This is a genomic window from Flavobacterium tibetense (assembly GCF_003293845.1).
In the GTDB taxonomy this organism is placed as follows: Bacteria; Bacteroidota; Bacteroidia; order Flavobacteriales; family Flavobacteriaceae; genus Flavobacterium; species Flavobacterium tibetense.
Map to the genome: position 1 here is coordinate 1 of NZ_QLST01000012.1, position 87,234 is coordinate 87,234.

82 protein-coding genes, 4 tRNA genes, 1 other RNA gene, 2 pseudogenes and 1 riboswitch are annotated in these 87,234 nt (G+C 32.0%); of the genes and pseudogenes, 42 read left to right on the top strand and 47 right to left on the bottom strand.

Features of this window, described 5'->3' with window-relative positions; genetic code table 11:
• Positions 1 to 162: 162 nt before the first annotated feature.
• From hisF to hisG, 7 genes are all read right to left on the bottom strand, one after another.
• Entirely contained in the window at positions 163 to 918 is a 756-nt protein-coding gene (hisF, locus tag DPN68_RS09885) for an imidazole glycerol phosphate synthase subunit HisF (protein ID WP_113989496.1), read from the bottom strand.
• 118 nt (positions 919 to 1,036) lie between these two features.
• On the bottom strand, positions 1,037 to 1,801 hold the full coding sequence (gene hisA / locus DPN68_RS09890) for a 1-(5-phosphoribosyl)-5-[(5-phosphoribosylamino)methylideneamino]imidazole-4-carboxamide isomerase (protein WP_113989497.1): 765 nt from the start codon (positions 1,799 to 1,801) through the stop codon (positions 1,037 to 1,039).
• A 25-nt stretch (positions 1,802 to 1,826) separates the two neighbouring features.
• On the bottom strand, positions 1,827 to 2,408 hold the full coding sequence (hisH, locus tag DPN68_RS09895; RefSeq protein ID WP_113989498.1) for an imidazole glycerol phosphate synthase subunit HisH: 582 nt from the start codon (positions 2,406 to 2,408) through the stop codon (positions 1,827 to 1,829).
• 85 nt (positions 2,409 to 2,493) lie between these two features.
• Positions 2,494 to 3,633 carry a bifunctional histidinol-phosphatase/imidazoleglycerol-phosphate dehydratase HisB gene (gene hisB / locus DPN68_RS09900; RefSeq protein ID WP_113989499.1) on the bottom strand — a complete coding sequence of 380 codons (1,140 nt, stop codon included), beginning with the start codon at positions 3,631 to 3,633 and terminating at the stop codon, positions 2,494 to 2,496.
• On the bottom strand, positions 3,605 to 4,675 hold the full coding sequence (gene hisC / locus DPN68_RS09905; RefSeq protein ID WP_113989500.1) for a histidinol-phosphate transaminase: 1,071 nt from the start codon (positions 4,673 to 4,675) through the stop codon (positions 3,605 to 3,607). Before hisC ends, hisB begins: the two co-directional genes overlap by 29 nt.
• Positions 4,672 to 5,946 (bottom strand): histidinol dehydrogenase, encoded by a 1,275-nt coding sequence (hisD, locus tag DPN68_RS09910; RefSeq protein WP_113989501.1) that lies wholly within the window; start codon positions 5,944 to 5,946, stop codon positions 4,672 to 4,674. The genes hisC and hisD overlap by 4 nt, the downstream gene beginning before the upstream one ends.
• A gap of 40 nt (positions 5,947 to 5,986) precedes the next feature.
• On the bottom strand, positions 5,987 to 6,844 hold the full coding sequence (hisG, locus tag DPN68_RS09915) for an ATP phosphoribosyltransferase (RefSeq protein ID WP_113989502.1): 858 nt from the start codon (positions 6,842 to 6,844) through the stop codon (positions 5,987 to 5,989).
• A 380-nt stretch (positions 6,845 to 7,224) separates the two neighbouring features.
• Here hisG and DPN68_RS09920 point away from each other — a divergent pair, with 380 nt between their 5' ends.
• Positions 7,225 to 7,950 carry a YoaK family protein gene (locus DPN68_RS09920; RefSeq protein ID WP_113989503.1) on the top strand — a complete coding sequence of 242 codons (726 nt, stop codon included), beginning with the start codon at positions 7,225 to 7,227 and terminating at the stop codon, positions 7,948 to 7,950.
• Between the two features lie 5 nt (positions 7,951 to 7,955).
• Here DPN68_RS09920 and DPN68_RS09925 read toward each other — a convergent pair whose 3' ends face one another.
• From DPN68_RS09925 to DPN68_RS09975, 11 genes are all read right to left on the bottom strand, one after another.
• Positions 7,956 to 9,983: a hypothetical protein gene (locus DPN68_RS09925; RefSeq protein WP_113989504.1), complete on the bottom strand. Its 2,028-nt coding sequence runs from the start codon at positions 9,981 to 9,983 to the stop codon at positions 7,956 to 7,958.
• An 81-nt stretch (positions 9,984 to 10,064) separates the two neighbouring features.
• A complete protein-coding gene (fabG, locus tag DPN68_RS09930; RefSeq protein WP_113989505.1) occupies positions 10,065 to 10,811 on the bottom strand; it encodes a 3-oxoacyl-[acyl-carrier-protein] reductase in 747 nt (248 codons plus the stop codon).
• Positions 10,812 to 10,919: 108 nt separating this feature from the next.
• Complete coding sequence (gene sucD, locus DPN68_RS09935) at positions 10,920 to 11,792, bottom strand: succinate--CoA ligase subunit alpha (RefSeq protein ID WP_113989506.1); 873 nt, start codon at positions 11,790 to 11,792, stop codon at positions 10,920 to 10,922.
• Between the two features lie 87 nt (positions 11,793 to 11,879).
• Positions 11,880 to 12,242 carry a hypothetical protein gene (locus tag DPN68_RS09940; protein WP_113989507.1) on the bottom strand — a complete coding sequence of 121 codons (363 nt, stop codon included), beginning with the start codon at positions 12,240 to 12,242 and terminating at the stop codon, positions 11,880 to 11,882.
• Between the two features lies 1 nt (position 12,243).
• The gene (locus DPN68_RS09945; RefSeq protein WP_113989508.1) at positions 12,244 to 13,173 is read right to left on the bottom strand and encodes a UDP-3-O-(3-hydroxymyristoyl)glucosamine N-acyltransferase; all 930 of its coding nucleotides are present in this window, start codon (positions 13,171 to 13,173) and stop codon (positions 12,244 to 12,246) included.
• Positions 13,174 to 13,239: 66 nt separating this feature from the next.
• Positions 13,240 to 13,800: an elongation factor P gene (gene efp / locus DPN68_RS09950; protein WP_113989509.1), complete on the bottom strand. Its 561-nt coding sequence runs from the start codon at positions 13,798 to 13,800 to the stop codon at positions 13,240 to 13,242.
• Between the two features lie 28 nt (positions 13,801 to 13,828).
• On the bottom strand, positions 13,829 to 14,614 hold the full coding sequence (gene lpxA / locus DPN68_RS09955; RefSeq protein ID WP_113989510.1) for an acyl-ACP--UDP-N-acetylglucosamine O-acyltransferase: 786 nt from the start codon (positions 14,612 to 14,614) through the stop codon (positions 13,829 to 13,831).
• Positions 14,615 to 14,692: 78 nt separating this feature from the next.
• Positions 14,693 to 16,081, bottom strand: a complete 1,389-nt coding sequence (locus DPN68_RS09960) for a bifunctional UDP-3-O-[3-hydroxymyristoyl] N-acetylglucosamine deacetylase/3-hydroxyacyl-ACP dehydratase (protein ID WP_113989511.1) — start codon at positions 16,079 to 16,081, stop codon at positions 14,693 to 14,695.
• Between the two features lie 10 nt (positions 16,082 to 16,091).
• Positions 16,092 to 17,120 carry a UDP-3-O-(3-hydroxymyristoyl)glucosamine N-acyltransferase gene (lpxD, locus tag DPN68_RS09965; RefSeq protein ID WP_113989512.1) on the bottom strand — a complete coding sequence of 343 codons (1,029 nt, stop codon included), beginning with the start codon at positions 17,118 to 17,120 and terminating at the stop codon, positions 16,092 to 16,094.
• A gap of 77 nt (positions 17,121 to 17,197) precedes the next feature.
• Positions 17,198 to 18,433, bottom strand: coding sequence for an HD domain-containing protein (locus DPN68_RS09970; RefSeq protein WP_113989513.1), 1,236 nt, complete (start codon positions 18,431 to 18,433; stop codon positions 17,198 to 17,200).
• 45 nt (positions 18,434 to 18,478) lie between these two features.
• Positions 18,479 to 18,991 carry a hypothetical protein gene (locus tag DPN68_RS09975; RefSeq protein ID WP_113989514.1) on the bottom strand — a complete coding sequence of 171 codons (513 nt, stop codon included), beginning with the start codon at positions 18,989 to 18,991 and terminating at the stop codon, positions 18,479 to 18,481.
• A gap of 99 nt (positions 18,992 to 19,090) precedes the next feature.
• On the opposite strand from DPN68_RS09975, the gene porX reads away from it, so the two are divergent.
• The 6 genes from porX (at position 19,091) to DPN68_RS10005 (ending at position 23,822) form a co-directional block, all read left to right on the top strand.
• Positions 19,091 to 20,644: a T9SS response regulator signal transducer PorX gene (gene porX, locus DPN68_RS09980; protein WP_113989515.1), complete on the top strand. Its 1,554-nt coding sequence runs from the start codon at positions 19,091 to 19,093 to the stop codon at positions 20,642 to 20,644.
• Positions 20,645 to 20,667: 23 nt separating this feature from the next.
• Entirely contained in the window at positions 20,668 to 21,081 is a 414-nt protein-coding gene (gene tsaE / locus DPN68_RS09985) for a tRNA (adenosine(37)-N6)-threonylcarbamoyltransferase complex ATPase subunit type 1 TsaE (RefSeq protein ID WP_113989516.1), read from the top strand.
• Positions 21,082 to 21,194: 113 nt separating this feature from the next.
• On the top strand, positions 21,195 to 22,385 hold the full coding sequence (locus DPN68_RS09990; protein WP_113989517.1) for an alanine dehydrogenase: 1,191 nt from the start codon (positions 21,195 to 21,197) through the stop codon (positions 22,383 to 22,385).
• Positions 22,386 to 22,446: 61 nt separating this feature from the next.
• On the top strand, positions 22,447 to 22,833 hold the full coding sequence (locus DPN68_RS09995; RefSeq protein ID WP_113989518.1) for a DUF4258 domain-containing protein: 387 nt from the start codon (positions 22,447 to 22,449) through the stop codon (positions 22,831 to 22,833).
• 82 nt (positions 22,834 to 22,915) lie between these two features.
• Positions 22,916 to 22,993: transfer RNA gene (locus tag DPN68_RS10000), tRNA-Val, on the top strand.
• 58 nt (positions 22,994 to 23,051) lie between these two features.
• Positions 23,052 to 23,822, top strand: a complete 771-nt coding sequence (locus tag DPN68_RS10005; RefSeq protein ID WP_113989519.1) for an alpha/beta fold hydrolase — start codon at positions 23,052 to 23,054, stop codon at positions 23,820 to 23,822.
• Between the two features lie 8 nt (positions 23,823 to 23,830).
• On the opposite strand, the gene DPN68_RS10010 is transcribed toward DPN68_RS10005, so the two are convergent.
• From DPN68_RS10010 to DPN68_RS10045, 8 genes are all read right to left on the bottom strand, one after another.
• The gene (locus DPN68_RS10010; protein WP_113989520.1) at positions 23,831 to 24,172 is read right to left on the bottom strand and encodes a hypothetical protein; all 342 of its coding nucleotides are present in this window, start codon (positions 24,170 to 24,172) and stop codon (positions 23,831 to 23,833) included.
• Between the two features lie 31 nt (positions 24,173 to 24,203).
• Positions 24,204 to 25,358 (bottom strand): toxin-antitoxin system YwqK family antitoxin, encoded by a 1,155-nt coding sequence (locus DPN68_RS10015; RefSeq protein WP_113989521.1) that lies wholly within the window; start codon positions 25,356 to 25,358, stop codon positions 24,204 to 24,206.
• Positions 25,359 to 25,373: 15 nt separating this feature from the next.
• The gene (locus DPN68_RS10020) at positions 25,374 to 25,772 is read right to left on the bottom strand and encodes a methylglyoxal synthase (protein ID WP_113989522.1); all 399 of its coding nucleotides are present in this window, start codon (positions 25,770 to 25,772) and stop codon (positions 25,374 to 25,376) included.
• On the bottom strand, positions 25,762 to 26,613 hold the full coding sequence (locus DPN68_RS10025; protein ID WP_113989523.1) for an N-acetylglucosamine kinase: 852 nt from the start codon (positions 26,611 to 26,613) through the stop codon (positions 25,762 to 25,764). The genes DPN68_RS10020 and DPN68_RS10025 overlap by 11 nt, the downstream gene beginning before the upstream one ends.
• 68 nt (positions 26,614 to 26,681) lie before the next feature.
• Entirely contained in the window at positions 26,682 to 27,686 is a 1,005-nt protein-coding gene (gap, locus tag DPN68_RS10030) for a type I glyceraldehyde-3-phosphate dehydrogenase (protein ID WP_113989524.1), read from the bottom strand.
• A gap of 22 nt (positions 27,687 to 27,708) precedes the next feature.
• Positions 27,709 to 28,692, bottom strand: coding sequence for a 6-phosphofructokinase (pfkA, locus tag DPN68_RS10035; RefSeq protein WP_113989525.1), 984 nt, complete (start codon positions 28,690 to 28,692; stop codon positions 27,709 to 27,711).
• A 221-nt stretch (positions 28,693 to 28,913) separates the two neighbouring features.
• Positions 28,914 to 29,537, bottom strand: a complete 624-nt coding sequence (locus DPN68_RS10040) for a hypothetical protein (protein WP_133256592.1) — start codon at positions 29,535 to 29,537, stop codon at positions 28,914 to 28,916.
• A 36-nt stretch (positions 29,538 to 29,573) separates the two neighbouring features.
• The gene (locus tag DPN68_RS10045; RefSeq protein ID WP_113989527.1) at positions 29,574 to 34,004 is read right to left on the bottom strand and encodes a translocation/assembly module TamB domain-containing protein; all 4,431 of its coding nucleotides are present in this window, start codon (positions 34,002 to 34,004) and stop codon (positions 29,574 to 29,576) included.
• A 176-nt stretch (positions 34,005 to 34,180) separates the two neighbouring features.
• On the opposite strand from DPN68_RS10045, the gene tsaD reads away from it, so the two are divergent.
• The 7 genes from tsaD to DPN68_RS10080 all read left to right on the top strand — a co-directional run bounded on the left by tsaD (position 34,181) and on the right by DPN68_RS10080 (position 39,702).
• On the top strand, positions 34,181 to 35,203 hold the full coding sequence (tsaD, locus tag DPN68_RS10050) for a tRNA (adenosine(37)-N6)-threonylcarbamoyltransferase complex transferase subunit TsaD (RefSeq protein WP_113989528.1): 1,023 nt from the start codon (positions 34,181 to 34,183) through the stop codon (positions 35,201 to 35,203).
• Positions 35,204 to 35,265: 62 nt separating this feature from the next.
• Positions 35,266 to 35,976, top strand: coding sequence for a 16S rRNA (uracil(1498)-N(3))-methyltransferase (locus DPN68_RS10055; RefSeq protein WP_113989529.1), 711 nt, complete (start codon positions 35,266 to 35,268; stop codon positions 35,974 to 35,976).
• 15 nt (positions 35,977 to 35,991) lie between these two features.
• Positions 35,992 to 36,207 carry a hypothetical protein gene (locus DPN68_RS10060; RefSeq protein ID WP_113989530.1) on the top strand — a complete coding sequence of 72 codons (216 nt, stop codon included), beginning with the start codon at positions 35,992 to 35,994 and terminating at the stop codon, positions 36,205 to 36,207.
• Positions 36,200 to 36,841, top strand: coding sequence for a DUF4159 domain-containing protein (locus DPN68_RS10065; protein WP_113989531.1), 642 nt, complete (start codon positions 36,200 to 36,202; stop codon positions 36,839 to 36,841). Before DPN68_RS10060 ends, DPN68_RS10065 begins: the two co-directional genes overlap by 8 nt.
• Before the next feature lie 27 nt (positions 36,842 to 36,868).
• A complete protein-coding gene (locus DPN68_RS10070; RefSeq protein ID WP_113989532.1) occupies positions 36,869 to 37,957 on the top strand; it encodes an AI-2E family transporter in 1,089 nt (362 codons plus the stop codon).
• Between the two features lies 1 nt (position 37,958).
• Positions 37,959 to 39,149 carry a THUMP-like domain-containing protein gene (locus DPN68_RS10075; RefSeq protein WP_113989533.1) on the top strand — a complete coding sequence of 397 codons (1,191 nt, stop codon included), beginning with the start codon at positions 37,959 to 37,961 and terminating at the stop codon, positions 39,147 to 39,149.
• On the top strand, positions 39,142 to 39,702 hold the full coding sequence (locus tag DPN68_RS10080) for a hypothetical protein (protein WP_113989534.1): 561 nt from the start codon (positions 39,142 to 39,144) through the stop codon (positions 39,700 to 39,702). Before DPN68_RS10075 ends, DPN68_RS10080 begins: the two co-directional genes overlap by 8 nt.
• Before the next feature lie 50 nt (positions 39,703 to 39,752).
• Here the strand turns inward: DPN68_RS10080 and DPN68_RS10085 are convergent.
• The 3 genes from DPN68_RS10085 to DPN68_RS10095 form a co-directional block, all read right to left on the bottom strand.
• Positions 39,753 to 39,826 (bottom strand) — tRNA-Arg (locus DPN68_RS10085).
• A 14-nt stretch (positions 39,827 to 39,840) separates the two neighbouring features.
• A tRNA-Pro gene (locus DPN68_RS10090) sits at positions 39,841 to 39,915 on the bottom strand.
• Between the two features lie 82 nt (positions 39,916 to 39,997).
• Positions 39,998 to 40,081: transfer RNA gene (locus DPN68_RS10095), tRNA-Ser, on the bottom strand.
• Positions 40,082 to 40,346: 265 nt separating this feature from the next.
• On the opposite strand from DPN68_RS10095, the gene DPN68_RS10100 reads away from it, so the two are divergent.
• Entirely contained in the window at positions 40,347 to 41,525 is a 1,179-nt protein-coding gene (locus tag DPN68_RS10100) for an acetyl-CoA C-acyltransferase (RefSeq protein WP_113989535.1), read from the top strand.
• Positions 41,526 to 41,592: 67 nt separating this feature from the next.
• A complete protein-coding gene (locus DPN68_RS10105; protein ID WP_113989536.1) occupies positions 41,593 to 42,354 on the top strand; it encodes a C40 family peptidase in 762 nt (253 codons plus the stop codon).
• A 30-nt stretch (positions 42,355 to 42,384) separates the two neighbouring features.
• Here the strand turns inward: DPN68_RS10105 and DPN68_RS10110 are convergent, their stop codons facing one another.
• Together DPN68_RS10110 and gyrA are read right to left on the bottom strand one after the other, a co-directional pair.
• Positions 42,385 to 43,488, bottom strand: coding sequence for a tetratricopeptide repeat protein (locus DPN68_RS10110; RefSeq protein WP_133256593.1), 1,104 nt, complete (start codon positions 43,486 to 43,488; stop codon positions 42,385 to 42,387).
• A gap of 56 nt (positions 43,489 to 43,544) precedes the next feature.
• Complete coding sequence (gene gyrA, locus DPN68_RS10115) at positions 43,545 to 46,097, bottom strand: DNA gyrase subunit A (protein WP_113989538.1); 2,553 nt, start codon at positions 46,095 to 46,097, stop codon at positions 43,545 to 43,547.
• A gap of 257 nt (positions 46,098 to 46,354) precedes the next feature.
• On the opposite strand from gyrA, the gene DPN68_RS10120 reads away from it, so the two are divergent.
• The 5 genes from DPN68_RS10120 to DPN68_RS10140 all read left to right on the top strand — a co-directional run bounded on the left by DPN68_RS10120 (position 46,355) and on the right by DPN68_RS10140 (position 53,692).
• Complete coding sequence (locus DPN68_RS10120; protein ID WP_113989539.1) at positions 46,355 to 48,901, top strand: ATP-dependent Clp protease ATP-binding subunit; 2,547 nt, start codon at positions 46,355 to 46,357, stop codon at positions 48,899 to 48,901.
• A 65-nt stretch (positions 48,902 to 48,966) separates the two neighbouring features.
• Positions 48,967 to 50,334, top strand: coding sequence for a 30S ribosomal protein S6--L-glutamate ligase (rimK, locus tag DPN68_RS10125; protein ID WP_113989540.1), 1,368 nt, complete (start codon positions 48,967 to 48,969; stop codon positions 50,332 to 50,334).
• Between the two features lie 85 nt (positions 50,335 to 50,419).
• A complete protein-coding gene (locus tag DPN68_RS10130; protein WP_113989541.1) occupies positions 50,420 to 53,149 on the top strand; it encodes a DEAD/DEAH box helicase family protein in 2,730 nt (909 codons plus the stop codon).
• 4 nt (positions 53,150 to 53,153) lie between these two features.
• Entirely contained in the window at positions 53,154 to 53,333 is a 180-nt protein-coding gene (locus DPN68_RS10135; RefSeq protein WP_113989542.1) for a GldL-related protein, read from the top strand.
• A complete protein-coding gene (locus tag DPN68_RS10140) occupies positions 53,330 to 53,692 on the top strand; it encodes a DUF1304 domain-containing protein (protein ID WP_113989543.1) in 363 nt (120 codons plus the stop codon). Before DPN68_RS10135 ends, DPN68_RS10140 begins: the two co-directional genes overlap by 4 nt.
• 88 nt (positions 53,693 to 53,780) lie before the next feature.
• Here the strand turns inward: DPN68_RS10140 and DPN68_RS10145 are convergent, their stop codons facing one another.
• A complete protein-coding gene (locus DPN68_RS10145) occupies positions 53,781 to 54,242 on the bottom strand; it encodes a hypothetical protein (RefSeq protein ID WP_113989544.1) in 462 nt (153 codons plus the stop codon).
• 33 nt (positions 54,243 to 54,275) lie between these two features.
• A complete protein-coding gene (hutH, locus tag DPN68_RS10150; protein ID WP_113989545.1) occupies positions 54,276 to 55,778 on the bottom strand; it encodes a histidine ammonia-lyase in 1,503 nt (500 codons plus the stop codon).
• A 164-nt stretch (positions 55,779 to 55,942) separates the two neighbouring features.
• On the opposite strand from hutH, the gene gcvT reads away from it, so the two are divergent.
• The 6 genes from gcvT to DPN68_RS10180 all read left to right on the top strand — a co-directional run bounded on the left by gcvT (position 55,943) and on the right by DPN68_RS10180 (position 61,656).
• A complete protein-coding gene (gcvT, locus tag DPN68_RS10155; protein ID WP_113989546.1) occupies positions 55,943 to 57,025 on the top strand; it encodes a glycine cleavage system aminomethyltransferase GcvT in 1,083 nt (360 codons plus the stop codon).
• 293 nt (positions 57,026 to 57,318) lie between these two features.
• Positions 57,319 to 58,038, top strand: coding sequence for a YebC/PmpR family DNA-binding transcriptional regulator (locus DPN68_RS10160; protein ID WP_113989547.1), 720 nt, complete (start codon positions 57,319 to 57,321; stop codon positions 58,036 to 58,038).
• 182 nt (positions 58,039 to 58,220) lie between these two features.
• Positions 58,221 to 59,018 carry a tetratricopeptide repeat protein gene (locus tag DPN68_RS10165; RefSeq protein ID WP_113989548.1) on the top strand — a complete coding sequence of 266 codons (798 nt, stop codon included), beginning with the start codon at positions 58,221 to 58,223 and terminating at the stop codon, positions 59,016 to 59,018.
• A gap of 113 nt (positions 59,019 to 59,131) precedes the next feature.
• Positions 59,132 to 59,752, top strand: a complete 621-nt coding sequence (locus tag DPN68_RS10170; protein ID WP_133256594.1) for a hypothetical protein — start codon at positions 59,132 to 59,134, stop codon at positions 59,750 to 59,752.
• Positions 59,753 to 59,937: 185 nt separating this feature from the next.
• Entirely contained in the window at positions 59,938 to 60,315 is a 378-nt protein-coding gene (locus DPN68_RS10175) for a 2-dehydro-3-deoxyphosphooctonate aldolase (RefSeq protein ID WP_113989576.1), read from the top strand.
• A gap of 219 nt (positions 60,316 to 60,534) precedes the next feature.
• On the top strand, positions 60,535 to 61,656 hold the full coding sequence (locus DPN68_RS10180) for an AI-2E family transporter (protein ID WP_113989550.1): 1,122 nt from the start codon (positions 60,535 to 60,537) through the stop codon (positions 61,654 to 61,656).
• A gap of 31 nt (positions 61,657 to 61,687) precedes the next feature.
• Here the strand turns inward: DPN68_RS10180 and DPN68_RS10185 are convergent, their stop codons facing one another.
• Positions 61,688 to 62,176, bottom strand: coding sequence for a PAS domain-containing protein (locus tag DPN68_RS10185; RefSeq protein WP_113989551.1), 489 nt, complete (start codon positions 62,174 to 62,176; stop codon positions 61,688 to 61,690).
• An 86-nt stretch (positions 62,177 to 62,262) separates the two neighbouring features.
• Positions 62,263 to 62,388, bottom strand: a riboswitch (cobalamin riboswitch).
• 108 nt (positions 62,389 to 62,496) lie between these two features.
• Between DPN68_RS10185 and DPN68_RS13315 the strand changes: the two are divergent.
• Together DPN68_RS13315 and DPN68_RS10195 are read left to right on the top strand one after the other, a co-directional pair.
• A pseudogene (locus DPN68_RS13315) lies at positions 62,497 to 62,738 on the top strand (DUF6364 family protein).
• Positions 62,739 to 62,912: 174 nt separating this feature from the next.
• Complete coding sequence (locus DPN68_RS10195) at positions 62,913 to 63,503, top strand: hypothetical protein (protein WP_113989552.1); 591 nt, start codon at positions 62,913 to 62,915, stop codon at positions 63,501 to 63,503.
• A 109-nt stretch (positions 63,504 to 63,612) separates the two neighbouring features.
• Here the strand turns inward: DPN68_RS10195 and DPN68_RS10200 are convergent, their stop codons facing one another.
• The gene (locus DPN68_RS10200) at positions 63,613 to 64,779 is read right to left on the bottom strand and encodes a proline dehydrogenase family protein (protein ID WP_113989553.1); all 1,167 of its coding nucleotides are present in this window, start codon (positions 64,777 to 64,779) and stop codon (positions 63,613 to 63,615) included.
• Positions 64,780 to 64,873: 94 nt separating this feature from the next.
• Between DPN68_RS10200 and aroB the strand changes: the two genes are divergently transcribed.
• The 4 genes and pseudogenes from aroB to DPN68_RS10220 form a co-directional block, all read left to right on the top strand.
• Complete coding sequence (aroB, locus tag DPN68_RS10205) at positions 64,874 to 65,941, top strand: 3-dehydroquinate synthase (protein WP_113989554.1); 1,068 nt, start codon at positions 64,874 to 64,876, stop codon at positions 65,939 to 65,941.
• A gap of 293 nt (positions 65,942 to 66,234) precedes the next feature.
• A complete protein-coding gene (locus DPN68_RS10210; protein ID WP_113989555.1) occupies positions 66,235 to 67,644 on the top strand; it encodes an arginine decarboxylase in 1,410 nt (469 codons plus the stop codon).
• 11 nt (positions 67,645 to 67,655) lie between these two features.
• On the top strand, positions 67,656 to 68,630 hold the full coding sequence (locus DPN68_RS10215; RefSeq protein WP_113989556.1) for a deoxyhypusine synthase family protein: 975 nt from the start codon (positions 67,656 to 67,658) through the stop codon (positions 68,628 to 68,630).
• A gap of 87 nt (positions 68,631 to 68,717) precedes the next feature.
• Positions 68,718 to 69,014 (top strand): annotated as a pseudogene (locus DPN68_RS10220) (DNA primase); the annotation flags it as partial.
• A gap of 87 nt (positions 69,015 to 69,101) precedes the next feature.
• Here DPN68_RS10220 and DPN68_RS10225 read toward each other — a convergent pair.
• Positions 69,102 to 69,581, bottom strand: a complete 480-nt coding sequence (locus DPN68_RS10225; protein WP_113989558.1) for an Lrp/AsnC family transcriptional regulator — start codon at positions 69,579 to 69,581, stop codon at positions 69,102 to 69,104.
• A 41-nt stretch (positions 69,582 to 69,622) separates the two neighbouring features.
• On the bottom strand, positions 69,623 to 70,825 hold the full coding sequence (locus tag DPN68_RS10230; protein ID WP_162298411.1) for a M14 family metallopeptidase: 1,203 nt from the start codon (positions 70,823 to 70,825) through the stop codon (positions 69,623 to 69,625).
• 248 nt (positions 70,826 to 71,073) lie between these two features.
• Here DPN68_RS10230 and DPN68_RS10235 point away from each other — a divergent pair, with 248 nt between their 5' ends.
• A complete protein-coding gene (locus DPN68_RS10235; protein WP_113989559.1) occupies positions 71,074 to 71,532 on the top strand; it encodes a helix-turn-helix domain-containing protein in 459 nt (152 codons plus the stop codon).
• A 290-nt stretch (positions 71,533 to 71,822) separates the two neighbouring features.
• On the opposite strand, the gene DPN68_RS10240 is transcribed toward DPN68_RS10235, so the two are convergent.
• The gene (locus tag DPN68_RS10240; RefSeq protein WP_113989560.1) at positions 71,823 to 72,377 is read right to left on the bottom strand and encodes a 1-acyl-sn-glycerol-3-phosphate acyltransferase; all 555 of its coding nucleotides are present in this window, start codon (positions 72,375 to 72,377) and stop codon (positions 71,823 to 71,825) included.
• 57 nt (positions 72,378 to 72,434) lie between these two features.
• Between DPN68_RS10240 and DPN68_RS10245 the strand changes: the two genes are divergently transcribed.
• Positions 72,435 to 73,097 carry a spermidine synthase gene (locus DPN68_RS10245; RefSeq protein WP_113989561.1) on the top strand — a complete coding sequence of 221 codons (663 nt, stop codon included), beginning with the start codon at positions 72,435 to 72,437 and terminating at the stop codon, positions 73,095 to 73,097.
• Here the strand turns inward: DPN68_RS10245 and DPN68_RS10250 are convergent, their stop codons facing one another.
• Genes DPN68_RS10250 through DPN68_RS10270 form a run of 5 tightly spaced genes read right to left on the bottom strand, consistent with a single transcriptional unit; the run spans position 73,098 to position 76,628 of the window.
• On the bottom strand, positions 73,098 to 73,541 hold the full coding sequence (locus DPN68_RS10250) for a hypothetical protein (RefSeq protein WP_113989562.1): 444 nt from the start codon (positions 73,539 to 73,541) through the stop codon (positions 73,098 to 73,100).
• Positions 73,541 to 74,266 (bottom strand): 3-deoxy-manno-octulosonate cytidylyltransferase, encoded by a 726-nt coding sequence (gene kdsB, locus DPN68_RS10255; protein WP_113989563.1) that lies wholly within the window; start codon positions 74,264 to 74,266, stop codon positions 73,541 to 73,543. Before kdsB ends, DPN68_RS10250 begins: the two co-directional genes overlap by 1 nt.
• 44 nt (positions 74,267 to 74,310) lie before the next feature.
• Positions 74,311 to 74,682: a hypothetical protein gene (locus DPN68_RS10260; RefSeq protein WP_113989564.1), complete on the bottom strand. Its 372-nt coding sequence runs from the start codon at positions 74,680 to 74,682 to the stop codon at positions 74,311 to 74,313.
• Positions 74,666 to 75,163, bottom strand: coding sequence for a hypothetical protein (locus tag DPN68_RS10265; protein ID WP_113989565.1), 498 nt, complete (start codon positions 75,161 to 75,163; stop codon positions 74,666 to 74,668). The genes DPN68_RS10260 and DPN68_RS10265 overlap by 17 nt, the downstream gene beginning before the upstream one ends.
• 37 nt (positions 75,164 to 75,200) lie before the next feature.
• Positions 75,201 to 76,628: an ATP-dependent DNA helicase gene (locus DPN68_RS10270; protein ID WP_113989566.1), complete on the bottom strand. Its 1,428-nt coding sequence runs from the start codon at positions 76,626 to 76,628 to the stop codon at positions 75,201 to 75,203.
• A gap of 119 nt (positions 76,629 to 76,747) precedes the next feature.
• On the opposite strand from DPN68_RS10270, the gene DPN68_RS10275 reads away from it, so the two are divergent.
• From DPN68_RS10275 to rsmD, 3 genes are read left to right on the top strand one after another with little or no spacing between them, the layout of a single operon-like run.
• On the top strand, positions 76,748 to 77,509 hold the full coding sequence (locus DPN68_RS10275) for a hypothetical protein (protein ID WP_113989567.1): 762 nt from the start codon (positions 76,748 to 76,750) through the stop codon (positions 77,507 to 77,509).
• Positions 77,493 to 78,305, top strand: coding sequence for a DUF3822 family protein (locus DPN68_RS10280; RefSeq protein WP_113989568.1), 813 nt, complete (start codon positions 77,493 to 77,495; stop codon positions 78,303 to 78,305). The genes DPN68_RS10275 and DPN68_RS10280 overlap by 17 nt, the downstream gene beginning before the upstream one ends.
• Positions 78,302 to 78,886: a 16S rRNA (guanine(966)-N(2))-methyltransferase RsmD gene (gene rsmD / locus DPN68_RS10285; RefSeq protein ID WP_113989569.1), complete on the top strand. Its 585-nt coding sequence runs from the start codon at positions 78,302 to 78,304 to the stop codon at positions 78,884 to 78,886. Before DPN68_RS10280 ends, rsmD begins: the two co-directional genes overlap by 4 nt.
• 6 nt (positions 78,887 to 78,892) lie before the next feature.
• Here rsmD and rnpB read toward each other — a convergent pair.
• Positions 78,893 to 79,222, bottom strand: an RNA gene (gene rnpB / locus DPN68_RS10290) — RNase P RNA component class A.
• Positions 79,223 to 79,346: 124 nt separating this feature from the next.
• Between rnpB and DPN68_RS10295 the strand changes: the two genes are divergently transcribed.
• The 3 genes from DPN68_RS10295 to DPN68_RS10305 all read left to right on the top strand — a co-directional run bounded on the left by DPN68_RS10295 (position 79,347) and on the right by DPN68_RS10305 (position 81,523).
• Complete coding sequence (locus DPN68_RS10295; RefSeq protein WP_113989570.1) at positions 79,347 to 79,643, top strand: hypothetical protein; 297 nt, start codon at positions 79,347 to 79,349, stop codon at positions 79,641 to 79,643.
• Between the two features lie 102 nt (positions 79,644 to 79,745).
• Entirely contained in the window at positions 79,746 to 80,831 is a 1,086-nt protein-coding gene (gene dnaX / locus DPN68_RS10300) for a DNA polymerase III subunit gamma/tau (RefSeq protein ID WP_113989571.1), read from the top strand.
• A 281-nt stretch (positions 80,832 to 81,112) separates the two neighbouring features.
• The gene (locus DPN68_RS10305) at positions 81,113 to 81,523 is read left to right on the top strand and encodes a DNA polymerase III subunit gamma/tau (RefSeq protein ID WP_239987081.1); all 411 of its coding nucleotides are present in this window, start codon (positions 81,113 to 81,115) and stop codon (positions 81,521 to 81,523) included.
• Here the strand turns inward: DPN68_RS10305 and DPN68_RS10310 are convergent, their stop codons facing one another.
• The 3 genes from DPN68_RS10310 to DPN68_RS10320 are packed head-to-tail and all read right to left on the bottom strand — an operon-like array spanning position 81,524 to position 85,005.
• On the bottom strand, positions 81,524 to 82,414 hold the full coding sequence (locus DPN68_RS10310) for a Ppx/GppA phosphatase family protein (protein WP_113989573.1): 891 nt from the start codon (positions 82,412 to 82,414) through the stop codon (positions 81,524 to 81,526).
• Positions 82,415 to 82,442: 28 nt separating this feature from the next.
• Complete coding sequence (gene ppk1, locus DPN68_RS10315; protein ID WP_113989574.1) at positions 82,443 to 84,521, bottom strand: polyphosphate kinase 1; 2,079 nt, start codon at positions 84,519 to 84,521, stop codon at positions 82,443 to 82,445.
• A complete protein-coding gene (locus tag DPN68_RS10320) occupies positions 84,505 to 85,005 on the bottom strand; it encodes a SixA phosphatase family protein (protein WP_113989578.1) in 501 nt (166 codons plus the stop codon). The genes ppk1 and DPN68_RS10320 overlap by 17 nt, the downstream gene beginning before the upstream one ends.
• A gap of 800 nt (positions 85,006 to 85,805) precedes the next feature.
• Between DPN68_RS10320 and DPN68_RS10325 the strand changes: the two genes are divergently transcribed.
• Positions 85,806 to 87,029: a PKD domain-containing protein gene (locus tag DPN68_RS10325; protein WP_449404202.1), complete on the top strand. Its 1,224-nt coding sequence runs from the start codon at positions 85,806 to 85,808 to the stop codon at positions 87,027 to 87,029.
• Positions 87,030 to 87,234 lie beyond the last annotated feature (205 nt).

Below are 87,234 nucleotides of genomic sequence, written 5' to 3' on the forward strand. Positions count from 1 at the left end.
ATGTTTCTATGTGGTTTGATTTTTTTTACCACATAGAAACAAAGGTTTCAACTATATAGCTTTTAGTTGTTGCACTTTTCAGAGGTTTCATAGCTATGTCTAAATATAATGCTATAATTTACTCTTAAAATAATTTCTATGTTTCTATGTGGTTTAATCTTATTATAATCTAACTGCAATATTTTGCTTCTTTAAAAACTGTTTCAATGCTGGAATTTCGATTTCTTGATAGTGAAAAACACTGGCGGCTAAAGCGGCATCAGCTTTTCCATTGACAAAGGTTTCTGCGAAATGTTCCATAGTTCCCGCACCACCAGAAGCGATGATGGGAATATTTACGATTTCGGATAACTTGGCTAAAGCTTCATTAGCAAAACCGTTTTTGGTTCCGTCATTATTCATCGAAGTAAATAAGATTTCCCCAGCACCACGTTGCTCGACTTCTTTTGCCCAATCGAATAAATTCAATTCTGTTGGAACTTTTCCACCAACTAAATGTACTATCCAATCGCCATTAATTTGTTTGGCATCAATAGCCACAACTACGCATTGACTTCCATATTTTGCTGCAATTTCATTAATCAAATCGGGATTTTTAACGGCTGAGGAATTGATTGAAATCTTATCCGCACCATTACGAAGTAAAATATCAACATCTGCAACAGACGAAATGCCACCACCAACGGTAAACGGAATATTAATCGAAGCTGCCACTTTTCGAACCAAGTCAATTAATGTTGCACGACGCTCTTCTGTAGCGGAAATATCTAGAAAAACGAGTTCGTCAGCGCCAGTTTCGGCGTATTTCTTTGCTAATTCTACTGGATCTCCAGCATCTTTTAAATCCACAAAGTTGACACCTTTAACGGTTCGTCCGTTTTTGATGTCTAAGCAGGGAATGATTCTTTTTGTTAACATATGTTTTTTGTTACACAGAGTTTACTACGTCAGTTCGCTATCGCTCGGGTCACGAAGTTTTCACAGAGTTACACAGCGACTTTTGCGAATCTTTGTGTTTACTTTGTGTGACTTTGCGCTATAATTTTATTATATAATTTTCTAATTGTTTTAAACTGATTCTGCCTTCGTAAATGGCTTTCCCGATGATGGTGCCTTCGCAACCTAATTCGGCTAATTTGGGTAATTCATCGAAAGTGGAAATGCCGCCTGAGGCGATTAGTTTTAATCTCGCTTCTCGACTTCGCTCGAAATGACATGCTTGGTTTGACAAATCGGAATCTAAAATTCTTTGGTACAATTCAAAACTTGGACCTTCCAGCATGCCGTCTTTGGAAATATCGGTGCAAATCACGTATTGAATGCCTTCTTGTTGGTAGCCTTGAATAAACGGTATGACCTCTTCTTTTGATTCTTCTAACCAACCCGAAATCGCTATTTTTTCATTCATGGCATCGGCTCCTAAAATGATTTTATCAGCTCCGTATTGTTGTATCCAAGATTTGAAAACATCGGGTTGTTTTATGGCGATACTTCCTCCTGTGATTTGATTCGCCCCACTTTCAAAAGCAACTTTTAAATCAGCATCGGATTTTAAACCACCACCAAAATCGATTTTTAAACTCGTTTTAGAAGCGATTTGTTCCAAAACTTTATAGTTCACAATTCGGCTTGATTTGGCTCCATCTAAATCTACCAAATGCAAATACTCAATTCCGTGTGCTTCAAACGATTTGGCTACTTCCAATGGATTTTCGTTATATATTTTCTTGGTATCGTAATCGCCTTTGGAAAGTCGGACGCATTTTCCTTCGATGATGTCTATTGCTGGGATTATTCTCATTTTTTTTGGGGTTTTAGGTAATAGGTTATAGGTTAAGAAAGTTTTTCAAAATTTGTTCTCCAAACAATCCACTTTTTTCTGGATGAAATTGCACTCCGAAGAAATTATCGCGTTGTAATGCTGTGCTATATTCTTGTTCGTAACTGGTTGTAGCAATCGTATTTTCCGATAAAGGCGCATAATAACTGTGAACCAAATACATGAATTCGTTTTCTTTAATTTCTTTAAATAATGGCGATTTCAGATTGTAAATTGTATTCCAACCCATTTGTGGGACTTTTACTTCGTTTGAAAATTTTACGACATTCACATCAAAAATTCCTAATCCATTGGTATCACCTTCTTCAGAATGTTTACACATCAATTGCATGCCCAAACAAATTCCCAAAACCGGTTGTTTTAACGTTGGAATCAACACATCTAAACCACTATCCACCAACATTTTCATGGCACTACTCGCCTCGCCTACGCCAGGAAAAATGATTTTATCAGCTGATTTTATAGTGTTCCAATCATTCGTAACAATTCCTTCAAAACCAAGTCGTTCCAAAGCAAAAATAACACTTTGAACATTTCCGGCACCGTAATCTATAATAGCTATTTTCATATTTTTATAGTCGCAGTATTCAGTCGCAGTCGCAGTTCAAATGGAGTTATTTCTGCCAACTGAGACTGTGACTGATTACTTTTTTTTATAACATTCCTTTGGTTGATGGTAAAATCATTTTTTCTGTATCTCTTTTCACAGCCACTTTTATGGCTTTTGCGAAAGCTTTGAAAATCGCTTCAATCTTGTGGTGTTCGTTCGTGCCTTCTGCTTTGATGTTTAGATTGGCTTTAGCTCCATCTGTAAAGGATTTGAAGAAGTGAAAAAACATTTCCGTTGGCATTTGACCAATCATTTCACGTTTAAATTCTGCTTCCCAAACGAGCCAATTTCTTCCTCCAAAATCAATGGCTACTTGAGCTAAACAATCGTCCATTGGTAAACAAAATCCGTAACGTTCGATGCCTAATTTATTACCTAAAGCTTTTGCAAAAACTTCTCCTAAAGCAATCGCAGTGTCTTCAATTGTGTGGTGTTCGTCTACTTCTAAATCGCCTTTGACTTGGATGTCTAAATCCATTTGACCGTGACGTGCAATTTGGTCTAACATGTGATCAAAAAAGGAAATTCCGGTATTGATGTTACTTTTTCCTGTTCCGTCTAAATTTAATTTGATGTTGATGTCGGTTTCATTCGTTTTTCTGGAAATTGAAGCCGTTCTTTCGTTCAATTTTAAAAACTCATAAATCCTTTGCCAATCATTGGTTTGTAAAGCGATTACATTTTGTAATTCTTCCAATGATGATGCGATTTCATTTCCACCCAAATTTTCTTCGTTTATGATGAAAATCGCTTTTGAACCTAGATTTTTTGCCAATTCTACATCGGTAATTCTATCGCCAATTACATAAGAATTTTCCAAATCGTATTCCGGATTGTTCAAATACTTGGCTAACATTCCAGTTCTAGGCTTTCTTGTTGGTGCATTGTCTTCTGGAAAACTGCTGTCTATAAAAATTTCATCAAATGTTATTCCTTCATTTTCAAATGATTTCAGGATGAAATTTTGGGTTGGCCAAAACGTTTCTTCTGGAAAACTTTTGGTTCCTAAGCCATCTTGATTGGTTACCATTGCCAATTCGAAGTCCAATTCTTTAGCAATTTTACTCAAGAATTGAAATACTTTTGGATAGAATTCCAATTTGGTCAAGCAATCCAATTGGTAATTTTCTGGTTCTACAACCAAAGTTCCGTCTCTATCTATAAATAGTACTTTTTTCGGCATTGTTGAAGGTTTTTAATAATTCAATAATTTGTTCGGTTTCTTCTTTACTTCCAACGCTAATTCGGAGGCAATTTTCGCAAAGCGGTTGGTTACTTCTATTACGCACTACTATTCCATTTTCTAAAAATTGTTGGTACCTGAAATTGGCATCATCTACTTTTATCAAAATAAAATTAGCTACTGATGGAAACACTTTTTCAACAAAACTGCATCTTGCAAGTACGGTTTCCAAACGTTTTCTTTCTGTAATTATTTTTTTTACTTGCGCTGGCATCGTGCTTTGGTTCAACTTCTTAATAGCCGTTTCTTGCGATAAACCATTAACATTATATGGTGGTTTTATTTTGTTTAAAACCAAAATAATTTCTCTGGAAGCATACAAAATTCCGATACGTAATCCAGCCATTGCATAGGCTTTTGATAAAGTTTGTGTAATGATTAAATTTGGGAAATCTTTTAAAACACTCAACCAACTTTCTTCTTCAGTAAAATCAATATACGCTTCGTCTAAAACTACCAAGCCTTTGAATTGATTGAGAATTTTTATAACAGATGAATCCGAGAAAGAATTTCCTGTTGGGTTATTGGGCGAACACAAAAAGATGATTTTGGTATTGGCATCCACTGCATTTAAAATCGCATCAACATTAGGTTGAAATTCTTCATTTAGCAACACTTCTCTATTCTGAATAGCATTGATATTAGCTAAAACGCCATACATTCCGTAAGTTGGTGGTAAAGTGATGATGTTATCTCTATTAGGTTCGCAAAACGCTCTAAAAATTAGGTCTAAAACTTCATCGCTACCATTTCCTAATAAAATAGCGTCTTTTGAAACATTATTTTTATCGCCAATGATGGCTTTTAATTCTCTCTGTTGTGGATCTGGATAACGATTTATGCCGTTAGTAAACGGATTTTCATTGGCATCCAAATAAATCATAGGTTTTGTAAATTGTTCAAACTCATCACGTGCTGAGGAATACGGACTCATTTTTTTTACGTTCTCTCTGATTAATGATTGAATATTCATAACTTTTATTTTAGTCTTAATGAAACTGCATTTTTGTGTGCTTGTAACCCTTCGGCTTCTGCCATAATTTCAATAGCTTTTCCAATGTTTTGAATTCCAATGTTTGATATTTTTTGGAAGGTCATTGCTTTCAAGAAACTATCTAAATTAACTCCACTATAACTTTTGGAATAACCGTTTGTTGGTAGCGTATGATTGGTTCCTGAAGCATAATCGCCAGCGCTTTCTGGTGTGAAATTTCCAATGAAAATCGAACCAGCGTTTTGAATGCCATCTACGAAATAATCTTCGTTTTTGGAACAAACAATAAAATGTTCTGGACCATATTCATTTATTAACGATAAAGCGGTCTTTTCGGTTTCCACATAAATCAATTTGGAATTATTGATGGCAACTTGCGCTATTTCTTGTCTTGGTAAAACTTCTAATTGTTTGTATACTTCTTCTTCCACATCATTCAAGATGTTTTTATTGGTAGTAACCAAAATCACTTGGCTGTCTTTTCCGTGTTCGGCTTGACTTAATAAATCGGAAGCTACGAAGCTTGGAATAGCCGTTTCATCGGCGTAAACTAATAATTCACTTGGCCCCGCTGGCATATCTATAGCGACTCCGTTTTGGGATGCAAATTGTTTGGCAATCGTTACAAATTGATTTCCAGGTCCGAAGATTTTATATACTTGCGGAATAGTTTCAGTTCCAAAAGTCATTCCTGCAATGGCTTGAATGCCACCCACTTTATAAATTTTGGTAACACCACATAAATCAGCGGCATAGAGAATTGCGGCATTTATTTTACCATTTTTATCAGGTGGCGAACACAAGATAATTTCTTGACAACCTGCAATTTTTGCTGGAACAGCCAACATTAAAACTGTTGAAAATAACGGAGCTGTTCCACCTGGAATGTACAAACCCACTTTTTGAATTGGTCTTTTTTCTTGCCAACACGTAACTCCTATAGTAGTTTCTACTACAATTTTATCCGTTTTTTGAGCTGCGTGAAATTGTTCGATATTTGATTTTGCTAATTGGATGGCTTCTTTTAATTCGGCAGCAACTTCCTTTTTAGCCGATTCAATCTCTTCTGTAGTGACTTGAATATTGTCCAATGTTACGCCATCAAAGAAAGAGGAATACTTGGCAATGGCTTGATCGCCTTTGTTTTGAACTTCTTTGAAAATCTGCTTTACCGTTTCTTCGATATCGTTGAACGTTTGCGTTGGTCTTTTGCAAATTTCTGACCAAGTTTCGGATTTTGGATTGTATATTTTTTTCATATGTCTAACTTCTAATGTCTATTTTCTATTTTCTAACTTCTTACAGCACCATTTTCTCAATTGGGCATACCAAAATCCCTTTGGCTCCGGCTTCTTTTAGTTGGTCTATGACTTCCCAAAATTTATCTTCATCAATTACGGAATGCACACTACTCCAACCTTCTTCAGCTAACGGCATAACGGTTGGACTTTTTAAAACAGGTAGAATTTTACTGATTTCTGCAATTTTATCATTCGGAACATTCATTAAAATGTATTTTGATTTTCTCGAACGTAAAACCGATTGAATTCGGAATTGTAATTTGGATACTAACTTTCTTGCTTCTTCAGAAATTTGCGGGGAAACAGCTAAAACCGCTTCACTTTTTAAGATGACTTCTACTTCCTTTAATCCGTTTTTGAATAACGTACTTCCGCTGGAAACAATATCTACGATAGCATCTGAGAGTCCGATGTTTGGAGCAATTTCAACCGAACCTGAAATTTGGTGAATATCCACCGTAATTCCTTTGGTAGTAAAGTAATCCACTACTGTTTTTGGGTACGAAGTAGCCACTCGCAATCCGTTTAAATCTTGGATGGAATTGTAGTTGAAATTTTTTGGAACAGCAACAGAAACTTTACATTTTGAGAATCCTAATTTTTCAGCAATTTCGATGTTTTCCCCTTTTTCTACCAATAAATTATCACCTACAATGGCAATATCTACAACGCCATCAATCAGATATTGAGGAATATCGGAATTACGCAAATAGTAAACTTCTAAAGGGAAATTGGACGCATTTACTTTTAATTGGTCGTTTCCGTTGTAGATGGAAATTCCGCAATCTCTCAGTAATTGGATACTTTCGTCGTGTAAACGACCAGATTTTTGAATAGCAATTTTTAAAGTGTTCATTTTTTTAATTTTATATTTTAAAAAAAGTACACCAAGGGATTGAAGAAAATGTGCTTAACATAAAAAAACCCGCTTGATGTACTCAAACGGGTTACTGATTATATGGATTAATTACATAGCATCACTACTTCGCTTGAGCGGAGGTATGATGATGATGATGTAATTGATTTAAAAACATAATTTGTGTTATTATTTAACATGGCAAATATAACAACTAATTTTTCGAATAAACAAAATGTTTTAAAAATTTATATTTTGTTTAATTGAATATGATGAATTTTACTTAAAAGTTATAAAATTGATAAACAAAATCTTTTTATTCTTGCTAATGTAAAATTATTTCTTGCAATAATTTTTACCTTTGGTAATAAATTCAAAAAATGTTTCGTCACCAAGGAAATTCGAGAACTTTAAAACACAACATACGATTAGCCACTTTATTGTCGTTTGTCTCTGGTATTGTGAATGTTTGCGGATTATTTGCTTTTGGTGTTTTAACTACCAATGTTACTGGACATTTCGCTTTTTTTTCTGAAGAATTAGTTCGATTTGAGTACCAAACTGCGTTGATTTTTTTACTATTTACACTTTGCTTTTTGTTGGGTGCATTTTTGTCTAACTTTCTAACAACTTTAGCCACCAAAAAGAATAGTAAAAATCCGCATTTTTATCCAATCGTTTTGGAAATAATTTTAATTCTATTTGTTGGTTTTTCTGTTTATGAAGCTGATAATTCGGTAATTAATACCCAATTATATACATTTTCTCTACTAATTGCAATGGGAATTCAAAACGCTTTAGTTACTTATGTTTCAAAATCTGTTGTGAGAACTACCCATTTAACAGGACTATTTACCGACTTAGGAATTGATTTATCGCAATTGCTTTTTAATAAAACGGTAGAGACTAGACTTACTCTTTTAAATAATATCTTGTTGAAATTTTCAATTATTTTGTTTTTCTCTTTTGGCTGTATTTTGGGAGGTTACTTATTCCACTATTTGAAACTGAAAACCTTGTTGGTAGCCAGTTTATTTTTAATTATAGCTTTATATTTTGATTTTTTGCGCTATCGTTATTTTCTGCTAAAGCGAAAAATGAAGTAAGAAGTTTATAACAATCCGTTATATTTTCTAATAAACCATTCTGAACCAAGTGTTAGTACCAAAAGTACAAGCAACCAAAACCATTCAATTAATGGTGATTTTTTGGTTACTTCCTTTTCAACTGGACTGAAATTTGGGTTTTTCAAAAGTTGCTCAATGAGTGCTTCTATTTGATTGGGATGAAATAATTCGCCATTGGTATTTGTTGCTAATTGCTGTAAACGAGAAATATCTGGATTGACAAATTGTTTTTCCATTTCAAAATCGAGCACTTCAAAACTAGATTTATAGGTCGCATTTGAGGATTTTTCTTTAACAACAAACGAATAATTTCCTTTAGATAAATTATCAAAATTCACTTCATAATTAGACGATGATTTCAAGAAATCATAGGTTTTTGAAGCTTTTGTTTCGTTGTTAATTACTTGAATGGTGAGTTGGGCTTTATCGTCAAATTCGTAATTTTTATTGAAATATTGTGCCGAAATAGTAATCGTTTCTCCCGAATTATAAAACGATTCATGAGAAACAATTAGTGACTTTTTACTTGAATTAGCGCTTAAAAATTGAATGGTTTTATCCATGAACAAATCAAAATCAGTAAATGTTTTCTTTTGTAAATAGCTTTCCATACGCCATTTCCAGATGTTTTCCCCAAAAAGATATGCTTTTCGTTGGGTTCCTTCTTCTGCAAATGCTAAAAGTGGATTTTCTAAAGTAACTGTTCGAATTCTTGCTTGTAATAACGTAGCTTGGTTCTTTTTAGCTGTAATAGTTCCGAAAGCATTTTCTAATGGAGGGAAATTTTCAAAACCAATATTTTCCTGTGCAAACAAATTGAACGTAGCGTCAAATTGCGCCGAATAATTCTCCACTTGATTCGTCATTTTAAACGAAAAATCGTCTTGTATTTGATTTAAGAAATTGAAATCGGTATGTTTTCCTGTAATTAAAAAGGTATTAGTGTTAGCCTTTTTGGTAGTTTCAAAAATAGATTTAAAAGCAGCTGTTGGTTGGTAAAATATAACCAAATTAATATTTTCTAATGAACTGATTTCATTTGATTTAAGAATAGTTAATTTACGCATTACATTAGATTCAATACTGCGTTTTAAAGCACTAATATCTGGATGAATGATATCCGAAATAATGGCAATTTCACTTTTTTGATCTATGATTTCTACAGCGAAATTCTTTGTGTTATTTGAAGTGTTTTTTTCAGGAATTCCACTTGAAATAACGGCTTTGTATTTTTGTAATCCAACCGATGTTGCTTCTAGTAAAGCGGAAATGGTTTGTACTTTTTTGTCTTTGGTAAAGGAAACTTTTTGCTTAAAAATAGTTTGATTCCCATTTTGAATCGCAAAATCAGCAGTAATCGCTTTAGTACCGTTATATTGCACAAAAACTTCAACTGGAAATTTATTTTTTAAGAAAGCGTATTTATTTACATTCAAATCATTGATTTTCAAATCAAAAACCGTAGCAGTATCTCCCAAAACAATTGGAAAAACCGTTGTGTTTTCTTGAAAATTGTATACATAGTCTTTTCCAACGGTTTGATTTCCATCGGTTAACAATGCTATTGGGTATTTTTTATTGCGATACAATTGCTTTAGATTATCAGCAACTGCGGCAATATTGGTTTGATTTCCAGAAAAATCGAAAGTTGTTGCTGGTTGTAAATCATTGGCCAATGCAAACAATTGTACATCAAATTTTTCTTGAAGTGCTTTGTTTGTTGTTATTTGTTCGTGAATTTTCCAATTATTCTCGTTTTTTTCTAGAAAAGGAATTGATTTGGAGTTATCTACAACAATTGGTAATGGTGTTTTTTCAACTTCGTAAGTTGAACGAGAAATAATTGGGTTAATCAACAATAAAAAGACCAATAAATACGATGCAAAACGTAAAAAAGCCAAAAGCCAATTCCATTTGGACTGACTTTTAGCTTTATAAAAATATTGGTAATACGACAAAACTCCAGCGAGTACTACTGAAAAAACGAGAAGTAAAATGGTGGTGTTTGTCATTTTAAAGTTTATTGTTTATGGTTTATGGTTGTATTAGTTCATGGTTAACAACAAACGATAAACTAATTACCATAAACTTTTTTAAGTTAGCATTCCTCCGTCAACGTTAATTACTTGACCAGTTACATAGGCGCTCATATCTGAAGCTAGGAAAACACAAACATTGGCTACATCTTCTGGGGTTCCACCACGTTTCAATGGAATAGTTTCTCTCCAACCTTTAACAACGTCTTCGTTTAATTTGGCAGTCATTTCTGTTTCAATAAATCCAGGAGCAATTGCATTACAACGGATATTTCTTGAACCTAATTCTAAAGCAATGGATTTGGTGAAACCATTCATACCTGCTTTTGAAGCGGCGTAATTGGCTTGACCTGCGTTTCCTTTCACTCCTACTACACTACTCATATTCACGATAGAACCTTTGCGGTTTTTCAACATGATTTTTTGTACCGCTTTTGTCATGTTGAAAACAGATTTTAAGTTGATATCAATCACTTTATCAAAATCTTCTTCTGACATACGCATTAACAAATTGTCTTTGGTGATTCCTGCATTGTTAATTAGAACATCTACAGTTCCAAATTCAGCAATAACATCATCCACTAATTTTTGCGCTTCATTGAAGTCTGCTGCGTTTGATTGGTATCCTTTTGCTTTAACACCTAAAGCGTTTAATTCATTTTCCAAAGCCATAGCTGATTCTACAGACGAACTGTAAGTAAAAGCTACGTTTGCGCCTTGTTCTGCAAAAACTTTTGCTATTCCGCTACCAATTCCTCGGCTTGCACCCGTAATGATAGCTACTTTTCCTTCTAATAATTTCATTTTCTGTATAGTTTGTTAATTCGTTTAGCAAATATACTAATTTACTTTTTGAAAAAAGAAAAGCCCTACAAAATGTAAGGCTTCAAATTTATTTATTTTTTGGATTGATTATCCTAAAACTTCTTTTACTTTTTTACCGATTTCTGCTGGAGAATCTACTACGTGAATACCACATTCTCTCATGATACGTTTTTTAGCTTCTGCTGTATCATCAGCACCACCAACGATTGCACCTGCGTGACCCATTGTTCTTCCTTTTGGAGCAGTTTCACCAGCGATGAATCCAACAACTGGCTTACGGTTTCCGTCAGCTTTCACCCAACGAGCAGCATCAGCTTCTAATTGACCACCAATTTCACCAATCATGATGATGATTTCAGTTTCAGGATCGTTCATTAATAACTCAACAGCTTCTTTTGTAGTTGTACCAATGATTGGGTCACCACCAATTCCAATAGCCGTTGTAACGCCTAATCCTTGTTTTGCTACTTGGTCAGCCGCTTCATAAGTTAACGTTCCTGATTTAGAAACAATACCAACTGTTCCTTTTTTGAAAACAAAACCTGGCATAATACCCACTTTAGCTTCATTTGGTGTAATTACACCTGGACAGTTAGGACCAACTAATCTACAGTTTTTACCTTTAATATAATCGAATGCTTTAATCATATCAGCTACAGGAATTCCTTCTGTAATACAAATGATAACTTTGATTCCTGCATCAGCTGCTTCCATAATAGCATCAGCTGCAAATGCTGGCGGTACGAATAAAATAGAAGTGTCTGCTCCCGCTTTTTCAACAGCGTCTTTAACTGTATTAAAAACAGGTCTGTCTAAATGCATAGTTCCACCTTTTCCTGGCGTTACACCACCTACTACGTTTGTTCCGTATTCAATCATTTGAGAAGCATGGAAAGTTCCTTCACTTCCTGTAAATCCTTGAACAATTATTTTTGAATCTTTATTTACTAAAACACTCATGATATGATAATTATATTGATTTTTATTTAATGTGTTGCAAAAGTAAGTTTTTTTGATAAAAAACTGCTAAAATTTTAATGTATTTTTTTAAGCCAATTTGCTAATTTGGTATCCTTTTAAAATAGTGGCTTCTTCAAACTCCCAAATCACCATAACTTTAGCAATTGGAATTAATGAATTTGGGTTTTCCAAAGTACTTAATTTGTGTAAATAATGTACAGCAATTTTATTGTTTTCTTCAACTATTGAAAAAATATCAACATCAGAAAACTCGTAGTTCGCGTTTAATTCGTCAGCTAAATTAAGAATAGCTTGTTTGTTCATTTCGTGATAACCCTCTGAACTTTCCCATTGTAAAATAAAATTTTCAGCTAATAACGAGTTAAGAAATTCTTTATTTCTCAAACCGTCTTCAGCATATAATTTCTGAATTAACGCTTTTCTTGTCATCTTACTTTAATTTATCTAAAATTTCAGGGATTTTCTTGATATTGGCTAATTGCTTTAGTTTTTCTCTAGATTCTTCAATTGGTGTTCCAAAATACGTTTTTCCACCATCAATTGATTTAGTAACTCCAGTTTGTCCCATTACAACTGCTTTAGAACCAATTGTTATTCCGCTAGTTGTTCCTACTTGACCCCAAAGTGTTACTTCATCTTCAATAATAACACAGCCAGCAATTCCGGTTTGTGCGGCGATTAAGCATTTTTTTCCAATGATGGTATCGTGACCCACATGCACTTGATTGTCAATTTTGGTTCCGGAACCAATAGTAGTATCTCCAGTTACGCCTTTGTCAATAGTACAAAGTGCACCAATTCCAACATTATCTTCGATTACTACTCTACCACCAGAAAGTAATTGGTCAAAACCTTCCGGACGCTTTTTGTAATAAAAAGCATCAGCTCCTAAAATGGTACCTGATTGAATGATTACATTGTCTCCAATTACACAGTTGTCATAAATAGTAACATTAGCATGAATAATACAATTTTTACCAATGGTAACTTGATTTCCAACAAAACAATTGGGTTGAATAACAGTTCCTTCACCAATTTTAGCTGTTGGAGCAATAGCTGCATTTGAAGCTTGAAATGGTCTGAAATGATTGGTAAGTTTATTGAAATCGCGAAAAGGATCATCAGAAATTAACAATGCTTTCCCTTCTGGACAATCTATTTGTTTGTTAATTAAAACAATAGTAGCAGCCGATTGTAAAGCTTTGTCGTAATATTTGGGATGGTCAACAAAAACAATATCACCTGGAGTTACCACGTGAATTTCGTTCATTCCTTCAACAGGAAAAGAGGCGTCACCAACAAATTCGCAACTGATAATTGCTGCAATTTCTGATAAAGTATGGGTTCGATTAAATTTCATTCAATTGAAAAAATTAATTTTGGATAGTAAATCAAAAAAGCCCCAACCGTAATTGAGGCTTACTTGTTATATTCTTTCCATGTATTTTCCTGAAGCGGTATCAATTTTAATTTTATCTCCTTCATTGATAAATAAAGGAACATTAACAGTAGCACCCGTCTCAACCGTAGCTGGTTTCGTTGCGTTTGTAGCTGTGTTTCCTTTAACTCCTGGTTCTGTATACGTTACTTCCAAAATTACAGAAGCCGCCATATCAACTGATAACGGCATATCAGTTTCTGTGTTAATTTGAATCATTACATTTTCTCCTTCTTTTAATAAATCTGGAGCATCTAGAACATTTCTATTTAAAGTAATTTGTTCAAAAGTTTCCGTATTCATGAAATGAAAATCATTTCCTTCAGCATATAAATATTGGAATGTATGTGTTTCTACACGAACTACATCAATTTTATGTCCTGCTGAAAATGTATTGTCTAGTACTTTTCCGTTAGTTAACGATTTTAATTTAGTTCTTACGAAAGCTGGACCTTTTCCTGGCTTTACGTGTAAGAATTCAATAATTTTATAGATATCGTGATTGTATTTGATGCATAAACCGTTTCTGATGTCTGATGTACTTGCCATTTTATATTTGTTTGAATGATAATTAATACTAATAAATTCCTGTGTAACCTTTCATAATACCTCTTGACGAGCTTCTAATGAATTGAATAATTTCATCACGTTCTGGAGTTGCTTCCATTTCAGCTTCAATAATACCTAAAGCTTGTGAAGTATTGTAATTTTTTTGGTATAAAATTCGATAAATATCTTGAATTTCTCTAATTTTTTCAGTGGTAAAACCTCTTCTTCTTAATCCAACGGAGTTAATACCAACATAAGATAAAGGTTCTTTTGCCGCTTTTGTAAACGGTGGAACATCTTTTCTTACCAATGAACCACCAGAAATCATCGCGTGATCGCCAATAGAAATAAATTGATGTATAGCGGCTAAACCACCAATGATGGCATAATTACCAACCGTTACGTGTCCAGCCAAAGCTACGCCGTTAACAATAATTGCGTTGTCTCCAATATGACAATCGTGTGCAATATGTGCTGTTGCCATGATTAAACAGTTACTGCCAATTCTTGTTTGCCCAGAAGCAATAGTCCCTCTGTTGATAGTTACACATTCTCTAATAGTTGTATTATCACCGATAACAGCAAGAGAATCTTCTCCACCAAATTTTAAATCTTGTGGAACAGCTGAGATCACAGCTCCTGGGAAAATGTTACAATTTTTACCAATGCGAGCCCCTTCCATAATGGTAACGTTTGAACCAATCCAAGTTCCTTCACCAATTTCAACATTGTTGTGAATTGTTGTGAAAGGATCGATTACTACATTTCTTGCTATTTTGGCACCGGGATGCACATAAGCTAATGGTTGATTCATATTTTTTTAGTTATTAGTAATTAGTAATAAATCATTAGTTATTTTAACTAATTCTAAATTCCAATTACTTTGTTTTTACTATTTTACTTTAACAATTTGCGCCATTAATTCGGCTTCTGAAACTAACTTTCCATTGGCATACGCATACGCTTGCATGTGACAAATTCCTCTTCTGATAGGGGAAATTAAATCACATTTGAAGAATAAGGTGTCACCAGGTAATACTTTATTTTTGAACTTTACATTATCAATTTTCATGAAATACGTCAAGTAATTTTCTGGATCAGGAACGGTACTTAAAATTAAAATTCCTCCGGTTTGTGCCATGGCTTCAATTTGCAAAACACCTGGCATAACTGGTGCTCCAGGAAAATGTCCAACAAAGAAATCTTCATTCATAGTAACATTTTTCAATCCAACTACATGCGTATCAGATAATTCCAAAATTTTATCAACCAATAAAAATGGAGGTCGATGTGGTAATAAATTCATGATGCCATGAATATCCATTACAGGCTCTTTATTGATATCGTATTGAGGAACATTATTACGCTCTTCTAATTTGATAATCTTTGCCATTTTTTTTGCAAACTGTGTGTTTACATAATGACCCGGCTTATTAGCAATAACTTTTCCTTGAATTCTTGTTCCAATTAAAGACAAATCTCCCACAACATCTAATAATTTATGTCGAGCTGCTTCATTTGGAAAATGCAAAGTCAAATTATCTAAGATACCATTAGATTTAACCGAAATAGTTTCTTTATTAAATGCTTTCTTTAGGTTTTCCATAGTTTCTGTAGAAATTTCTTTATCTACATAAACAATGGCGTTATTCAAGTCGCCTCCTTTAATTAGTCCGTTATTTAATAACGATTCCAATTCGTGTAAAAAACTAAACGTTCTACAGTCTGCAATTTCAGATTTGAACTCTTTGATACCTTTCATTGTAGCATTTTGTGTACCTAATACCTTAGTGCCAAAATCAACCATTGCAGTTACGCAATATTCTTCAGAAGGAATAACTGTGATTTCACTTCCGGTAGCTTCATCAACAAAAGAAATAACATCTTTTACAACATAAACTTTTCTATCCGCTTCTTGTTCAACAACACCTACTTTTTCAATTGCTTCAACAAAGTATTTCGAAGAACCATCCATAATTGGAAGTTCAGAAGCATCTAATTCAATGATTACATTATCCAAATCACAACCCACTAAAGCCGCTAAAACGTGCTCTGGTGTTTGAATCATTACACCTCTTTTCTCTAAATTTGTTCCGCGTTGTGTATTTACAACATAATTTGCATCGGCTTCAATAATAGGTTGCCCCTCTAAATCTACTCTTACGAATGTAAAACCATTGTTTACTGGAGCTGGTTTAAAAGTCATTGATACCAATTGACCTGTGTGTAAACCAACACCTTTTAAAGAAATTTCTGCGGCAATTGTTGTTTGCTTCGCCATGATTACTTGATTATTTTGAGTTGTTATTATCGTTTTTTAAAGCTTCTAAATCGGCAGCCATTTTGGGTAAGTTTCTGAAAATTACAAAAGATTTAGCAAAATCACCATAGTTGAAAGCGGGACTACCTTGAACCACTTCTCCAGCTTCTAAATTTTTTCCAATTCCTGATTGTGCTTGAATTTTTACACCATCACCAATTACTAAATGACCCGCAAAACCTACTTGTCCGCCAATTAAACAGTTTTTACCAATTTTAGTAGTTCCTGCAATTCCAGTTTGTGCTGCAATTACTGTATTTTCACCAATTTCAACATTGTGAGCAACTTGAATGTGATTATCTAATTTCACTCCTTTTCTAATGATGGTTGAACCTAAAGTAGCTCTATCAATAGTGGTACAAGCTCCAATTTCAACATCATCTTCAATAATTACATTGCCAATTTGAGGAATTTTTCGATAGGAACCGTTTTCTTGTGGCGCAAAACCAAATCCATCAGAACCAATAATACTTCCTGAATGAACAATACAATTATTGCCAATTACTGTTTCTGAATAAATTCTTACTCCAGCAAAGAAAACACAATCATCTCCTATTGTTACATTATCGCCGATAAAACTATTGGGATAAATTTTTACATTTTTACCAATAGTTACATTTTTACCCAAATAACAAAAGCTTCCCAAATACAAATCAGCACCATAAGTAACGTTTTCAGAAATCATGGAAGGCTGTTCAATTCCAGATTTCATCAATTTAACTTGATTGTAATACTCTAGAAGTTGGGAAAAAGATTGATAAGCATCTTCTACTTTAATCAAAGTAGTGGAAATTTCTTGTTCTGGCTCAAAAGTATGGTTCACAATCGTGATGGTTGCTTGAGTTGAATAGATGTAATTGTTGTATTTTGGATTAGCCAGAAAAGTCAAAGAACCTTCCGTTCCTTCTTCAATTTTGGCTAATTTATAAACTTCTGCATTAGGATTTCCTACTACTTCTCCTTGTAAAATCCCTGCTATTTGAGCTGCTGTAAACTTCATTTATTTGTTTTATTCGATTGAATCAGACCACATGAAACCACTTCATCTTGGCAAAAATATAAAATTTAATTAAAACGCTATGCATCTAGCATCACTTTTGGAAAGCAAATAAAATATTTAGTCACTGGTTTTGACAAAGCTTTCAAATGCAATTGGTCTGATGCTTCTACAACATCTTCAACCGTTTTGTCTTTTTTAAGTATTCGAATAGGTTCGCTCAACTTACTATAAGCTTGATTTTTTAATTTTCCTTTAAACACAAAATAATCCGCTTCCTTATCAGAAATTTTCGCATAAGTCATGAATTTATTTTTAATTGCTAACAAATTCTCTTTGTTGGGTTTATCATCTGTCATTTGAATCTTTAGTAAATCACGATTTAAAATCATTTTGCATAAAGATTGCAACACAAAATCATCATGAAATTGCCATGATTTTATTGCTCCCATTACATCATAATCATCCAAAAAAGCAAATTTATCCAGAACAGTTTTATCGAAATCTACTAAAGAAATTTTATTTTGCATGAAAAACTGCAAGGGTTCGCTACATGGTAAAGTTATTCCTTTTTGAGTCAACTCTTTTGCGCGTTTTAGTATTTTGGTCAAAATCAACTCAGCCACAACACTAGTTTTATGCAAATAAGCTTGCCAATACATTAATCTTCGGGCAACCAAAAATTTTTCTACCGAATAAATTCCTTTTTCTTCAATTACCAAAACATCATCTTGCACGTGCATCATTTGAATTAAACGCTCACTATTGATGTTTCCTTCTGCTACACCGCTATAAAAACTATCGCGTTTTAGATAATCCATTCGATCCATATCTAACTGACTTGAAATCAATTGCAACATGAATTTTCTGTGATATTCTCCTTTAAAAACTTGAATGGCTAACGCTAATTTTCCATCAAATTCTCTATTCAATTGTTCCATGAAAAATAAGGATAATTCTTCATGATGCACTTCTTCTACAATACTGTGTTCCATAGCGTGACTATATGGACCGTGACCAATATCGTGTAACAAAATTGCAATGTATAACGCATTTTCTTCTTCTTCCGAAATAGCAACTCCTTTAAATTGTAAAGTTTGAACCGCTTTTTGCATAATATGCATACAACCTAACGCATGATGAAAACGTGTGTGATGCGCTCCAGGATAAACCAAATACGACATTCCCATTTGCGAAATACGACGCAAACGTTGAAAATAAGGATGCTGAATTAAATCGTAAATTAAAGAATTAGGAATGGTAATAAAACCATAAATGGGATCATTGAATATTTTGAGTTTATTGGTTTGGCTCACAAGTATATATTTTGATTAGCAAATGTAGGGATTTTTTAAACTAATTTATTTGATTAAAAAATTTGATGTCTTCAGGTTGATGTAATAAAATCTATGATTTTTTTCAAAGAATTTACCCGAACCAAATATTATTTGTTCTTTCCAAAATTTAAAATGTGGAGAGGATTCTTTTAAATCTTTAAACTTTAGCATACCTACAAAAATAATTGAATCGTTCGAATCTAAATAACCAGAATATTGTCTATTAAATATTTCAAAATGCTTTTTAATTTTTGAGGGTTTATCAGATATAACATCAAATTTACCGCTTAATTGATATTTTTCACGCATCATCTTTCTGTAATTAGGATAATTCTTAATAAAAATCTCTTCGGCTCTAATTATCTGATTTAAATTTGGCTTAAAAGTTGTCTGTTTTTCAAAAAATGATAAACTAGAATTATTCTGGTATTTTGTAAATATAACGCCTTCTCCTTTATAAAATTTTGGCAACTTAATCACTGCCGGTTTTTCTTGTACAACAAGAAGAATTAATATTAAAGAAAAAAATATTTTCATTTTATATTTTTAAAGAAAACAAATATACCATAAATTTTATACAATATTTAATACAAACCTCGTTTAATAAATAGTAACTTGCACACAAATTAAGAAGAAATGAGCCAAATAAAAATACTTTGGGTAGACGATGAAATTGATTTATTGAAACCACACATTCTTTTTTTAGAAAAGAAAAATTACCACGTAACTACTTGTAATAACGGGCAAGATGCCATTGAATTATTTGATGAAAACAGTTTTGATGTTGTTTTTCTTGATGAAAATATGCCCGGTTTAAGTGGATTAGAAACTTTATCCGAATTAAAAGAAAAAAAAGCTTCAGTTCCTGTAATTATGATTACTAAAAGTGAGGAAGAATATATCATGGAAGAAGCTATCGGTTCTAAAATTGCCGATTATTTGATAAAACCAGTAAATCCAAACCAAATTCTATTGAGTTTGAAGAAAAACTTGGATCATTCGCGTTTGGTTTCTGAAAAAACGACTTTGGATTATCAAAAAGAATTCCGAAAAATTGCGATGGATATGGCTATGGTGAATTCTTATGAAGATTGGGTAGAATTGTATAAGAAGTTGGTATATTGGGAAATGGAATTGGAAAATATTGAAGACCAAAGTATGGTTGAAATATTAGATAGCCAGAAAGCCGAAGCTAATGTGCAATTTGGAAAATTTATCGAGCGAAATTATGAAGATTGGTTTACTCCTAATGCAGATAAACCTATTTTGTCTCATGAAATTTTTGGTACTTATGTGGCACCTGAAATCCGAAAAAAAGACAAACCTATTTTATTTGTAGTTATTGATAATTTGCGTTACGACCAATGGAAAGCCTTTGAAAGCATCGTAAACAATTATTATAAGTTAGAAAAAGAAGCGAGCTACTACTCTATTCTTCCAACAGCTACACAGTATGCAAGAAATGCTATTTTCTCAGGATTATTACCATTGGATATGGAAAAAAAATATCCGCAATACTGGAAAAATGATGTAGACGATGGCGGAAAAAATTTATTCGAAGGCGAGTTTCTAACCGAACAACTAAAACGTTTGGGATTAAATATCAAACAAGAATATTACAAGATTACCAATTTTAAAGATGGTAAAAAATTAGCTGAGAATTTCAAAGGTTTAAAAAACAACGTTTTAACTACAATTGTTTACAATTTCGTAGACATGCTTTCACACGCCAAAACGGAAATGGAAGTTGTTAAAGAATTAGCTTCTGATGATAAAGCGTATCGTTCATTAACGGTGAGTTGGTTTAAAAATTCCCCTTTATTAGATATTATCCAACAAGCACAAAAGCAAGGTTTCCGTTTGATTTTAACTACTGACCACGGAACTATTAACTGTAAAAATCCGTCAAAAGTAATTGGTGATAAAAACACCAGTTTGAATCTTCGTTATAAAACCGGAAGAAGCTTAACTTATGAAGACAAAGATGTTTACGCAGTGAAAGATCCAAAGAAAATTGGTTTACCAGCATTAAATATGAGCAGCTCTTTTATTTTTGCGAAAAACGATTTATTTTTGGCTTATGTAAATAACTTCAATCATTATGTGAGTTATTACCGAAATACTTACCAACATGGTGGAATTTCGTTAGAAGAAATGATTATTCCATTTTTAGTTTTAGAGCCAAGATAATTAAGTAAAACTTGATTTTTTATATGACCATAATTTACAGTTTAGAAGAAATTAATGCAATTGCAAAACAAATTCTCGCGACACATTTATTAAAGAAGATTATCATATTTCATGCACCAATGGGAGCAGGAAAAACTACATTAATTAAGGAATTGGTTAAAGAATTGGGTGTAAAAGATAATTCGAGTAGTCCAACGTTCTCTTTAGTGAATGAATACCGAACAACAGCTGGTGAACCTGTTTATCATTTTGATCTGTATCGATTAAATTCGGAAGAAGAAGCTTATGATATGGGCGTTGACGAATATTTTTACTCTGGCAATTGGTGTTTTATTGAGTGGCCTGAAAAAACTCCTAATTTAATTCCAATTGATCATGCTTCAATAACTATAAAAGTATTACCAAACGACAAAAGAGAATTAGTTTTTAAAAATTAATACCAAAAGAGAATAGCGATTTAAAGTGCTATTCTTTTTTTTTCTAAAACTATTTCCACATCTATAAAAATATTCTTAAATTGGCTAAATTAAACACAACTCAATAGCAACTCATGTACAGTCCGTTTTCAAAATCACAATTGCTTCCGCAAGAAGAAAAACTAGAAATTGCTCGTCATAAAAGTGATTTGTTCATTGGTATACCAAAAGAAACTTCCTATCAAGAACGCAGAATTTGTTTGACTCCAGATGCTGTGAGTTCGCTTGTTTTTTACGGACATCGCGTGATGATTGAAGCTGGAGCTGGTTTGAGTTCGAGTTATACAGATAAAGAATACAGCGATGCGGGTGCTGAAGTGACCAATGATACTAAAAAAGTATTCAGTTGTCCCATGATTTTAAAGGTTGAACCACCTACTCTAGCTGAAATTGACCTAATGAATCCACAGACAATTTTGATTTCTGCTATTCAATTAAAAACTCAGAAAAAGAGTTATTTTGAAGCATTGGCAACTAAGAGAATTACAGCATTGGCATTCGAATTTATAAAAGACGAAGACGGTTCGTATCCTGCAGTGAAATCCTTGTCAGAAATTGCTGGTATTGCATCCATTCATATTGCAGCGGAATTAATGATAAATCAAAACATCGGTAAAGGTTTATTGTTTGGTAATATTACTGGAGTTCCGCCTACAGAAGTTGTTATTCTTGGAGCTGGAACTGTGGCCGAATTTGCAGCAAGAACTGCACTAGGTTTAGGGGCAAGTGTAAAAGTTTTCGATAATTCTATTACCAAATTAAGACGCTTACAAAACACTTTAAATCAAAGAATTTTTACATCAACTATACAAGAAAAATCTTTATTGAAAGCTTTACGCCGATGTGATGTTGCTATTGGAGCGATGCGAGGAAAAAACAGAACACCTATTGTCGTTACAGAAACTATGGTGGAACACATGAAAAAAGGTGCTGTCATAGTTGATGTAAGTATTGATACTGGCGGTTGTTTTGAAACTTCAGAAATCACAACACACGATAAACCTACATTCATCAAAAATAATGTGATTCATTATTGTGTACCCAATATTCCTTCAAGATATTCCAAAACTGCTTCATTATCTATAAGTAACATCATAACTCCGTTTTTATTAAATATTGCCGAAGATGGCGGTATTGAAAGCGCAATAAGATGCAACAGAGGTTTAAAAAATGGAATTTATTTTTATCATGGATTACTAACCAATAAATCAATAGCCGATTGGTTTCATTTAGAACACCGAGATATCAATTTAATTGTATTCTAATTTTTACAAACTATTCTAAAATCAGTATTAAAAATAGTAACTTTGCCAAAAATTAAAAGAAATGAAATTTAAATTCCGTTTGGCTTATTATATGTTTGGACTGCTCTTAGGAGCTATTTTTGTAGTTTACTTTTTGGGAGCAAAAGCTGAATCAAGAGATGTTGAATTTTGTTATTTACCAAATTGCCGTGCATTAAAAGATTTGCGAAGCAAACCAATCTCTTATTCTGAACAAGCTCAAGCCGTTTTAAGCGAAAATTGGATTTCTTTAGACGACATTAAATTAAGTATGAAACATGGAGATATAGATTTTTCAAAAAGTAACGAGCCATATAAAAACGGAAAAATTTATTTAATTGAAGGGAAAACCACTCAAAATGAAGAAATTATAATTACAATGATAAATTACACCGATAGAGTTGTTCTAGAAGACATCAAAAAAAAGTAATTTTTTCAAAAAAACTCTTGCAAATATAAATATTCAGTGTATATTTGCACTTGCATTACGGTAATAGTAAAGCATTTTATTGGGGCGATTAGCTCAGCTGGTTCAGAGCACCTCGTTTACACCGAGGGGGTCGGGGGTTCGAACCCCTCATCGCCCACCATTTTAAATCCTACATTTTTTAATGTGGGATTTTTTGTTTAAAAAAACTGAAAATTTTTATGCCAAATTCCTCTTTCTCACTAAACAAACTTGCCACATTTAAAACTACAGATTTTCCAGAAAGACCAACTTTAGTTTTTCTTCATGATTCTTTGGGATGTATTGCACTTTGGCGTGATTTTCCTGTTTTGTTAGGGAATTTAACGCGTTGTAATGTTTTGGTTTATGACCGACAAGGTTATGGAAAATCAAAACCTTTTGATAGTATTGAAAGAACTAACGATTACATGGAGATTGAAGCGGATGTCTTAAATGACGTTTTGGAAGAAAATAAAATTGAAAAAGCAATTTTGTTTGGTCATAGTGATGGTGGCTCCATTGCGCTCATTGCTGCAGCAAAATATCCAGAGAAAATTTTAGGCATCATTACAGAAGGGGCTCACGTTTTTGTGGAAAGTGTTACCATCAACGGAATCAAAGAAGCTATTATAGCATACGAAACTACTAATTTGAAGCAAAAGCTAGAAAAATATCATGGAAACAACACTAATGATTTGTTTTGGGCTTGGGCAAAAACTTGGACTACTCCAACATTCGCTGATTGGAATATAGAACATTTTTTATCCAAAATTTCTTGTCCGGCTCTTATTATTCAAGGAGAAGAGGATGAATTTGGGACCTTATTGCAAGTAGATAAAATTGTAAATCAAGTAAACGGAAACGTAGAAAAATTAATTATTCCCAAAGTAAAACACACACCACATAAAGAAGTTCCTGAATTGATTTTGAAGCAAAGTTCAAATTTTATAAAAAAATTAATTAAAGAATAAATCTTCTTTTAGCCATCCGTAACTTTTATACTACTTACTTTTTCATCAGAATCAAAATAGAGCCTTAAATTTCCTGTATTTATTCCTCTTTTAGAATATCCTAAATAGTAATAAAATTCATTGTTTACTTTATTATCTGGGTTTCCGAGTAAATCAATAATTTCTGATTTGGTTTTTCCAACTAATTCATAATCATTCCTTAAACTATTCATCATATCCCAGCGCAATGACCAATTTTCTTCAGCATTTAGATTTGCGTTTTTCCATTGTTCACTATCGAATGGTATACCAGAAATATTTCCACAGGAAAAAGAGAACAAAATGATTAACAGAACAAAAAAATTCTTCATGACAAAACTTTTAAACCACTCAACTAAATAATTATTTCTCTTTACAATATTTAGCGTGAGCTTCAACAACTAATGAATTTGTGTCACCAAGTTCAATTGCTATGTTTAAATCATTACAAATAATTTCAATATCATTATCTGGTATAACAAAATCTTTTTTTGATACAAAAACTTTAACTTCTTTTGATGTAGATAATTCTCTACTATTTGAAAACTCATATTTTCGAATGATTGTACAAGCTCTATTGCCATAGGCATTTATAAAGTAAGGCTCAATTTGAAGAGTTATATCAAAATCTTTTTTAGCTTCATCAAATTCGAAATTATTTAGTTTCATTGTTCCTCTTGCAAAATATCCATCAGCCCAATTTGGATTAATTTTCAGCGCGGCATCCAGCTTTTTTATTGCACCCTTTATGTCAAATTGATTAAATAATTCTTGAGATTGGTTATACAAATCAAATATTTTTTGATTATTCCTGTCATTTTGAAAAATTCCATTTTTATAGAAATATTTTCCTTTAACCTCTCCAGTCGAGTAAAATGAAATAGATTCTCCATCCATTTTACCATTATTAAAATTTGTACGCTGTTTTAATTTACCATTAGGATGATACATTTCCCAGATGCCAACTTCTTTACCGTTTTTAAATTCTCCTAACTGCATTAGGTTTCCATTTTTATAGAAACGTTTTTCTAAGCCATTAGGCAAGCCATTTTCGTAGAAAACTTCATCAGTAATATATCCATCCAAAGAAAACATTAAACGTTTTCCTTTTAATTTTCCATTAAACAAATAACCTTCTCCTTCTTTTTTACCATTCAAATAATAATCAATAAATTTTCCAGTATAAGGTTGGTTATTTTTATAATACCAAACACCATTTCTTTTTTCCATTATTTTAGTTGATGGAATTTGTCTAATTGAATCTGGTCGTTTGCTGTATTCTTTGGTAATTATATAGATGATACCATCTATTTTTTTTAATCCAATTTTTTGAATTCTGTTGATATCTTTAGTAACCTCCACACTCTCAATATCATTTTCAGTTAATATTCCAAAACCTTCTTTAGGATCTTCAATTACAGGAATAGAATCAACAATGTATAAAATTTTTTCATTTGAATCTTGTGCCGATAAAAATAATGAAAATATCAAAAAAGCAAACAAAATATAATTCTTCATAATTAATGTTTTTCTTTAAACACGATCATCCAAACCTAATAACAACAATTGCGCAGTAGCTTCGTTGGTTGCTAAAGGCACGTTGTGTACATCACAAATTCGGATTAACATGGAAATATCGGGTTCGTGTGCGTGACTTGATGTTGGGTCTTTAAAAAACAATACCATTTTCGTTTTTCCTTCTGCCACTCTAGCGGCAATTTGTGCATCACCACCTAATGGTCCTGAAAGCATTTTTCTAACTTTTAATCCTGAGTTTTCAATTTTACTACCCGTAGTTCCTGTGGCAATTAATTTGATGTTTTCAGAAATTAAAAGGTGTTTGTTTCGGTTTAAAAATTCAACCATTTCTGCTTTTTTTCCATCGTGGGCAATAATTGCCATTTCAAACTTTTTTACCGTTTTAGTTTTCATTGGTATGATATTGAATTAAACCGTCAATTGGTCGTTTAAGTATTTTTCCTGTTTGAATGCCGTATTGTGTAAGTAAAATTCCAATCTCATCTTGTAAATGATACGCAATGGAACCCACAAAATGAACTGGTATTTCTTTGCAATTTTCGAACTGCATGATGTAATTTTCTATAAAAGTTTCCAATTCCTTACGAATAATTTTTTGACAAAACTCGGTATTCTTAAATTGGATTAAAAATGGAGCAAAAGTTGCTAAATAAGCATTGGGATTGGGTTCTTTATACAGATTATGCTTAATAACATCGGCATCTAAATCAAATTGTTTTTTAAATTCTTGAGCCATTTCCTCTGGCATGGCATTAAAATAATACGCACGAATTAAATGTCTTCCAAAACGATTACCCGAAGCATCATCCATAGCAATATAGCCTAAAGATTGTACTTTTTGTTGCAACTGCGTTCCATCGAAATAGCTGCAATTGGAACCCGTTCCTAAAATACATACAATAGCTTTTTCGTTTTTTGGAGTTGTAGCGTAAACGGCTGCAAAAGTATCTTCAAAAACTTCAACTTTAGCAGTTGTAAAAAGCTCTTGAAAAACAGTTGCTAAGAAATTTTTCATTCTATCGGTTCCACAACCAGCGCCATAAAAATGCAAATGTGTTATATTTGGAATGGCATTAACCAAAGTTTCATTGGAATGAATTCGTTCCAAAATGTCTTCTTTGGTTAAAACTTCAGGATTCAATCCCAAAGTTTGTGTAGAAAACAGCATTTCTCCTGATGTATTTATGGCAATCCAATCGGCTTTTGAAGAACCGCTATCAACAATTAATCTCATAGTTAGCTAGGCATTATTTATTCCAAAAATAAAAAAAGTCTTACGATTGGCAAGACTTTTATAAATGTTTATTTTACAGTAGCTGCATGAAGCATTAAATCCAGCATTTTTGCTGAGTAACCGTATTCGTTGTCGTACCATGCAATTATTTTAAAGAAAGTATCATTTAAACCGATTCCAGCTTTAGCATCAATAATTGAAATTCTTGGATCCGACATGAAGTCTTGAGAAACTACATCATCTTCAGTTAACCCAATAATTCCTTTCATATGAGTTTCTGATGCTTTGCGAATAACTTCCATGATTGCTTCATAAGAAGTTGATTTTCCTAACTTTACAGTTAAATCAACCACAGAAACGTTTGCTGTTGGCACTCTAAACGCCATTCCTGTAAGTTTTCCTTTTAACGATGGAATTACTTTGGTAACAGCTTTTGCAGCGCCAGTTGAAGCAGGAATAATATTAATTAAAGCCGAACGACCCGCTCTAAAATCTTTTTTCGATGGACCATCAACGGTTAATTGCGTTGCTGTTGTAGCGTGAACTGTTGTCATTAATGCTTCTACAATTTCAAATTCATCATGAAGTACTTTTGCCAAAGGCGCTAAACAATTGGTAGTACAAGAAGCATTGGAAAGAATGGTATCAGTAGCTGTAATTTTTTCTTCATTTACGCCCATTACAAACATAGGTGCATCAGCTGAAGGAGCAGAAATCACTACTTTTTTTGCTCCACCATCAATGTGATATTGTGCTTTTTCAAGCGTAGTAAAAATTCCCGTACATTCTGCTATAATTTCAGCACCAACTTCATTCCACTTGATTTGGACTGGATCTTTTTCGGCAGTAATTCTAATGTACGTATCGTTCACGTATAATTTACCGTCTTTCACTTCTACTTTTCCGTCAAATTGACCATGTACGGAATCGTATTTTAGTAAATAAGCCAAATGATCTACTTCCAATAAATCATTAATAGCAACAACTTCTACATTATTTCTTTTTATGGTTTCTCTAAAAACAAGTCTTCCAATTCTACCAAATCCATTAATTCCTATCTTAATTTTTGACATATGTTCTAATTTTAAATTTTATTTATATTGATGTAATATCTGAAACTCTTAGTAATTCTTTGTCTATTTCGCAACTTCCTTTGATGGCTTGTTCTAAAGGCGTTAATTCCATTTTATCATTGAGTAATCCCACCATATAATTCGATTTTCCTTCCAATAATGATTCTACTGCTTTTACGCCCATTCGTGAAGCTAAAACACGATCAAAACACGATGGCGAACCACCACGCTGCATATGACCTAATACCGAAACACGAACATCATATTCAGGTAAATTGGCTTCCACATATTCTTTTAGTTCGAAAACATTTTTTCCAGTTGTTTTATCGCCTTCTGAAACCACAACGATGCTCGAAGTTTTTCCGTTTTTCTTACTTCTTTCTAAAGATTCAATCAAACGGTCTAATCCTAAATCTTCTTCAGGAATTAATATTTCCTCTGCTCCTGCTCCAATTCCAGCATTTAAAGCGATATGTCCCGCATCTCTTCCCATAACTTCTACGAAGAAAAGTCGGTTGTGTGAACTCGCTGTATCTCTAATTTTATCAATGCATTCTACAACCGTGTTTAAAGCCGTATCATAACCTAAGGTATGAGAAGTTCCGTAAATATCATTGTCTATCGTGCCTGGTATGCCCATGATAGGAAAACCAAATTCCTTATTAAAAATTTCTGCTCCAGTAAATGAACCATCGCCACCAATAATTACCAATGCATTAACTCCAACATTTTGTAAGTTTTCAAAGGCTTTTTTTCTGCCTTCATAGTGCATAAAATCTTTGGAACGAGCTGATTTTAAAATAGTTCCTCCTTTATTTACTATATTGTTAACGCTTCTTGGTCCCATTTCTTTGAAGTCGCCCTCAATCATTCCTTGAAAACCTCTATAAATTCCAATACATTCAATATTGTGATAAGCACAAGTTCTAACTACAGCACGAATTGCTGCATTCATTCCTGGCGAATCGCCTCCTGAAGTTAATACTCCAATTTTATTTATCTTCATTTGTTTCGTTTAGTATTGTAAATTTAAGAATTTAAGACGAAAATTCCGAACGTTTTATAGTAGAATTGTATAAAAAAAGTAATTGAATCGTTCCAACACCTGGCGAGGTTGCGAAATTCGGAACTGATTATTTTCTGTTAAAAATAAAAATAATTAGAAAACATAAACGTGAATTTACTACAAAATTTGAAATCTTTCCAAGCACTTGTTAACATTAGTTTTTATTCTATTTCAAACTCAAAAACAAAATAATTCCAATCTTCATCGAATGTATGATTAAAAGGTTCAAATTTTTTAAAAGACATAAAAGATTGTATTATATCAAACTCGTTGCTATCCCGTCCAGCAATGTATCCAATTAAGATTCTAAAATATATATTTTGTTTTGACGAAAAATTTTCAAATTCTTTATTTCCAAAGTCAATTTTGCTTGGCTTGTTCTCAAATTTTGTAAAACTAATTGGTTCAGTTTTAGATTTTGTATTTTGGTAATCTGTAAAAAATTGTACTTTAATATTATTTAGGCTTAACGATTTTATAAATAGTTTAATATTATAAGTTGAGTCATTTTGGGTTGCTTGATTTGAAATGATTAAATGACTATTTTTTAATTCACCTTTTATAACTTCTATATTATTAAAATATTGATAATAGTTTATCTTAATTTTCTTTTTTTCCAAATCTAAATTTTTAAGAATATAATTTTTAAATTTTATACCTTCAAAATCAAGCATATTAATTATGCTTCCTGAGTTCAAACTATCACATTCTTTTATTGTAATCTTTTCTTGAGAAAAAAATAATTGGCTAATAGTTAAACTTAATATTATTAAAATTCTCTTCAATTTTAGTTTTGTTTTAAATTACTGTTAACTACTCGTTTATTCTATCTCTGGAACTTCCAAAGGTTTTTCAGTTGGTTCTTTTGGCGTATCGGTTTTCTTGTTTTTTCTGTCGTTGATAAAATTTAGAAAATCAGGAGATAAATCAGAATCTGGGAATTCGTTAGAATTATCCGATTTATTTTGTTCTTGTTTTTTCTTGGTAAATACTTTTTGAATTAACTCTTTGAATGTATCAAAATCTACATTATACGTTAAACCAATTCCTTGGGTATAACCAATTCCTTCTCCAATATAATTGATATCATTTTCTCGGTTGAATACGCGCGCACGAAGCGAACCGTCTTCATTTAATTGCATTTGAATTTCTACATTACCAATCAATACCGATTCCGCAACACCACCTACAGGAACTCCAACTCTACCATTTATTGAAATTTTCTCATTAATTTGGGTATTTAATGTAACCCCAACTCTATCGGAAATTTGATTAATTCTATCACCTTGACTATAATCAACTCCTAATTGTAATTTGCTGTCTTCGTCAGAAAACAAATCAGAAAACAAGGAACTTGCTCGTTCAAATAATGGTCCGTAAGCTACATTTCCTACATTCTCAGCTGTCATAAATGAACCTGATGAGAGTAAGGCTAATGCTTGTGTTTGTCGCGTATCTTTATCTTGTAATTTATAATCTACCTCACTTTTCAACACCGAACTTACATTTGGAAAATCAATATTGAAATCGGGTTGTGGATTACTTAGATTGCCTTGAATAATAATAGAAACATTGGTGTCTACTTTTCGATTGAACGAAGCGCTTTCTAATAATAAAGCAGGGTTTGCTTGCGTACTGTAAATGGCTTCTAAATCTAAAACAGCATTCAAAGGTTCACCATACCATCTAATTGTTCCACCTCTTTTAACACTGAATTTTTTATCAATTAAACCTCCATATTTAAAAGAGTAGGAACCATCCATAATTTGAAAATCACCATACATTAAAAACTTTCCTAAAGTATTGATTTCCATTTTCATAGAACCATAACCTGTTCCTTTCATGGAATGTCCTGAATTTCTATCCAAAATTACTTCTATTTCAGCATTGGTATTAATATCGAAATCAAAATCCAATTCAATTCCTTGGTAGTTACTTACTGTATTTACAATTCCGTTTTCTTTATTAAATTTTTGTTCTCTGGTTATGAAATTCAAGAACGAATTATCTCCAACTTCTTCCGAATCATTTACTGGAATCTTAATTGAAGTTCCTTTTTCAGATTCACCAACCACATTAATAACAAGTGCATTAGTTGGCCCTTTTACGGTTGCAAATCCATTTAAAAAAGCAGTTCCATAATAATAAACATCTTCACCATCTTTGGTATCTAATGCTAGAATATTGTTAGAACGAAGTTCCAAATCAATTTCCCATTTATCAAAAACTTGATGTCGAACGCTTCCGCGTAAGATTCCATTGGTATTGAATTTGGTATCAGTAATTTTAATGTTTCTGAATAAAAACTGACGTTCCGTTACATCTATAATAGCATTGGGCTCAAAATTATAATCGGTATTCAAATACGGAATTTTTAATCCCGATTCGTTTAAATATAATCTACCATTAATTTCAGGATTGGACAACGAACCTGCAATTGTGGCTCTTCCAGTAGCATTTCCTCTAACATCAGAAACAATGGAACTTAATAATGGTCCAAATGGTGCCAAATCAAACGCCATAAAACTTGCTTCTAAATCAAGATTTGATTCTTTGTTTTTGTAATCCAATTTTCCTTCCAAAGCGAAACGATCTTCATCTTCATTTTTGATGTATGAATTAATCGTAAACTGATTAAAACTTTCATTTCCACGAATGTTGAAAATAAAATCACCAATTGGAAATTCGTTGATTTTTAAAGCATCGATTGTAATATTGGATTCCGGTTTAAATTGGCTTTTTTCTTGTTGAACAGAAACAAAACCATTAAGTTTTCCTTTAAAAAACAAACTATCAACTGAAGGTGTAATTTTTTCTAAATCAACATCATTAAAAACTAAATTCAAATCTTTAAACGAAGAGTCTTTCATCGTACCATAAAAATTCATGTTTTGCTCTTTATGTGAAAGACTTAATTTTTCGAAATTAAAATTTTGGAATGTTTTATCGAAAGTAATTTTGTTATCGTTAGATTCCTTTTCATTAATAAACCATAAATATTCTTTTAAATTAATTTCAGATTTTTTAAAACCAACTACTGACTGCTTGTCTTCATTGATAGTATGATATAAATTCAATGCAAATTGATCTTGATTCTTTGAACCTCCATTAAACTCTGAACGAACAAACAAAGTATCATTCATGGTAACATTGATTAAGCTAAAATCTGAAATTTTATAGTTTTTAACTTTAATACTATCCATCTCAATATAAGCATTGTATAATGGATTTTTATTGTTAATATCTATAGAAACGTTATCAAATCTATTTTTATAAGCTTCGATTTTTGGTGATTTAAAATCAAACTCAAAGCGGCCTTCATCGGCATTAATTTTTCCTTTAATTTTAGTGTTTTTGGAAATGGAAACATCAGGAAGAAATACTTCCACTATCTTATTATGAAGTACAAAATTAAAATCTAAAAATTGACCTTCTTTTAATTCGTTTGGTGAATAATTGGCATACAAACTTCCAACTGCGTTTTCTAGAATTTTTTGAACTTCAGCAATCTTATATTTACCAACAACTTTTCCATTCACAATATCCTTTGAATCTACTGTTATCGTTCTTACACTATTTTCATCAAAAGAAGAAACAACCGTGAAATCCTCAAAGAAATAAGAGGCTTTACTATTTTGGTAAGAAACATTTTTAAAGCTTAAATTTCCGTCTAAGTCATCCAAAGTATTTCCTTTGGCTTCAAAACTTAGATTTCCTTTAAAAATAGAGAACGTATCTGTTTTAACCCAATTCAACTCTTGCAAATCGGCATAATCAATATTGGCTTTAAAATTATAGTTCTTTACTTTGGAACTCATATCAACTAATCCGTCAAAATCCATGCGTAAATTGGGATCATTACTATTGAAATATCCTTTAAAATAGGGCATTTTCATTACACCATCAACAGTAATATTGGAATAATTGTATCCATTATAGACAAAATTGTTTATTTTTCCTTTTACTTTGGTATTTAAATATTTTTGATTGAAACCTTGTCCATCAACCATAACGTCTAGGTTTGTCCAGCCAATTTCTTTTTCTCCCAAAAATGTTCCCAATTGAAATTTTCCAAGAGCAATAGTTCCTTGATAAGTTGCATTATCAATATTTCCTAAATCTTGAATAGCTAAATCAGCTAAAACTTCGCCTAGATTAGAAGACAAATACACTTTTGAATTGATGTAATCATCTGTTAACTCCACATCTCCAGAAATATTCACGTTCCCTAATTTTTCTAAAGAAGCAGGCAATCTAGTTCCCAAAATATTAGGTAAAATAGCTCTCAAATTATTGTAATTAGAAGAAACGCGATCTAATTTTCCTTTGATGTAAAATGACTTTTGTTTATGAAAAAGATTTTTAAAAGTGATATTTCCAATAATTTCAGATTGGTTTTTATCAATTAATTTTAAATTTTCTGTGGTAAAGTTGTTCAATGTCCCAATTAAATGTGAGTTGACATAAAACAAATTGTTTTTACCAAATTCATTATAAAAATAATTTAAGTCATTGGAAGCAATTGTAGCTTTTTCAAAATTCACATCAAAAATTACTTTATTATTGAAATCTGAAAAATCTTCTCTTTTGTAGCGTAACTCCACTACTCCTTTTATTTCAGATTCTTTGGTATATGCATCTAAATTATTTAGTAAAATATTGGATTTAGTATAAGTGAAATTAGCTGTCAATTGATCCATTTTCAAACCACGATGATCTAAAAAGGATAATTTCTCAATAAACGTGTAAACATTTGGGCCTTTGATAAAAAAATCATCTAATTTGCCTTCCAATTTTTTGAAATCCAACATTTTTGGCGTTTCCAAATTTTCATCGGTATAACGAAAACGACTATTAAAAATCGTCATAGAGGCAATTTTCATACGAAATTTACCCGAAGAAGGCGAACCATCATCAAAAGCTTCAATGAATTTATCTAAATTGGTATAATCTTCATTTTTAAATTGATGAATATGAACATCTAAACCATGAAAAACAGCGTCACCCAAATACGGATGACCTTCATTAAATAATTTATTGGCATTTAATATAGATGTATTTAGTGATTTGATATGAAAAAGTGTATCTTGATGATGGTCTCTAACTAAGACTCCTTTTAACTTGACAGTACCAAAAGGTGTAATTGCAACCCTAGAAATTGTAATATCGGTCCCAAATTCCGTATTTAGTTGTTCTGTAGCGTATTGACCCAATTTCGTTTGCACAAAAGGTAATGATAAAAGAATACCCATTAGGAGTAAAAAAAGTAATAATAGTATTACTGTACGAACGAGTATTTTTTTAAATTTTTTGATACCTTATTTTGTATTAAATTTGCAGGAATTGTTAGTAATTCAAATAACAAACAAAAATAATGATTTTTGTAAGATAATTACAATTATCAACCAATCAATTTTCGTGCCTTTTTATGAATATACAAAATATTTACACTTTAGCTATAGAAAGTTCGTGTGATGATACATCAGCAGCGGTTTTATGCAACGATAAAGTTTTATCTAATGTGGTTGCTCGACAAACCATTCATGAAGAATATGGTGGCGTAGTTCCTGAATTAGCATCGCGAGCACACCAACAAAATATTGTTCCAGTGGTTGATGTAGCATTAAAAAAAGCTGGAATTACCAAAAACCAACTCAACTGTATCGCTTTTACACAAGGTCCAGGATTAATGGGTTCACTTTTGGTTGGTGGTTCTTTTGCCAAGTCAATGAGCATGGCATTGGATATTCCATTAATTGCTGTAAATCACATGAAAGCACATATTTTGGCGCATTTTATTGATGAAGAAGGATTTGACAAACCCACATTCCCTTTTTTAGCGTTAACTATTTCTGGCGGACATACACAAATTGTGAAAGTAAATAGTTTTTTTGATTTAGAAATTATTGGAGAAACTACGGATGATGCTGTTGGTGAAGCATTTGACAAAAGTGCTAAAATTCTAGGTTTACCTTATCCTGGCGGACCTTTAGTAGATAAATTTGCACAAGAAGGTAATCCAAAAGCATTCCCGTTTACTAAACCAAAAGTGGACGGATTAAACTTTAGTTTTAGCGGTTTGAAAACCCAAATTTTATATTTCATCCAAAAAAATGTAGCTGAAAATCCCAATTTCATTGAAGAAAATAAAGCGGATATCTGTGCTTCAATTCAACATACCATTATCAATATTTTAATGGATAAATTGAAATTGGCTGTTGCAGAAACAGGAATTAATCAAATTGCTATTGGTGGCGGTGTTTCAGCAAATTCAGGTATTCGAACGACTTTGAAAGAAGCAGAAAAAAAATACGGCTGGAAATCGTATATTCCAAAATTTGAATACACAACCGATAACGCTGCCATGATTGGAATTGTAGGTTATCATAATTTTTTGGAACAAAATTTTAGTGACGCAGATGTAGTTTCCAAAGCACGAATTGAATTTTAAATTACTGAAGTTTCTATTTTCTAACTTCTAACTTCTAACCTCTAATCTCTAACTTCTAAAAAATGCAACTATTCTATAATTCCAACATAAAATCGGATGACAAATCGTTCTTTTTCGATAAAGAAGAAAGTAAACATATAGTTAAAGTTTTACGTAAAAAGGAAAGTGATAAAATATTTTTAACCAATGGATTAGGTTATTTATTTGAATCTGAAATTATTTCTGCTTCCGAAAAAAAATGTGAAATTAGAATTGCTGATGTTCAATTTCATGAACCCACTTCTTATCACATTCACATTGCTGTTGCGCCAACTAAAATGAATGACCGTTTGGAATGGTTTTTAGAAAAAGCAACTGAAATTGGTATTCACGAAATTACCCCTATCATCTGCGATAATTCGGAGCGAAAAGTGTATAAAATTGATAGAGCGGAAAAGATTGTTCAATCAGCAATGAAACAATCGTTGCAGATGTATCTTCCAAAAATTAACGAACCTATCTCCTATTCGCAATTCGTAAAACAATCCATCGACGGACAAAAATTCATTGCGCATTGTGAAGAAACAGAACGAAAAGCTTTCCAAAATGAAATAAAACCCAATGAAAAAGTTACTATTCTCATTGGACCAGAAGGCGATTTTTCCACTAAAGAAATTAAATTGGCTTTAGAAAATCAATTTATTCCTGTAACTTTGGGAAATACAAGATTGCGAACAGAAACGGCAGCATTAGTTGCTTGTCATACAATAGTTGTTAAAAATTCCAATAGTTAATATTCCAAAATCCAAATGAAAGACTTTCTAAATGCATTAGTAGACATCGTTTTATTAGACAAAGTTGGGAATAAAACAGGATTAATATTAGTATTGGTTTTTCTTACTATTTTGTCAATTGTTTTTTTAGTTACAATAGAAGATTCTTATACTAAATTGTTCTTGTTTTTAGGTTGTATACTATTTGCATTTCAAGCAAGAAGTTCATATAATAAATCAAAAAATGAATAAATTTTTATTTCTCGGAATTTTACTCTTTTGGAATTTGGGATTTTCTCAAGAAGTTGCCGTTTTAAAATACAATGGCGGTGGCGATTGGTATGCTAATCCAACCTCATTACCCAATTTGGTGAAATTTACTAACCAAAATATTCAAACAAAAATTAAACCTAAAATCGCTACGGTTGATGTGGGCAGCGCTGAAATTTTTTCGTATCCTTTTATTCACATGACCGGACATGGAAATGTCGTTTTTAGTTCCAATGATATTCAAAACTTAAGAAACTATCTCCTTTCAGGCGGATTTCTTCACATTGACGATAATTATGGCATGGATGAGTTCGTGCGAAAAGAAATCAAAAAACTATTTCCAGATAAAGAATTACAAGTGATTCCAAACAATCATCCTATTTTTCAAAAACCTTATAATTTTCCTAATGGATTACCAAAAATCCATGAACATGATAAAAAAGCTCCACAAGCTTTAGGTATTTTCATTGAAAATAGATTAGCACTGCTCTACACTTATGAATGCGATTTAGGTGATGGCTGGGAAGATATTGAAGTACATAATAATCCACCAGCAATTAGAGAGAAAGCACTGAAAATGGGTGCTAATATTCTATTTTACGTTTTTCACAATTAATTTGGTAGTTTTTTACTATTTTTGAATATGAATGCAAAAGAACTTTCAAACGGATTACTACGAACCATATTCATTTTATTAGGCGTAAGTGCTTTATTTTATTTGCTTTACGCACTTTTTTCTTTGATAATTTATATTGTAATTGCCATTGTAATTGCTTTAATGGCAAATCCGATTGTTAAATTCTTAAACCAACGATTAAAATTTAAAAATACAATTGCTGTAATTACAACTTTAATTCTATTCCTATTAATGATTGTTGGTTTTGTATTTTTATTTGTTCCGTTAATCTTAAAACAAGGAGATAATTTATCACTACTTGATATTAGTTCTTTGGAAGCCAATTATAATCGTTTGATGGAAAACTTAACTTTATTTTTAAGTTCTTACAACATAGATTTACAGAGTATTTTAAATCCATCGCAATACACATCCTCGTTTAACTTTAATTTTGTTTCTAAAATTTTTAACAACATTGTTGGAATTCTGGGTAATTTAGGAATGGGATTATTCTCTGTCTTGTTTATTACTTTCTTTTTATTAAGTGAAAAACACAGCATCTTTAATGGTTTTAAATTCGTTTTACCTGATGATCAAGAAGCTAAAGTTTTGAATTCTATTCAAAAAATTAGGGATTTATTATCTAGATATTTCTTGGGATTGCTTCTACAACTCTTTATTATTTTAATATTGTATTTAGTTGTTTTCCTGATTTTTGGTGTTGAAAATTCGTTTATTATTGCATTACTTTGTGCTATTTTGAACATCATTCCTTACATTGGTCCGCTTTTAGGAATGCTTGTAGCTTCCGTTTTAATCATGTTAAGCGGAATGCAAATGGATTTTGTTACTGAAACACTTCCAAAAACTTTATATGTCTTAATTGGTTTAATAATTGTCCAACTAATTGATAACAATGTGAACCAACCTTTAATTTTTTCCAAAAGCACCAAATCACATCCGTTAGAAATTTTCTTAGTTATTCTAGCTGCTGGAATTTTATTGGGAATTACTGGAATGATTATCGCGGTTCCTGTTTATACCAGTTTAAAAGTCATTGGTAAAGAATTTTTACCTGAAAACAAAATCATAAAAGCTTTAACGAAAAAAATGTAACGTGGATTTTTCTAAAATTTTACAACCAGAAATTCAGCAATTTATTTCTGAAAATGGTTCGGTTAACATCAACCAATTGGCATTAAAGAAAAATCCGTTTCCTGAAATTCCTTATAGCGTACTTCTTAACCAAATTGCTGCCAAACAAAAAGCAAAAGATAAATTACCTACTTGGTATCATGCCAATAACATCATTTATCCAGAGAAAATATCCATTGAACAAACTTCTTCTGAAATTACGGCTAAATACAAAGCTTCTTTGCTTAGCGGAACATCTGTAATTGATTTAACTGGAGGTTTTGGAGTTGATGATTATTATTTTTCAAAAGTGGTAGAAAAAGTAATTCACTCTGAAATCAATGCAGAACTTTCTGAAATTGTTAAACACAATTGCAAACAGTTGCAAGTTGATAACATGGAATGTTTTGCTGGTGATAGTGCTGTTCTATTGAAAGATTTAAACCAAAAATTCGACACCATTTACATTGATCCATCCAGAAGAAATGATACAAAAGGTAAAGTGTTCCTACTAGCTGATTGTTTACCAAATGTGGTAGATTTACAAGATTTTTATTTTACTTATTCCAATAAAATTCTAGTAAAAACCGCTCCAATTCTAGATATTCAAGCAGGTTTAAACGAACTAAAAAACGTAAAAAAAATTCACATAGTTGCCGTTGAAAATGAAGTCAAAGAATTGCTTTGGGAAATAGAGAAAAATTGGAATTCAATTCCAGTTATAACCACTATAAATTTTGAAAAAAATAGAGTTTTTCAGAATGAGATTGCATTGAAAAGTAATGAAACTGCGACTTATAGTTTACCAAAAAAATATTTGTATGAACCTAATGCAGCTCTAATGAAATCAGGATGTTTTGAAGCTATATCATCCATTTTTTCTGTTGACAAATTACACCAACATTCCCATTTATACACTAGTGATTTATTACAACCATTTTCAGGAAGAAATTTTGAAATTATTACAGCAATTCCGTATCAAAAAAACGAAATCAAAACACATTTATTGAACAAAAAAATGAATGTTACCACAAGAAATTTCCCTTTAAAAGTAGATGAAATAAAGAAAAAACATAAAATTAGTGATGGTGGTACAATCTTTGCTTTTTTTACAACCAATCTAAACAATGAAAAAATAGTATTACTTTGCGAAAAAATTGAAAACCATGAATAAAATTATCTTACTACTGCTCTTCCCTATATTTTTACATGCTCAAAATAAAGATTGTATTTTCGAAATCGATCAAAAAACCGATTCTACTTCAACCAAATTAATGCAATCGAAACTGATTCATGAACGAGTTTTAGGTACAAACTCCGATTATTTATTCTTTAGTTTACTGAATTCCAATGGAGTACCAATGTTACAAGTGCAACAAGTACAAAACAGCAAAGATTTTATTCCAACAACCTGTTTGAACCAAAAATCAAAAGTAGTGTTACAACTTGCCAATGGAAAAATAGTGAATTTGATAAGTTATAACGAAGATGTTTGTAGCCAACTATCATCAAAAGACGGCATCAATACACGAATTTTAAACGGTTTTTTCTTATTTACTAAAGAAAATTACGAAGAACTAAAGAAGAGTCCAGTTTCTTTAATGCGAATTCAGTACACCGCAGACAACAAAAGTTACGTTCTAAAAAAGCTGCTTTTTTCAGAAACCTTAATGGAAACTTCTAATCCTGAGACATTTTTCATGGATTATTTGCATTGCGTAGAATAATATAAGAAGTTTATACAAACAAAAAAGCCTTGCAAATGCAAGGCTTTTTGTGATCGCGCCAGGATTCGAACCTGGGACCTACTCATTAGAAGTGAGTTGCTCTATCCAGCTGAGCTACGCAACCTAAAAACATTTTCGTCGGGGTGGCAGGATTCGAACCTGCGACCTCCTGCTCCCAAAGCAGGCGCGATAACCGGGCTACGCTACACCCCGAAAACAATTGCAATTCGTTAATACGACTCCCTACAATCGGGACGCAATAACTAGGCTATGGTAAACCCTAAAGCAAAAAAAGCGGAGAGACAGGGACTCGAACCCTGGCGACGGTTACCCGTCGACAGATTAGCAATCTGCTCCGTTACCACTCCGGCACCTCTCCAATAATCTTTACAAGAACTTATCTTTTTTGCGGTTGCAAATCTAAGATTTCCTATTGGATTTTACAACCTTTTTTAGTGTTTTTTTTATCATTTTTAATTTTCGATTTGGAATCAATTAAATTTCAACACTATACAAGAAAAAAATATTTAAATAAAATCTTGCTTTATGTGTCATTCCATTTAGAAATAGGGATATTTTAAAAAATAATAGGGTACTATAAATAAAAATAGTAAATTCGCAATTCAAACAAAATAAACACAATCATGAGTAAAAAAGTTGTAATAGTTTCTGCTGTTAGAACTCCTATTGGAAGTTTCATGGGAGCTTTATCTTCTGTTCCTGCTACTAAATTAGGAGCTGCAGCAATTAAAGGAGCTTTAAATAAAATTAATCTTGACCCAAATTTAGTTGACGAAGTTTTAATGGGTAATGTAGTTCAAGCTGGAAATGGTCAAGCACCAGCTCGTCAAGCAGCTTTATATGCTGGGTTACCAAATAGTGTTCCATGTACTACAATTAATAAAGTTTGTGCTAGTGGAATGAAAGCAGTAATGCAAGGTGCTCAAGCTATTATGTCTGGCGATGCGGAAGTTGTTGTTGCTGGTGGTATGGAAAACATGAGTTTAATTCCTCATTACGTTCACATGAGAAATGGTGTAAAATTTGGACCAACATCTTTAGTTGACGGAATGCAAAAAGACGGATTAGTTGACGCCTATGATAACAACGCAATGGGTGTTGCTGCAGATTTCTGTGCTTCAGAGCATAACATTTCAAGAGAAGAGCAAGATAATTTTGCAATTCAATCTTACCAACGTTCAGCTGCAGCTTGGGAAGCGGGTAAATTTGATACAGAAATTGTACCAGTTGAAGTACCACAAAGAAAAGGTGACCCAATTGTAGTTACTAAAGACGAAGAATATACAAACGTAAAATTAGATAAAATTCCAACATTAGCTGCTGTTTTCACTAAAGAAGGAACGGTTACTGCTGCTAATGCTTCAACAATTAATGATGGTGCTGCTGCATTAATTTTAATGAGTGAAGAAAAAGCAAATGCTTTAGGATTAAAACCTCTAGCTTACATTAAGTCATATGCTGATGCGGCTCAAGAACCAAAATGGTTTACAACAGCTCCAGCGAAAGCACTTCCAAAGGCATTAGATAAAGCGGGCTTAAAAACTTCTGATATTGAATTCTTTGAATTTAATGAAGCATTTTCAGTTGTTGGTTTAGCAAATGCAAAAATTTTGGGTTTACCAAACGACAAAGTAAATGTGAATGGTGGGGCTGTTTCTTTAGGTCATCCACTAGGTTGTTCTGGTGCTAGAATTATTGTAACTTTAATCAATGTTTTAGAACAAAACAATGCTAAATTAGGTGCTGCTGCTATTTGTAATGGTGGCGGTGGAGCTTCTGCAATTGTTATTGAAAGAGCATAAAATTATCATATATGAGTTGGTATGTGTTTTCATGTTCCAACTCATTTTTAATTCATACTTTTTATAAATGTTTGGAATTTGTAATCTAGCCATTGTACCTGTAAGAGCTGAAGCTAGTGATAGAAGCGAGCAAGTTTCGCAATTATTATTTGGTGAGCACTTTAAAATTTTGGAAATTCAACCCAAATGGGTGCAAATTGAAATTGCTTTTGATAGCTATATCGGTTGGATAGATAGAAAACAATACCAAACAATTACTGAAGAACAATACAATTACCTTAATTCTTCAACTAATGTTTTAAGTGCGGATTTAATAGAATATATTTCTAATACAAATAGCAATTTAATTCCAATTCCACTTGGTTCTTCTTTAGCTTTCTTAGAAAACGAAGAAATAAATGTAGAAAAATTCAGCTATGAAGGTATGAAGATTTGTGGTGTGAAAGAAAAATCTGCATTAGTTAAAACAGCTTTTATGTATATGAACGCTCCTTATCTTTGGGGTGGAAAATCTCCTTTTGGTATTGATTGTTCAGGTTTTACGCAGATGGTCTATAAATTAAATGGCTTTCACCTTTTTAGAGATGCTTCCCAACAAGCCAATCAAGGCGAACCTTTAAGTTTTATTGAAGAAAGCGAACCTGGAGATTTAGCTTTTTTTGATAATGACGAAGGAAAAATTATCCACGTTGGCATTCTCATGGAAAACAATTATATCATTCACGCTTCGGGTAAAGTAAGAATTGATAGATTAGATCATTTAGGAGTTTACAATGCAGAATTAAATAGACATACGCACAAATTAAGAGTAATTAAAAAAATAGTATAAAAAAAGTCCCGATTTTTATCGGGACTTTTTTTATAGTTTAGACGCTTTGTCTTTCATTTCAAGAATTTCGTAAGTTGCTTTCAAAATTTCCTTGGCCGCTATATTTTCCTTATCAAACTTGTAAGCAGTTTCAAAATTTGGTAATGCATCTCTAAATAAATTCTTTCTTTTTTCCATTAGCTCATTAAAAACTTTTTTATTATCAGAATTTTTATTTAACTCATTAATTAATGATTCCTCATCTTTAATTTTATCATAACCTAATTGTAAATAAAAATTTGAAACCAATTTCAATAAATCACTATCATCTGGAGTTTTTTCTAAAGCTAAATCAAAATATTTTTTTGCTTTTTCTTTATTTCCATTAAAAGATGCTAAATCAGCTACTATTTTATATACTTCAGCACTACTGCTATTTACTTTTACGTCCCTTGGTTTTTCATGAGTCTTTAATGTCAATACCTTAGAACGTGAACTTTTGTCAGGAAATAATTCTTCAACACCAGAAGCTAAATTAGTAGCGTAATATGATACTCCCGTTTTAAAATAATCACTTTCTAGGTATTCATCAAAAAGTTTTTCAGATAAAATATATTCTTCAGCTTGATAAGCTAAACGTGCTGCATTGTCTAAATTTAAACCATTTTTCTTATCTAAATTATATAAGAGATAAAAAACATCTGATGCTTGTTTGTACTGATTAGCTGCTATTAATTGAAAACCAGCATTAGATAATAATGGATTAAAAAAACTTAATGTCTTATTGATATCATCTGTATGAATTTTTATACCCGTTTTGGCTTCATAATCTCTTGTTTCAGTTACTGCAATAAAAAAATTATTCAAATTTTCAGGTGTAAACAGTTTCATTTGCTCAGCAGGAGATAAAGAGGCATCACCTAAAGAACTTAACTCAAAAATTGGTAACATTCCTTTATAAAAATTGGCGTAAACTTTATCATTTTCTTCCTTTACAACATTTTGTAGCCCACTTAATGCAGTTTTATAATTTTCTACATCTTTTGGAGAAGGTTTTTCTTTTGAATAAAGTTTTTTTAATGTCTTCATTTCTTCTTTTTGAGAAAAAGAGAGTATCGAAAACAATAGAGTTGTAGTTAATAATAGTCTTTTCATAAATAAAAATTTAAAGTAAAATAACTCAACCCATTACGAATGAGCTATTAGGTTAATTAATTTGTTTCTTCAGAATCAACATCCGTGCCAGTATCGCTGCTTTCAGTGTTGTCTTGAGTTTCGTCTTCAATTATTTCGTCTTCGTCTTCACGTAAAACTTTAGTTACAGCCGCAATAGAATCAGAACCTTTAATATTAATTAAACGAACACCTTGCGTAGCTCTACCCATTACTCGTAAATCAGAAACTTTCATTCTAATGGTTAATCCTGATTTATTGATAATCATCAAATCATCTTCATCGGTTACATCATTGATAGAAATCAATTGTCCCGTTTTTTCAGTAATATTTAAAGTTTTCACACCTTTTCCTCCTCTATTGGTAATTCTGTACACATCTTCACCATCTTCATCTACCACTTTAGTACGTTTTCCATATCCATTTTCAGTTACTACCAAAATTTGTGAATCAGCAACATGATCTTTATCTATAGAAACCATCCCAATAACTTCATCTTTTTCATCAGCTAATGTAATTCCTCTAACTCCCGAAGCTGTTCTTCCCATTGGACGGGTTTTCTCTTCTTCAAAACGAACTAACTTACCTGATTTCACAGCAACTAATACTTGACTATTTCCTGTAGTTAGTTTTGCACCGATTAATTCGTCGTCTTCTTTAATTGTTATAGCATTAATTCCATTTTGACGCGGACGAGAATACTGCTCCAAAGATGTTTTCTTAACCTGACCTTGTTTCGTTACCATAATCACATAATGACTATTGATGTATTCTTCGTTTTTAAGATCTTGAGTACAAATGAATGCTTTTACTTTATCGTCACTCTCAATGTTAACAATGTTTTGAATAGCTCTTCCTTTACTTGCTTTGGTTCCTTCTGGAATTTCATAAACACGCATCCAGAAACATTTTCCTTTTTGTGTAAAGAACATCAAATACTGATGGTTTGTAGCAACAAATAAATGCTCTAAGAAATCTTGATCTCTTGTTGCGGCACTCTTTTGTCCAACTCCTCCTCTATTTTGGGTTTTGTACTCAGAAAGTGATGTACGTTTGATATAACCCGCATGCGAAATAGTTACTACCACTTGCTCATCAGCAATTAAATCTTCGATACTTACATCTCCTCCAGCATATTCAATAACAGAACGTCTTTCGTCTCCGTATTTATCTCTAATTTCGGCTAATTCTTCTTTGATTAATTCCATTCTAAGTTCTTTACTTGCAAGTAAAGCTCTCAAATGTTCAATTAACTTCATGATTTCTTCATATTCTGCACGTAATTTGTCTTGCTCTAGTCCAGTTAATTGACGTAAACGCATTTCAACAATAGCACGCGCTTGAATATCAGATAAATTGAAACGTTCAATTAATTTCCCTCTAGCTTCATCTCCATCTTTAGATGAACGAATCAATGCAATTACTTCATCAATATTATCAGAAGCAATAATTAATCCTTCTAAAATATGTGCACGCTCTTCCGCTTTTCTTAAATCAAATTGCGCTCTGCGAACAACTACATCATGGCGGTGTTCTACGAAATGGTAAATTAAGTCTTTCAAATTCAACATTTGTGGTCGACCTTTTACCAATGCAATATTGTTTACACTAAAAGAGGATTGTAATTGTGTATATTTATAGAGTGTATTTAAAACTACATTTGGAACTGCATCACGTTTTAATTCATAAACCACACGCATTCCATTTCTATCCGATTCATCACGAATATTAGAAATACCTTCAATTTTCTTATCATTAACTAAATCAGCAGTATGTTTAATCATATTTGCTTTGTTCACTTGATAAGGAATTTCAGTCACAATAATTGCTTCTCTACCGTTTACTTCTTCAAAACTAACTTTAGCACGCATCACAATACGTCCTCTTCCTGTTTTGAAAGCTTCTCTTACTCCTTCATAACCATAAATAATACCACCTGTTGGAAAATCAGGGGCTTTAATATGATTCATTAACTCATCAATTTCAATATCGTTGTTATCAATGTAAGCTAAAGTTCCATTTACAACCTCAGTTAAGTTATGAGGTGCCATATTAGTTGCCATACCTACTGCAATACCCGAAGCTCCATTGATTAACAGTGTTGGAACCTTTGTTGGCATTACTGTTGGTTCTTGCAATGTATCGTCAAAGTTTAATTGGAAATCTACTGTTTCTTTATCGATATCTGCCAACATCTCTTCAGAAATCTTTTTCATTCTAGCTTCCGTATAACGCATTGCTGCCGGACTATCGCCATCAACAGATCCAAAGTTACCTTGTCCATCAACCAACAAATAACGCATACTCCATTCTTGAGCCATACGTACCATGGCATCATATACTGAAGTATCTCCGTGTGGGTGATACTTACCTAAAACTTCTCCAACAATTCTTGCTGATTTTTTGTGGGCAGACCTTGAGTTAACTCCCAAATCATACATTCCATAAAGTACTCTTCGATGTACGGGTTTCAAGCCATCTCTAACATCAGGAAGCGCTCTTGATACAATTACCGACATCGAATAATCGATGTAAGCTGATTTCATTTCATCTTCAATGTTAATAGGAATTAACTTTTCTCCTTCAGACATAAGTATTTATATTAAAATTATAATTCATTGTAAAACGTGCCAATATACAGCTTTTTATCTTTTTTAAAGCAAATTATTCAAGCATTTTTAAACGATTTATTAACAATTGTATGTAGAAAAAATGAACTAAATTATTGCTAAAGGTATTTTATATGTCATTTTTTTTTTGTCAATTAGCCTAATAGAGAAATTTCGGCATAGCAATTGTGAAATTTCCTATATTCTTAGTAACTTTACACGAATCTATTTTAAATAATATGGACGATAATTTTTCACCAAGAGTAAAAGATGTGATAACGTTTAGCAAAGAAGAAGCTTTACGATTGGGACATGATTTCATTGGTACAGAACACCTAATGTTAGGCCTTTTACGAGAAGGTCAAGGAAAAGCGATGGCTGTTCTAAATAATTTGGCTGTAGATTTTGAACACTTAAGACGAAAAGTTGAAATCATGAGTCCGCCAAATGCAACTGGTATCCAAAATAACGATAAACGCAATTTGCATTTAACACGTCAAGCAGAGAGAGCCTTAAAAACTACTTTTTTGGAAGCAAAATTGTATAACAGCTCCGAAATTAGCACCATTCATTTGTTGTTGTGTATTCTTAGGAACGAAAATGACCCAACAACAAAATTACTAAACAAACTAAAAATTGATTACGAAATTGTAAAAGACCAATATACCGCTATGATAACAAACGAAGACGATTTTATAGAAAACTTGCCAAAAGCGGAGTCATTTGACGATTCTGATAGTGATGATGCAAAAGAAAGCGCATTTAACTCTCCACCTCCATCTGGAAGTAAGACTACCAAAAAATCTAAAACACCTGTATTAGATAATTTTGGTCGCGACTTAACAGAAATGGCTGAAGAAGGTAAATTAGACCCTGTGGTTGGTCGTGAAAAAGAAATTGAGCGTGTCTCTCAAATTCTAAGTAGAAGAAAGAAAAACAACCCACTATTAATTGGTGAACCTGGTGTTGGTAAATCTGCCATAGCGGAAGGTTTAGCTTTACGTATTGTTAAGAAAAAAGTATCTCGAATTTTATTCAACAAACGTGTAGTTACTTTAGACTTAGCCAGTTTAGTTGCTGGAACCAAATACCGCGGACAATTCGAAGAACGAATGAAAGCCGTGATGAACGAACTAGAAAAGAATGAAGACATCATTTTGTTCATCGACGAAATTCACACTATTGTTGGTGCTGGTGGCGCTACAGGATCATTAGATGCTTCAAACATGTTTAAGCCAGCTTTAGCTAGAGGTGAAATTCAATGTGTTGGTGCTACAACTTTAGATGAATACCGTCAATATATTGAAAAAGATGGCGCTTTAGAAAGACGTTTTCAGAAAGTTATTGTGGAACCAACTACGGTTGAAGAAACGATTACTATTTTGAATAATATCAAGCCAAAATACGAAGATCACCACAATGTTATTTATACTCCAGAAGCTATTGAAGCTTGTGTGAAATTGACTAACCGTTACATGACGGATCGTTTTTTACCAGACAAAGCTATTGATGCATTGGATGAAGCAGGTTCAAGAGTTCACATAACCAATTTGGAAGTTCCAAAGCAAATATTAGAATTGGAACGCCAATTGGAAGAAGTTCGTGAGTTGAAAAATACCGTTGTTAAGAAACAAAAATACGAAGAAGCAGCTAAGTTACGCGATGATGAAAAACGTATCGAAAAAGATTTAGCGATTGCCCAAGAACAATGGGAAGAAGATGCTAAAAACAATAAAATCACCGTAACCGAAGATAATGTTGCTGACGTAGTTTCTATGATGACTGGAATTCCAGTAAATCGTATTGCACAAACTGAAAGTAATAAGTTAGCTCATCTACCTGAACTTATTAGAGGTAAGGTAATTGGACAAGACGAAGCAGTAAATAAAATTGCTAAATCTATCCAAAGAAATCGTGCTGGATTAAAAGATCCAAATAAGCCAATTGGTTCATTTATTTTCTTGGGACAAACTGGTGTTGGTAAAACCCAATTAGCTAAAGTGATTGCCAAAGAATTATTCGATTCTGAAGATGCTTTAGTACGAATCGACATGAGTGAATATATGGAAAAATTTGCAATTTCTCGTTTGGTGGGAGCGCCTCCAGGTTATGTGGGTTATGAAGAAGGCGGACAATTAACTGAAAAAGTTAGAAGAAAACCGTATTGTGTGGTTCTACTAGATGAAATCGAAAAAGCGCATCCTGATGTATTCAATATGATGTTACAAGTTTTGGATGACGGACATTTAACCGATAGTTTAGGTCGAAAAATCGATTTTAGAAATACCATTATCATTATGACTTCAAATGTAGGAGCACGTCAATTAAAGGATTTCGGTCAAGGTGTTGGATTTGGAACTGCTGCTAAAACGGCACAAGCAGACACGCATTCGAAAGGAATTATTGAAAATGCCTTGAAAAAAGCATTTGCTCCAGAATTTTTGAACCGTATTGATGATGTAGTTGTTTTCAATGCACTTGAAAAAGAAGATATCGACAAAATTATTGATATTGAAATGGCTAAATTGTATGATCGAGTAAAAGATTTAGGATACGATTTAAGTTTGTCTGAAAAAGCAAAAGATTACATAGCAGAAAAAGGATTTGACAGACAGTTTGGAGCGCGACCGTTAAAAAGAGCCATCCAAAAATATGTTGAAGATGCTTTAGCTGAAGAGATTATAGCCTCTAAGATTCATGAAGGTGATCAAATTTTTATGGATTTAGATGAAACGCTAGATGAACTGACAATAGACATCAAAAAAGCTGAAAAACCACGCTCCTAGCGTGGTTTTTAATTTTATTTTTTTATTTGAAAAAAAGCAGTACTTTAGATTAAATTTTACAAAGAATGAAAGACAAAGTTGTAGTAGGTAGTGAAGAATGGTGCTCCTTTCCTACTCTAGGAATCCCAACAATTAAAGCAAGAGTTGATTCTGGAGCTAAAACTTCAGCATTACATGCAATTAATATTAAAAATTTTCAAAAAGATGGTCAAGAATGGGTGAAATTCGATATTAACCCAATTCAAAATAATGCTAAAACTGTAATTCATTGTGAAGCAGCTTTAGTAGACCAACGTGTGGTAAAGAGTTCAAGCGGCTTTAGAGAGCGTCGTTATGTGATTAGTACACAATTGGAAATTGGAGGAAAACGTTGGGAAGTTGAAGTAACTTTAACCAATCGAGATTCCATGGGTTTCCGTATGCTTTTGGGACGCGAAGCCATGTCTGGAAGAATTTTGGTTGATCCAGAACAAAAATACCTTTTAGGACAGCCGAGTAACGAAAAACTAAAAGAATACTATTATACAGAAAGTTCCGAAAAAAAGGGTTTACGAATTGGCGTTTTAGCTAGTAACCCAGAATTATATAGCAACAAAAGAATCATGGAAGCTGGCGAATTACGCGGTCATGAAATGCATTTCCTAAACCTAAAATACTGTTATATGAAACTGGATGCTGATAATCCAGAGATTCATTACCGTGGTGGAAAAATTTTAAGTGATTTTGACGCTGTAATTCCAAGAATTAGACCGAGTATGACGTATTACGGTTGTGCTTTAACGCGTCAATTTGAAGCCTTGAAAGTTTTCGCTTTGAATAATGCAGCTGCTATAAGTCAGTCTCGTGATAAATTATTTTCCTTGCAATTGCTTTTAAACAGTGGCGTTGATATTCCTACAACTGGATTTGCCAATTCTCCATTAGATACAGACGATTTAATTAAGATGGTTGGTGGTTCGCCTTTAATTGTAAAATTACTGGAAGGAACACAAGGAAAGGGTGTTGTTTTGGCAGAAACTAAAAAAGCGGCTGAATCCGTAATTAATGCATTTAAAAGTCTGAATGCCAATATCTTGGTTCAGGAATTCATCAAAGAAGCAAACGGAAAAGATTTGCGTTTATTTGTTGTAGATGGAAAAGTAGTAGCAGCTATGCAAAGAGAAGCCGCTCCAGGTGAATTCAGAGCGAATATTCACATGGGTGGAACTGCATCAGTTGTGAAAGTAACCGCTGAAGAAAAACGAATTGCCATCAAAGCAGCAAAAGCGATGAATTTAAAAGTGGCTGGTGTTGATATCATTCGTTCTTCAAAAGGACCATTGTTATTGGAAGTAAATTCTTCTCCAGGATTGGAAGGAATTGAGGGTGCAACTCAAAAAGATATTGCTGGTGAAATGATTAAAGCTATTGAGAAACATTACAAATGGAAGTAGTTCTTTAATTAAGAACTACTTTTAAAATACTTATTTTTAAAATGAGCTTATAAATTTTGCAGTTTTACCTTTAAATTAAAATAAATTGACTGAATATCCAAAAGAAATTAAATTTAAATATCCTTGGAGAAAATATCAAAATAGAGTACTTAACGAATTAAAAAGTCATCTATCTGACGGACATCTACATGTAATTGCTCCTCCTGGTTCAGGAAAGACTATCTTGGGTCTCGAAGTTGCGATAAGACTTAATAAACCAACTTTAATTCTAGCGCCTACAATTGCAATAAGAAATCAATGGATTCAGCGTTTTTGTGAACTATTTCTTGAAACCAACTTGACACCTGATTGGATTTCAAGAGACATTCGAAATCCAAAATTTATGACTGTTGTCACATACCAAGGTCTTCATGCAGCTTGTAACAATTGGCGAATTGATGAAGAAGAAATTGAAAGTGAAGAAGAAGACTCAGAAGAAACAAACGGAAACGGAAGAGCAACAAATCCAAATCTTGACAACATTGTAAACGGACTAAAAGCGCAAAATATAAAAACGATTGTGGTTGACGAAGCGCACCATTTAAAGAATGAATGGTGGCAAACATTAACAAAGGTTAAAGAAGAATTAGACCCGATAATTGTTGGATTGACAGCTACTCCTCCTTATGATGTTACAGCTACAGAATGGCAACGTTATATTGATTTAAATGGACCTGTCGATACAGAAATTTCAGTTCCTGAACTGGTAATCGAAGGTGATTTGTGCCCACATCAAGATTATGTATATTTCACCTCACCAACTGAAAATGAAAACCAATCTATTGTTGATTTCAGACAAAAAATTGAAAAACTATTTCAGGAAATTAAAACTGATGAAACTATTATTAATGCGATAGAACAACATCCAATTTGGCAAAACCCAACAAAACAATTGGAATGGATTTATAATAATCTATCTTATTATTCGGCTTGCCTCATATTTTTAAAATCTAACAAAAAAGAAATTCCCGAAACTCATCTTGAAGTTATTGGTGATAAGAATTTGGGAATTCCAAAACTTAATTACGAATGGATCGAAATATTACTAGATTTTTATCTCTATAAAGAAAAGGAACATTTTAAGATATTTGAAGAACATCAAATAACACTTGAAAACCGACTAAGAAGATACGGAGCCATTGAAAGAAAGCAAATCAATTTTTCGCATAATAAAAGAGTTACAGGGTTTTTGACTTCCAGTATAAGTAAACTAAACGGTATTAAAGAAATTGTTGATTTTGAATACAAAAATTTAGGCAATAGTTTACGTTTAGTTATTCTTTCCGACTTTATTCGAAAAGAGTTTTATATCAATGCTCTAGAAAATAATCTTGAACTAAATAAAATTGGTGTTATTCCAATCTTTGAAAAATTAAGACGAGAAAACAAAGAGAACAAAAAGATTGCTGTTTTGACAGGTTCAATGATAATGATTCCTGTAAGTGCTTATCCTGCTTTTGAAGTTAAAGCTGCGAAATACGGCATCACGCAAATCAATTCTTCCCTTGTTCCTTTTGATAACAATTACATTCTAATAAATAAAACCGAGCAAATCAAACATGATATTGTTCATATTGTTACCCAAATATTCCAAAAAGGGGAAATTGAGGTATTAATTGGTACTAAATCATTACTTGGAGAAGGTTGGGACGCTCCTGCAATCAATTCTTTAATCTTGGCAAGTTTTGTAGGTTCGTTTGTACTTTCCAATCAAATGCGTGGTAGGGCTATTAGAACACAAAATGGAAATAGCGAAAAAACAGGAAACATTTGGCATTTGGTATGTGTTGACCCTACTTCACCTTCAGGCGGAGACGATTTTGACTTGCTTAAAAGAAGATTTAGAAGTTTTGTTGGAGTTTCATTCAAAGAAGAACCCGGAATTGAAAACGGAATTGGCAGATTGAATTTACCCGAAAACATTCATCATAAAGGAGAAGCCGAAAAGAAAAACAATGAAATGTTTGTCTACGCTGGTGATAGAGAAAATTTAAAACAGCGATGGAAAGAAGCATTAGCAACGGGTGTAAACCTTGTGGAAGAAATAAAAATTCCATTTCCTGAGGAGAGAGAATACAAAACAGTAAAGTCAATATACCTAAATAATACCATTAAGAACTTAATTACTACGTTAGGGTTTTCAATAATGGGTTATTTAGAAGGAATTTTACAAAATTTTGGAAGGGTTATGAGAAATATAAAAACCTTGCAAGATTTCTATTTTTATTTAACAGTTATTGGAATTGGTGGCGTATTATTTTTTGGAAGAAGAACCTTCAAAACAGCAAGACTTTATTTCAAATACAAAGATATTTCAAAAGATATTCAACAAATTGGTGATGCCTTATTAAATTCATTAATCAAAGCAGAAGTAATTCGTGGTGACAATTCAAAATTAAAAGTAGAAACATCAGTTGATGAATTTGGTGCTGTATATTGTCATTTAGAAGGAGGAACAACGTTTGATAAATCAACTTTTATTAATGCTTTACAAGAAATAATTGGACCAATTGAAAATCCTAGATATGTGATTATTAGAAAAAATAAATTTCTACTCTTAATTCAACAAAAAGATTATCATTCTGTTCCAGAAATAATTGGAAAAAATAAAAAATCAGCGGAATATTTTAAATACCAATGGGATTATCTTGTGGGTGAGTGTGAATTAGTTTTTACTAGAACATTAAATGGAAGAAAACTTCTTTTAAAATCTAGAGTAAAATCATTATCTTCACAATTTAATGATAAAATTGAACACGTAAATAAATGGAGATAAAACAATGAAAAATCAATATAAATTACCTTTAATTTTATTCCTGATTGGAATAATTTTGACCATTGTTGGTTCGCTTTTTAAATTGATGCATTGGCCAGGCGCTACCATCATATTAACTGTTGGGATGTTAACAGAAGTTGCGGCAATTATTACGTTAATTGTTCTATTAATTAAACACAAATGATAATTTGGGTTAAAATACTTATTGTTGTAATTGCTCTTTTGCATTTGTATTTCCTTTGGTTAGAAATGTTTGTTTGGACAACCAAAGCCAAAAAAGTATTTAGAAGTTTACCTGAAGATTTATTCGAAAAAACAAAAGTTTTAGCCGCCAATCAAGGATTATATAACGGATTTTTAGCTGCTGGATTAATTTGGTCTGTGATAATTGCTGATGAAATTTGGAGTAAAAACATCGCTTTTTTCTTTTTAATATGCGTTGCAGTTGCTGGTTGTTATGGCTACTACTCTACTCAATCTAAAAAAATATTTTATGTGCAAGCTTTACCAGCTATCATTGCTTTGTTGAGTTTGTTATTTTAACAAAAAAAGCTCAGACTAAGAATCTGAGCTTTTTTTAAAATATCGTTATGAAAATCTAGAAGTAATAATCAGTTTTAGCCTTTAGTATTTATTTCTTAATTATAACTATAGCTTTATTTACAACGATATTCGGATTCTTTGTAGATTTCAAAATTCCTTTAAAAGTATATTTTCCATCTTCGGAGATTTTAAGCACTTCATTTTTTCCAGTAAAACTCCATTTTGTATTATCTCCAATAGTCGTTTTTATTTCTCCAATCGTTATATTTTTTTCAGTTGGGTCGAATTCAAGAATTGCAAAAGGTTTGTCATTTTTGTAGATTCTTAATCTGAATTGAAAAAATTCTTCTCCTGAATATTCAACGTCCATTTCGGACCAAAAAGAAATTTCTTCATCTTTTTTTAAATTTAAAGTTGTTTCTTTTTCAAAAATATTTTCTTCACTTGTACTAACTCTATTTATTGGTAATCTAGCAATTTCTTCACCTGTAAATGATTCACAAGAAGTGATAAATAAATAAGAAATTAATAAAAATAATATTTTCTTCATATTTTGTTTTTAAATATTACTGCAATTTTCTAATTAATCCTCTAAATCTATTTGAAAACTGTTTAAAAATAAAACTGATTTCTCGATATCATAATGCAAAATTCTGTCTTCCGACACAAAAGAAACTTCCTCTCTGTACGATTTTACAAAACTTTCTAGGAATTCACTCGACTGTAATGGTCTTCTGAATTCTAAGGCTTGAGAAGCGTTTAGTAGTTCAATCGCTAAAATACGTTCTAAGTTTTCAACAATTCGTAACGTTTTCGTTGCAGCATTAGCTCCCATACTTACATGATCTTCTTGTCCGTTGCTCGAAACAATGCTATCAATGCTTGCTGGAGTTGCCAATTGTTTATTCTGACTCACAATACTAGCAGCTGTATATTGCGGAATCATAAAACCTGAATTCAAACCTGGATCATTCACTAAAAATGCCGGTAATTCTCTTAAACCTGAAATTAATTGATAGGTTCTTCTTTCGGAAATATTACCTAATTCTGCCAATGCTATTCCAAGGAAATCCAATGCTAATGCTAAAGGTTGTCCGTGGAAATTTCCTCCAGAAATAATCAAATCTTCACCAACAAATATATTTGGATTATCCGTAACCGAATTAATTTCGGTACGAAAAACTTTTTTTACATAATCAATCGTATCTTTTGAAGCACCATGCACTTGCGGAATACAACGGAACGAATACGGATCTTGTACCTGTTTTTTCTCTTGTGCAATAATCTGACTTCCTTCTAATAAATCACGCATTCTTTCAGCTGTAACCACTTGTCCTTTGTGCGGACGAATCAAATGAATTAAATCCGTAAATGGTTCAATTCTTCCATCAAATCCTTCCAAAGAAATGGCACCAATAACATCTGCTAAATACGATAACTTTTCCGCTTTAATTAAGGAATAAACACCGTAAGCACTCATAAATTGGGTTCCATTTAACATGGCTAAACCTTCTTTGGATTGTAAAACTATTGGTTCCCAACCCATTTTTTGTAATGCTTTTGAAGCCGGTTGACGAAAACCATCCATATAAACTTCTCCTTCACCAAGTAATGGCAACGATAAATGTGCCAAAGGAGCCAAATCACCCGAAGCACCTAATGAACCTAATGTATAAATTACGGGTAAAATGTCGTTGTTGTAAAAATCAATTAAACGCTCCACAGTTACTAATTGCACACCTGAATGTCCGTAACTTAGGGATTGGATTTTTAGTAATAACATGATTTTAACCACTTCAAGCGGCACTTCATCTCCTGTTCCACAAGCGTGTGATTTTACTAAGTTTTCTTGTAATTTAGATAAATTTTCATCCGAAATCTTTACATTGCATAAAGAACCAAAACCAGTATTAATACCATAAATAGGTTTGTCATTGGAAAGCATTTTGGCATCCAAATAGCTTCTGCATTTTACGATATTCACTTTTGCTTCTTCTGATAAAGCCAACTTGTAATCGTTTGAAATTATGGTATTTATCGTTTCAATTGAAAGTAAATCAGAACTTATATAATGTGTATTTTCCATGGTAGTTTTTAAAACTTCAAAATTCCGTAAACAATCGTTAAAATGCAAGTAATATTTGTATTAATATCAAAAAATAGAAATTTGCTAATAATTAGCTCGATTTCAATCTAAAATTTAAAGAATTTTCAATAAATTAGCGACTTCAAATTTTACACACAAATACAATGAAAAATACAGCTTTAACGCACATTCACGAAAGTTTGGGAGCTAAAATGGTTCCGTTTGCAGGTTATAACATGCCTGTTCAATATGAAGGAGTAAATGCAGAACACGAAATCGTTAGAAATGGCGTAGGTGTTTTTGATGTGTCGCACATGGGCGAATTCTTCTTGAAAGGAGAAAATGCTTTGGCATTAATTCAAAAGGTAACTTCAAACGACGCTTCAAAATTAGTGAACGGAAAAGCACAATATTCTTGTTTACCAAATAACGATGGCGGAATTGTTGACGACTTAATCGTTTACAAAATTGAAGACAATCATTATATGTTGGTAGTAAATGCTTCTAACATTGAAAAAGATTGGAATTGGATTGCATCACACAATGATTTAGGTGTGGATATGCAAAATCTATCTGATAGTTATTCTTTATTAGCTATTCAAGGACCAAAAGCCGCTGAAGCTATGCAATCATTGACTGCTATTGATTTAACTAACATGGGGTATTATACGTTCCAAATTGGTGAATTTGCTGGAAAAAATGATGTAATTGTTTCGGCAACAGGATATACTGGTTCGGGAGGATTTGAAATTTACTTCAAAAACGAAGATGCGGAATACATTTGGAACAAAGTTTTTGAAGCTGGAGCAGCTTTTGGAATTAAACCAATTGGATTAGCGGCTCGTGATACTTTACGTTTAGAAATGGGATTCTGTTTGTACGGAAACGACATCAACGATACCACTTCTCCATTAGAAGCAGGTTTAGGTTGGATTACCAAATTCGACAAAGAATTTACCAATTCTGAAAACTTAAAGAAACAAAAAGAAGCTGGCGTTTCTAGAAAATTAGTTGGTTTTGAAATGGTAGATAGAGGAATTCCTCGTCACGATTACGAAATTGCTGATGCGAACGGAAATGTAGTTGGAATTGTAACTTCAGGAACACAATCACCTTCTTTAGGAATTGCTATTGGAATGGGTTATGTACCAACAGCTTTAGCTACAACAGATTCAGAAATTTATATTAGAATTAGAAATAAAGACATTAAAGCAAAAGTGGTTAAAACGCCGTTTTATAAGAAATAATCAAGTTTTGTTACACAGAGATTCGCAGAGTTTTTTGAATTAGATTGTGTTGATTCAGAGATTCACAGAGCGTTTCACTTTTTGGAATTTGGAATTTAATTTTTGGAATTTAAAAACATATAAGTCATATTAGTTTTTCAAGCTGAATTTAGATTGCAAATATTAAGTTCATTTAAGATTTATTAAATTTCTTAAATCTGTGTTCCTTTTTGGAATTTGGAATTTGACTTTTGGAATTTGAATATTTACATTTGCAACCTGAAACTTGAAACTTTAAACAAAAATATTTAGAAATGGGAAGAGCGTTTGAATTTAGAAAAGCCCGTAAAATGAAACGTTGGTCGGCTATGGCTAAAACGTTTACTAGAATAGGAAAAGATATTGTAATGGCCGTTAAAGAAGGCGGACCAAATCCTGAAACCAATTCACGTTTAAGAGCGGTTATTCAGAATGCGAAAGCTGCGAATATGCCAAAAGACAACGTGGAGCGTGCTATTAAAAAAGCATCAGATAAAGATACAGCCAACTTCAAGGAAGTATTATTTGAAGGCTATGCACCACACGGAATTGCCATTTTAATTGAAACCGCTACCGATAACAACAACAGAACCGTTGCGAATATTAGAAGTTATTTCAACAAATGTAACGGTACGATGGGAACTCAAGGTTCGGTGGAATTTATGTTTGATCATACATGTAATTTTAGAATTCCAGCTGAAGGACAAGATGTGGAAGAATTAGAATTAGAAATGATTGATTTTGGTGTAGAAGAAATCTTTGCTGATGAAGACGGTATTTTAATGTACGCTCCTTTTGAAAGCTTTGGTGCAATTCAGAAAGAATTAGAATCTCGTGGTTTAGAAATTTTATCTTCAGGATTTGAAAGAATTCCACAAGTAACCAAAGAACTAACACCAGAGCAAGTTGCTGATGTGGAAAAATTATTAGAAAAAATTGAAGAAGACGATGACGTAATGAACGTATATCATACAATGCAAGAAAGCGTTGAGTAATTCTTTTTCTATCTTACATATGAAATCCTTACAAGAAATTGTGAGGATTTTTTTATATATTAAAAAATAATTAAGTTGTAGGAAAAATTATTTATTTTTGTCATCAACTACTCAATGATAGAAATCAAGCAAATTTAAGATCATAAAACTTGTTATTAGAGTAAGAAATAAAAATATATGTCATGAAAAAAATTTTATTATTCTTATTTTTCAGTACTCAATTATATTCTCAAGACTATTATTTTCAGGGTAAAATTTTACATTGTAAAACAAGTAACTTTGAAGCTAAAAAATTATTTGATGATGGAGTCAAGTTGTTACATCTAAATCACCAACTTAACATGAAATACTTAGCTATTAATGCTGATATTTTTGGAAGAGCAATTCTGCAAGATACTACATTTTGTGATGCCTATTTTTTTGCAGGATATACATTAAATCTATTGGGAAAATATCGCGAATCCTATGCTTTTCACAAAATGGCAGATACATTAGCCCCGAAAGCGGTTTTGTTGTACAAACAAAATTTAGCTGCAGTTTGTTTAAAAATAGATTTAATAAAAGAAGCAAGGGAAAAATACAAGGAAATTGTGACGTCTTTTCCTAGAAGCCCTGAAGGTTATTATGGCATAGCTGTAACTTCACTAATAATTGGAGACTACTCTAATGGAATACAGAACGCTAAGAGAGCTTTAGATAATTACGAATCAACTGAATTTCAGTATGGTCAAACGCTTTACATAAAAGGAATATTGCTTACTTTAGATAAACAATATACTGAAGCACTTTCAACCTTAAAAGAAGTTCCTAGAAGCTTAAAGAAAGATGATAATTTTAATATGTATTTTAGTTTATCCTTATTACAGGTCTCAATCAGTACAAATGATTTAAAAATGAAAAAAGAATCTTTAAAATATTATAACAAGATTAAAGACAAAAACAACATACCTGAAGATATAAAACCTTTATTTAATTATTAAATGTTAAGTAATTAGACGCAAAACCGATAGCGCGGAATTACATTCCGTGCCAACAAAGCAAAAAAAAACAATTAAAAAATTCGTAACTTAGTAAATAATATAACTTTACGATTATGAGAGTTGTTTTTATTCTTATCCTACTCTTACTAATGCAATCGTGTGCTTCCAAAAAGTATACAAAAATTAGGCTGTTACCTGATGGAATCAAATCTGCAACCGAAGAAAAATATGTAGTAGAAAATAATCAGAAAAAGCTTTTGTATAAAAAGGAAATGGTTTTTACTAAAAATGGTCGCATCAAATACTCCAAAACTGTTGATTCGTTAGGCAATCTATTGCGAGAAACCGAAAAGAGATTATGGTTTGTAGTAGAATTGTATCCTGATAAAGAATCGTATTATTGTAAAACACGTTGGAAAACCAAACAACGTGAGCGTATCAGCTGCTACACAAAAAAACAATACAAAGAAAATGAAGCCATTTATTATTATAATACCGATGGAACGATTGATAAAATAGAAGATAATTTCGAAACGTTCAACACACAGTATTTTTATTATACTAATAAAGAACTTTCTAAAATTATTATCAGGGATAAAAATGATATACTCATTGATGAAATTTCAATAAATTGTGTAACAAAAGATGAAAAAGGAACTTGTTTAAAAGAGATTAGAATTTCAATTAAAACAAATAATCAAGAAGAGCTATTATTAACACCAAAATATGATTAATCTTCTCACCCTATAGCGAAGAATGAAATTAAGTGATCGTTCATCATTAATTTCAAACAATAAGTAAAAATATATTTCGTTTTATAAATTTAATTTGAACTGTATCATTTCATACTATTTTGAAATATTTTATAAAAAACAACAATATTTAAATGAAATTAAACCAACTAAAACCATTACATCAAATGAAAAAAATTATCTTTTTCTTAACTACCTTAGGCATTATCGCTTGCTCCTCTACAAAATCAAATGTATCATCAAACTCATCTAATAGTACATATGGTTATAGTCAAAAAAATCCTGTAAAAGTCGGTGGATTTTCTGAAGGTCCAATTAATGAAAGAAATTATTTAAATTCATTAAGTGGTCCAAATGGTGAGCGCATTTGGTTTCAAAGATCAGGAAGTTGTTGTCAATTTAATACTAAAAATAGTCCCTATGGAGCGGGAATGCTAGATATTTATAGAGTTTCATATGAAGGTAAAAAAGACACTGTTACTTTATACTTAAACATGTACGATAAAGAATCTTTAAAAGCTCCAGAAGGTTTTAAGTTCAAATAATCACACCTCTATAGCACGGAATCACATTCCTAATACCGATAGCGCGGAATTGCATTCCGTGCCCACAAAACAAAAAATCCTGAGCAACACTCAGGATTTCTTCTTTAACACCAGACACTACAAAACTTATAAAGGATTAAAAATAAATATAATAGCAATTAAAAATATTGAGTCACTATTTTGGTTAGCTTTATAAAAATATTTTAATCACCATTTTGTATGCACCTGTCTTTTCAAAAAGTATTTTATGTCATCGCCACAATTGTTGGTCTGTTTACAATTTTAATTTTAGCAAAAGCAGTGCTTATTCCTATTGCATTTGCCTTTTTAATAGCGTTTATACTTTTTCCTTTAACCAAGAAACTTGAATTTTGGGGTGCAAATGAAACTTTATCAGCAATTTTATCCATTTTAGGGTTATCATTGATAGTTGGCGCTGCTATTCTTCTTTTCTCGAATCAAATCATCCAACTTTCAGAAAACTTAACCGATTTTAAAGTTAAAATTGTCAATGTTTTTGCCGATGCCACATTATTTTTTAATAAAAACATTGTGCTTTTACCCCAACTGGAAAAAGAAGATTTATTCGATAAGATCAAAAATTGGATAAACGATTCAGCTGGAGCATTAATAAGTCAAACATTTAGTAGCTCGGCTAATTTCATTTTCGGACTATTAACTTCAATCGTATTTACCTTCCTGATACTCATTTACAAAAAAGGTCTGGTAAGCGCATTAGTCAGTTTTTTTCCTCAGGAGCATAGAAAAAATGCTTTTACTATGTTTAAATCGGTGCAACAAGTAGGACAGCAATACCTTTTTGGGATGGTAGTAATTGTGCTAATACTGGGATTTGTTAATAGTATCGGACTTTGGATAATTGGCATTGACAATCCTTTTCTATTTGGTTTTTTGGCTGCTGTCTTAGCTCTTATTCCTTATGCTGGAACCTTTTTGGGCTCTGCAATTCCTGTCTTATATGCTTTTATATCCTATGATAAAATTTGGATGCCAATAACCATAGTCATTTTCTTCTGGCTCGTTCAGCTAATTGAAAGTAATTATCTAACCCCAAAAATCGTTGGAGGAAATCTAAAAATTAACGCTTTCACTTCAATTATAAGTATCATTATTGGAGCTTCGATTTGGGGTATAGCCGGTATGATTTTATTTTTACCATTCGCCGCCATGTTAAAAACAGTTTGCGAACATTATATAGAACTTAAACCTTTTGCTTTGCTTATAGGTGAGGAAAATTACAATACGAAAAAGGTGAATGATAAATTCACTGATAAATTGTTTAAAAAGATAAAAAACTTATTTTCAAAAAAACATAGTTAATGGAATTAACTAATTTTAACCGCTTTCCTATTTAAGATGCTATACGTTCAAATGCAATATAATTTACTAATTCACCTTTGGAATTAAATTTGGGTTTAGCTTCAATTTCACATAAATACGTAGAGCCATCTTTGTTGTAATTCAAGATTACTGCTTTAAAAGGCATTTGGTTTTGAAGTGCTATTTTGATGCTTTTTCTAGTTTCAAGAGAAGTGGCTTCACCCTGGAACATTTTGGGTGTTTTACCAATAATTTCAAAAGGTTGGTAACCGTTCATTTGGGTAATTCCTTCTGAAGCAAAGACAATTTCACTATTGGCATTGGTAATAATGATTTCGCGTTTTTGTTTGTAAACTGCTGTTGCAAAGCATTCTTTTACTTTCCAATGGTGCTGAATAGCATTGAATTTTGAAATCTCTAATTGTCCAATAGAGAAAATATCAAACGATTGAATCGGCAATAAAGTTAAAGGGTGTTTCTGGTAATAAGCTGCAAGCGCCTGATCATAATTTTCTGTCATAACTATTCATTGTTAGAGAAAATGAATAGAACAGTAGCCTTATTTTTTACAAATAAAGCAAACTCGTCCAAGCATTTCTCGTGATACTTAAACTAAAACCAATGCTATGTATCTGACTCATTCCTAAAAGGAACACACAGTTGCACGACAGTCCAAGATTTGCACTTGGTTCCATAGTTGGATTCTACTCCACCATTGGTTTTTAATTGGAACAAATATAGGGTTTTATAATTAATAAGGAAGTTTTTAAAATGAAATAGGAATTTTAAATTTGCAATTACAAATCATTTTTTTGTAAATTGTGATTTAATTAAATCATTATGAAAACTAAAGTAACTTTAGACATAGATCCAAACTTAATCAAGCAAGCTAAATCTTATGCCAAAAAAACAAGTTAAGTTTATCTGTTTTAATTGAAAACTATTTGTCATTATTGACTAAGAAAAGCGAAGTTGTCTCTGAAGTTAGTCCGCTTGTAGAAAGTCTTATAGGGGTAATTTCTTTAAAACAGAGCGATAACAAAAAAGAAGTAGTCGATTTTTTAGTCAAAAAATATTCTTAAAATGGATTAACTTTTAGTCGACACCAACATTGTTCATGATTTACTTTCAAAACGATTAAAAAAACTTAAATATCCATCTTATTATTCTACAATAAACATTTCTTGTGAATATTTTTTATATTAGCACAATAAATACCAACTTTACTATATTGTTAAATTATACCAAAAAACAAAATGAAAAAAATCATCTTTTTGTTATCAACTTTCATCATTGTTGCATGTTCTTCTTCTAAGTCAAATGATACACAAAAGCCAAAAATTACATCAGAAAATTATTATGAGTATTTTGTAAATGCGTTACCGGGAAATAAACTGACTACGGCTTGGGTAAATAAATATGAAGTTGCCCAAATCCTAGAAGAAGAAATGAAAAATGCTGGTTTTGAATGGATTTCGACATTTAGATTAATAAAGATTAGTGATGAAGAATATGTTAATGCAATATGTTTTTCTGAAAAATCTAAAGTTGGTTTTTTATATGAAGGAAGCCATGCTATGCCAGACGAAAAAAGAAGAAGTTTGAAAAGCATGTATAAAGAAAATACAGGAAATGATTATGCCGAAAAAGTTGTTTCATTAGACAGTGAGGCTAAGTTCATTAAAATCAAAGACGTTCCAAGCAATTTCTTTATTTTAAAGGAAGATCCATATTGGTATCAATATACCGAAAAGCCCCAAAATGAAAAAACGTTGGTAGACAAACAAACAATATTAAAAATTTTAAGAAGTGATATTAAAATCGTAATTGCTTCTTTTAAAAAATAAAATTTACTTGATTGACTTTAAAGTTTATTAATTCAAAAGTAAATAAGATTACGAAGAATCGTATTCCGTACCCACAAAAAAAATCCTGAGCAACACTCAGGATTTCTTATTATAACTTTCTTCTTTCTTTTTCTTTCTTAATCAGCGTGAGTTCTCTACTGGTTTGTCCGGCTACTGAAGTGTTTTCTTCAGCTCTTCTAATTAAATACGGCATCACATCGCGAACAGGTCCAAAGGGTAAATATTTCGCTACATTGTAACCATGAGAAGCTAAATTGTAGCTGATATTATCACTCATTCCATACAATTGTCCAAACCAAATGCGGTTGTCGTCTTTCGCGATTCCTTTTTCTTGCATCAATTGCATTAAAGTATAGGAACTTTGCTCATTGTGAGTTCCAGCGAAAATCGCCATTTTATCAATGTTTTCAACCATGTATAAAACTGCAGCATCGTAATTTTCGTCTGTTGCTTGTTTTGAAACGCAAATTGGTGATTTATATCCTTTTTCTTGAGCACGAGCGTTTTCTTTTTCCATGTAAGCGCCACGAACTAATTTCATTCCAATGTAAAATCCTTCAGCTTTGGCTCTTTCGTGTAGTTTTTTCAAATAATCCAAACGATCCCAACGGTACATTTGTAATGTATTGAAAACAATGGCTTTTTCTTGGTTGTATTTTTGCATCATTTGGGCTACCAATTCATCAGCAGCGTCTTGCATCCAACTTTCTTCTCCGTCAATCAATAAGGCAACATCTTTTTCGTGAGCGATTTGACACACTTTTTCAAAACGAGCCACTACTCTATTCCATTCTTGTTGTTCTTCATTGGTCAATGCTTTTCCTTCGCCAATTTTTTGGTACAAAGCAAATCTTCCAAAACCTGTTGGCTTGAAAACCGCAAATGGAATTGCATTTCGTTCTTTGGCAAATTCGATGGTTTTTAATGTCATTTCCAAAGCTGCGTCAAATTGGGCTTCATCTTCTTTACCTTCTACCGAATAATCTAAAACAGATGAAACGCCTTTGGTAAACATTTTATCCACAACTGATAAACAGTCGTTCTCGTTTACACCACCACAAAAATGGTCAAAAACCGTAGAACGAATCAACCCTTCAACTGGTAAATGGGCTTTTAAAGCGAAGTTAGTCACCGCGGTTCCAATACGAACTAATGGCTGACTCTCAATTAATTTAAACAAAAAATAGGCTCTTTCTAATTCTGAATCACTTTTTAAAGCAAAAGCCACTTCAGTATTGTTGAAAATGTTTTCCATTTGAAATTTTATAAAATAGTGGCACAAATATACGGCACAGTTACCACATTTTAAATAAAAAATACCTTATTTTGCACTTCCAATAAAAAATAAAATGCAAACCATTTCAGCCACTAATTACTCGATTTTTTTCAATGAAAAGAGCTATGAATTTCTAGCAGAAGTTTTGGTTCCCAATCGCTATTCTAAGGTTTTTATTTTGGTAGACGAAAATACGGCAACGCATTGTTTACCCACATTTTTAGCCAATTTAGCTACAGAAGTTACCATAGAAATCATCGAATTAGAAGCTGGCGAAAGTCAAAAAAACATCGAAACTTGCTTGCAATTGTGGCATTCTTTAACCGAATTAGGCGGCGATAGAAAAAGTATTTTAATCAATTTAGGTGGCGGCGTAATTTCAGATATTGGCGGATTTGTGGCTTGTACATTCAAACGTGGCATCGATTTTATTAATGTTCCCACTACTTTATTAGCCATGGTTGATGCTTCTATTGGTGGAAAAAACGGCGTGGATTTGGGCAATTTAAAAAACCAAATCGGCATCATTCGCGAACCAAAAGCAGTTTTAGTTTTGCCTGAGTTTTTAGCTACTTTACCTTCCAATGAAATGCGTTCGGGTTTGGCAGAAATGCTGAAACACGGTTTGATTTACGATAAAGAGTATTGGAATCAATTCAAAAACTTAAGTGATTTAAATACAGAAGATTTGAATATTTTAATTCATCAATCCATTCAAATAAAAAACAACATTGTTTCTGAAGATTTAACAGAAAATGGTATTCGAAAATCGCTTAATTTCGGACATACTTTGGGTCACGCTATTGAGAGTTATTTCCTGGAAAGCGATTCAAAAACGCCGTTACTTCATGGTGAAGCAATTGCCATTGGAATGATTTTGGAAAGTTATATTTCGAAAGAAAAAAAGCTATTAACCAATGAAGAATACCACGAAATCAAATACATCATCAAAGATATTTTTGAAACCGTAAATTTCTCGCAAACCGACATCAAAAATTGCATTGATTTACTGATTTTCGACAAAAAAAATGAGTTTGGAAAAGTGCAATTTGCCTTGCTTGACGGCATTGGTGCTATAAAAATCAATCAAGAATGTGATAACGATTTGATTTACAATGCATTTGAAGATTATCAATCATGAAATTAATTTAATATTTTCTTTAAATTTTCTTAGAATTATTTTTTTACTTTTGTACCTAGAATGAAAGAAAATAACAAAACGCAACAACGCAGTAATCAAAGCGAAAGAAGAACTACTAGTGTGACTACAATTGCGCTTCCTTCACCCTATTTAATACATCTATTTGAAAATCTAAAGGCTTTCAACGAAAAGCTACTGATTGTTTTTGCTAATATTAGAGTTTGAAGAATAGTTTTAAAATTTCGTTTCTAATTTTACACCTATTTTTTTAATTAAAAAACTTTAATAATCAAATGAATACTAGATATTACGACCTAATTAATCAAACATTTTATTTTCCTCAAGAAGAGTTTACTTTAAACAAAGACAACCTTCAATTTCACGGTATTGATTTAATGAAATTAGTTGAGGAATATGGAACTCCGTTGAAATTTACTTATTTACCAAAGATTTCTAAAAACATCAACAGAGCAAAAATGTGGTTCAGAAATGCCATGGAAAAGCACGATTATGATGCTAAATATTACTATTGCTACTGTACTAAAAGTTCGCATTTTCAATTTGTTTTAAACGAAGCTTTGAAAAACAACATTCACATTGAAACTTCTTCTGCTTTTGATATTGATATTGTAGAAACTTTAATGGCAGAAGGGAAAATCAACAAAAACACATTTATAGTTTGTAATGGCTTCAAACGCGATCAATATGTTACAAATATTGCGCGCTTAATCAACAACGGACATAAAAACACGATTCCGGTAATTGATAATTTTGAGGAATTAGATTTATTGCAAGAGCAAATTGATGGAAAATTTAAAATCGGAATTCGAATTGCTGCTGAAGAAGAACCAAAATTTGAATTCTATACATCGCGTTTAGGAATTGGATATAAAGATATTGTTCCTTTTTACCGTAAGCAAATTGCTGAAAATAAAAAAGTAGAACTAAAAATGCTTCATTTCTTTATTAATGCAGGTATTCGTGACACTTCCTATTATTGGAATGAATTATTAAAATGTATGAAAGTGTACATTGCTTTGAAAAAAGAATGTCCGTCTTTAGATAGTTTAAATATTGGTGGAGGTTTTCCAATTAAAAATACGTTAGCTTTTGAGTACGATTACCAATATATGGTTGATGAAATCTTAAACCAAATCAAAATTGCTTGTGATGAAGCTGAAGTTCCAGTGCCACACATTTTTACTGAATTTGGTTCGTTTACCGTGGGTGAAGCTGGTGGAGCTTTGTACCAAGTGTTGTACCAAAAGAAACAAAACGATCGTGAAAACTGGAACATGATTGATTCGTCTTTCATTACTACTTTACCTGATACTTGGGCAATTAACAAGCGTTTTGTGATGTTGGCCGTGAATCGTTGGAACGAAACTTACGAACGCGTTTTATTAGGCGGTTTGACTTGTGATGGCGATGATTATTACAACTCCGAACAACACATGAATGCGGTTTATTTACCAAAATACAACAAAGAAAAACCATTATATATCGGATTTTTCAATACAGGCGCTTACCAAGAAACTATTGGTGGATTTGGTGGATTGAGTCACTGTATTTTACCACAACCCAAACACATTTTGATTGACAAAGACAAAAACGGCATTTTTGCAACAGAAGTATTTTCTGAGCAACAAAAAGCCGAAGACGTTTTAGAGATTTTAGGTTACAAAAAGAAACAAGAACAATAAAATTTAAAATAATGAGCAAAGGACCAGTTAGTCAGTTTATCGAGAAACATTATCTTCATTTCAATTCAGCCGCTTTAGTAGATGCTGCAAAAGGATACGAAGAACATTTATTAGACAACGGAAAAATGATGGTAACTTTGGCAGGTGCAATGAGTACAGCTGAATTAGGAAAATCATTAGCCGAGATGATTCGTCAGGATAAAGTACATATTATTTCTTGTACTGGAGCTAATTTAGAGGAAGATATTATGAATTTAGTTGCTCATAATTCTTATAAAAGAGTTCCTAATTACAGAGATTTATCACCACAAGAAGAATGGGATTTATTAGAAAACCATTACAACCGTGTAACTGATACTTGTATTCCAGAAGAAGAAGCTTTCAGACGTTTACAACAACATTTATTCGACATTTGGAACAATGCTGACTCTAAAGGAGAGCGTTATTTTCCGCATGAATTTATGTACCAAATGATCAATTCAGGCGTTTTAGAACAATATTACGAAATTGACCCAAAAGATTCTTGGATGGTTGCTGCTGCTGAAAAAAACTTACCAATTGTAGTTCCAGGTTGGGAAGATTCTACTATGGGTAATATTTTCGCTTCTTATTGTATTAAAGGACAATTTAAACCAACAACTACTAAAAGTGGAATTGAATACATGATGTGGTTGGCAGATTGGTATAGAGACAATTGCGAAGGCAAAGGAATTGGTTTCTTCCAGATTGGTGGTGGAATTGCTGGTGACTTCCCTATTTGTGTGGTTCCGATGTTATACCAAGATATGGAAATGCATGATGTACCATTTTGGGCGTATTTCTGTCAGATTTCAGACTCAACCACTAGTTATGGTTCGTATTCTGGAGCAGTTCCAAATGAAAAAATTACTTGGGGTAAATTAGATATTACAACTCCTAAATTTATTGTAGAATCAGATGCAACTATCGTGGCACCATTGATTTTTGCTTACATTTTAGGTTGGTAAAATAATTAAAAAAAAAATATCAGAAACTGTTTGATATTTTAATTTAGGATATTACATTTGACAAAAATAGAGATTAAACCCAAACCAATGAAAAGAGTAATTGTTGATTACGCTAAATTAACAAATGAAATCTTAACCTTACTAGTTGAGAAATTTCCAGACGGCTATGACGATTCGAATATCATTCGATTCAAAAACGCTAAAAATGAAACAATTGAAGCTGTAGAAGTACGAACTGAAGATACTATCTTCTTAGTAAAAGTAAGTACCAAACTAGCTGACAGAATTGAAAATTATGATGAAGATGATATCATAGAAACTCCAGATGATGATTCACTAGAAGCGTTAGGCGACTTGGAAATTGCTGACGAAAGCGACGAAGATTAAAAAATAAAAAAGAGATGAACACAAATTCATCTCTTTTTTTATACAATAACATAAAAAAATCCCGATTGCTCGGGATTTTATTTTTTATAATTCTTTGAAAATCGTATGCATCAAACGTTTTTTGTCGTTGATACTCTCTTCTAAGGAAATCATTGTTTCTGTTCTGTAAACACCTTCAATATCATCGATCATGAAGATTACTTCTTTAGCGTGTTTGGTATCTTTTGCTCTAATTTTACAGAAAATATTGAATTTTCCAGTAGTTACGTGAGCAACCGTTACAAACGGAATCTGATTGATACGCTCTAAAACAAATTTAGTTTGCGAAGTGTTGTGAAGAAAAACTCCAACATAAGCAATAAAAGAATAGCCTAATTTTTCATAATCAAGAGTTAATGAAGAACCTTGAATAATTCCTGCATCTTCCATCTTTTTAACACGAACGTGAACTGTACCCGCTGAAATCAATAATTTCTTAGCAATATCCGTGAAAGGAATTCTTGTATTATCAATCAACATGTCTAAAATTTGATGATCTACTTCATCTAATCGAAACTTACTCATAAAGTGCTTGTATAATTAATTTTAAATTTAACGCAAAAGTATTAAAGAAATTGCAATCCGTTATCAAATTTTAACAATTTATTTAAATAAAAATTAGCTTTGTGGTTAATTTTTGGAAAATTTCCTGATTCTGAACTAAAAACCATTTGTTGCGCATCATACTCCAAATGTCCTTTAACAGTATCTAAATCTTCAACTTGAATAATTTTAGCCTCAAACTTAATTTGATTGTTTTCAAGTTTTTCATCGAATTGGGCTGCAAAGGTAATTATTTTTTCTTCATCATTGCTAATAATTTTGACATTTCTGTAAATAAAATCGAAAAAACACTTCGAATTTTGCGGAATATTCAAGTATACTTCTAATTCATTACCAACTTCACTATTACTCTTCTCTGAAAATGAACTCAATAACGCAACAAATACCATTTTACGAACTTCTTCTCTTTGGTAATCATTTGAGTAATGTCCAGCTTCAAATAAAATCGTTGGAATACCAATGCTCGTAGCATAATCACCAATACAATTGATATTAAACGAATCATCAAAACGTCCCACATGATTGGGTATGTGTTTTTGGAGCTCTAGATTCATTGTGTTAATGATTTTTACAGCTTTTAAGCGCGTTTCATTGAAATCCCTATATTCATTATAAGCTGGAGCTAAAAAAGACATGGTAGCAGGCAATTGAAAGCCTTCCGTACCAAAAATAGTACGTTGATCGTGCAGATTATAAGCTAAATCCGGTTGAAATTCCAACAATAAACTTCTAAGTAACTTACTTTCTGGCTGCGTAATAGCGAATGCATCTCGATTTAAGTCAATTTCATTCGCATTTACCCTAGTGTAAGCAGCAGCGCCATCTGGATTTAATATTGGAATACATTTAATAGTATATTGGGACAAGATTGTTTCTGCCAATGGTTCTTTAGAAACCAAAAAGTTTAAAAAGTCAAAAAAACCTTTGGTTGTCGTCGCTTCGTTTCCATGCATTTGTGACCACATCAAAACTTTTGTTTTTCCTGTTCCAATAGTAATAGAGTAGATAGAATTATCTAAAACAGATTTTCCTTCATCATGAATTAAGCATTCATTTTGAAATTTTTCAAATAAAGGTTTAATGGATTCATTGGTAATATAACGACCTTTTAATTCGTCTACTAAAAACTGAGTTGCCAATTGCTTCATTGGTACAAAATTATTTTTTACAAATGTAAACAACTTATTTTTTACAATTGTAAACATGGAAAAACATTCATTAATTTACATTTGTAATCTAGTATTTTACTGGATCAACACCAACTCCTCTTAATCCTTACTATAACAATATACATTTGTAAAATTAAGAATCATGTTATTTTAAATCAGTTAGTTATATATATCTGTATAAACTAAAACTTTATATTTAAATTACTAATTACAATTGTAAATTTGGTTTATTCCATATTAATGTTTACATTTGTAACTTGTTACAGACTAATCTACAATTTACAATGGTAAACACAGACGATTTCATTAAACGACTAGAAAAAATACTCGAATATTACAGTTTATCGGCTTCTACTTTTGCAGATCAGATAGGCGTGCAACGTTCCAGTTTGTCTCACCTACTCTCTGGTAGAAACAAACCCAGTTTAGATTTTGTAATGAAAGTGGTTGAAGTTTTTCCTGAAGTAGATTTGTATTGGTTACTCAACGAAAAAGGAAATTTCCCAAAACAAAACGATTGGGAACAAAAGCAAGCACCTACTCCAATTCCTGAAAAACAAACCGAAAATAAAAAAGAGGAAAGTTTAGATTTATTTTCAACAGCAAAAGCAAACGAGGAAAAAAGTAGTTCAAACGCAATTGATAATATAGTGTCGACGATTTCATCCCCTAATCAGCAAGCTGAAATTGAGCGCATTGTTATTTTCTTCAAAAATGGCAGTTTTAAAAACTATGAACAATAAAAAAAGCGTCGCTTAGCAACGCTTTTCTTGAATAAGTAAAAAACAACTAACACAATTATTAAGGGATAAACGAACTTTATTCTAATGATTATGCAATTGAGACAGCATTTCCTAATATCTTGTTAGGTCTGTGTATTAACTAGGTTCATAGCAATTTTTCCCACGTTATTTCTTGAATTTAAAACAGAAGTAAAATTTATATTTACTAAACAACTGTCTCTTGCAAATGAATAAGAAAAACTTTCTTTCTTTATCATTTACGACAAAAAATAAACTTTGGTTTTTAAAAACTAAAAATCACTAAAACTTTTTTCTGGAAATTTACCCACTACTCCAACATACTTGGATTTCAATACTTTAAAATCGGTTTCAATATCGCCTGTTGGTTGAAATAATGGCATTAATTGTACTTCCTTTTTTCCATAATCAAAAGCAACAGGTAAAATAGGAACATTGGCTTTCAATGCGATGTAGTAAAATCCAGTTTTCCATTCGGTTACTTTTTTGCGGGTTCCTTCTGGAGCAATGGCTAAGCGGAATTCATCTTTCTTTTCGAAAATGGAAGCAATAGCATCTACTTTGTTCTCGTTTTTTTGACGGTTTAGTGGGGTTCCGCCCATCCATTGGAAGTAATAATTTAAAGGAAAAACAAACAATTCTTTTTTTCCAACAAAGTTCATTTCTAATTGTACAATTCCTCTGGTAAAAACACCAAGGAAAAAGTCATACCAACTCGTATGCGGTACTACAATCATTACACATTTTTTTACGTTGGCATCAATAGAACCAACGATTTTCCATCCTAATACTTTGAAAAAAATGAATTTGTAGAGTAATTGCTTCATCAAAATTTTATTTGAAGCAAAAATAAAATTATATTTACGATTACAAAGAAAAAAACTATGGTGAAGCGCATTTTAAGCTATTTACTTCCAATTAAAATTTACCAAAGAAAATCTTCAATTAGCAAAAAACTTGAAGTTACCTGGAATAAAGGACAATTGGTTTTAGATTCTGAAAACACGAATTATTCCTACGGAAGTTTGGAGCGAATTCTTCGTAAAGGCTTACTTTACATAGGTTTTGACCGAATTAAAAAATTTGAAAATGTTCTTGTTTTAGGAGTTGCTGGCGGAAGTGTAATTAAAACCTTAACTCAGGAAGTGAAATTTAAAGGCAAAATTACGGGTGTAGAAATTGATGAAACTGCAGTTGAAATTGCTAAAAAATTTTTCGAATTGGATCAAATTCCAAACCTAAATTTAGTGGTTGATGATGCGTTTGAATTTGTTCTAAAAACCAAGGAAAAATATGATTTAATCATCATTGATGTCTTTCAAGATACCAAAATGCCTAACTTTTTATTTGAAGATTTTTTTATTAATAGAGTTAATTTTTTACTTCAAGTAAATGGATTTATCTTGTTTAATACTATGGTTTTAAGTTTTACTGATAAAAAGAGAAATGCTACTTATAAAACGAAATTCAACGATAATTATTCCGTTCGCTTGTATCCAAAAGTGGAAACTCACAATGAGTTGTTTACGATTAAAAAATTAGCTTGATTATTTTGAGAAATAATAAAACATAAAAATAACAACTAAAATTTTAAAATAGTAAAATAAAAATAAATAATATTTATCGTAATACTCATATTTTATTGGATTCAATGAATCAAAATCAATTGAAAAATACGCAGTCAACAAATCAACTCCATAGTATGTAAATAGAATTTGAATAATTTGAGTAAAAAAGAAAAATCCTCCTAAAATTATTAGTGTATTATGATTAATTAATCTATTCATGAAATACAAAATGCCAATATAAATGAAAAGCAACGTTGATAAAAAATTAACAGCTTCTTTTCCAAACACTATAATCAAAGGCTCTACTTCATAAAACAACAATCCTATTTCAAAGAAACCATCAAGTAAATAGGCTAAAGAACTTGCAGTGTAATAAAGCAAAAAACCTATTCCAAAATGTAATATTACTTTTTTCTTTTCCATTATACCAATTTCCTAGCTTTTTCTAAATCTTCTAAAGTATCTATTCCAATACTTCCGTGTGTTGTTTCAACCATTTTAATTCTTTTGCCGTATTCCAAATAGCGGAGTTGTTCTAATTTTTCAGAAGCTTCTAAAGAAAGCATTGGTAAACGATAAAAATCGAGCAAAGCGGCTTTTCTGAAAGCATAAATTCCAATGTGTTTCATATAACGAACGCCTGCATGTTCATCTCTAGGAAAAGGAATCACAGAACGCGAAAAATAAAGCGCAAAACCTTGTTGGTCCGTAATAACTTTTACGTTATTTGGATTGTTAATTTCTTCTTTATCCGTTATTTGAAACATTAAAGAAGCTAAATCTACTTGTTTATTGGTATCGTTTTTAAAAATAGCAATTAGTTCTTCCAAAGGTTTCTTATTGATGAACGGTTCATCGCCTTGAACGTTTACTACTACATCCACTTCCATATTTTCAACGGCTTCAGCAATGCGGTCGCTCCCACTTTCGTGTTCTTTTATGGACTTAATTGCTTTTCCTCCATTTTTTTGGATTTCGTCAAAAATGAGTTGGGAATCCGTTACCACAAATACGTCATCAAATAATTGTGTGGCAACAGCTGCTTCATACGTTCTTAAAATAACGGTTTTTCCACCCAAATCTTGCATTAATTTGGCAGGAAAACGCGTTGAGGCATAACGCGCAGGAATTACAGCGATAATTTTCATATTTATATTTTTTTTTGCCACGAAGCCACGAAGGCGCTAAGTTTTTAATTTTTGTATACTAATTCAGTACTTTTTACTTTTTTTAATTCAACAGCATCATTTAATGAAAAATTGGAATACGTTTCGTTTAAATCAAACTCATAAACTTCAATTTTATTATTGGAATAGTTTAAAATATGCTTCATACAATCATCAAAAGTTATATAAATTTCTTTATCAAACTTTTCTATAAAACCAACGTCTTTGTTATCTATAATTACAAAATAATTGTCAGATTTGTCAATTTTATAATATAGTTCTTGAAAATCACCATATTTATCTTCAATTGCCATCAAATTTAATCCATACAAAATAAATAAAAAAGCAACTGAAACTAGCACAGCAACACCAATTATTATTTTAGTTACAATTTTCATTTAATATAATGTTTGTTACAAATGTATTAATTTTCACAAAATCTTCTTCTTCCTTAATAACGACTAAAGAAATTTCCTTAAATGAAGTATAAGACAATAAATATCTAATCTTCCCACTTCTTTGAATTTTCTTAAAATGTAAATTTTTACTATCTATGTTTTTTGCTAGAATTTCTGAATTTATTAATGAATCTCCTCTATAGTTGTTTTTGATAATTCTTTTTTCTTCAAAATCTATTATAATTTCTGAATAGTAAATAAATGAAACAACTCTAAAAACAAAATATGTTAAAAGAATTAATAACGAAATCAGTATTGATAAAACTATATTGACAAAGAAAAACAAGATAAATGCTGGTAAAACATATAAAATCAATTCTTTCCAACTAAAATCTTGCTTTGTATTAATTCGCAGTTGTGTTTTATCAAGAAAAATTTTAAGATTCTCCTTTATTTTTAAACTCATAAAATTATGCATCATAGTTTGTTTAACAAAAAAACATTTTTCTGTAAACTTCTTATTTAAAAAACTCCTCTTTAAATCCGATTAAATAGACTTTTTCTTGTGCTCGGGTCAATGCGGTGTACAACCAACGAATGTAATCCACATCGATTCCATTTGGTAAATAAGGTTGTTCTATGAAAACGGTTTTCCATTGACCACCTTGCGATTTGTGACATGTGATGGCATACGAAAACTTCACTTGTAACGCGTTGAAATGTGGATTTTCTTTTACTTTTTGCAATTTTCTGTATTTGGAAGTTTCTTCTTCGTAATCTAGTAACACTTCTTGGTACAATTTATTACTTTCTTCATACGTTAATGAAGGTGATTCGCTTGTAATAGTGTCCAATAATAAAATGGTGTCAAAAGGTTTTTGATTGGGATAATCGACCATTCGCACTTTTACGGTTGCAAATTTGAACCCATACAATTCCTGAATTTTTCTTATTTCCAAAACTTCAATGATATCGCCATTAGCAATAAATCCTGCTTCTGAATCAGCTGTGTCTTTTAACCAGAAATAATTGTTTTTTACCACCATTAGGTAATCGCCTGTTGACAATTCGCTTTCTTTGGATAAAATGGAAGTTCGTATTTGTTGGTTGTATTGATTCGCTCTTTTATTGGAACGCACAATAAAAACAGTTTCTTCTAAACCATTGGTATCATAAGCGCTGTGAATGGCATCCTGAATTTCGTAGCCGTCTTGTAAACGAACGATATCTTTAAATCCTTTGATATTAAATTGGAATGTATCCAAAAAATGAGAATTTAGTAATTCACGTAATTCAGTAGCATTATGGAGAATTCCTGAACCTTCGGCTTGACGCATTACTTCATCTAATTCGATATGATGCACCGTTTTATTGTAATGTAATGACAGAGCATCAATATCCAAAGCCGGACTTACCGACATATTTACGGGTGGTAACTGAGCGGTATCTCCTATTAATAACAGTTTGCAATTGGTTCCAGCTTCTACATAAAAAAACAAATCATCTAACAAAGAACCATTGGCATACAATTTTGTGTCTTGCGAATGATCTGAAATCATAGAAGATTCATCTACTATAAATAAGGTGTTTTTAAATTTATTAGGTTGCAAAGTAAAACTCACACCACCTGATTGATTTTTTTTTGGAAAATAGATTCGTTTGTGAATAGTAAAAGCAGGTTTTCCTGAATAATTACCAATTACTTTTGCTGCTCTTCCAGTGGGTGCAAGCAATATATATTTCGTTTCTACGTTTTTTAATTGAGCTACTAATGTGGCTACAATCGTAGTTTTACCCGTTCCGGCATATCCTTTTAAAACAAAAACATCTTGATTGGTTGCATTTATGACATAATCTGCAATTTTTTGGAAGAAAATATCTTGTTTTAAAGTGGATTCAAAAGGAAAATTTTGACGTAACGTTTTGTAAAACAGAGTAGAATTCATCTTGACTTTATTTGGCTGAGATATTTTTTCAAAGATACAGATGATTTTTATAAGATTTTCTTTTGAGTAGAAAAAAAAATTGTAGATTTGCGTACCTATAAACTAAAAAGTATAATATAATGTTAGTATTATTAATCTATGTTGTAATCACTTGCCTTGTAGCGGTAGGTTTAGTAAAAGTAATTGATAAATTTTTACCTGCAGGCTCTAGAACAGTCGTATCTATTGTATTATGGATCATTTGTATTGGACTATCTTATTTAATTTATGCTTCTGTGATGAAGCCAATTGAATTTACAAAAGTTAAAGAAGAACGTTATGAAGCTGCTGTTAGAAAATTGTTAGATATCAAAAAAGCGCAACAAGGATATAAAACTGTAAATGGTAAGTATGCAGATTCTTTTGACGAATTGGTTCGTTTTATTGAGTCTGAAAAATTTGCTATCATTTCAAGAAAAGATACCGCTGTAATTGATGCAGACAAAAATAGAGCTTTTGGAATCACAACTGATGCTTCTGGTCAAGGAGGTTTCTTTAAAGACATCGTTGTTATTGATACTTTAGGATATGTTTCTGTTAGAGACTCATTATTCAAAAATACAGAGCGTTATAAGAGATTGAACGTGGTTAAAATTGGTGACGTTGAAGTCCCTGTAACCATGAAAACTGGACATGTTTATAGAAATGAGACTAAAATATATGTATTTGAGGCTGTAATTGATAAAAATGCTTTATTAGCAGATTTAGATCAAGAATTAGTTGCTAACGAAAATAAAGTGAAGTCAATTGATGAAATCAATGGCGATAAAATCACTTTAGGTTCTTTAGAAGAAGCAGCATTAACAGGAAACTGGCCTAAAAAATATGGTAATAACGACTAACGATATTACACAAAAAACGTACAGAAAATTGTCCATTCAGGTTTCCTTGAGTGGACTTTCTTTTTGTGTGTTTGATTTAATAACACATAAAATCATTGCTTTTAATGAAGTGGTGTTTTCTGATAATCAAGTGATTGAAGAACAACTTTGGAAAGCTTTTGTTACGTTCCCAATTTTAACCAATACGTATGACGAAATTGTGGTCATACATAATAATCATTTAAACACCTTTGTTCCTACTTCGCTTTTTAATGAAAATTATTTGGGAAGCTACTTGCAATATAATGTAAAGGTTTTTGAAAGTGATTTGTTTGCATACGATAAGTTAAGTACTTATGAGGTTAATAATGTTTACGTGCCTTATGTTAACATTAATAATTTTCTATTAGACCAATTTCAAAGTTTTGAATACTGCAACAGCAATACTATTTTGGTTAAGAAATTATTGGATTTTTCATCAAAACAAGCTGAAAAAGAAGTTTTTGTTCACTTACAAGAGAATCATTTTGAGATTGTCATTTTAAAAAATCAGGAATTGGTTTTGTTTAATTCTTTTGAGTATCAAACCATTGAAGATTTTATTTATTATATTCTATTTACTTTTGAACAGCTGCAATTAAATCCAGAAATTGTACCTTTACATTTATTAGGAATTTGTAATAAAGAAGATGAATTCTTTAAAATTGCCTATAAATACATTAAAAATTGTGATTTATTAGACGTTACCCAACAAGTAGCAACTTTAGATCAAACGCGCACTACCGTTCGAAAACACTTTATTTTATTCCATTCATGAGAATTATTTCTGGCAAATACAAAGGGCGCCGTTTAGTTGCACCAAAAAAATTACCTGTTCGTCCTACAACCGATATGGCCAAAGAAGCTTTGTTCAATATTCTAAACAACTACTTCAATTTTAGTGAATTACGAATTCTTGAGCTTTTTGCCGGAACTGGAAATATTAGTTACGAATTTGCTTCAAGAGGTTCCAAACCTATTACTTGTGTAGATGCTGATTTTGGTTGTGTAGCGTTCATAAAAAAAACAGCCACTGAATTTGATTTTGATATTACCGCTCTAAAAAGTGACGTTTTTTCTTATTTGGAAAGATGTAACACGAGCTTTGATATTGTTTTTGCTGATCCACCGTATCATATTACCCAACAAGATTTTGAGAAAATTGTGAGTTTAGTATTCGAAAGAGAAATTTTGGAAGAAGATGGCATGTTAATCATAGAACATTCCAAAGACACCAAATTGGAACATATGATGCATTTTTCATTTGCCAAAACCTATGGCGGAACTACTTTTTCTTTTTTCGAAATTGAATCTGAAGAAGAAGAAGATTTTGAAGAAGAAGACGAAGAAAATCTATAATTTTTTAAAAAAAGCAGACCTATAAGCCGGATTCTGTTTCCAATAAATTGGAACCTTATCATTTATCTAGTCCCGATATTACTATCGGGATCAAGCTGCCTACCCTTCAACATCGGGCGAGTAACCCTTATTTCGATTGCTCGAAAACTGCTGATATACTTGGCATTTCACCGCATAGAGTTTACCTGGTTTCACTACAGCATTACCTGTACATACTTTCTGTTGCACTTGTCCTTCCCGATAGCTATCGGGAGATGGGTGTTACCCACTATGCTACTCTTTGGTGTCCGGACTTTCCTCTCCTATTTTCATAGCAGCGATAAGGCGGTCTGCGGTGCAAATTTACAATAAAATAAAATAGCACAGATAGACTATTTAATGCTACTTTAACATAAGTTTTTAGAATAATTGGTTTAAAAATTGTAACTTTAAGATTATCAAACCATTAATTCAATATACCATGTCTAGAATATATCATTATGAAACTGTTTTAAAAGCATTGGCTATATTAAAAGAAAAAGGATTTACATACGATTTCAATCTTCATGATAAAGATATTGTAAGACATCCTGAAAATTACAAAATAATCCATATTTACCGTTATGAAGGCGATTCTAGTCCAGATGAGGAAGCTACGGTTTATGCTGTACAATCTAAATCAGGTAAAAAAGGTGTTTTTGTAACTGGTTTTGCAGCAAGTTCAACAGATGAAGCGACCAATGCACTAACAAATATTGTAATTAGGGACAATTGTTAAGTTTATTTACTAAAATTTGTGGATAACTTTTCCCATTTTTTACCAAATAAAAATACGTTCTTAAAAAACAAAAAATTATATTTGTAAGGCAAAAATCAATTGATGGAACAGTTTATCGTATCAGCCCGTAAATACCGTCCGCAAACGTTTAAAGATGTTGTGGGACAAAGTGCTATTACCAATACTTTATTGAATGCTATTGAGAATAATCACTTAGCACAGGCATTACTTTTTACTGGTCCTAGAGGTGTTGGAAAAACCACTTGCGCTAGAATTTTGGCACGAAAAATCAACCAAGAAGGTTATGACGACCCAAATGAAGATTTTTCATTCAATGTTTTTGAACTTGATGCTGCTTCTAATAATAGTGTTGATGATATTCGTAACATTATTGACCAAGTTAGGATACCACCACAAACTGGAAAATATAAGGTGTATATTGTGGATGAGGTGCACATGTTGTCTCAAGCGGCTTTTAATGCTTTTTTGAAAACATTAGAAGAACCACCTAAACACGCTATTTTTATCCTTGCAACTACCGAAAAACATAAAATTATTCCAACGATTTTATCACGTTGTCAGATATTTGATTTCAAACGTATTACGATTAAGGACGCGAAGGAACATTTGGCAGAAATTGCGAAAGAACAAGGGATTACTTATGAAGACGATGCGTTACACATTATTGCTCAAAAAGCGGATGGCGCTATGCGTGATGCACTTTCTATTTTTGATCGTGTAGTTTCCTATTGTGGTAATAATTTAACGAGACAAGCCGTTACAGAAAATTTAAATGTTTTAGATTTTGAATATTACATCAAAATCACTGATTTAATTATTGAAAATAATATTCCTGAATTACTAGTAGCTTATAATGATATTCTAGCAAAAGGTTTTGATGGACATCATTTTATTGCTGGTTTGGCTTCGCATTTTAGAGATTTATTGGTATGTAAAAATCCAGCGACTTTAACTTTATTGGAAGCTGGAGAACAAGCACAACAATTGTATTATACACAATCGCAAAAGACGTCTCAGCAATTTTTGTTAGAAGCTATTGAATTGGCAAATGCTTGTGATTTCAAATATAAAAACAGTCAAAATCAACGCTTGTTAGTTGAACTTTGCTTGATGCAATTAGCCTCCATTCTTTTTGATGGAGAAAAAAAAAAGCTAAGTCATTCGTAATTCCAGCTACTCATTTTAAAACACAAAGTTATTCTATTGTTGAAGCAACAAAAGAAAAAGCTACTGTATCTCCAACGCAAGTAGAAAACACAAACGAAGTTACAACTACAACTACAATTGAAAAAACTTCAGTTGAAACCGCAATTGTAACAACTCAAAACGAAATTGCACAAGTTGTTACAAAAACTTCTGAGAAATTTACGTCCAGTCAAATTACTAACCCATCGACTGGAACAAAAATTTCAGCACTTTCTTTATCTAGTATTAAGATAAAAAAAGAATTGGAAGCACAACACGCCATTCAAGTAAAACCTGGTGATTCATTACCAACTGAGCCTTTTAATGAAACGGATATGCTGTTGCTTTGGAATAAATTTGCGCAGCGCTTAATGGATCAAGGAAAACGTTTAATGGCAACTTACATGCAAATGAACGATCCTGTTTTAAAAGGAACAACTATTGTTTTAGAGTTGCCAAACCAAAGTACGAAAGAAGAATTTCAAACGGGTTCCAATGAATTATTAGGCTATTTGAGAGGAAAACTACACAATCATGATATCGTAATTGAGATTCACGTAAATGAAGCAACGGAAACAAAATACGCATTCACACCACAAGAAAAATATGAGCGTTTGAAACAAATTAATCCAAATTTAGATTTGTTGAGAAAGACGTTTGATTTGGATGTTTAATTAAATCTTCCCATAATACATAGCTTTCACAATGCCATCTGACAATCCAATTTTTGGAACAAAGATTTGTCGGGCACCACTCCATTTCATGGCATTCAAATAAATTCTTGTAGCAGGAATAATTACATCGGCACGATCGGGATTTAATCCTAACTCGGCAATTCTTTGCTCGTATGTCATGTTACTCAACTTTTGGTATTGGGCATTCAAATACATATACGACAACGGCTTTTCTTGATTTTTCTCAGATAATTTGAACAGTTTATTAATATTTCCACCTGAACCAATTAGAGAAATTTCTTCATAAGGAGCCACTACATTTTTAATCCATTTTTCAATTTCAACCCAAACAATCTCGGAAACCATGTTGTTTAACAAGCGAACGGTTCCATTCTTGAAAGATTTGGATGCAACTATTTTTCCATCATGAAATAAGGAGAATTCGGTACTTCCACCACCAACATCTACGTACAAATACGTTTTATTGGCATTGATGAATTGTTTTAAATCGGATGCCGCAATAATGGCAGCTTCTTTTTTACCATCAATGATTTCGATTTTAATGTCTGTCTTCTTTTTTATTAGAGCTACAATTTCAGCATTGTTGTAAGCTTCACGCATGGCTGATGTTGCACAAGCTTTGTATTGTTGTACTTTATGCACTTTCATTAACAAACTAAACGCTTTCATAGCGTCTACCATTCGTTCGATGTTTTCATCAGAGATTTCTCCAACTGTAAAAGCATCTTGGCCTAAACGAATTGGTACTCGAACTAACGAACTTTTGTTGAATTGGGTTGGTTGTCCTTTTTGCTCTACAATATTGGTTACCAATAATCGCATAGCATTGGAACCTATATCAATAGCGGCATATTTCTTTAATGTGATCATTTTGGTGCTATTATGAAGAAGTAAAAAATTAAATTTTTTCTGTAACTACTTCTAACTTATTTCGGTAATAATTATATAATTCTAATTGTGCTCTAAATGGTTTTTCTTCACCATTTTTTCTGTATTTATTTCTCAAATCTTCTGAGTGGTATCTTGCTTTTACATTAGCTTTCCAGCCAATATCAAAAACTTCAATTAATTCTTCTTTAATTCTTTGGTCATAAATTGGGCAAGTTACTTCTACTCTAGCGTCTAAATTTCTTGTCATAAAATCAGCTGATGATATATAAACTTCAGGATTGTTATCATTACAAAAAACGTAAATTCTAGAATGCTCCAAGTAATTATCTACTATACTAATGGCTTCGATATTCTCGCTCATTCCTTTTACACCTGGAATTAAACAACAAATTCCTCTGATTACCAATTGAATTTTTACTCCTGCATTACTTGCATCATATAATTTGTCGATCATTTTATAATCGGTCAAACTATTCATCTTCAATTTAATGCATGCTTCTTTTCCTGAAAGTGCATTCATTATTTCACGATCAATTAGCTTGTAAAATTTGGTTCGTGTGTAATGAGGCGAAACAAATAAATGTTTGTATCGATGTACTTTATAGTTGACTTCAAAAAACTCAAATACTTTAATACAATCTTTTAAAATGAATTGATTTGCTGTAAATAAAGTCACATCAGTGTAAATTTTAGCCGAATTTTCATTGAAATTTCCTGTAGAGATAAATCCGTAACGCTTCACTTTACCTGCTTCTAAGCGTTCAATAACACAAACTTTACTATGAACTTTTAATCCTTTTACTCCAAAAATCAGCTCAATTCCTTCGGTTTGCATTTGTTCGGCATATGAAATGTTACTAGCTTCATCGAATCGTGCTTGTAATTCGATTTGAACTGTAACTTTTTTTCCATTTTTTGCTGCATTGATTAACGAACTAACAATTTGTGAATTTTTTGCCAATCGATACAACGTAATTTTAATAGTAACCACTTTTGGATCTAATGCTGCTTCACGTAAAAACTTAATGATGTAAGAAAACGATTGATATGGTGCATGCAATAAATGATCTTGCTGTTTTATTTTTTCTAAAATACTTCCTTCCAATGACAAACCTGGAATGGGTAATGGTGCATTTTGTTTGTATAATAAATCGTATCTACCCAAATTTGGAAAATTCATGTAATCTCTTCGGTTATGATACCTTCCGCCCGGAATGATACTATCAGAACTATCAATTTTCATTCGTTCCAAAAAGAAAGCCAACGTATCATTTTCAATGGCTTGATCATAAACAAAACGAACGGTTTCTCCTATTCTACGTTCTTTAACACTATCCGAAATTTTTTCAATTAAACTTTTTGATAAATCGCTATCAAATTCCAATTCGGCATCACGAGTAATTTTAATCATGTGAGCAGAAATAGATTGGTAATCAAAAATATTGAACAAATAATTTAGATTATAACGAATTACGTCATCTAATAATATGATGTGTTGTTTTTCAGAATTTGAAGGCAATACAACAAAACGGTTAATCGTGTTTGGAATTTCAACTACTGCATAACGAATTTCATCTTTTTCATCTTCATCGGATGAATTCATTACTAATTTTACTGCCAAATATCCAGAAGTATCTTTTAAAAGCGGGAATTCTGTTAAATCATTCAACATAATAGTTACCACGGCCGGACTCACCTTTTGAATAAAAAATTCGCGAATAAAATTTTCTTGTTCGCGAGAAATTTCTTTTTCATTAATGATGAAAATATTTTCTTCTTCTAGTTTTTGTTCAATTTCACTCAGAATTCTTAAACTTTCAGATTGCTGTTGGATAACAATTTCAGTGATTTCTTTCAATAGTTTATCTGGAGAGATTCCTCCCAAAATTTTTTCAGCGTCTGCATTTTCAAATTTAAGTCTTCGAATTGCGGCATAACGCACTCTAAAGAATTCGTCCAAATTATTGGAAAAAATCCCTAAAAAACGTAATCTATCTAATAATGGTACTGATGAATCTGCTGCTTCCTGTAAAACTCTGGCGTTGAATGTAAGCCAACTCTTTTCTCTATCAATGTATTTGTTCATGTTTGAAATCTCTTGGGAAAACCGTTTTCAATGTGCTTCCTTTTTTCAAATCATTCCAGTTTTCAATATCAAATTGTAGTGACACAACCCCTGATGTTGGAACGTTTTCAATAAAAAGATTTCCAAATTTATTAACAAAATTTGTAATAGCTTCATTATGTCCAAAAAGAATTAGATTATCATACCTATTTTCACATTTTTTTATGATTTCAGTCAGTTTTTTATCATCAAAAGTGTATAAATCCTCCTTGACTATTACATTTTCAAAAGGAATCATCAAATTTTGAGAAAAAATAATGGCAGTTTCTTTCGTTCTTCTTGCGCTACTACACCACACAATGTATGTTTTAGGTAAATAGTTCTCAATTTTTGAGGAAATTAAGTGTGCATCATGAATTCCTCTACTTGCTAATGGTCGGTCAATATCCTTTAGAGGCATATCCCAACTTGACTTTGCATGTCGGATTAAAACTAAATTTTTCATAAGCCTACGTTTTAGTTTTATAAAGTAACGCATTTTTTTTCAAAGAGTTAACACTAAAAAATCAAAAAAAATGTTAATTCAAAGATTATTTAATACAATTCATCGAAAATATATACATCTTGTACACAAAGTAAAATGTATTTTATTAATTTAGCCCTCCAATTGGTTAACAAACGCCCCGTTTGAACTTTAATTTACTCCACCTAAGAGTGAATAGATTTATTTCAATATAATTATTTCATTAATTAACTTTTTACTTGAATACTTTTCAAGAATTTTTCGGCTCCAAACTTTTCTAATCTACTGGATTTTATCCCCAAGTATATCATTATCCTTTTCTACATTTTGGACAATTTATTGTTTAACAAAAAGTAGAGGTTATGAAAGCAAAAATTACGTTTTTAATGTTTTGTTTGTTTTGTGGAATATCGTGGGTAAACGCGCAATTTTCCTCTGACAGACCTGATTTACGCTTATGCGGATCAGCACCGAACTATTATTTAGACTATTTCAATTGTACTTCCAACAATTATACTTTAGATGATGTTTTTTTAAGTTTAACAGATGTTAATGGAGTTCCATTGAATAATACAACATGTACACCAGGAGTTCCTGAAACTATGTATGTGATGCTAAATTATACATCAAATTCAAACAGCAATATTTATCACACAAGAATGTTCGCTGATTTAATTATCGATGGTGTTATAACTCAATTGAATGTTAATTTAGGAACTGTTGCCCCTGGTTCAGGTCAACGCTTATTATATGGCCCATTCACATGGATTTGTGGCCAAGAAATGATACTAGATAAAATCTTAATAGTATGGAGAACCAATGGGGATAATAATGAGTTAGTACCTTATGTTTGTAATTCCTATAACAAGGCACAATGTGAATTACCACAAGGAGTTGTGATTTCAGCTCCACTTGCGGTACAATTCACTTATACAGGTTGTTCGGAAGGAAACCAAACAACCATTTATTTTGATTCAACAACAAATGGTGGTATCCCTCCTTATTCTTTTGCATGGGATTTTGATTCCAATGGAACAACAGATTCTACTCAAGAAAATCCAACCTTTGTCTATAACAACTCCGTTTCCAATACAGCCACTTTAACTGTAACTGATTCCAATGGGCTAACTAATAGCTATGTAGTAATAATTAATTATCCTACAGAATTACAAGTTAGTGGTCAAGTGACTGGATTAACTTGTATTGACGGATCTACTGGAGCAATCGATTTAAGTGTCTCTGTTGGAAATCCACCTTATACTTATAGTTGGAGTAACGGCGCTACTACTCAAGACATAAACAATTTAGCTATTGGAAATTATCAAGTTACTGTAACAGACAGTATTGGATGTACAAAAGTTGCTAATTTCTCAATAAACCCAATTGTATGCTGCGAGTTTAGTGTGACTTGTCCAACATTTCAACCATTAACACTAGAGTGTTACGATTTATTACCCTCTGCAACAATAATTTCAATTGCTGATTTTGAAGCATTAGGAAATGGAGATGGAATAATCGGAAATAATCCTTGTGGTATAATTGAAATTACAGCTTCAAATAGTACTTATTTAGGTTGTAATTCCGAAGTAATTAGAACATACACTATTACAGAATATGAAGACACCAATGATAATGGTATTAGAGATTTAGGAGAAAATACCGTCTTAAATACTACTACATGTTCTCAAACAATTATAATAAATGATACTACTGCACCAACAATCACAATTTCGGCTACTGATTTAACCGTAGAATGTGATGGTAGTGGAAATGTAGCCGAACTTAATGCGTGGTTAGCTGCCAATGGTAACGCTTCCGCTTCGGATAGTTGTTCTTCAGTAACTTGGAGCAATGATTTTACTTCAGTTTCAGCTGCTTGTGGAGCTACTGGTTCAGTAACCGTAACGTTCACCGCTACTGATGATTGTGGAAATTCAGAATCAACTTCTGCTACTTTTACTATTCAAGATACTACTGCACCAACAATCACAANTTTCGGCTACTGATTTAACCGTAGAATGTGATGGCAGTGGCAATGTTGCTGAACTAAACGCGTGGTTAGCTGCCAATGGTGGCGCTTCTGCTTCGGATAGTTGTTCTTCAGTAACTTGGAGCAATGATTTTACTTCAGTTTCAGCTGCTTGTGGCGCTACTGGTTCAGTAACCGTAACGTTCACCGCTACTGATGATTGTGGAAATTCAGAATCAACT

Bases quoted from the DNA above. Each gene is read 5' to 3' on its own strand.
- hisF (WP_113989496.1), bottom strand. From the start codon at position 918: ATGTTAACAAAAAGAATCATTCCCTGCTTAGACATCAAAAACGGACGA.
- hisA (WP_113989497.1), bottom strand. From the start codon at position 1,801: ATGAGAATAATCCCAGCAATAGACATCATCGAAGGAAAATGCGTCCGA.
- hisH (WP_113989498.1), bottom strand. From the start codon at position 2,408: ATGAAAATAGCTATTATAGATTACGGTGCCGGAAATGTTCAAAGTGTT.
- hisB (WP_113989499.1), bottom strand. From the start codon at position 3,633: ATGCCGAAAAAAGTACTATTTATAGATAGAGACGGAACTTTGGTTGTA.
- hisD (WP_113989501.1), bottom strand. From the start codon at position 5,946: ATGAAAAAAATATACAATCCAAAATCCGAAACTTGGTCAGAAATTTGC.
- hisG (WP_113989502.1), bottom strand. From the start codon at position 6,844: ATGAACACTTTAAAAATTGCTATTCAAAAATCTGGTCGTTTACACGAC.
- DPN68_RS09920 (WP_113989503.1), top strand. From the start codon at position 7,225: ATGTTTCGTCACCAAGGAAATTCGAGAACTTTAAAACACAACATACGA.
- DPN68_RS09925 (WP_113989504.1), bottom strand. From the start codon at position 9,983: ATGACAAACACCACCATTTTACTTCTCGTTTTTTCAGTAGTACTCGCT.
- fabG (WP_113989505.1), bottom strand. From the start codon at position 10,811: ATGAAATTATTAGAAGGAAAAGTAGCTATCATTACGGGTGCAAGCCGA.
- sucD (WP_113989506.1), bottom strand. From the start codon at position 11,792: ATGAGTGTTTTAGTAAATAAAGATTCAAAAATAATTGTTCAAGGATTT.
- DPN68_RS09940 (WP_113989507.1), bottom strand. From the start codon at position 12,242: ATGACAAGAAAAGCGTTAATTCAGAAATTATATGCTGAAGACGGTTTG.
- DPN68_RS09945 (WP_113989508.1), bottom strand. From the start codon at position 13,173: ATGAAATTTAATCGAACCCATACTTTATCAGAAATTGCAGCAATTATC.
- efp (WP_113989509.1), bottom strand. From the start codon at position 13,800: ATGGCAAGTACATCAGACATCAGAAACGGTTTATGCATCAAATACAAT.
- lpxA (WP_113989510.1), bottom strand. From the start codon at position 14,614: ATGAATCAACCATTAGCTTATGTGCATCCCGGTGCCAAAATAGCAAGA.
- DPN68_RS09960 (WP_113989511.1), bottom strand. From the start codon at position 16,081: ATGGCGAAGCAAACAACAATTGCCGCAGAAATTTCTTTAAAAGGTGTT.
- lpxD (WP_113989512.1), bottom strand. From the start codon at position 17,120: ATGAAGTTTACAGCAGCTCAAATAGCAGGGATTTTACAAGGAGAAGTA.
- DPN68_RS09975 (WP_113989514.1), bottom strand. From the start codon at position 18,991: ATGAAAATATTTTTTTCTTTAATATTAATTCTTCTTGTTGTACAAGAA.
- porX (WP_113989515.1), top strand. From the start codon at position 19,091: ATGAGCCAAATAAAAATACTTTGGGTAGACGATGAAATTGATTTATTG.
- tsaE (WP_113989516.1), top strand. From the start codon at position 20,668: ATGACCATAATTTACAGTTTAGAAGAAATTAATGCAATTGCAAAACAA.
- DPN68_RS09990 (WP_113989517.1), top strand. From the start codon at position 21,195: ATGTACAGTCCGTTTTCAAAATCACAATTGCTTCCGCAAGAAGAAAAA.
- DPN68_RS09995 (WP_113989518.1), top strand. From the start codon at position 22,447: ATGAAATTTAAATTCCGTTTGGCTTATTATATGTTTGGACTGCTCTTA.
- DPN68_RS10005 (WP_113989519.1), top strand. From the start codon at position 23,052: ATGCCAAATTCCTCTTTCTCACTAAACAAACTTGCCACATTTAAAACT.
- DPN68_RS10010 (WP_113989520.1), bottom strand. From the start codon at position 24,172: ATGAAGAATTTTTTTGTTCTGTTAATCATTTTGTTCTCTTTTTCCTGT.
- DPN68_RS10015 (WP_113989521.1), bottom strand. From the start codon at position 25,358: ATGAAGAATTATATTTTGTTTGCTTTTTTGATATTTTCATTATTTTTA.
- DPN68_RS10020 (WP_113989522.1), bottom strand. From the start codon at position 25,772: ATGAAAACTAAAACGGTAAAAAAGTTTGAAATGGCAATTATTGCCCAC.
- DPN68_RS10025 (WP_113989523.1), bottom strand. From the start codon at position 26,613: ATGAGATTAATTGTTGATAGCGGTTCTTCAAAAGCCGATTGGATTGCC.
- gap (WP_113989524.1), bottom strand. From the start codon at position 27,686: ATGTCAAAAATTAAGATAGGAATTAATGGATTTGGTAGAATTGGAAGA.
- pfkA (WP_113989525.1), bottom strand. From the start codon at position 28,692: ATGAAGATAAATAAAATTGGAGTATTAACTTCAGGAGGCGATTCGCCA.
- DPN68_RS10045 (WP_113989527.1), bottom strand. From the start codon at position 34,004: ATGGGTATTCTTTTATCATTACCTTTTGTGCAAACGAAATTGGGTCAA.
- tsaD (WP_113989528.1), top strand. From the start codon at position 34,181: ATGAATATACAAAATATTTACACTTTAGCTATAGAAAGTTCGTGTGAT.
- DPN68_RS10055 (WP_113989529.1), top strand. From the start codon at position 35,266: ATGCAACTATTCTATAATTCCAACATAAAATCGGATGACAAATCGTTC.
- DPN68_RS10060 (WP_113989530.1), top strand. From the start codon at position 35,992: ATGAAAGACTTTCTAAATGCATTAGTAGACATCGTTTTATTAGACAAA.
- DPN68_RS10065 (WP_113989531.1), top strand. From the start codon at position 36,200: ATGAATAAATTTTTATTTCTCGGAATTTTACTCTTTTGGAATTTGGGA.
- DPN68_RS10070 (WP_113989532.1), top strand. From the start codon at position 36,869: ATGAATGCAAAAGAACTTTCAAACGGATTACTACGAACCATATTCATT.
- DPN68_RS10080 (WP_113989534.1), top strand. From the start codon at position 39,142: ATGAATAAAATTATCTTACTACTGCTCTTCCCTATATTTTTACATGCT.
- DPN68_RS10100 (WP_113989535.1), top strand. From the start codon at position 40,347: ATGAGTAAAAAAGTTGTAATAGTTTCTGCTGTTAGAACTCCTATTGGA.
- DPN68_RS10105 (WP_113989536.1), top strand. From the start codon at position 41,593: ATGTTTGGAATTTGTAATCTAGCCATTGTACCTGTAAGAGCTGAAGCT.
- DPN68_RS10110 (WP_133256593.1), bottom strand. From the start codon at position 43,488: ATGAAAAGACTATTATTAACTACAACTCTATTGTTTTCGATACTCTCT.
- gyrA (WP_113989538.1), bottom strand. From the start codon at position 46,097: ATGTCTGAAGGAGAAAAGTTAATTCCTATTAACATTGAAGATGAAATG.
- DPN68_RS10120 (WP_113989539.1), top strand. From the start codon at position 46,355: ATGGACGATAATTTTTCACCAAGAGTAAAAGATGTGATAACGTTTAGC.
- rimK (WP_113989540.1), top strand. From the start codon at position 48,967: ATGAAAGACAAAGTTGTAGTAGGTAGTGAAGAATGGTGCTCCTTTCCT.
- DPN68_RS10135 (WP_113989542.1), top strand. From the start codon at position 53,154: ATGAAAAATCAATATAAATTACCTTTAATTTTATTCCTGATTGGAATA.
- DPN68_RS10140 (WP_113989543.1), top strand. From the start codon at position 53,330: ATGATAATTTGGGTTAAAATACTTATTGTTGTAATTGCTCTTTTGCAT.
- DPN68_RS10145 (WP_113989544.1), bottom strand. From the start codon at position 54,242: ATGAAGAAAATATTATTTTTATTAATTTCTTATTTATTTATCACTTCT.
- hutH (WP_113989545.1), bottom strand. From the start codon at position 55,778: ATGGAAAATACACATTATATAAGTTCTGATTTACTTTCAATTGAAACG.
- gcvT (WP_113989546.1), top strand. From the start codon at position 55,943: ATGAAAAATACAGCTTTAACGCACATTCACGAAAGTTTGGGAGCTAAA.
- DPN68_RS10160 (WP_113989547.1), top strand. From the start codon at position 57,319: ATGGGAAGAGCGTTTGAATTTAGAAAAGCCCGTAAAATGAAACGTTGG.
- DPN68_RS10165 (WP_113989548.1), top strand. From the start codon at position 58,221: ATGAAAAAAATTTTATTATTCTTATTTTTCAGTACTCAATTATATTCT.
- DPN68_RS10170 (WP_133256594.1), top strand. From the start codon at position 59,132: ATGAGAGTTGTTTTTATTCTTATCCTACTCTTACTAATGCAATCGTGT.
- DPN68_RS10175 (WP_113989576.1), top strand. From the start codon at position 59,938: ATGAAAAAAATTATCTTTTTCTTAACTACCTTAGGCATTATCGCTTGC.
- DPN68_RS10180 (WP_113989550.1), top strand. From the start codon at position 60,535: ATGCACCTGTCTTTTCAAAAAGTATTTTATGTCATCGCCACAATTGTT.
- DPN68_RS10185 (WP_113989551.1), bottom strand. From the start codon at position 62,176: ATGACAGAAAATTATGATCAGGCGCTTGCAGCTTATTACCAGAAACAC.
- DPN68_RS10195 (WP_113989552.1), top strand. From the start codon at position 62,913: ATGAAAAAAATCATCTTTTTGTTATCAACTTTCATCATTGTTGCATGT.
- DPN68_RS10200 (WP_113989553.1), bottom strand. From the start codon at position 64,779: ATGGAAAACATTTTCAACAATACTGAAGTGGCTTTTGCTTTAAAAAGT.
- aroB (WP_113989554.1), top strand. From the start codon at position 64,874: ATGCAAACCATTTCAGCCACTAATTACTCGATTTTTTTCAATGAAAAG.
- DPN68_RS10210 (WP_113989555.1), top strand. From the start codon at position 66,235: ATGAATACTAGATATTACGACCTAATTAATCAAACATTTTATTTTCCT.
- DPN68_RS10215 (WP_113989556.1), top strand. From the start codon at position 67,656: ATGAGCAAAGGACCAGTTAGTCAGTTTATCGAGAAACATTATCTTCAT.
- DPN68_RS10225 (WP_113989558.1), bottom strand. From the start codon at position 69,581: ATGAGTAAGTTTCGATTAGATGAAGTAGATCATCAAATTTTAGACATG.
- DPN68_RS10230 (WP_162298411.1), bottom strand. From the start codon at position 70,825: ATGTTTACAATTGTAAAAAATAAGTTGTTTACATTTGTAAAAAATAAT.
- DPN68_RS10235 (WP_113989559.1), top strand. From the start codon at position 71,074: ATGGTAAACACAGACGATTTCATTAAACGACTAGAAAAAATACTCGAA.
- DPN68_RS10240 (WP_113989560.1), bottom strand. From the start codon at position 72,377: ATGAAGCAATTACTCTACAAATTCATTTTTTTCAAAGTATTAGGATGG.
- DPN68_RS10245 (WP_113989561.1), top strand. From the start codon at position 72,435: ATGGTGAAGCGCATTTTAAGCTATTTACTTCCAATTAAAATTTACCAA.
- DPN68_RS10250 (WP_113989562.1), bottom strand. From the start codon at position 73,541: ATGGAAAAGAAAAAAGTAATATTACATTTTGGAATAGGTTTTTTGCTT.
- kdsB (WP_113989563.1), bottom strand. From the start codon at position 74,266: ATGAAAATTATCGCTGTAATTCCTGCGCGTTATGCCTCAACGCGTTTT.
- DPN68_RS10260 (WP_113989564.1), bottom strand. From the start codon at position 74,682: ATGAAAATTGTAACTAAAATAATAATTGGTGTTGCTGTGCTAGTTTCA.
- DPN68_RS10265 (WP_113989565.1), bottom strand. From the start codon at position 75,163: ATGATGCATAATTTTATGAGTTTAAAAATAAAGGAGAATCTTAAAATT.
- DPN68_RS10270 (WP_113989566.1), bottom strand. From the start codon at position 76,628: ATGAATTCTACTCTGTTTTACAAAACGTTACGTCAAAATTTTCCTTTT.
- DPN68_RS10275 (WP_113989567.1), top strand. From the start codon at position 76,748: ATGTTAGTATTATTAATCTATGTTGTAATCACTTGCCTTGTAGCGGTA.
- DPN68_RS10280 (WP_113989568.1), top strand. From the start codon at position 77,493: ATGGTAATAACGACTAACGATATTACACAAAAAACGTACAGAAAATTG.
- rsmD (WP_113989569.1), top strand. From the start codon at position 78,302: ATGAGAATTATTTCTGGCAAATACAAAGGGCGCCGTTTAGTTGCACCA.
- DPN68_RS10295 (WP_113989570.1), top strand. From the start codon at position 79,347: ATGTCTAGAATATATCATTATGAAACTGTTTTAAAAGCATTGGCTATA.
- dnaX (WP_113989571.1), top strand. From the start codon at position 79,746: ATGGAACAGTTTATCGTATCAGCCCGTAAATACCGTCCGCAAACGTTT.
- DPN68_RS10310 (WP_113989573.1), bottom strand. From the start codon at position 82,414: ATGATCACATTAAAGAAATATGCCGCTATTGATATAGGTTCCAATGCT.
- ppk1 (WP_113989574.1), bottom strand. From the start codon at position 84,521: ATGAACAAATACATTGATAGAGAAAAGAGTTGGCTTACATTCAACGCC.
- DPN68_RS10320 (WP_113989578.1), bottom strand. From the start codon at position 85,005: ATGAAAAATTTAGTTTTAATCCGACATGCAAAGTCAAGTTGGGATATG.